The sequence below is a fragment of the Streptomyces sp. NPDC088812 genome (genome assembly GCF_044750285.1).
GTDB lineage: Bacteria > Actinomycetota > Actinomycetes > Streptomycetales > Streptomycetaceae > Streptomyces.
Map to the genome: position 1 here is coordinate 106900 of NZ_JBIVJP010000003.1, position 112543 is coordinate 219442.

Here is a 112543-nt window from a genome sequence, read left to right on the forward strand (position 1 = left end):
CACGATTGCCTGCGGCTCGGCACGCTGCGGGGTGCTGCCGCGCCCATCCCTGCGGCGCGACTGTCCGCGGCTCGGCTGTGTCGGGTGGGCCCGGTCGGCGTGCTGGCTGGGGCACGATTGCCTGCGGCTCGGCACGCTGCGGGGTGCTGCCGCGCCCATCCCTGCGGCGCGACTGTCCGCGGCTCGGCTGTGTCGGGTGGGCCCGGTCGTCGTGCTGCCTGCGGCTGTCGGGCCTGACCACCGCCCCCGCGGCCGCGTCACCCGCTCGCGTTAGATTGACTCCGTGCTCTCACGCCTCACGCGTCTCCAGGCCCTGGCCGTCTGTGCCCTGCCCCTCGTCGCCCTGCTCGCGACGGCGGGGCTGGCGCCGTTGCCGTTCTCGGTGGCGCAGCCGGGGATGACGGCGGATGTGCTGGGGGAGAACAAGGGCACCCCGGTCATCACGATCTCCGGCGCGACCCCCCGGGAGACCCGGGGGCAGCTGCGGATGACGACCATCGAGGCGACCGGTCCGGACGCGCGGATCTCGCTGGAGGACGTGGTCGACGGCTGGTTCCGCACCGACCAGGCGATCATGCCGCGGGACTCGGTGTACCCCAGCGGTGACAGCACCGAGGAGATCGAGCGGTACAACACCGAGCAGATGGAGGAGTCCCAGGACGCCGCGACCGAGGCGGCGCTGCGGTACCTCGGCCGTACCGACGACGGCGTCGAGGTCACGCTGAGGCTCGCCGACGTCGGCGGTCCCAGCGCCGGTCTGCTGTTCTCCCTGGGCATCGTCGACAAGCTGGACGGCGACGGCAGCGGCGGTGACCTCACGGGCGGCCGTACCGTCGCCGGGACGGGCACCATCGACGCCGACGGCACCGTCGGCGCGGTCGGCGGGGTCGCGCTGAAGACGCAGGCCGCCCGCCGGGACGGCGCCACCGTCTTCCTCGTACCGAAGGACGAGTGCGCGGACGCCCGGGCCGAGCTGCCCGCAGGGCTGCGGCTGATCCCGGTGACGACCCTGAAGGGGGCGGTGGACTCCCTGACCGCCCTGGCGAAGGGCAAGGGCTCCGTACCGAGCTGCTGAGCGGCAGGTCCCAGGCCCTGTCGGCCTACTTCACGAACCCCTGTTCCTTCATCCAGTCCAGCGCCACCTGGTGCGGGTCCTCGCCGTCCACGTCCACCTTCGCGTTCAGGTCCTGGGCCACCGTGTTGTCCAGCTTCGCGGTGACCGGGTCGATGACGTCCGCGATCGCCGGCCACTTCTCGAAGGTCCTGGTGTTGATCACCGGGGCGGCGTTGTAGTTGGGGAAGAACTTCTTGTCGTCCTCCATCACCACCAGGTTCATGGACTTGATGCGCCCGTCGGTGGTGAACACCTCCCCGTACGTGCAGCTCCCCTTCGCCGTCTCCGTGTAGATGATGCCGGTGTCCATCTGGGTGATCCGCGACGCCGGCACGTCCATGCCGTACGCCTCCTGCATGCCCGGCAGCCCGTCCGCCCGGTTGGCGAACTCGCCCTCGACGCACAGGGTGACGGCGGACGGGTCGGACCGGGACAGCGCGGCCACCTCCGACAGCGTCCTGGTGCGGTACTTCTTGTAGTTGGCCTGGTTCATCGCCAGCGCGTAGGTGTTGTTCAGCCGGGACGGCGGCAGCCATGTCACCCCGTTGCGCACGTCCGCGTCGCGCACGGCCTCCCACTGCCTGCGCGGGTCGGTGATGGGCTCGCTGTTGCCCTGGTACGTGATCCAGGCGGTGCCCGTGTACTCGTACATGGCGTCGGCGTCCCCGTTGCGGATGGCCTCGCGGCCGCCGATGGAGCCCTGGATGCCGGTGCGGTCCAGGACGTCGGCGCCGGCCGCCTGGAAGGCGATGCCCAGCATGGCGCCGAGGATCAGGTTCTCGGTGAACGACTTCGACGTCACGGTGAGATGCGCGCCCTTGAGCGGCTCGCCCTGCCCGATCGACCCGGGCGAGACGTCGTCGACCATGGGGGAGCCGCTGGTCAGGCCGCAGCCGGAGGCCAGCACCAGCGCCCCGGCGAGGCACCCGGCCGTCCGCCGGACCCGCCTCACGGGTCTCGTCCGCCTCCGTGGTCCCGTCCGCCTCCATTGCCTCATCCGCCCACCTCCAGCCCCCGCGGCCGCAGCAGCACCTCGGCCAGCGAGGCCAGCCAGTCCACCAGCAGGGCCAGGGCGACGGTGAGGACGGAGCCGAGCACCAGCACCGGCATCCGCTGGTTGGTGATGCCGGCGGTGATCAGGACGCCGAGCCCGCCGCCCCCGCCGAAGGTCGCCAGGGTCGCCGTGCCGACGTTCAGGACGAGGGCGGTGCGGACACCGGCCAGGATCAGCGGGACCGCCAGCGGCAGCTCCACCTTGGCGAGCACGCCCACCGGTGACATCCCGATGCCGCGCGCCGCCTCCAGCACTGTCGGGTCGTTCGCCTTCAGACCGGCGATGGTGTTGGAGAGCACCGGCAGGATGGCGTAGACGATGATGCCGATCAGGGCCGCCTTCTCGCCCGTGCCCAGCCAGATCACCAGCAGCGCGAGCAGACCGATCGCGGGGGTGGCCTGGCCCATGTTGGCCATGGCCATCGCGAAGGGGGTGGCCCTGCGCAGGGGCATGCGGGTGAGCAGGATGCCCAGCGGGATCGCGATGACCAGCACGAAGAAGGTGGAGATCACGGTCAGTTCGATGTGCTGCCACAGCGCCTTCGACACCTGTCCGCCGGACAGCGCGTTCTCGGAGATCGTGTCCAGGTCCGCCTGCTGGAACCACAGCCAGGTGGCGAGCAGCAGGGCGACCAGGAAGGCGGGCAGGATCGTCAGCTGCTGCCAGGTGAAGCGGCGCCGCGGGGGACCGGGCGCCGGCGGCGGGCCCCCGGTGCCGTCCCGGCCGGGCGCCTCCTCGTCCCTCACCGTCTCCTCGACCGGTTCCGGGTTCCTCATGCCTTCACCTCCCCGCCGTGGCCCTCCTGCTCCGCGTGTGTCTGCGGGGCCCGCGCCTCCTCCAGGTCGTGCTGGGCCTCCAGCGCCTCCAGCCGGTCGGCCTCCAGCAGTTCGTGCACGGAGTTCAGCAGCGTCTCCATGTCGACGACGCCGATGTACTCGCCGCGCCGCCCGGTGACCGCGACTCTGCCGGTGTTGTCCGTCAGCACCGCCTCCAGCGCGTCCCGCAGCGTCGCGTCCCTGGTCACGGTGTCGCTCACCAGCGTGCCCGCGCGGGCCAGCGAGCCCTTGGCGCGCATCAGGTCGCCGCGCCGCAGCCATTTGTAGGGGCGGCCCCGCCGGTCCAGCAGCAGGATCTCGTTCGTGCCGCTGGTGCGCAGCCGGTTGAAGACGGTCTGCAACGGGTCCTCCACGCTCACCGTCGGGTAGCCGGTGACCTCGACGTCCCGTACGCGGGTGAGGTTCAGCCGCTTCAGGGCCGCCCCCGCGCCCACGAACCCGGACACGAAGTCGTCCGCCGGGTTGGTGAGGATGGCCTCCGGGGTGTCGAACTGTGCGATGTGCGAGCGCTCGCGCAGCACCGCGATCCGGTCACCCAGCTTGATCGCCTCGTCGAAGTCGTGGGTGACGAACACGATCGTCTTGTGCAGTTCGTGCTGGAGCCGGATCAGCTCGTCCTGGAGGTGGTCGCGGGTGATCGGGTCCACGGCGCCGAACGGCTCGTCCATCAGCAGCACCGGCGGATCCGCCGCCAGCGCCCGCGCCACGCCCACGCGCTGCTGCTGTCCGCCGGAGAGCTGGCGCGGATAGCGGCCGCGGAACTCCGCGGGGTCGAGGCCGACCAGGTCGAGCATCTCGTCCACCCGGTCCCTGGTCCGGCCCTTCGGCCAGCCCAGCATCCGCGGCACGACCGCGACGTTCTGCGCGACGGTCATGTGCGGGAAGAGGCCGGACGACTGGATGGCGTAGCCGACCTTGCGGCGCAGCCGCACCGGGTCGATGTCGGTGACGTCCTCGCCGTCGATGCGGATGCGGCCGCCGCTCGGCTCGATCAGCCGGTTGATCATCTTCAGGGTGGTCGACTTCCCGCAGCCCGACGGCCCGACGAAGATGACGGTCTCGCCCGCCTTGATCTCCATGTTGACGTTGTCCACGGCCGGCTGCGCACTGCCGGGGTAGTGCTTGGTGAGGTTCTCCAGCTCGATCGTCGCGCCGTGGGAGACGGACGTGTCCGGGGAGCCGGGCCGGGCCTCAGGCACGGATCCCCCTCGGAATCGTCAGCCGTCCGACCAGGACGTAGGCGGCGTCGAACAGCAGCGCCAGGACGATGATCCCCAGCGTGCCCGAGAGGACCTGGTTGAGCGCGTTCTTGCTGCCCAGGGAGGCGATGCCGCGGAAGATCTCGTTGCCGAGGCCGGGCCCCGAGGCGTACGCGGCGATGGCGGCGATGCCCATCAGCATCTGCGTGGAGACCCGGATGCCGGTCAGGACCGGCGGCCAGGCCAGCGGCAGCTCCACCCGCGCCAGCCGTGTCAGCCGGGACATCCCGATGCCCGTCGCCGCCTCCACCAGGGACGGGTCGACACCCCGCAGGCCCACGATCGCGTTCCGTACGACCGGCAGCAGCCCGTACAGGGTCAGCGCGATCACCGTCGGCGGCACACCCAGGCCCACCAGCGGGATCAGCAGACCGATCATGGCGAGGGACGGGACGGTCAGGACGGTGGAGGTGGCGGTGGTGGCGAGGTTGCCGGCCCAGCCGCTGCGGTAGGTGACGACCGCGATCAGCACACCGAGCACCGTCGCCACGACCATGCACTGGAAGACGACGCTGGCGTGCTGCAAGGCGTCGGTGAGCAACTGCTGGTGACGGTTGCCCAGGTACTCCCAGAAGTTCACGCGCCTCACCCCGAGTCGGTCGGTTCGTCTCCCGGTCCCAGGGCCGCCTGCTCCACCAACGGGATGATCCGCAGCGGAACGGCGTTCTCCATCACGATCGCGGTGGAGGCCCGGACGATCCCATCAAAGCCGACAACCCGGTCGATCACCCGCTGGAGGTCCGCGTTGGAGCGGGCCACCAGCCGGCACAGCATGTCCCCGCTGCCGGTAGTGGTGTGCAGCTCCAGCACCTCCGCGACGCCCGCCAAGTGCGCCCGTACGTCGGCCCCTTGCCCCTGCCGGATCTCCAGCGTGGCGAACGCCGTGACCGGGTAGCCGAGGGCCGCCGGGTCCACCTCGGGACCGAACCCGCGGATGACTCCGTTCGACTGAAGCCGGTCGAGCCGCGCCTGCACGGTGCCCCGCGCCACCCCCAGCCGCCGGGACATCTCCAGCACGCCGATGCGCGGCTCCCGGGCCAGCAGCACGATGATCCGGCCGTCCAGACGATCGATCGCCATACCCTGCCTCCGAGATGGTCAGCCTGTACAGAAAGCCCGCCGGGACCGCCGTGGTGCTGGGCAGACTGCCCACCGGACCAGCGAAGTGTTGCGCACCTTGCGGGGCGGCGCGAGGCTTCGGACATGACGCAGACCACACAGCACACTCCCGACACCGTCCGGCAGGCCGACCCCTTCCCGGTCAAGGGAATGGACGCGGTCGTCTTCGCCGTGGGCAACGCCAAACAGGCGGCGCACTACTACTCCACCGCCTTCGGCATGCGGCTGGTCGCGTACTCCGGACCGGAGAACGGAAGCCGCGAGACCGCCTCCTACGTCCTGGAGAACGGCTCGGCGCGTTTCGTCGTCACCTCGGTGATCAGGCCCGACAGCACCTGGGGCCACTTCCTCGCCCGGCACGTGGCCGAACACGGCGACGGGGTGGTCGACCTCGCCCTCGAGGTCCCCGACGCGCGCGCCGCGTACGCCCACGCCGTGGAGCACGGCGCCCGCCCGGTCGCCGAGCCGTACGAGCTGAAGGACGAGCACGGCACCGTCGTGCTGGCCGCGATCGCCACCTACGGCGAGACCCGCCACACGCTCGTCGAACGCACCGGCTACGACGGCCCCTACCTGCCCGGCTTCGTCGCCGCGAGCCCGGTCGCCGAGCCGCCGGCCCACCGCACCTTCCAGGCGATCGACCACTGCGTCGGCAACGTGGAACTCGGCCGGATGAACGAATGGGTCGGCTTCTACCACCGGGTCATGGGCTTCACGAACATGAAGGAGTTCGTGGGCGACGACATCGCCACCGAGTACAGCGCGCTGATGTCGAAGGTCGTCGCCGACGGCACGCTCAAGGTCAAGTTCCCGATCAACGAGCCCGCCGTCGCCAAGAAGAAGTCGCAGATCGACGAGTACCTGGAGTTCTACGGCGGCGCCGGCGTCCAGCACATCGCGCTCAACACCGACGACATCGTCGGGACGGTCCGCACCCTGCGCGCCGCCGGGGTGCAGTTCCTCGACACCCCCGACTCGTACTACGACACCCTCGGCGAATGGGTCGGCGACACCCGCGTCCCCGTGAAGACCCTGCGCGAACTGAAGATCCTCGCCGACCGCGACGAGGACGGCTACCTGCTCCAGATCTTCACCAAGCCGGTCCAGGACCGCCCGACGGTGTTCTTCGAACTCATCGAACGGCACGGCTCGATGGGCTTCGGCAAGGGCAACTTCAAGGCCCTGTTCGAGGCGATCGAACGGGAGCAGGCCCGGCGCGGCAACCTCTAGCAGGCCCTACGACCGCCGACAGGCCCTACGACCGCCGACAGGCCCTACGACCGCCGACAGGCCCTACGACAGCCGGCAGGCGCTCCTACTGGGACCGGCCGCCCGGCGAGGACGGCTCGGCGGAGGCCTCCGAGCGGGAACCGTCCTGCTCGGACTGCTCGGACTGCTCGGACTGCTCGGACCGCTCGGACCGCTCGGTCCCCGAGCGCGAGCCGTCCCGCTCGGACCGCTCGGTCTCCGCGCGGGAACCGCCCCGCTCGGACGGCTCCGCGGAGGCCCCACCGGGAGCGCCGTCCTCCTGGGGCGACCGCCCGGCGGAGGCCGCACCGGGAGCGCCGTCCCGCGGAGACCGCCTGGCGGAGGCCGCACCGGGAGCGGTGTTCCGCGGAGACCGCCCGGCGGACGCCGCGCCGGGAGCGCCGTCCCGCGAGGACCGCCCGGCGGAGGCCGTACCGGGTGCGTCGTCCTGCGGAGCGGGCCAGGTGGCGGTCACCTCCGGGGGCGCCGCCGGCGACGGCTCGCCCAGCTCAGCCAGGGCCGCCCGGGCCGCGCGCACGTCCGACAGGGAGAAGAACGGGTTGATCCGCAGCGCCTCGGTGAGGTACCGCCGGGCCGGCCCGTGCTTCCTCAGCCCGAGCTCGATCATCCCCCGGTGGTAGGCGTACGGCGCGCTGCGCACCGCGCCGCCGTGCGCCCGGTCGGTGGCGATCATGGCGTACCGCAGCGCCTCCGCGTCCCGGCCGTCCCGGTGCAGCGCCCACCCCAGCGCGTCCGCGACCTCGACGCCCGGCTGCCGCCGCCACTCGGCGCGCAGCCGCCGCACGGCCTCGGCCGGATCCCCGTGGTCGGCCTCCAGCCGGCCGAGGACCAGGTCCCCGTCGATCCCGCCGACCGCCTCCCGGCGCACCCGCGTCCGCACCAGGTCGTACTGCACCCGGGCCGCCCGGACCATCCCCAGCGACTCGTACAGCTCGCCCAGCTCCAGCGCGTAACCCGGCAGCGGCTGCCGGGCGAGCGCCGACCGGTACGCGTCCACCGCCTCCGTCGTCCGCCCGAGGGCCGCCAGCACCCGCCCCTGCCCGGCCTGCGCGGCCCGCTGGTCGGCGTCGAGGCGCACCGCCTCCCGGAAGTACCGCAGGGCCGCCTCCGCATCGCCGCGCTCGAAGGCGAGCTGCCCGGCCCGCTCCCGCCACGCCGCCTCCTCGGCGGCCGTCGCCGCCCCCGCCGCCGCGTCGGACAGCGCGGCCGCCGCGTCCTCGCGCCAGCCCCGGTCCCGGTAGGCGGCCGCCGCCCGCCCCCGCACCGCCGTACCGGACCGCAGCGCCGTCATCCGGTCCAGCGATGAGCGGGCCTTCTTGTGGTCGCCGAGCCCGGTGTAGGCGTCGATGAGCTGCGCGTACGTCGTCCACTGCTTCGGCGCCGCCTTGCGCGCGGCCTCGCCCCACGCCCGGGCCGTCCGGAAGTCGCGGCGGGCGTTGGCGAGGGCGGCCAGGCCGGTGAGCGCCTCGGCGTTGCGGTGCGGGCGCACCTTCAGCGACGTGCGCAGCGCCCGCTCGGCCTTCGGGTAGAAGACGGCGGCGTCGGCGGTGCGCCGGCCCCGCTCCAGGTAGGCCGCGCCGAGGACCGCCCAGGCCCGGCCGTCCCCGGGACGGTCGCGCACCCGGTCCTCGCGCTCGTCGATCAGCGCGGCCAGGTCGGGCAGCGCGGCCGCGACCCCGGTGCGCACCGCCGTGTCGGCCTGCGCCCCCGGCAGCGGTCCGGGCGGCCGCCCCCGCTCGCCGAGCACCGGCACGAGCACCCCGCCCAGCGCCAGGCATCCGGCCAGTGCGCCCAGGACCAGCCGGCGCCGCCGCCGGAAGCGGTCCGGCCGGGAGCGGTCCGGCCGGGCCCCTCCACGGGGCGCGGGGGTCCGCGGCTGCCGGTCCGCGGCTTCGGTCTGCACGGCGCTGTCCATGGCGCTCACTGTGCGCCAGTACGACGACCGGATTACAGCTTCCGCCGGGTGCCGCGGACGGGGTTCACACCGATGGCCCCGGGTGCGACGCTGTGATCATGAGCCGTATCGAAGCTCCCCTCGACGAAGCGACCGGCGGCCTCCCGGAGCGTCTGCCGGCCCGTCTGCTGGACGGCCTGCCCGCCGAGGCCGTCCTCACCGACCCCGACGTCACCGCCTCGTACGCCCACGACATGGCGAGCTTCTGTCCGGCCGGCAGCCCGGCCGTGGTGGTGCTGCCGCGCACGGTCGAACAGGTCCAGCACGTCCTGCGCACCGCCACCGAGCTGCGCGTCCCGGTCGTCCCGCAGGGCGCCCGCACCGGACTGTCGGGCGCCGCCAACGCCACCGACGGCTGCGTCGTGCTCTCCCTGACGAAGATGGACCGGATCCTGGAGATCGACCCGGTCGACCGCATCGCCGTCGTCGAGCCGGGCGTCGTCAACGCGGCGCTCTCCCGGGCGGTGGGCGAGTACGGCCTGTCCTACCCGCCGGACCCCTCCAGCTGGGAGACGTGCACGATCGGCGGCAACATCGGCACCGCCTCCGGCGGCCTGTGCTGCGTGAAGTATGGGGTGACGGCCGAGTACGTCCTCGGCCTCGACGTCGTCCTCGCCGACGGCCGCCTGATGTCCACCGGCCGCCGCACCGCCAAGGGCGTCGCCGGGTACGACCTGACCCGCCTCTTCGTCGGCTCCGAGGGCTCGCTCGGTGTCGTCGTGCGCGCCGTCCTCGCGCTGAAGCCGAAGCCGCCCGCGCAGCTCGTGCTGGCCGCCGAGTTCGCGTCGGGCGCCGCCGCCTGCGACGCCGTGTGCCGGATCATGGAGGCCGGGCACGTGCCGTCCCTCCTCGAACTCATGGACCGGACGACCGTCCGGGCCGTCAACGAGCTCACGCACATGGGCCTGCCCGAGGCCACCGAGGCCCTGCTGCTCGCCGCCTTCGACACCACCGACCCGGCGGCCGACCTCGCCGCCGTCGGCGCGCTGTGCGAGGCCGCCGGCGCCACCCGGGTCGTCCCCGCCGAGGACGCGGCCGAGTCCGAACTGCTGCTCCAGGCCCGGCGGTCCACGCTCGTCGCGCTGGAGGCCGCCAAGGGCACCACCATGGTCGACGACGTGTGCGTGCCCCGGTCGCGGCTCGGCGACATGATCGACGGCGTCGAGCGGATCGCCGAGAAGTACCGGCTGACCATCGGCGTCGTCGCCCACGCGGGCGACGGCAACACCCACCCGACGGTCTGCTTCGACGCCCGGGACCCCGACGAGGTCCGGCGCGCCCGCGAGTCCTTCGACGCGATCATGGCCCTCGGTCTGGAACTCGGCGGCACGATCACCGGCGAGCACGGGGTGGGCGTACTGAAGAAGGAGTGGCTGGCGCGCGAGATCGGCCCGGTGGGCCTGGAGATGCAGCGGGCCGTCAAGGACGTCTTCGACCCGCTCGGCATCCTCAACCCGGGCAAGCTGTTCTGAATCCGGTGCGAACTGTTCTGAATCCGGGCGAACTGTTCCGACCTCCCGCGACGGCTCACTCCGCGTCCGCGGACCCGTCCGACGGCCACGCGCACCGCGGGGCCAGGGGGTCGCGGGGGCCGTGTCCCCACGGTTCGTCCGCGGGCGCGGGGGCCAGCAGGTCGGCCAGGGCGTCGTCGATCCCCAGCCGCCCGCCCTCGGTGCCGGGCGGCACCAGCCGCAGCGTCCGCTCCAGCCAGGCCGCGACCTGGGCCGCCGGTGCCTCCAGCAGCGCGTCGCCGTCGGGTGAGCACAGCGCCAGCAGCACGACACCGCGCCCGTCCGCCTTCGCCGGCCACACCCGTACGTCCCCGTGCCCGCACGGCCGGAACACGCCCTCCACCAGCAGTTCGCGGGCGAACGTCCAGTCGACGGGCCGTTCGGAGTCGATGTGGAAGGTGATGTGCACGGCGAAGGGGTCGTCGCTGCGGTAGCCGAACCGGGCCGGGACCGGGACGCTCCGCTCCGGTGACAGGACGAGCCTGACCTCCAGTTCGCGCTCCACCACGGTGGGATGCATGTCCGTTCTCCTTTCGGTGCCGTTCCGTACGGGGTCCTCGTGACCCGTACGGGAGGGAGAGCGGGCCGGGCCCGGAGCATTACGCGGGTTCCCGGAATTTCTTTCGCCGGCGGTCCGAACGTGTGAAGGGTGTGCACGCCGTTGCCCGGAACGGGGCGGGTACTGCGGGACTGGCGGTGGGGGTTGCGCTCGTCTGATAGATGTGGAGCCCCCCATCCCACCCCCGAGCAGATACGGGACGACGGACATGAGCGCCCCAACCCCGGCCCCCGGCGACGACAGGCCCCGCGAAGGGTATTACCCGGACCCGTCCATCCCTGGATACGTCCGGTACTGGAACGGTGCCTCCTGGGTGCCCGGCACCAGCCGCCCGGCGCCGTCCGACGGCGAACCGCTCACGCCTCCGTCCGGCGCGCGGCCGGCGGCTCCCCCGGCGTCCGTGGAGGAGACCGGCCCGCACTTCTTCGACGAGGACCCGGCACCGGCCGGACCGTACGGCGCTCCTGACGGACCGTCGTCCGCGTGGGGCGCCGACGGCTCCCACCGCTCCGGCTTCGGCGGGGCCCAGGACCGCCAGGCGTCCTGGGCCGGTCCGCAGGGCCCGGACCCGCGCGTGGGCGCGGCCCCGCCGGACGGACGGCCGGCCGGCGGCGAGGGCACGGCGACGGCCCCTCCGGCCCAGCCGGGCGAGGGCGCGGACCGGGCCGGTTCCGGCAGCACGTTCGTCTTCCGCCGTCCGACGGCCGGATCCGCCCCCGCGGCCGCCCCGCCCGCCGCCTCCCACCCCGGTGGCCCCGGCTCCGACGACGGCACCATGACCTTCCGCGCGCCCGTCCCGCGCACGCCCCGCCCTGACGGGGCGCCCGGGGCGCAGCCCGGAAGCACGGGCGCACCTGCCGGACCGGCCCGGCCGACTCCGGGGAACCCCGGGGCTCCGGGCACTCCGGGGGCGCCGGGGACGGCCGGAACCCCGGGATCCCCGGCGGCGGGCTTCGGCCCGCCGGGCTCCGCGGGTGCGGGTGCGGTCTCCGGAGTGCCCGGAGTGCCCGGAGTGCCCGGCGTGCCCGGGAGCGGTTCCGGCGCGCCTGGCTACGGCGGGCCGGGCGCGGCCGTCTCGGGCGGCGGCTTCGGGGCCCAGGGGCCCGTGGGCGCGCCCGGCTCCGGTGAGGCCGCCGCGGGTCTCGGCGCCGCCCAGGGGCCGGTCGGCGTGCCCGGTGCCGGTTTCGGCCCCCCGTCCGCCCCTGCTGCCCCCGCTGCCCCGGCCGCCCCGTCCGCTCCGGGCGGCTCCGCGCCCGCCGCCAAGCCCGGCTTCGCCGCGGGCAGGGCCGCCGCCGAACGCGCCGCGGCCGCGCAGGCGTCGCAGGCCGCGCAAGCGGGGCAGGCCCAGGTCGCCGCACCGGCCGCACCGGCCGCACCGGCCGCACCGGCCGCACCGGCCGCGCAGGGTCCCACGGGCCTGCCGCCCGCCCGGACCGCGGACCCGTCCGCCGCTCAGGGCTCCGGCCCCGCCTTCTCCGGCCCCCGACAGGCCACCCCGAACATCCCCCCGCAGTCCACCGGCCCGCAGTCCACCGGCCCCCAGCCCTCCCCGGCCGCCCCCGCCGGCCCCCAGCCCGCGCCGATGAGCGCGGGCCCGATGAGCGCGGGCCCCGGCGGTGGGCAGCCCTCCTGGCAGCAGCAGGTGCACCGGCTGGCGGGGGCCGGTGACGACCAGCCGGTCGTGCCGTGGAAGCCGCCGGTCGAGGACCTCTTCCAGGCGGCCGCCCGGCGGCAGGCGGCGGCCCGTCCGGCGGGGCTCGGCAAGCGGCTGGCCGCCCGCCTCGTCGACTCGCTCGTCCTCGGCGCCGTCACCTCCGCGGCCGCCGTCCCGCTCGGCGCCAGGGCCGTCGACCACGTCAACGACAAGATCGAGGCGGCCGAGCTGACCGGGGAGACCGTCACCGTCTGGCTGCTGGACGGCACGACGTCGGTATACCTCGGCATCGTCCTCGCGGTGCTGCTGGTGGCCGGGATCCTGTACGAGGCGCTGCCGACCGCCAAGTGGGGGCGCACGCTGGGCAAGAGGCTGTTCGGGCTGGAGGTGCGGGACATCGAGGGCCATGAGCCGCCGTCCTTCGGCGCGGCCCTGCGCCGCTGGCTCGTCTACAGCGTGTCCGGCCTGCTCGCCGTCGGTGTCGTGGGTGTCCTGTGGTGCCTGTTCGACCGGCCGTGGCGGCAGTGCTGGCACGACAAGGCGGCGCACACGTTCGTGGCGGACTGACCGGCCATCGCCCGTACGGCGGGCGGCGCAGGGAAATGCGTACTCCGGACGGCCGCTCGCCGGATGCGCGGCCGTGGGGTTCGCGGTCGACTCGGGCCATGACGACCGAACCGCCCCCCGGTTCCGGCGGCGAGCCGCCGGAGGACGATCCGTTCAGGAAGCAGCCCCCGCAGCAGCCCCCGTACGGTCAGGGGCAGGGCCCGCAAGGGTCGCCGTACGACAGCCCGTACGGCGGTGCGGGCGGGGGCGGGCAGCCGCCACCCCCCGGCGGACAGCCCCCGCCCCCCGGCGGACAGCCCCCGCCCCCCGGCGGCGGCCCCTACGGCGGCGGTCCGCACGGCGGCGGCCCCTACGGCGGTGATCCGTACGGGGGGTATCCGGCCGACCCGCTGGCCGGCATGCCCCCGCTGGCCGACAGCGGCAAGCGGACGCTGGCCAGGATCATCGACATGATCCTGGTGGGGATCGTGGTCTGGCTGCTGACGTGGGGGTTCGGGGTCAACGAGTACGACATGGACGGCGAGCGCGTCGAGGTCGGCAAGTCCCTCGCCCAGTCCCTGATCGCCGCCGTGCTCTACGTCGCCTACGACACCGTCCTGATCGCCAGGACCGGGCGGACGCTGGGCAAGAAGTGGCTCGGCATGCGCGTGGCCAACCTGGACGACGGCTCGACGCCCTCCGTGCAGACCTCGCTGATCCGGGCCCTGGTGCTGTGGGTGCCGTTCGCGTTCTGCTGCGCGTGCCTGTGGACGGTGATCTGCGGCGGCTGGAGCTTCTTCGACAAGCCCTACAAGCAGGGACTGCACGACAAGGCCGCCAAGACCGTGGTGGTGGCCGTGGTCTGACGCGGTGCCGGCACGACGGCGGGCCCCTGCCGTGCCGGGAGGGGCCGCCGTCGTGGAGGTCAGGACGCCGACGGTTCCCGGACGGGCTCGGGTGCCGTGGCCGCGGGGACGGCCGGGACGACCGAGGCGGGTGCGGGCACGTCCACGGTGGAGCGCGCCACGATGACGGGACCCCGCCGGCGGACCGGCACCGTCATGGCGACGAGTACGCCGAGGGCGACCGCGGTGACGGCGACGACCGCGATGAGCGAGCCCGAACTCGTCCCCGACAGCGCCAGCATGGCGAGTGCCGAGAAGATCACGGTGCAGGAACCGTACGTGAGCTGTGCGACAGTCGGACGAGGCATGGCAATCGTGTCCTCGGAAGCGGGGGCGGTCTCGACTCTATTCGCCTGCATGCCCGAGCGGAACGAGAAGTAAGCGTGACCTAACCCACGGTGCCGGGTGCACAGGGGGCGCACGGAGTCATGCCGTTCGGTACCCGGACGGTCGTGCGCGCCCGTCACGTTACGGTCATGTGTCCGCAATGCGAACGTCGGCTCCCAATAAAGCACTTGATCTGTCCAAGTCAAGGTCTGTCTTTTCCGGCGAACCAGTAGTCAAATGACGGCACTTGACTACACGCGTATAACCGCGCGCGGACATCCCTTGACATGGATCCCCCATCCGTGCGGCAGGGATGCGTTAGGGGAGGCAGCAAGTGACGAGTAGATCCTGGACGTTCAGGACGGCCGCCACGGTCGTCGCCCTCGCGGCGGCCTCGGCGACGTTCTCGACGTTCGCCGTGGCGCAGGCGGCCGACAGCGTGCCGGCGAAGGCCCCGGCGGCCGACCGGCAGGACCCGCAGCCGGCCGAGGCCCGCGAGCACGACTTCGACGGGCCGCTCAGCAAGACGCAGGAGGCCCAGCGCGAGGAGGCCCTCAAGCAGGTCATATCCGGCGAGGCCACGGTCAAGGAGCGCGACGGCTCCAAGGTCGTGCAGCTCCAGGGCGGGAAGGGCGGCAGCAAGTACGTCGAGCTCGGCCGCGAGCAGACCGACAAGATCTTCACGATCCTGGTCGAGTTCGGCGACCAGATCGACAGCCGCTACGGCGGCACCACCGGCCCGCTGCACAACGAGATAGCCGAGCCGGACCGCACCCAGGACAACAGCACGGCCTGGCAGGCGGATTACAACCAGCAGCACTTCCAGGACCTCTACTTCGGCACCGGCGCGGACACCGAGTCGCTGAAGAAGTACTACGAGAAGCAGTCCTCGGGCCGCTACTCGGTCGAGGGCGAGGTGACCGACTGGGTCAAGGTCCCCTACAACGAGGCCCGTTACGGCTCCAACGACGCCCCCACCGGCGCCTGGTACGCCGTCCAGGACGGCGTCAACGCCTGGGTGGCCGAGCGCGAGGCCGCCGGTGACACCGCCGCCGAGATCAAGGCGGAGCTCGCCGAGTTCGACCAGTGGGACCGCTACGACCACGACGGCGACGGCGACTTCAACGAGTCCGACGGCTACATCGACCACTTCCAGATCGTGCACGCCGGCGAGGACGAGTCCGCGGGCGGCGGCGCCCAGGGCGAGGACGCCATCTGGGCGCACCGCTGGTACGCCTTCGCCACCGACGCCGGCTCCACCGGCCCGGACACCAACAAGCTCGGCGGCACCCAGATCGGCGACACCGGCATCTGGGTCGGCGACTACACCATCCAGCCGGAGAACGGCGGACTCGGCGTCTTCGCCCACGAGTACGGCCACGACCTCGGTCTGCCCGACGAGTACGACACCTCCGGCGGCGGCGAGAACTCCACCGGCTTCTGGACGCTGATGTCCTCCGGTTCCTGGCTCGGCACCGGCAAGGAGACCATCGGTGACCTGCCCGGCGACATGAACGCCTGGGACAAGCTCCAGCTCGGCTGGCTCGACTACGACGTCGCCGAGGCGGGCGTGAAGTCCACCCACAAGCTGGGCGTGGCGGAGTACAACACCGAGAACCCGCAGGCCGTCGTCGTCGTCCTGCCGGAGAAGACGGTCACCACCGACGTCGTCACCCCGGCGCAGGGCGCCACCCAGTGGTGGAGCGGCAGCGGTGACGACCTGCGCAACACCCTGACCCGCTCGGTCGACCTGACCGGCAAGGCGTCCGCGAGCCTCACCCTCGACGGCTGGTGGGACATCGAGACCGACTACGACTACCTCTACACCGAGGTGTCCACCGACGGCACCGACTGGACGCCGATCGACGGCACGCTGGCCGACGGCTCCGCCATCCCGCGCGACGGCAGCGGCAAGCCCGCCCTCACCGGCACGGTCGACGCCTACCAGAAGCTGACGTTCCCGCTGGACGCCTACGCCGGCCAGAACATCAGCCTGCGCTTCCGCTACGCCACCGACGGCGGCGTGGCCCAGCTGGGCTTCGCGGCCGACGAGATCACCGTGACCGCCGACGGCGCGACCCTGTTCTCCGACGACGCGGAGAGCGCGGACGCCGCCTGGACGGCCGACGGCTTCACCCGCGTCGGCGCGTCCATCACGGACGACTACGCCCAGTACTACATCGCCGAGAACCGCCAGTACGTGTCGTACGACAAGACCCTCAAGGTCGGTCCGTACAACTTCGGCTTCTCGACGACCCGTCCGGACTGGGTGGAGCACTACCCGTACCAGAACGGCCTGTTGATCTGGAAGTGGGACACCTCGCAGGCGGACGACAACACCAGCGCGCACCCGGGCGAGGGCCTGATCCTGCCGGTCGACGCCCACCCGACCGCGCTGAAGTGGTCCGACGGCACGCTGATGCGCAACCGCATCCAGGCCTTCGACTCGACCTTCAGCCAGTACCCGACCGACGCGATCACGCTGCACAAGGCCGACGTCGCCACGAAGATCAAGGCGCGTCCCGGCGTCCCGGTCTTCGACGACGGCGCGTCGAGCTACTACGACGCGTCGAACCCGCTGGCCGGCGTCAAGGTCACTGACACCGACACCTCGATCAAGATCGTCAGCGAGCCCCTGAGCGGCTCGACGATCACGGTCAAGGTCGGACCGTCGGCGAAGTAGTCGACGTCTTCGCAGGTCAGAAGCGCTTCGGCGGCGACCCCCTGGCGGGTCGCCGCCGATCGTGTTTAGGTGCGTCCTGTGAATTCGTTATTGACACGCGCATCGACACCGACACGCACGGGGGTGTGACCGCATGGCCGCAGGAGGCTTCTGCAAGCTGCCCGACGGCTCCGTGGTGGTGGCACTGAACCTGCCCAGCCCCACCGCCGACGGCACCACCGCGCGCACCGGCACCGACCGGGGAGTGCGCGTCCTGGTCCTCGCCCGCAACCGCGCCCGGGCCCTGACCCGGCTCCGCAACCTGGGCCTGCGCGCCGTCTACCTGCGCGGCAACGCGGCGCCGCCGACCCCGGACGAGATCACGGCGGTCCTGCACCACCCCGACGGCCTGATATGGCGGACGGCACCCGACGGCGCCGTCGCCACGGCCCCCGAGCTGTGGCGCCCGATCCGGTCCCTGCTGAGGAGCCCGGCACCCCAGCCGTGACCCCCGGCCCCGGTCCGGCCCCGGGCGGTGCCCGGGGCCCGCCTCCGCCGGGTGGGCCCTACTGCACCACCGGCTTCCCGGACAGCTCCACGCCCGCCTCCCGCAGTTCCTCCAGCGCCCGCTCGGTGGTCCGAGGGCCCACCCCGGCGGTCAGGTCGAGCAGGACCTGCGTACGGAAGCCCTCCCGGGCCGCGTCCAGCGCGGTCGCCCGCACGCAGTGGTCGGTGGCGATGCCGACGACGTCCACCTCGTCGATCTCCCGTGCCCGCAGCCAGTCGCCCAGCGTCACGCCGTTCTCGTCGGCGCCCTCGAATCCGCTGTACGCGGCCGCGTAGGCGCCCTTGTCGAAGACGGCGTCGATGGCGCCCGAGGCGACCGCAGGGGCGAAGTTCGGGTGGAATCCCACGCCCTCGGTGCCCGCGACGCAGTGCGCGGGCCAGGAGTGGACGTAGTCGGGGTTGTCGGCGAAGTGGCCGCCGGGCGCGATGTGGTGGTCGCGTGTGGCCACGACGTGCCGGTAACCGGCGGGGGCCTGCCCGATCAGCTCGGTGATCGCGGCGGCGACGTCGGCACCCCCGGACACCGCGAGGCTGCCTCCCTCGCAGAAGTCGTTCTGCACGTCTACGACGATCAAGGCGCGGCGCATGGTGGGTGTCCTTCGACTATGGGTGACGGTAGGAGCCTGGAGACTTCGGCGGCGGCGGGGGAGGGGCGGGGCGCGACCCGAGCGCGTGGCGGCACACGCCTCACGTACCCGAGCGCGCCTGGACGTACTCCGTCGCCAGGACGGGTTCTCCGCGCGAGAGCTGGGTCGCGGACATCGGCAGGCCGGCCCGGGCGGCGACGTGCCGGTCGCGGGCGACGTCCAGGGACTCCCGGGCGACGACCTCGCCGCCCCTGACCAGCTCGACCAGGAGCTGCCGGTCGGCCAGCCCGTCGGGGACCGGGCCCGTGCCGACGACCTCGGCCTCCGCCACCCCGTACGCGTCCAGCCGCCGGGCGGCCCACTTGCGCCCGCCGACGGAGGTCTTGCCGCCGGTCGACCTCTTCGCCACCGCCACCAGCGGCGCCTTCGGGTCGGCCGACTCGGCGCGGGCGACCAGCTTGTAGACCATCGAGCAGGTCGGGTGCCCGGAGCCGGTCACCAGCTGGGTGCCGACGCCGTACGCGTCCACCGGGGCCGCCGCCAGCGAGGCGATGGCGTACTCGTCGAGGTCCGAGGTCACGACGATCCGCGTGCCGGTCGCGCCCAGCTCGTCGAGTTGCTGGCGCACCCGGTGGGCGACGAGCAGCAGGTCGCCGGAGTCGATGCGCACCGCGCCCAGCCCGGGCCCGGCGACCTCCACCGCCGTCCGGACGGCCTCGGCGACGTCGTACGTGTCCACGAGCAGGGTCGTGCCCGCGCCCAGCGAGTCCACCTGGGCCCGGAAGGCGTCGCGTTCGGCGTCGTGCAGGAGGGTGAAGGCGTGGGCGCTCGTGCCGACGGTGGGGATGCCGTAGCGGAAGCCGGCCGCGAGGTCGGAGGTGGTGGCGAAGCCGCCGACGTACGCGGCGCGCGAGGCGGCGACGGCGGCCAGCTCGTGGGTGCGGCGGGCGCCCATCTCGATCAGCGGGCGCTCACCGGCCGCCGAGGCCATGCGGGAGGCGGCCGCGGCGATCGCGGAGTCGTGGTTGAGGATGGACAGGATCACGGTCTCCAGCAGCACGCACTCGGCGAAGGAGCCCTCCACCCGCATGATCGGCGAGCCCGGGAAGTACACCTCGCCCTCCGGGTAGCCCCAGATGTCACCCGAGAAGCGGTACGAGGCCAGCCAGTCCAGTGTCTCGTCGTCGACGATCGACCGCTCGCGCAGGAAGCCCAGGACGCCTGGGTCGAAACGGAAGTTCTCCACGGCGTCCAGCACGCGTCCGGTGCCCGCCACCACGCCGTAGCGCCGCCCTTCCGGCAGCCGGCGGGTGAAGACCTCGAACACGCTGCGCCGCCCGGCCGTCCCCGCTTTCAGGGCGGCCTGCAGCATCGTCAACTCGTACTGGTCCGTGAAGAGCGCCGTCGAAGGGACGTCCACCGGCAGCCCAAGGTCCGCTGTGTTCATGGCAAACATGGTACCCCCTTTTCGTCGGTGTGACGATTTCTGGGATGCGTGGCAGCATGGGTCCTGTGACGTCACCCGCTCCCCTTGAGATCGAACGCACCGAGTCGGCGGAGGAGGTGTTCGCCGTACCCGAGCCGGACGTCCCCTGGGTCACGATCGTCCACAACGACCCGGTCAACCTCATGAGCTACGTGACGTACGTCTTCCAGACGTACTTCGGCTACCCGAAGGACAAGGCCACCAAGCTCATGCTCGACGTCCACCACAAGGGCCGGGCGGTCGTCTCCAGCGGTTCCCGCGAGGAGATGGAACGCGACGTGCAGGCGATGCACGGCTACGGTCTGTGGGCCACCCTCCAGCAGGACCGGAAGTAGTCACCCCACTGATGCCAGGACACTTCGAACCGCTCTCCGGCGGCGGCGCGGCCGTCGCGCTCGACGACGTCGAGATCTCCATCATCCGGTCGCTGGCCGTGCAGCTCCTGGAGCTGATCGGCCCCGGCCCCGCCGAGGACGCGTCCGGCGACCCGCTCGCCGAACTCTTCGCCGAGGGCCCGAGCGAACCGCCCGCCGACCCGGTTCTCAGGCGGCTCTTCCCCGACGCCTACACCGACCCCGAGGCGGCCCCGGGCCCCCGGGAGGCGGAGGAACGGCGGTCGCGTTCCGCCGAGTTCCGCCGGTACACCGAGAACGACCTGCGGGCCGGCAAGCGCGAGAACGCCCTGGCCGTGGTGCGCTCCCTGGACGCGCTGTCGGCCGAGGCGGAGGGCGCGGCGGTGCTGAAGCTGTCGCCCGGCGAGTCCCGGCAGTGGCTCGGCGCCCTCAACGACCTGCGCCTGGCGATCGGGTCCCGGCTGGAGATCACCGACGACGAGGACACCGACCTCCTCTACCGGCTGCCGGACGACGACGCGCGCAAGCCGATGGTCATGGCGTACCTGTGGCTGGGCGGGCTCCAGGAGACGCTCGTGACCACACTCCTGCCGTGATCGTGAGGGTTTCGTCCTGACGTGTGACGATCGTGTGTTCGCTCAGCGGACGCTCAAATCCGGATAACGATCGCGTCACCGCGGTGATGTGCTTTGCCCCTTTCGGGTGTCGTTTGTCCGCTTCTTCCTGTGTCATGCGCCATATTTCGTACGGGTGATCACTGTTGCGGCCGTGATAAATCTTCACGACCGCCCGGCGAACACCACCCGAATGTTCGGCCGGGTGCGCCACCGAGCCGGCGGATCGCCGGCCAGGCACGAGCGGGCCCGCGAGGCCCGCTCAGCTCCAGAATTCCGGGGGGATCGAGACCCGATCCGAGGCCGACGAAGGCCCGGATCGGCATGGAGAAAGGCGCACCACCACATGACCTCCGCTCAGGTCGACACGGAAAACGCCCCGAAAGAGTCGGACGAGGGGTACGAGCGCGGCCTCGGCAGCCGCCAGGTCCAGATGATCGCCATCGGCGGCGCCATCGGCGTCGGCCTGTTCCTGGGGGCCGGGGCGAACATCGCCAAGGCGGGCCCCAGCCTGATCGTCATGTACGCCCTCGCCGGCGTGATCATCTTCTTCATCATGCGGGCGCTCGGCGAGCTGCTGCTCTACCGCCCGGTCTCGGGTTCGTTCGCGGAGTACTCCCGCGAGTTCCTCGGCCCGTTCTTCGGCTACTTCACCGGCTGGACGTACTGGCTGATGTGGGTCGTCACCGGCATGGCCGAGCTGACGGCCGCCGCGATCTACGTCAACTACTGGTTCCCGGCCATCCCCCAGTGGGTGACGGCCCTGGTCTTCCTGGTGATCCTCTTCGGGGTCAACCTGATCTCCGTGAAGCTCTTCGGCGAGCTGGAGTTCTGGTTCTCGATGGTCAAGGTCACCGCCCTCATCGGCATGATCGTCATCGGCCTCGGTGTCCTCACCTTCGGCTTCAGCGCCGCCGGTGACACCGCCGCCGTCTCCAACCTGTGGGCCTTCGACGGCTTCTTCCCCAAGGGCATCGGCTCCTCCCTGATGACCCTCCAGGGCGTCATGTTCGCCTACCTCGCCGTCGAACTCGTCGGTGTCACGGCCGGCGAGTCCGAGAACCCGGAGAAGACCCTCCCCAAGGCGATCAACACGCTCCCGTGGCGCATCGCCCTCTTCTACGTCGGCGCCCTCACCGTCATCCTGTGCGTGGTCAAGTGGACCGAGTTCGCGCCGGGCGTCAGCCCCTTCGTCGCCGCCTTCGCCAAGATCGGCATCCCGGCCGGCGCCGGCATCGTCAACTTCGTCGTGCTGACCGCGGCCCTCTCCTCCTGCAACTCCGGCATGTACTCCACCGGCCGCATGCTGCGGAACCTGGCCGACAGCGGCGAGGCCCCGGCGGCGTTCCAGCGGCTGTCCGCCTCCAGGACCCCGGCCTTCGGCATCACGGTCTCGGTCCTCTTCATGGGCATCGGCGTCGTCCTCAACTACGTCGTCCCGGAGAAGGCGTTCGGCTACGTCACCTCCGTCGCCACCGCGGCCGGCATCTGGACCTGGCTGATGATCCTGATCAGCCACGTCCTCTACCGCCGCGCGGTCGACGCGGGCCGGCTGCCCGCCTCCTCCTTCCCGGCGCCGGGCGGCGCGGTGTGCTCCTACATCGCCATCGCGTTCCTGCTCTTCGTCACCGGCCTGATCGCCTACGACGCCGACTCCCGCGTCTGCCTCTACGTGATGGCCGGCTGGGCCGCCGCCCTCGGGGCCGGCTGGGCCGTGCTGAAGTCCCGCAACCCCGAGGTCACCGGGCGCCGCGAGGCGGCCCCGGAGAAGGTGGGCTGACCGCCACCACGGGACGTCCGGCCGGAGGGGACCCACGCCGACCCGCGCGGTGCCCCTCCGCCCGCCGCCCAGCACGTCCGCCATGTGGGCCTCCCCGTACCGCCCCTCGGTACGCGGAGGCCCGCCCGTCGCCCACCGCCACCCTGCCTGACGCGCTGTGCGCGGCCCCCTTTTCGTCTGCTTATCCTGACGACCATGCTGACCATCACCCAGGACCTCGTCGACCGGATCGTCGCGCACGCGCGCAAGGACCACCCCGACGAGGCGTGCGGCGTCGTCGCCGGCCCGGCGGGCTCGGACCGCCCCGAGCGCTTCATCCCGATGCTCAACGCGGCCATGTCGCCCACGTTCTACGAGTTCGACTCCGGTGACCTGCTGAAGCTCTACCGCGAGATGGACGACCGCGACGAGGAACCGGTGGTCGTCTACCACTCCCACACCGCGACCGAGGCCTACCCCTCCCGCACCGACATCTCCTACGCCAACGAGCCCGGCGCCCACTACGTCCTCGTCTCCACCGCCGACACCGACGGCGCCGGCGAGTTCCAGTTCCGCTCCTTCCGTATCGTCGAGGGCGAGGTCACCGAGGAGGAGGTCTGCGTCGTCGAGGCGTACTGACGCCCGTCGCGCGGACACCACGCGCACGGCGGGGCGCGCACCGACGCGGGTCCGCGCGGTGCGCGCCAAACCCGTCCCAGCAGGGCGGTCTCACTTTCCGGCCAGATTCCGTCCACCATGTGGAATCACCCTCGGGAAGCCCGAGGGGGAATCGATACGATGAGCCCATGGTTTCCCACGACGTGAGCAACAGGACGCCGGGCACGCTGCTCGTGGCGCGGCTGCACGTCGACCTGTGCAGGCTCGCCAGCGCCATCTGTTGACGCTTTCCCCTGCCGCCGCACGGCTCGCAAGCCGCGGCGCGACGCACGACCACTCCGTACTGCGCAGCCGCGCGCCTACCGACCTGACCACTCCCGACAGGAGCCCTGAGCCATGGCCATCGAGGTCCGCATCCCGACCATCCTCCGCCAGTACACCGACGGTCAGAAGGCGGTGGAGGGCAGCGGTGACACCCTCGCCGACCTGTTCACCGACCTCGAGACCCGGCACGCGGGCATCCAGGCCCGCATCGTGGACGACGGCCAGCTGCGCCGCTTCGTCAACGTCTACCTGAACGACGAGGACGTCCGTTTCGTCGACGGCATCAACACCAAGCTGACCGACGGCGACACCGTGACCATCCTGCCGGCCGTGGCCGGCGGCATGGCCTGACAGGCCGCTGACCACTCATGCGTTACGACTCCCCGTTGGCCGCGGTGGGCAACACCCCTCTGGTGCGCCTGCCGCGGCTGTCGCCGTCCGCCGACGTCAGCATCTGGGCCAAGCTGGAGGACCGCAATCCCACCGGCTCGGTCAAGGACCGTCCCGCCCTGCACATGATCGAGCAGGCGGAGAAGGACGGCCGCCTCACACCCGGCTGCACCATCCTCGAACCGACCAGCGGCAACACCGGCATCTCCCTCGCCATGGCGGCCAAGCTCAAGGGCTACCGCATGGTCTGCGTGATGCCCGAGAACACCTCGCAGGAACGCCGCGACCTGCTCGGCATGTGGGGCGCCGAGATCATCTCCTCCCCGGCCGCCGGCGGCTCCAACACCGCCGTGCGGGTCGCCAAGGAACTGTCCGCCGAGCACCCCGACTGGGTGATGCTCTACCAGTACGGCAACCCCGACAACGCGGGCGCCCACTACGCGACGACGGGCCCGGAGATCCTCGCCGACCTCCCCTCCGTCACGCACTTCGTGGCCGGTCTCGGCACCACCGGCACCCTCATGGGCGTCGGCCGCTACCTGCGCGAGCACAAGCCGGACATCAGGATCGTGGCCGCCGAGCCGCGCTACGACGACCTGGTCTACGGCCTGCGCAACCTCGACGAGGGCTTCGTCCCCGAGCTGTACGACGCCTCCGTCCTCACCACCCGCTTCTCGGTCGGCTCGGCGGACGCGGTCACCCGCACCCGCGAGCTGCTCCAGCAGGAGGGCATCTTCGCGGGCGTCTCCACCGGTGCCGCGCTGCACGCCGCGATCGGCGTCGGCCGGAAGGCCGTGCAGGCCGGCGAGAGCGCCGACATCGTGTTCGTCGTGGCCGACGGCGGCTGGAAGTACCTCTCCACCGGCGTCTACACGGCGGCCACCACCGAAGAGGCCATCGAGACGCTCCAGGGCCAGCTCTGGGCCTGAACCGCCCCGGGCCTCACGTCGTCAGGTGACGGACCTGGTCCCACAGGACCGGGTCCACCACACCCACCCGGCGGCGGAAGTCCCGCACCCGGACCTGGCGCAGCTCGTCCGTCTCCAGGAAGCTCGGACGCCCCCGCGCGTCCCCGACGGCACCCGGCGGCAGCGGGATCACCCCCGCCCGCTCGTCACGGTACCGGCTGGTGATCTTCGCGACCGTCACCCGGTCGCCCCGCACCACCAGCACCAGACAGGGCCGGTCCTTCGCGCCCGCGCCGTCCTCGTAGGGCACGTTCGCCCACCAGATCTCCGCCGGCCGAGGCCGCCCCGCCGCCCCCCGGCCGCGCCCCGCCGGACCGCGGCCCCGCGCCGGCCGCCCCGGGGGCCGGAGCCTCCGCCCCGCCGGCCGCCGGCCCTGCCCCCAGCCGTCGACGAGCGTGGCGACCAGCGCCAGCAGTACCACCGCCGCGAGCGCCAGCCACCAGGACGTGTCCATGAACCCGACGGTACCGGCGTATGTGCGACCGTGCGCGCCCTCTCGTGCGCCCCATACGCCCCGCGTCCAGCCGAACCGGTGACACCACAGGTGAGTTCGCCCACAACGGCCCCTGGCGGAGGAGCGACCGGACGTCTTGCGCCTTACGCTCGACGGACCGCACGACCCCCGTCGCCCCTGCCCCGACCGTTCGTTCCACGATCTTTCCCGGTGTTCCGTCTTCTTCGGTTCCCGCCAGCGGAGGTTTCTGCTCTATGAAGCTCACCGTCGTCGGCTGCTCGGGGTCGTTTCCGTCCGTGGAATCGGCCTGCTCGAGCTACCTCGTCGAGGCCGACGGCTTCAGGCTGCTTCTCGACATGGGCAACGGCGCCCTGGGCGAGCTGCAGCGCCACTGCGGTCTCTACGACCTCGACGCGATCTTCCTGAGTCATCTGCACGCCGACCACTGCATCGACATGTGCGCGTACTTCGTGGCGCGCTACTACCGCCACGACGGCGGACGCTGCGACCCCCTCCCCGTCTACGGACCCGAGGGCACCGAGCACCGCCTCACCACGGCCTACGCCGACACCCCCTCGGCCTCCTCCATGAGCGAGGTCTTCGACTTCCACACCGTCAAGCCCTCCACGTTCGACATCGGCCCCTTCACGGTCCACACCGAACGCGTGGCCCACCCCGTGGAGGCGTACGGCATCCGCCTCGAGCACGGTGGCAGGACCCTGACCTACTCCGGTGACACCGGCGTCAGCGCGGCCCTCGACGAACTCGCCCGCGACAGTGACCTGTTCCTGTGCGAGGCCGCCTTCACGCACGGCAAGGAGAACATCCCCGACCTGCACCTCAACGGCCGTGAGGCCGGCGAGTCGGCGGCCCGCGCGGGTGCCCGCCGCCTGGTCCTCACCCACATCCCGCCGTGGACCGACCCGCAGATCAACCTCGCGGACGCGCGGGCGGTGTTCGACGGACCGGCGGAACTGGCCGTTCCCCGGATGTCGTACCAGGTCTGACCCCCGGGACGACCCCCGGGACGACCCCCGGACGACTCCGGGACGCCCCCCGGGACGACTGTCCGGACGGCCCCCGGAACACGACGAAGGCCCCCGGCGCCGTTCAGGCTTGGGCTCCGGGGGCCTTCGCGCGCGTCAGGACACGCTCACGCCTTCGTGAGGTCCTCGACCTCCTCCTCGGGCTCCCGGCCCGGGGTGGTGAGGTCGAACCGGACGATCGCGAAGCGGAACACCACGTAGTAGATCACCGCGAAGACCAGGCCGACGGGGATGATCAGCCAGGGCTTGGTGGCGAGGTTCCAGTTCAGGGCGTAGTCGATGAAGCCGGCGGAGAAGTTGAAGCCCGCGTGGACGCCCAGAGCCCAGGTGACGGCCATGGACACGGCCGTCAGCACGGCGTGGATCACGTAGAGGAGCGGGGCGATGAACATGAAGGAGAACTCGATCGGCTCGGTCACGCCCGTCACGAACGACGTCAGCGCGAGCGAGACCATCATGCCCGTGACGGCCTTGCGGCGCTCCGGGCGAGCGGTGTGCGCGATGGCCAGGGCGGCGGCGGGCAGTCCGAACATCATGATCGGGAAGAAGCCGGACATGAACATTCCGGCGGTCGGGTCGCCGGCCAGGAAGCGGCTGTAGTCACCGTGGACGACCTCGCCGGCGGCGTCCGTGAAATCACCGAGCTGGAACCACGCCACCGTGTTCACGAACTGGTGCATGCCGATCGGGATGAGCGCACGGTTGATCGCGCCGAAGAGAGCGGCACCGGCCGAACCAAGGCCGGTCATCCACTCGCCGAAGTCGCCGATGGCCTCACCGATCGGTTCCCAGACCAGCCCGAAGAAGACACCGACCGCCACACCGACGAAGGCCATGATGATCGGGACGAGACGCCGGCCGTTGAAGAAGCCGAGCCAGTCCACCAGCCTCTTGCGGTGGTACCGCTGCCACAGAACCGCCGAGAGCAGACCCATGACGATGCCGCCGAGGACACCGGGGTTGTTGTAGGTCGCGGCTATGTCCGCGCCGTCCTGGATCTTCGCCTCGGTGACCGGGAACGACTCGAGGACCTTGCTGTAGACGAGGAAGCCCACGAGCGCGGCGAGCGCGGTGGAGCCGTCCGCCTTCTTCGCGAAGCCGATGGCGACGCCGATGCAGAAGAGCATCGGGAGGCTGCCGGTGATGGCGCCGCCCGCGTTGGCGAACACCGAGGCGACCTTGTCCCAGCCGAGACCGTCCTTGCCGAACACGTCGTCCTGGCCGAGCCGGACCATCAGGCCCGCCGCCGGCAGGACGGCGATCGGCAGCTGCAGGCTGCGGCCGACCTTCTGCAGGCCCTGGAACAGGCCGGATCCCCACTTCTTCGTGGGGGCCGCCGTGGGCGCGGTGGCGGTGCTCATAGACTTCCTCCATCGGAACATGGTCTACACCACCCAGTGGTGTAGACCATGTTGTAGCACGATGAAGGCAAGATGAGGAACCCGCCGGAAGCGCAAGCGAAACGCCGCCCTCAGCGCCCTGACAGACCCCTCTCAGCACCCCCTCTCACGCCTTGGTGACGTCCTCGTGCTCCTCCTCCGGCTCACGCCCCGGCGTCCTCAGATCGAACCTCGTGATCGCGGAACGGAAGATCACGTAATAGAGGAGCGCGAAGCACAGACCGATCGGAACGATCGCCCACGGCCTGGTCGCCAGGTTCCAGTTGATGACGTAGTCGATGAGCCCCGCGGAGAAACTGAACCCGTCGTGCACCCCCAGCGCCCAGGTCACCGCCATCGACACACCCGTCAACACCGCGTGGACCACATACAGCGCCGGCGCCACGAACAGGAACGAGTACTCCAGCGGCTCGGTGATGCCCGTGACGAACGACGTCAGCGCCACCGACAGCATCAGACCGCCCACCTCCTTGCGGCGCTCGGGACGGGCGCAATGAGTCATGGCCAGAGCCGCCGCCGGCAACGCGAACATCATGATCGGGAAGAAGCCCGAGGTGAACTGCCCCGCGTCCGGGTCACCCGCCAGGAACATGTTGATGTCACCGTGCACCACCGTCCCGTCCGGCTTGGTGTAACTCCCGAACTGAAACCAGATGGGCACGTTCAGGAACTGATGCAGCCCCACCACCAGCAGCGCACGGTTCGCCAGACCGAAGACACCCGCACCCCAGGAGCCCGCGTCGCTCAGCCAGTCGCTGAAACTCTCCAGCCCCGCACCGATCGGCGGCCAGACCCACAGGCACAACGCCGCGAACACGATGCCCACGAACGCCATCACGATCGGCACCAGCCGCCGCCCGTTGAAGAAGCCTAGCCAGTCCACCAACCGCGTCCGGTGGAAACGCTGCCAGAACCAGGCCGCCGCCAGACCCATCACGATGCCGCCGAAGACCCCCGGATTCTGATACGTGAACGCCGACACCGTCCCCTCGACCGCCTCCTGGCAGCCGATGCCCGGCACGGCCCTCGCCCCGCCCGGACACTCCTCCGGGAACTGGCGCAGCACGTTGTAGTAGACGAGGAAGCCCGCCACCGCCGCGAGCGCGGTCGAGCCGTCGGACTTCTTCGCCATACCGATGGCCACCCCCACACAGAACAGCAGGGGCAGCCCGAGCTGGCCGTCGAGCAGCGCACCACCCGCCCCCGCCATCACCCTCGACACGTCCGTCCACCCCAGCCCCTCGTCACCGAACACGTCCGGCTGCCCCAGCCGGTTGAGAATCCCGGCGGCCGGCAGCACCGCGATCGGCAACTGAAGACTCCGCCCCATCTTCTGCAACCCCTGGAACAAGGCGTTCCAACGGGCACGCGCGGGACGGACCCCGGCGTCGGCGCTCTCGGCACTCATGGTTTGGCGACCGCCTGTCAGGTGGTGTAGACCAGCTCTGGACCATTTCGCTGCTGTGCCGTCATCCTCAGGGACATACAGCGCAATCGCTCGCGAAACTGAGCCGACTGTGGGTTACTGCGACACAACCGATCGCACCAGGCAATTCAGGGAGACCGAACATGGCCAGCAAGCTCTCCGGCAAGGCCGAGAAGATCGTCGCCGGACTCGGCGGCATCGACAACATCGAGGAGATCGAAGGCTGCATCACCCGCCTGCGCACCGAGGTCTCCGACCCCTCCCTGGTCGACGAAACCGCCCTGAAGGCCGCCGGCGCCCACGGCGTCGTCAAGATGGGCACCGCCATCCAGGTCGTCATCGGCACCGACGCCGACCCCATCGCCGCGGAGATCGAAGACATGATGTGAACCGCCCCCACCCGGCCGAGAGGGCCCTCCCACCACGGCAAGGGCCCCACCACCGGTACGGCTAGGCTCGACGGCATGTCTCGCATCGACGGCCGCACCCCCGAACAGCTCCGCCCCGTCACCCTCGAACGCGGCTGGAGCAAGCACGCCGAGGGCTCCGTCCTCGTCTCCTTCGGTGACACCAAGGTCTTCTGCACCGCCTCCGTCACCGAAGGCGTCCCCCGCTGGCGCAAGGGCAGCGGCGAAGGCTGGGTCACCGCCGAATACTCCATGCTGCCCCGCTCCACCAACACCCGCGGCGACCGCGAAGCCGTCAAGGGCAGGATCGGCGGCCGCACCCACGAGATCTCCCGCCTCATCGGCCGCTCCCTGCGCGCCGTCGTCGACTACAAGGCACTCGGCGAGAACACCATCGTCCTCGACTGCGACGTCCTCCAGGCCGACGGCGGCACCCGCACCGCCGCCATCACCGGCGCCTACGTCGCACTCGCCGACGCCATCACCTGGGCCCAGCGCAAGAAGCTCGTCAAAACCGGCCGCCGGCCCCTCACCGGCACCGTCTCCGCCGTCTCCGTCGGCATCGTCGACGGCGTCCCGCTCCTCGACCTCCGCTACGAGGAAGACGTCCGCGCCGAGACCGACATGAACGTCGTCTGCACCGGCGACGGCCGCTTCGTCGAGGTCCAGGGCACCGCCGAGGCCGAGCCCTTCGCCCGCGACGAACTCAACTCCCTGCTCGACCTCGCCGTCTCCGGCTGCGCGGAACTCACTGTCCTCCAGCGCACCGCCCTTGATACCGTCCTCGAAAAGTAAAGGACACACCAAGACGGGCGGCCGGGACGAGCAACCGGGCCGCCCGCCCTCGCGTCCCTACCGATACGGGCACACGGCTCACCGCCGTACGCCCGGCCAGCACGCGGGGGCCCTTGGGGCTGAGCAAGGGGAGGACCACCACCATGGCCGAGAGCCGACGCCGCCGTCGCCGTACCGCCGTCGCCGCCGCCCTAGCGGCCGCCGCGCTGACGGCCGTCACCGTCACCGGCTGCGACGCCGTCAACAAGGCACTCGACTGCGTCGAGACCGCCGACGCCGTCGCCGACGCCGTCACCGACCTCCAGCAGGCCGTGGACAGCGCGGCCGACGACCCCACCCAGACCCAGGAAGCCATCGACGCCATAGGCGACAGCCTCGACAAGATCGACAGCGAAACGGGCGACGCCGACCTCGACCAGGCCACCGAGGACCTCCGGCGGGCCCTGACCGACGTCACCACGGCCATCCAGAACGGCGACGAGACGCCCGACATCAGCGGCGTCACCGACGCGGCCGGCGAACTGACCAAGGTCTGCACCTCGTAGCCCCTGTCCAGACCGCACCGCGGGCTTCCCGGCGCCGGGCTGGATACTGAACGGCATGACCCGCCTGATCCTCGCCACCCGCAACGCCGGAAAGATCACCGAACTCAGGTCGATCCTCGCCGACGCAGGCCTGCCCCACGACCTCGTCGGCGCGGACGCCTACCCCGACGTCCCCGACGTCAAGGAGACCGGCGTCACCTTCGCCGAGAACGCCCTCCTCAAGGCCCACGCCCTCGCCCAGGCCACCGGCCTGCCCGCCGTCGCCGACGACTCCGGCCTCTGCGTCGACGTCCTGAACGGCGCCCCCGGCATCTTCTCCGCCCGCTGGGCAGGCCGCCACGGCGACGACCAGGCCAACCTCGACCTCCTGCTCGCCCAGCTCTCCGACATCGCCGACGAACACCGCGGCGCCCACTTCGCCTGCGCGGCGGCCCTCGCCCTGCCGGACGGCACGGAGCGGGTGGTCGAGGGACAGCTGAGGGGCGTCCTGCGCCACACCCCCGCCGGCACCCACGGCTTCGGCTACGACCCGATCCTCCAGCCGGACGGCGAGACCCGCACCTGCGCGGAACTGACGCCCGCGGAGAAGAACGCGATCAGCCACCGGGGGAAGGCGTTCCGGGAGCTGGTGCCGGTGGTGCGGGAGTTGTTGGGCTGACGGCGAAGGCCCGCCCGTCATGGGCGGGCCTTCGAATCAAAGGCGTGCGGCCGGAGGGACTCGAACCCTCAAGGGATTTCTCCCACAGCATCCTAAGTGCTGCGCGTAGGCCAGTTCCGCCACGGCCGCATACGCCGACATGTTACCGGTCAGGCGGTGGCAGCTTGCGGGGAATGCCGACGTCCGCCTCGGCACCACGTACCCGTGATCGCATGACAGTTGGGGCAGAGCAACCGCAGGTTTTCCTGCCGGTCGTCCCTCCAGTCCCCGTTGATGTGATCGACCTCCAGCGTCATCGGCTTGCCGAGCCACTGGGGACCGACTCCGCAGCGTGCGCACTCCTCGGCCACGCCCACCTCGAGGAGTGCGCGGCGCAGCAGGTGGGTCCTGGTCCGACGCTCGCCGTGGTGCTGGACCAGGATGTCCTCGGCGCGCCTGAGCGGCACGGTGCCCGGTCGGCCTCGCCGGTGCCCCTGTCCCAGAAAGTGAGAGGTGTCGAGGCCGTCCTCGGCCACCCACTGACGCAAGAGGGTGCGCAGCCGACTGTTGTAGGGCTCCATCCCCAGGGCGCGGAGCGCGTCGGCGATGGACGTCGCTGTCTCGACCGCGCGGCGCAACTCCTCGGCGGCCGGTTTCACGCGTCGCCCCTTCGCCCTTTGCCGCGTCCGCGGTAACTGTCCGTTGTGGAATGGCAGTTGGGGCACAGGAATCGGAGGTTCCCGATGCGGTTGTCACGCCAGTTGCCGTCGATGTGGTCGACCTCCAGCGGGAGCGGACAGCCCTGCCATACCGCTTCCGTCCCGCAGAGTGCACATTGTTCCGGGACTCCCGAGGATGCCATCGCCCACTTCAGACGGTCGCTCGGGATGCGTCGGGCGTGCTGGGCGGGCTGCTCGACCAGCAATCCTTCCGGTGTCCTGGCGCGCCAGGGCTTGCCACGACGGGTCGGCGCCTGGAAGTGCGATGTGTCGATGCCGTAGGCCTTGATCCTTCGGCTGATGTGCGTGTGGTGCCCGCCGACCACCTCGAGCCCGAGCCGACGCAGCACCTCACACATGTTCGTGGAGGCCGCTACCGCCGACGCCAGGATCTCCCTTGTCCACTTCACCCCCTCCCTGCCGAAGTGTGACGTGTCCACCCCGAGCCTCTTCATCCGTTGGGACACGTACTGGCGTGTCGAACTCCCCGGATCAACCCCCAGCCTCTCCAACGCCTCCGACAACGTCCGAGCCCCCCGAGCCGCCTCCTCAAGCCGCTCCTTCGTGTACGCGCTGGCCCCCATCGTTCCCCTCCGTTTCCGGCCACCTGTTCGTGGCTCGCATGGAGTAACGAACCGCTCGACCGACAGTCACGCCCGGAACAGGAAGCGGCCCACCCCGGAGCATTCCGAGGCGGGCCGTTCGGTGAGGAAGAGGGGGGTCAGATCCCCAGGTCCTTGATGATCTTGGCTACGTGGCCCGTCGCGCGGACGTTGTACAGGGCGTGTTCGACCTTGCCCTCCTCGTCCACGACGATCGTCGAGCGGATGACGCCCAGGTACGTCTTGCCGTAGTTTTTCTTCTCGCCGAAGGCGCCGTAGGCGTCGAGGACCTTCTTGTCGGGGTCGGCCAGCAGGGTGACCTTCAGGGATTCCTGCTCGCGGAACTTGCCCAGCTTTTCCGGGCTGTCGGGGGAGATGCCGATGACGTCGTACCCGGCGCCGGTCAGCAGCTCCAGGTTGTCGGTGAAGTCGCAGGCCTGCTTCGTGCAGCCGGGGGTCAGGGCCGCCGGGTAGAAGTACACGATGACCTTGCGGCCCTTGTGGTCCGACAGGGACACCTCGGTGCCGTCGGCGTCGGGGAGGGTGAAGGCGGGGGCCACGTCCCCGGGCTGGAGTCGCTCGCTCATCGGACCAGCGTAACCGGGGGTCCTGGCGGTGCGGGCGCACGTGGAGCTGACAGACTGTCCAGAGCAGCAACAGGCATCGGCTGACTTCGGAGGCCTTACCGTGGCGGACACGTCGGACACCAGAACCCCGGCGCAGATCGAGGCGGACATCAGGCGCCGCCGTGAAGTGCTGGCCGAGACGCTCGACGAGATCGGGGTGCGGGTGCATCCGAAGACGATCGTCGGGGACGCCAAGGCCAAGGTCGTCGCCAACGTCGACCACACGCTCGGGAGGGCCTACGTCCAGGTCAACCGGGTGGTGAGCGAGGTGAAGGCGCAGTTCGTGGACGAGGGGGGCGCGCCCCGGCTGGAGCGGGTGGTGCCGGTCGCCCTCGTGGTGGTCGGGCTCGTGGGGCTGCTGGCGCTGGGCCCCCGGCGTCGGAAGCGCTGACCCGGGCGAGTCCCGGTGCGGCCGAGGCAGGTAGGTTCAAAGGCGTGAGCGGTAACAGAGACGTGCACAGCAGTCACCACGACAAGCTTCCCATCCGGATGCTCCACGACCGTGTCCTCGTGCGGCAGGACGCCGGCGAGGGCGAGCGGCGCTCCGGTGGCGGGATCCTGATCCCCGCGACGGCGGCCGTCGGCCGTCGGCTGGCGTGGGCCGAGGTCGTCGCGGTGGGGCAGAACGTGCGGACGGTGGAGACGGGTGACCGGGTCCTGTTCGATCCGGAGGACCGGGCGGAGGTGGAGGTGCGGGGTGTCGCGTACGTGCTGATGCGCGAGCGCGATCTGCACGCCGTGGCCGCGGACCGGTTCGAGGGGGCCGAGGACTCGACGGGTCTGTACCTGTAGTTCGAAGGTCGGCGAACGGGGAGGGGCTGGTGACTGTGGTCACCAGCCCCTCCCCGTTGTTGTTTGCTAGGTTGGGCGGGAGCCCGACGAGACGCGCCGTACCGGGGTGGATGCAAAGACGACGCACCCCGGTGAAGAAGTGCTCGTCCGCGGAGGTGTCCCCATGGCCTGGGTCCTGCTCGTTCTCGCCGGTCTGCTCGAGGTCGGCTGGTCGGTCGGCATGAAGTACTCCGAGGGTTTCACCCGGCTCGTGCCCAGTGTGCTCACCGGCGCCGGCATCGTCGCCAGCATGCTGCTGCTGTCGTACGCGGCCAGGTCGCTGCCCATCGGTACCGCCTACGGCGTGTGGGTCGGGATCGGTGCGGCCGGGGCGGCGGTGCTCGGCATGGTGGTGCTGGGGGAGCCGGTCACCGCCGCCCGCGTCTTCTTCGTGTGTCTGCTGCTGGTCGCCGTCGTGGGGCTGAAGGCGACCTCCGGTCACTGACCGAGCGGGCGGCGGGTGGCGATCTGCGGTCCGGTGCCGCCGTCGGTGGTTCCGCCGGTGCTGCCGTCGGTGGTGGAGCCGTCGCTGGTCGTCCCGCCGTCCGTGGTGTCTCCCGTGGTGGAGCCGGTCGTGGTGGAGCCGGTCGTGGTCGAGCCGGTGGTGGTGGAGCCGGTGGTGCCGCCGGTGGTGGTGGAGGAGCCGGTGGTCGTGCCGCCGCCGGTGCTGGTGGAGCCGGTGGTGCCGCCGCTCGTGGTGGAGCCGTCGGTCTGGTCCTGCGTCCGGCCGGGGGTCTGGGTGTCCTGGCCGCCGGTGGTCGCCTGGTTCTCGTCCTGGCCGTCGGTGGAGTCGTCCTGCGGGGTCGCGGAGGACGGGAGGGCGGTCTCGGCGGAGCCCTCCTGGAGCTGGAGGTTGAAGTCGGTGGCCGGGGTGCCCTTCAGGGCTTCCTTGGTGAACTGGGCCCAGATCTCCGTGGGGGCGCCGCCGCCGTTGATACGGGCCAGGCCCATCGCGCCGTAGAGCGACTTGTGGGCGGCGGTGACCGGGTCCTGGCCCATGACGGAGATGACCGTGGCCAGGTCGGGGGTGTAGCCGGCGAACCAGGCGGCGGTGTCCTCCTCGGCGGTGCCGGTCTTGCCGGCGGCCGGGCGGCCCGCGGCCTGGGCGGCGGTCGCGGTGCCGTTCTGGACGACGCTGCGCAGGATCGAGGTGGTGGTGTCGGCGGCCTCGCGGCTGACGGCCTGCGTGGACTTGCGCGCGGGCAGCTTGATGACGTCCGAGCCGTCCTTGGTGACCTTCTCGATCAGGGTGTAGGTGCCGTGCTTGCCGTGGTTGGCGAGGGTCGCGTACGCCTCGGCCATGTCCAGGACGCTCGCGGTGGCGACGCCGAGCGCGATGGAGGGGTACGGCTGGAGCTCGGGGGTGTCGGTGGGCAGGCCGAGGTCGATCGCGGTCTGCTTGACCTCGTCGGGGCCGACGTCGACGGCCATCTGCGCGTACACGGAGTTGACGGACTTGTCGGTGGCCTCGCGCACGGTGATGTCGCCGTAGGAGACGTCGTCCTCGTTGGCCGGGTCGTAGCTGCTGCTCCAGCCCTGGACGGCGCGCTTGTTGGTGCCGTCGTAGGCGGTGTTGGGGGTGATGGTGCGGCCGTCCTGGGTGACGGAGCCGTTGTCGACGGCCGAGGTGAAGACGAACGGCTTGAAGGTGGAGCCGACCTGGAAGTCCTGGCGGGTGGCGTTGTTGGTGTACTGCTTGACGTAGTCGATGCCGCCGTACATGGCGAGGACCTTGCCGGTCTTGGGGTCGACGGCGGCGCCGCCGGCGCGGACGTAGGTGTCGACCTTGCGGTCCTTGTCGAGCTTGGACATCAGCTGGTCGTCGACGGCGTCGACGAGGGCGTCCTGCTTCTTCTTCTCCAGGGTGGTGGTGATGCGGTAGCCGCCGGCGTCGAGCTGGTCCTCGTCGACGACCTTGTTCTGGATCAGGTAGTCCTTGATGGCGCGGACGATGTAGCCGCGCTGGCCGGACATGCCGGTGTCGGTGCCGCTGGTCTCCTTGGGCGTGGGGAACTTCATCCCGGTGCGCTCGGAGGCGCTCAGCCAGCCCTTGGTGACCATGCCGTCGAGGACGTAGTTCCAGCGGGCCTCGGCGGCGCTCTTGTTCTCCGGGTGGGCGATGACGTCGTACTCGCTGGGCGCGTTGAGCAGGGCGGCGAGGTAGGCGCCCTGGCCGGCGGTGAGGTCGGCGGCGTCGATGCCGTAGTAGGCCTGGGCGGCGGCCTGCATGCCGTAGGCGTTGCGGCCGAAGTAGCTGGTGTTGAGGTAGCCCTCGAGGATGTCGTCCTTGGACTGGGTGCGGTCCAGTTTGATCGCGATGAAGAACTCCTTCACCTTGCGGGTGACGGTCTGTTCCTGCGCGAGGTAGTAGTTCTTGACGTACTGCTGGGTGATGGTGGAGCCGGACTGCTTGCCCTTGCCCAGGGCGGTGTTCCAGCCGGCGCGGATCATCGCCTTGGGGTCGATGGCGGACTCGGTGTAGAAGTCGCGGTCCTCGGCGGCCAGGACGGCGTGCTGGGCGGCCTTGGAGATCTGGGAGAGGCCGACGTTCTCGCGGTTGACCTCGCCGTCGCGGGCGATCTCGGTGCCGTCCGCGTAGAGGTAGACGTTGCTCTGCTTGGTGGCGAGCGCGTTGGCCGGCGGGATCTTGACCGTGGAGTAGCCGTAGTAGAACAGGCCGCCGACGGCCAGGACGGCGAGGACGAAGGCGCCGAGCACCATCTTCCAGGTCGGCAGGAGGCGGCGCCAGCCGGTGCGCTTGGGCTTCTTGGGCTTCTTGCCGGCCGCCGGTTCGGCCCCCTCGGGCTCTGTGGATGCCGCCCAGCCTTCGGTCGGCTGTTTCGGCTGCGGCTCGTCGCTCATGTGTTGCTCGGACTCCTGTGTCGCGCGGTACGTTCCCGTACGTCTCGTACGCCTTCTGCGCCCCCTGTCGAAGACTCTCGCACCATGCGTTCCGTTCCCGGCAATCGGCGCGCGTCGCGTCACATGGCGGGCCCGTAAAACGCGTGGCGTGCCGCGGTGCGGTCGCCTAGGCTCCTGCGCTTCGGTGTCCATGAGTTGTGGGAGGACGGTTGCCGTGGGTTCGGCGCGGTTGTACGCGGCCGTCGCAGCGGGGGGCTTCCGAAGGTACGCGACCTATCGGGCGGCCACGGCCGCGGGGGTGTTCACCAACACCGTTTTCGGTCTCATCCTCGCCTGTACCTACCTGGCGTTGTGGGACGAGCGGCCCCATCTCGGGGGCTACGACCAGGCGCAGGCGGTGACGTACGTGTGGGTGGGGCAGGCGCTGTTCGCGACGCTGGCGCTCCAGGGCGGTGGTTTCGAGGCCGAGCTGATGGAGCGGATCCGCACGGGTGCGGTGGCGATCGACCTGTACCGGCCGGCCGATCTGCAACTGTGGTGGTTCGCCACCGATGTGGGGCGTTCGCTGTTCCAGTTGCTGGGGCGGGGGGTGATCCCGTTCGCCGTGGGGATGCTGGTGTTCCCGACGGCCGTGCCCGGCGATCCGCTGGTGTGGCTGCGGTTCCTGGTGGCGGTGCTGCTGGCGATGGTGGTCAGCTTCGCGATCCGGTTCCTGGTGGCGCTGAGCGGGTTCTGGCTGCTGGACGGCACGGGTGCGTTGCAGCTGCTGATGGTCGCCGGGATGTTCTGCACGGGCATGGCGCTGCCGCTGAACGCCTTCCCCGAGCCGCTGGGCGACATCGTGCGGGCGCTGCCGTGGTCGGCGATGCTCCAGATGCCGGCGGACGTCCTGCTGGGGGAGGCCGACGCGTCGGCCACGTACCTCTTTCAGGCGGTGTGGGCGGTGGTGCTGCTGACGGTGGGGCGGCTGGTGCAGGGCGCGGCGACGCGGCGGGTGGTGGTGCAGGGTGGGTGAGGCCGGCCGGGTGGTGGAGGAGGACGGCCGCCCGTCGACGGGGAGCGGCCGGGTGCCGGTGGAGGACGGCCGGGTGCCGATGGGGAGCGGCCGGGTGCCGGTGCCGGTGCCGGTGCCGGTGCCGGTGCAGGTGCCGGTGTCGGGCGGCCGGGTGGCGGAGGGGCTGCGCGTCTACCGGCTGATCGCCGGGATGTGGATCCGTTCGACGCTGGCCTACCGGATGTCGTTCGTGATGACCGTGCTGGCCGGGCTGCTGGTGTCGGGCCTGGACTTCGTCGCGATCCTGCTCATGTTCTCCCAGGTCGACGTGCTCGGCGGCTACCCGCTGCCCGAGGTGGCCTTCCTGTACGGGCTGTCCGCGACGTCGTTCGGGCTGGCGGACCTGGTGATGGGCTCGGCGGGCCGGCTGGGTTCGCGGGTGCGGGACGGCACGCTCGACACGCTGCTGCTGCGGCCGGCGCCGGTGCTCGCGCAGGTGGCCGCGGACCGGTTCGCGCTGCGCCGGGTCTCCCGGATCGTGCAGGGGGCGCTGGTGCTGGGCTGGGCGCTGGTCGCGGTGGACGTCGACTGGAGCGCGTCCCGGGTGCTGCTGCTGCCGGTGACGGTGGTCAGCGGTGCGGCGATCTTCGGTGCGGTGCTGGTGGCGGGCGCCGCGTTCCAGTTCGTGACGCAGGACGCGTCGGAGGCGCAGTCCGCCTTCACCTACGGGGGCCAGACGATGTTGCAGTATCCGCCGACGGTGTTCGGCAAGGAGCTGGTGCGGGGGGTGACGTTCGTGTTCCCGCTGGCGTTCGTCAACTGGGTGCCGGCCGCGTACGTGCTGGGGCGGCCGTATCCGGTGGGGCTGCCGCAGTGGGCGGCGTTCGCTCCGCCGCTGGTGGCGGTGGGGTGCTGTGCGCTGTCCGGGCTGGCCTGGCGGGCGGGGCTGCGGTCGTATCGGAGTACGGGGAGTTGACGGTGGACGCGTTCATTGAGCTCGACGGGGTGGAGAAGGTCTTCGACGTGCGCGCGCGGACGGGTTTCCTGAGGCGGGAGACCCGGCGGGTGCGGGCGGTCGACCGGATCTCCTTCACCGTGGCGCGCGGCGAGATGGTCGGCTACATCGGGCCGAACGGTGCCGGGAAGTCGACGACGATCAAGATGCTGACGGGCATCCTCACGCCGAGCGGTGGCCGGCTGCGGGTCGCGGGTATCGACCCGTCCCGGGAGCGGACGCGGCTGGCGCAGCGGATAGGGGTGGTGTTCGGGCAGCGTACGACGTTGTGGTGGGACCTTCCGCTGATCGACTCCTACCGGCTGATGCACCGCATGTACCGCATTCCCGACGCCCGTTACCGGGAGGACCTGGACCGGCTGGTCGGCCTGCTCGACCTGTCGGCCCTGCTGGACGTCCCGGTGCGGCAGCTGTCGCTGGGGCAGCGGATGCGGGGCGACATCGCGGCCGCGTTGCTGCACGATCCGGAGGTGCTGTACCTCGACGAGCCGACGATCGGCCTCGACGTGGTCTCCAAGGCGCGGGTGCGGGAGTTCCTGCGCGAGCTGAACGCCGAGCGCGGCACCACGGTCCTGCTCACCACGCACGACCTCCAGGACATCGAGCAGCTCTGCTCCCGGGTGATGGTCATCGACCACGGGCGGATGATGTACGACGGTCCGCTCGCGGGTCTGCACGAGGCGGGTGAGAGCGAGCGGACGCTGGTGGTGGACCTGGAGCGGGAGCTGCCGCCGATCGAGGCGGGCCCGGCCGCGCGGGTGGTGCGGGTGGAGGGGCCGCGGCAGTGGCTGGCCTTCCCGGCGTCGGTGTCGGCGGCGCCGCTGGTGGCGCGGATCGCGGCGGAGTACCCGCTGGTGGACCTGTCGGTGCGGGAGCCGGACATCGAGGCGGTCATCGCCCGGATGTACGCCGGGCGGGAGAGCGTGGAGAGCGTGGTACCGGGCGCCGGGAACTCGTAGGCTGCCGGTCATGACCGATGACGCGGTTCCGGACCTGCGTGCCTCCGACGCCGATCGTGAGCGGGTCGCCGAGGTGTTGCGGGACGCCCTCGCCGAGGGCCGGCTGGACATGGCGGAGTTCGAGGAGCGGCTGGACGCGACGTACCGGGCGCGGACGTACGGCGAGCTGGCGCCGATCACCCGGGATCTGCCGGCCCCCGGGGTCGCCCCGCCGTCGCCCGAGGTGCCGTTGGGCAAGGGGGTTCGGGCGGACGGTGGCTGGGCCGGGCGGATCGTGGGCGGTCAGGGGTCGTCGACGGCGGCTGTGGCCGTGATGTCGGGTTTCCAGCGCAGGGGGCGCTGGACGGTGCCCCGGCGTTTCACCGGCTTCGCGTTCTGGGGCGGCGGGGTGATCGATCTGCGGGAGGCGGACTTCGCCGCCGGGGAGGTCGTGATCAACTGCGTTGCGATCATGGGCGGGATGAGTGTCGTCGTGCCGCCGGGCGTGGACGTCGTGGTGCGGGGTCACGGTTTCATGGGCGGCTTCGACCAGGGGGTGACGGGCGCCGCGGGCGACCCGGGGGCGCCGCGCGTGGTGGTGACCGGGTTCGCGTTCTGGGGCGGGGTCGGCGTCGAACGCAAGCGGACGCGTCAGGAGCGGCGGCGGGAGCGGCCGGCGCGCGGGGAGGCAGGGCGGGAACTGCCCGGCGGGGCGGAGGGCGAGGGCGGGGAGGGCCGGCGGCACCGGGGGGACTGAACGGGGCGCCGGTCACGGCGTTTCTCGCGCCGGCGGCATCGGGGGAATGGAACGGCGGCCGCCGGTGCGGGCGGTCCCGCGGGCGGGCGGGCGCCGGTCACAGCCGTGCCGGTGCCGACCCCTCCAGTTGCTCCGGCTCGATGAGCTCCGCCATCCTGCGGTACCCCTTGTCGCTGGGGTGCAGGCTGTCGCCCGAGTCGTAGTCGGCGCGCAGGCGGCGCGGGTCGTACGGGTCGCGCAGGGCCGCGTCGACGTCGACGAGCTCGTCGAAGACCGTGCCCGAGCGGAGCGTGTCGTTGATCTCGCGCCGTACGCCCTCGCGGGCGTCGGTGGAGCCGCGGTGGCCGCGGAAGGGCAGGAGGGTGGTGCCGACGACCTTGACGCCGCGGGCGTGGGCGCGCTCGACGAGGGTGCGCAGGCCGTCGGCGACGGCGTCGGGGTCGGCGAGGGAGCGGTTGCGCAGGAGGTCGTTGACGCCGAGGTCGACGACGACGACCCGGACGTTCGGGCGGCCGAGGACGTCCCGTTCGAAGCGTTCGAGTCCGCTGGGGTTGTCCGCGGTGGGGAGGTCCCCGTCCGGGCGGGGCCGGGAGCGGGGGACGCCCTGTCCGTCGGCGAGGACCTGGTTGCCGCTGATGCCCGCGTTGACGACGCCGTAGCGGGGCGCGTCCTCGCCGGCGGTGACGGCGGCCCGCAGCCGGTCGGAGAGCACGTCGGGCCAGCGCCGGTTGGCGCCCGGCGTGGAGGTGATGCCGTCGGTGATGGAGTCGCCGAAGGCGACGACGGTGCCGTCGGCCTCGTTGCTGAGGACGTCCAGGGCGGTGAGGTAGCGCCAGGAGGTGCTCCGCCCGGTGTACGGGCCGCCCGTCACGTCCTCGGTGTGCTCGCCGTCGGCGGTGTAGCTGGTCTGCCGGGCGTGCCGGTGATGGGTGACCGGCCCGGCGGAGGCGGGGGTGTAGGTGCTGACCAGGACGTCGGTGTCGGCGGGGACGGCGAGCGTGACGGCGTCGCTGACGGTCTGCCCGCCGGCGGGGACGACGACCGTGGGCGCGCCGCCGAAGGTGAGCCGGCGCAGGGTGCCGGCGGTCGCGGCCGGGCCGTCGTCGTCGGCCGCGACGGCGAGGGTGGCGGCGGTGACGGTCAGCGGCCGGGTGCCGTACAGGTTGGACAGGGTGATGCGGGCGCCGGTCCCGCCGACGCTGGTGTGGACGACGTTGCGCACCGTGCGCCCCGCGGTGCCGTCCGTCCCGGTGAGCGGTTCGCCGCCGGCGGGGGCGGCGGCCCAGGTGCCGACCCAGACGCCGGTCGAGACGGGGGCGGCCCGGCCCGGGGCCGGGCGGGGTGCGGCGGTGGTGTCGTCGAGGGGGCCGTCCCCGGCGTCGACGCCGACGTATATGGCCGCCGAGAGGGCCGTGATCACGGCGGCGATCGCGGACAGTTCGGCGCGGTGTCTCGTGCGGGACATGGCCACGCCCCCGTCGTGGTGCCTGGTCATGCGGGTGTGGTTCTCCTCGTGCGAGGGAGCGGCGGGGCTCCGGATGTCGTGCAGGAGGTCACCGTCGAACTCCCCCGCCTGACAGACGTCGGGAACTCCTGTTCCGTTCCGGGAGTCGGTCAGGCAGGACAATGTGTGCGTCGCAGGACAATGTCTGTGCCGGGGGACGCGGGGGATCCGGAACGGGGGAGCGCGGATGGACCGACGGGTGGGCCGGCGGATGGACCGGTGGGTGGACCGGCGGGCGGGCCGGCGGATGCACCGGCGGATGGACCGGGCGGGGGCGCGGGATGGAGGGACGGAGGGGACGGGAGCGGAGAAAACGGGAAGGCGGGAGTGGGTGGCCGACAAGACGGTGGCCGACGAGACGGTGGCCGACAAGACGGTGGCCGACAGGAAAACGGCGGACGGGAAGGTGGCGGGGATGGCGGAGGGAAGGCCGGCGGCCGCGGTGCGCGCGATGACCGTCTTCAGCGCCGCCGACGAGGAGCGCCGGCGCGGCGTGCGGCGGATGAAGCTCACCGCGACCGGGCTGCTGCTGGTGGTGGCCGTGGTGTACGTCCTCGCCGAGTGGGCCTCCCACCGGGGCGCGGGCCCCTGGGCGGGCTATGTGGCGGCGGCCGCCGAGGCCGGCATGGTCGGCGCGCTGGCCGACTGGTTCGCCGTGACCGCCCTCTTCCGCCACCCGCTGGGCCTGCCCATCCCGCACACCGCGATCATCCCCACCAAGAAGGACCAGCTGGGCGTCTCCCTGGGCGAGTTCGTCGGGGAGAACTTCCTCTCCGAGGACGTCGTACGGCAGCGGCTGCGCGCGGTCGGCATCGGCTCCCGGCTCGGCGCCTGGCTGGCGGAACCGGAACACGCCGACCGGGTCACCGCGGAGCTGGCGACGGCCCTGCGGGGCGCGCTGACGGTGCTGCGCGACTCGGACGTCCAGGCGGTCGTCGGCGAGGCGATCACCCGGCGGGCCGACGCCCAGGAGATCGCACCCGGCATGGGCAAGATGCTGGAGAAGATCGTCGCGGACGGCGGTCACCGGCGCGCCGTCGACCTGGTGGTCTCCCGGGCGCACGACTGGCTGGTGCTGCACGCGGACTCCGTGATGGACGCGGTGCAGGGCGGTGCGCCCGGCTGGACGCCGAGGTTCGTCGACCGCAAGGTCGGTGAGCGCGTCTACAAGGAGCTGCTGCGGTTCTGCGCGGAGATGCGGGACATGCCGTCCCACCCGGCCCGGGGCGCCCTCGACCGCTTCCTCACCGACTTCGCCTCCGACCTCCAGTCCGACACCGAGACCCGGGCGCGGGTCGAGCGGCTCAAGGGGGAGGTGCTGGGCCGCGGCGAGGTCCAGGACCTCATCGCCTCCGTCTGGACCGCCGTACGGTCCATGATCGTCGCGGCGGCGGAGGACGAGCGCAGTGAGCTGCGCCTGCGGGTGCGGGCCGCCCTGCTCTCCCTGGGCACCCGCATGGCGACGGAACCCAGGGTCCAGGAGAAGGTCGACAGCTGGGTGGAGGGCGCGGCGGTCCACGTCGTGACGACGTACCGCACGGAGATCACCTCGCTCATCACCGACACCGTGGCCGGCTGGGACGCCGAGCACACGACCCGCAAGATCGAGGCCCACATCGGCCGTGACCTCCAGTTCATCCGGATCAACGGCACGGTGGTGGGCTCGCTGGCGGGCCTGCTGATCTATACGGTGGCGCGGGGGTTGGGGGCGTAGCGGGGGCGGCGCCTCACTTCTTCCGGTGCCGGGCTCACTTCTTCCGGTGCCGGGCTCACTCAGCCCGTCCGGCGTCACCGGATCGGCCGCTCCTTTCGGTGCCGATCAGGGCATTCCAGCTCGTCCGGGTGTCACCGGATCGGCGGCTCCTTTCGGTGCTGATCAGGGCATTCCGGCCCGTCCGGGTGTCACCGGATCGGCGGCTCCTTTTGGTGCTGATCAGGGCATTCCGGCCCGTCCGGGTGTCACCGGATCGGTCGCTCCTTTCGGTGCTGATCAGGGCATTCCGGCCCGTCCGGGTGTCACCGGATCGGTCGCTCCTTTCGGTGCTGATCAGGGCATTCCAGCCCGTCCGGGTGTCACCGGATCGGCCGCTCCTTTCGGTGCTGATCAGGGCATTCCAGCCCGTCCGGCGTTTGAGGACGAGGCCCTTTCGGGGCCGAAGCGGGGGCCTGGGGGCGGCAGCCCCCAGCAAGGCCCGCACCGGCGCGGGTGCACCACCCGGATGGCCCCCCTGGCCAACGGCGTGAACCCGCACCCCCCAGGGCACCCGATCTCCGTTCCGCTCACGGAGGAGGGAGCCCATGACCACCGCCCAGGCCAGAGGCAGTGAGCCCGCCGAGACCGGCGGCCGTACCATCACCACCGACATCCCCGCCCGCCTCGACCGTCTCCCCTGGTCACGCTGGCACTGGACGATCGTGATCGGTCTCGGCACCGTGTGGATCCTCGACGGACTCGAGGTCACCGTCGTCGGCAACATCGCCGGCCGGCTGTCGGAGCCCGGCAGCGGCCTGCCGATCACCTCCGGCCAGGTGACCGGCATCGCGGCCGCCCTGTACGTGGCCGGCGCGTGCATCGGCGCCCTCTTCTGGGGCCGGCTGACCGACCGCTGGGGCCGCAAGAAGCTCTTCATGATCACGCTCGCGGTGTACCTCGCGGCCACCGCCCTGACCGCGCTCTCCTTCGACACCTGGTGGTTCCTGCTCTTCCGCTTCCTCACCGGCTTCGGCATCGGCGGCGAGTACGCGGCGATCAACAGCGCCATCGACGAGCTGATCCCGGCGGACTACCGGGGCCGCGTCGACCTGATGATCAACGGCAGTTTCTGGCTGGGCGCGGTCGGCGGTTCGCTGCTGTCGATCGTGGCGCTGGACACGGACGTCTTCGCGGCGGACGTGGGCTGGCGGCTGACGTTCGCCCTCGGCGCCGTCCTCGCCCTGGTCATCCTCCTCGTACGGCGCCATGTGCCGGAGAGTCCGCGCTGGCTGCTGATCCACGGCCGCGACGACGAGGCGGAACGGATCGTCTCCTCCATCGAGCGGAAGATCGAGGCCGAGTCGGGCGGGCCGCTGCCGCGGGCCGAGGGCGAGATCACCATCCACCAGCGCCGCGGCGTCTCCTTCGCCGAGATCGGCCGTACGGTCTTCTCCGACTACCGCCGCCGCGCCGTCCTCGGATTCTCCCTCTTCATCGGGCAGGCGTTCCTCTACAACGCCATCACCTTCGGCTTCGGCGCGATCCTGACCACGTTCTTCGACGTGCCCTCCGGCCACACCGGCTACTACTTCGCCGTCATCGCCCTCGGCAACTTCTTCGGCCCGCTGCTGCTGGGCAAGCTGTTCGACACGGTCGGCCGCCGGGTGATGATCTCGTCGACGTACCTGCTGTCCGGTCTGCTGCTGTTCGGCACGGCCTGGCTGTTCGACCGCGGCTCGCTGAGCGCGTCCACGCTGACGGCCTGCTGGTGCGTGGTGCTGTTCTTCGCGTCGGCGGGCGCGTCCAGCGCCTACCTGACGGTCTCCGAGATCTTCCCGATGGAGACCCGCGCGATGTCCATCGCCTTCTTCTACGCCCTGGGCACCGCCGCCGGCGGCATCAGCGGCCCCCTGATCTTCGCCGACCTCACCGGCACGGGCGAGGTCGGCGACACGGTGCTCGCCTTCCAGATCGGCGCCGGGCTGATGTGCGCGGCCGGCCTGGTCGCCGCCTTCCTCGCGGTACGGGCCGAGCGGCGCTCCCTGGAGGACATCGCCACGCCGCTGACGGCGGCGGCGACGCAGGCGCGTGAGCGGGTGGCGCCCGGCGGGGCCGGGCGGCCGGGCGGGCCGAAGGGACCGCGGCCCCCGCAGCCCCCGCAGGGGCCGACCACGGCGACGGCGTGACGGCGGTCCACCGCCGACGAACGGGGGCCCACCCGGTGTGGGCCCCCGTTCGTTCGTCGGCGACGGACAGCCGGCGTGCATCAGCCGGCGTGCATCAGCCGGCGTGGATCCCTCCCCGCGCCGTCCGACGGCCTGTCCGCCCGCCCGCCCGCCCGCCTACGCTCCCGTCGTCGACCCCGGCCGCACGATCATCAGGACCGTCACCGTCGCCCACAGCAGGTTGAACACACCGGTGACCATGGCGAGCCGGACGGTCGCCTCCCGGCTTCCGGCGCCCTCGACGAGGGGCTCCTGCCCGGGCAGCACGAGCACGACCAGGACGATCGCGGCCAGCAGGGTCAGCGCGATCGACGCGATCAGCCAGGCGTCGCCCATCACGCCCATCGCGGCCGCCGTGAACAACCCGAAGACGGGCACCGCGATGCCGACACCGGCGTACACCCGGCAGATGCGGTGCAGCAGCCGTACGGTCTCGGTCGCCCGGCTGTCGTCGGGGGAGGCCAGGGCGCGGCGGGCGGCGGGCGGGAACATGCTGGCCGCGACGGTGACGGGCCCGACGGCGACGATCGCGGCGAGGACGTGGACGGCGAGGAGGAACTTGGTCACGGAGCGACGGTAGGCGGACGCCGGACCGACCGGAAGCGGCGGGAGTACCACGGTCCGACGGATTCCCGCCACCGGCGTCGGAACGCCCAGGTCAGAGCGCCGACGTGAGGACACCGGCGTGGGAAACACCATCGGCGGCGAAATGAAGATCGTATAAGGTGTGCGGCCGTGGCACGTGCGAACACGTGGACCACCGTCACGTACTCGGGGGAGACGCACACGTGAACACCACCGGCCGGACCACGTCCGCGCCCCGCCGCCCGATACCCAACCCGCACACCCTCGCCACGCGCCTCACCGCGCCGTCCCGCCCCGACCGCATCGACGACCCGGTCGTCCGGGCGCTCCAGACGGCCCGTACGGTCCTGGGGCTGGTGGCCACGGTGTGGCTGGTCCTGGCGTACCCCATCACGGAGGGGCGCGAGGAGTTCGTCCTGGGCAAGCTGGAGGACCTGCTCCTCGCCTGCGCGATCATGTTCACGACCGCGTTCCTCGCCGTGACGGCCTTCCTCTGCGCGGCCCGCTCCCCGCTGTCCGGCGTGTACGCGCGGCGCCTGACCGGCCCGCTGCTCACCGTCGGCGCGATCCTGCTGGGCTTCGCGGGGTGCTGGTTCCTGCTGGCGTGCCTGAAGGGGGACGTCGTCTCGACGGCCGACATCGGCTACCACGGCATCCTCGTCGGCCTGCTGGTGATGCTGCTGTTCCTCGTCGGCGGCCTGCTCTGCCTCGTCGGACTCCTCCTCGGCATCCCCCTCACGCTGCTGCTCATCGTCTACGGCGTCAACTCCGGCTTCCGCGTGGGCGACGTCCACGAACTGCTGCCGCCGCTGCTCTCCCCGCTCCTGGTCTGGTCCCTGTTCGCCCTGGGCCTGTTCGACGGCCCGGGGGTCGCCGCCCCGCCGCTCGTCCTCTACACCTTCCTGCTGGGCGGCCCCCTGTCGGTGACGGCCCTGTCGGTGTGGGAGATACGGCGGCTGCGGCGGCGGCACGGCGTGACGCTGCGGTCGGCGCTGGGCCGATGAGCCGCGCGGCTGACAGGGCCTCACCCCGCAACCGGCGGAACCGGCCCGTTCCTCAGCCCCGCCGGTCGGCCACCGCCCACGAGGCCAGCGCGACGGCCCCCGCGACCCCGAACACCGACGGCCAGGCGCCCACCTTCCTGGCCAGCGGATGCGACCCGGCGAACGCGGCGACGTACGCCGCCGTCAGCACCCCGGCGGCCGTCCCGCCGGCCCGCTGCCGCCACTCCCGCGCCGCCGTGGCCCCGGCGGCGGCCAGGACGACACCGCCGAGCTGCCGTTTCCCGCTCCACCGGGCCACGCCGTACCCGCCGACGAGCCCACCGGCGGCGATCACCGCACTGGGAACCTTCCTCATCACTGCCTCCTCCGGGTCGTCCACGAGGCTAGCGCCGGACAGCGTCCTACCAGCTGCCCCCCCGGCCTGAACGGGGACGCAAGGACTCACCACGACGCCGCGCCACTTACCTGAGTCGAGGGTTGTCAACTTTCCTCGCAGGCGCTATACAAGAAGGCGTAGGGCATCGCACCGAGAACCCGATGAGAGGAGTGGACCGTGATGCTCATGCGTACCGACCCGTTCCGCGACTTCGACCGACTCGCGCAGCAGGTCTTCGGCACCGCGAACCGTCCCGCCGCGATGACGATGGACGCCTACCGGTCCGGGGACGACTTCCTCGTCCACTTCGACCTCCCCGGCATCGACCCGGAGACGATCGAGCTGGACGTGGAACGCAACGTCCTCAACGTCCGCGCCGAGCGCCGTTCCCCCGCCCCCGAGGGCGCGGAGGTCCTGGTCGCCGAGCGTCCCACGGGTACCTTCACCCGCCAGCTCTTCCTCGGCGACACCCTGGACACGGACCGCATCGACGCCTCGTACGAGGCGGGTGTCCTCACCCTGCGCATCCCCGTGGCCGAACAGGCCAAGCCGCGCCGCATCCAGATCACGGGCGGCGACAGCGGCCCCAAGCAGCTGAGCGGCTGACCGGCCGCCGCCCCTCTCCACGCGTCCCACGGCCCAGGGCACCCGGTCTGTCCGGCATCCGGTCTGTCCGGTACCCGGTCTCCCGGCCCCGCGCCTCCCGGGCACCTCCCCTCCCGGGCCCGTGGGACGCGGACCGCTCACCTGCCACCCCGAGGAGGACCCCCGCAGCATGACCGCGACGACGACCACCCCTCCCACAGCGAGGACGGTGATCCCCGGCCCGCGGACGCGGCGCGCGCCCGGCACCGAGGACCGTTGGAGCGACCTGATCGCGTCGGTACGGACGGCGGGCCGGTACCCGACCACCGCCGAGGCCGAGCACATCACCCGCACCGTCCTGTCCGCCCTCGCCGCCCACGTCACCGGCGACGAGCGCGCGGCCCTGGCCGGAGCCCTCCCCCGGGAGGCGTCCGAGGAGATCACCGCCCGCGTCCCGGCGCCCCGCCCGCGCCCGGCGACGGAGTTCGTCGACACCATCGCCGCCCGTATCGAGGGCGCCACGGCGGCCACGGCCCGCTGGCACGCCGGCTCGGTCCTGGGCGTCCTGCCCGGCCTGCTCGGCGACGACCTCACCGACCGCCTCCTGACCCACCTCCCACCCGGCTACGCCCTCCTGTTCGGCAGGGCGGAACTGGCCCCCCGCGGACACCCGTCCACCGCCCGGCCGTAAGGACCGACGCCCCGGGGCGGCCGACGGTCGAAGGCGGGCGTCGGACAACGGGAACGGATGAAGGGCCGGTGCCCTCTCGACCGAGCGGGCACCTGCCCTTCATCCGTTCAGGGCCGGAGCGCTCGGACGGCTTCCGCCAGGAGCCCGAGCGTCACGTATCCCGTTCAGGGAAGGCGCTGGATCGTCGGGCGCATCCCGCCTTACGGTGGTGCCATGAGCGATCACCCGCAAGCGCCTGTCGCGCCCGTCGAGGCCTATGAACCCCCCTACTACGTGGCTGTCTTCACCACGGTGCGCACCCAGGACCAGCGCGGCTACAGCGACACCAACGCACGCATGGAAGAGCTGGTGAAGGACGTCCCTGGCTTCTTGGGGATGGACCACGCGCAGACTCCTGGTGGGCTGGGCATCACCGTCGGGTACTTCCGCGACGCCGACGCCCTCACGGAGTGGCGGTCCAACGCCGAGCACCGCGCGGCGCAGAAGCGTGGGCGGGACGAGTGGTACGAGAGGTACACGCTGCATGTGGCGAAAGTGGAGCGGAGCCACGGCTTCGTGCGGGCGCAGGCCCCGCAGAGCTTGACAGCAGGCTGACCGACCGAAGCCACCTCCTGGTCCGCCAGGCACCGTCTCGCGAAGCTGCCCGGGTGGCAGAACGAGGACGCGACCGCGGGTCTTTCCATCCGGATCACTCGGTTTGATCACTGTCGGGCGGTCCGCCAGCCGGCCACGGACGGCTTCTGTACCGACCGGACACGGGTGAACTGCCCGACCCCCGCCGTCCGCGGGGAGAGCGGCACGCCCACTCCAACAGGCCGCCCCGCTGTTACGGTCGCCTTCATGACGCTCTCGGTCACCCCAGGTCGCGCTGTTGATCTCCGGATTGATCCGGTTGACGAAATCCTTGCTCGTGTCGAGCGGTCCTTTCAGGTGTGTTTCGCTCCGGACACGGTGGTGCGCAAGCGCCGCTCGGTGGGAGCCCGGACAGACCGCGACACGTGGGTCCGGGTGGAACGTCGGTCGCTGGACAAGATCAGCGACCAGGGTCGGAACGGCACCGAGTGCGCCGAGCGTCTGGAGAACATCGCTCGGCCGGCATGGCGGGGATGTGTGGTGTGGGGGGACTCTGACGAATGCGTGATGTGGCGGGCTGACGAGACCGAACTCCTGCCTGCAGACCCCGTCGGCACCGCCGTACTGAGCGATGACCCGAAGCTGCCCGATGCGTGGTGGCAGGTGTTCAACGCCTCACTTGACGCACTCGCCGCGCAGGACACCAGGCGCCTGGCCACACCGGACACCGTTTCGATCACGCAGGCTCTCGTAACCGAGACCGTCCGCGCCGCGTTCCTGGGCGACTTCGACACGACCGTCGGACAGTGGACGCCGGCCCATGCGGATCTGAACTGGGCCAACATGACCGCGCCGACGTTCTGTCTCTTCGACTGGGAGGACTGGGGGAACGCGCCGCGAGGACTGGACTCCGCGACCCTGTGGGGAAGCTCGCTCGCAGTCCCGGCTCTGGCCGATCGCGTACGACAGGAGCGGCGTCGCGACTTCGAAAGCCGGGACGGCAAACTGATGACACTGTTCACCTGCTCGAAGATCGTCGGTCCGGGCGCGCACCCTCAGGACCCCCGGCTGGGCCCTGCGCGGCGCATGGCGGAGCGAATCGTCGCCGAACTTCAGGCGGGATGACCTCTCAACCGAACTCGGAGGAGGCTTCGGTACTCGCCGATCGCCCGCTCGTCGACCGTGTGCTGACCCAGCGAAGCGTGGTGGACCTGGATGCGGCGGTGGCCGAGTACTGGACCGGGATTCGCTGTGAACAGCAAGGCGGAGACTCCGGTGTCCCTGTGGACGAGCCGGAACTCCCGGCCGTGCCGGGCCGCTCGACGCCCACACTAGTTCCGCCTGGTGATCGAGGCCGCCAGGGACACCCGACCGGTCATCAGAACCGCGTGGTTGGCGAAGAGCGCGTCCAGCACGACCCGCCGCCGGATGTACGCGGTCCACACCGCGTTCGGAAGGTCCTCGTAGGCCTTGACCATACGGGCGCGGCTCGCCTGGGTGAGGATCCAGCGGGCCTGGTCACCTTGGTGAGCGCGGCCGCCGAGTTCACGTGCGAGCAGCCACAGTTCGTCGTCGTCGCGCTGTACGTCGACGACGGCGACGACCCCGATGTCGCCGAGGCCGCGAGCGTCGCTGGAGTGAGTGGTGTAAGCGACGGTGAGTCCTTCGAGGGGGAAGACCGTCACCCGGCTGGTGGCGGTCAGCTCGGTCAGGGACACGCGGCGAGTCCGTTTCTTGCGTGCCGGGACGGGGCGGACCGGCCGCGATGAGGGCCGGCCGATCCACCCCGCAGGGGAAAGGGGACGGTCAGCAGCAGGGACCGTCACCGCAGCAGGCGGGCGGGTTGCACTCGGCCGCCGTGCCCCACAGCCGCTCGTCGACCTCGAACCCGGCGGCCCGCAGCCTGCCGACCACGTCGGCCATCAGCCCACGTGTACGCACCTTCGAGTTCGGCTGGTGGTGCAGGAAGTACCCGAAGTTCCGCTCGCACCAGTCGGCGTACCAGCCCGTGTGCAGGATGAGCGTGTGCCACCCGGGATCGACCAGCTGCGACGGCGCCATCCGCGCGCCCTCACCGCTCGTCCCCATCACGAAGACCAGGGCGAGCGCCTGGTCGACGACCTGCTCGGCGACACGGCGTTCCAGCCCGTACTCGTCGGCGCAGAACGCGGCGAGCGTGTCGAACTCGGCTCCGGTGACGAGGGACCGGCCGGTGCGGGTCTCGGTGGCGGCGGTGGTCACCTTTGCCTCCCGTGTGCTTGTTCCGTCCAGGACATGGCTGCGGCGTCGATGTGGGCTCGAGCCCGTTACGGCCGGCCGCTGATCACGAAGCTAAGTGCCTGGCATGGTGCGGTACCAGTAATGTGCACGGATGTGCATCCAGCTCGAATCACTTGCCCAGCGCCTGTGCGCTCTTGACGCAGCGCCGTATCGGAGAGAACTCTGAATGCACATCAGCGCACCGCTGCAAGACGGGAGACAGTCATGCGCTTACGGTTCATCGGGGTCGACCCGGACACGGGGGAAGAACGGGTCACCCACAGCCTGGGTCGATCCGGAGACGGCGGACATCGTGATCCAGAGCTACGTCGCAGACGAAGAGACGCGAGCCCGGTGCGTGGAGAACCCGGCACCCGGGCATGTGAAGGGCATCCCTGATCACGAGACGGTCGTGCGCATCCCCGCCCGCCTCGTGCCGGTTCTGAGGGAGGCTTGCGATGCCGCAGAACGTGCCCAGCTTTGACGAGCTGATGGAGGCTGCGCAACGCTCCGCCGTGCACCTCGAAATGCGCGACCAGTACGCGGTCGGTGATGAGACCGACGACTACGACATCTGGGTGCGGACCGGCCGACGGGACGCGGACCCCACCTCGGAGTACTGGGCGCCCTGGGTCGACATGATCTCGCGGGCGGTCGCCCGGGGGGTCGTCGTCCGACGGGCTCGCATCGTGTCCGAGCCGGTCACCGACTACATCCGCTACGAGCACGCCGGAACCGGCGTCAACGTGCAGGCGGGCGAACAGGTCCGCTGGTTGTCCCGCCGACGAGCAGCCGACCTGATGGTGCCGGGCACGGACCTGTGGATCTTCGACGAAGCGCAGGTCCTCTTCAACCACTTCTCAGGTTCCGGCGACTGGGGCGACCCACCCATGGAACTGTGCACCGAGCCGACCATCGTCAAGCAGTGCTCGGACGCCTTCGAGGCAGTCTGGGAGCGTGGTGTTCCGCACGATGCCTACGAGACCCACTGACAGAAAGCGCCACTGACCGGCTCATGCCCATATCCCCGTCCTCCTCGGCCCAGGCGGCGCGCGAGAACGTAGCGCGGCGCCTGCGCGACCTGCGCAGAAACGCCGGCCTCACGGTCACCGAGCTGGCCTTGCAATGCCGTTGGCACCATGCCAAGACGTCTCGTGTCGAGAACGCCAAGACACCGCCATCGCCTGCGGACATTCGCGCATGGTGTCGCGTGACCGGCGCGGACGACCAGGCTGACGACTTGATCGCGGCTTCCCAGCACGCGGAGTCCCTGTACCGGGAGTGGCGTCAACGTGTGCGTGCGGGCCTGCGGAAGCTCCAGGACAGCTACGTGGAGTTGTACCGGTCGACGGACCTGCTGCGCGTGTACTCCCCTGTTCTGGTCCCGGGGCTGTTGCAGACCGAGGGATACGCGCGGGCGTTGCTGAGCACCAACGCCCGCCTCCTCGGCGTCCCGGACGACTCGGCGGAAGCCGCCACGGCACGCCTCCAGCGCTCGCAGATCATCCACGAGCCGGGCCATCGCTTCGTGATGGTCATCGAGGAAGCAGTGCTCCACTACCAGCTCGGTGACGCGGACGCGATGGCCGCACAACTCGGCTTTCTCCTCACGGCCGGAGCGCTCCCGGCCGTGTCGTTCGGCATCATCCCGGCGTCGACGCGAGAGCGGACGCTGTGGCCGCAGGAAACATTCGACGTGCACGACGACACGCTCGTCTCCGTCGAGCTGATCTCCGCCGAGGTCAACATCACGCAGCCTTCGGATATCGCCCTGTACGTCAAGGCATTCGAGCAACTGCGGAGCATGGCGGTCTACGGAGCCGAGGCCCGGGCGCTGATCCTCCGGGCGATCGAGGCTCTGGGCTGAACGGCGGGCAGGCGAGTACCTCTCCCTGCACCCACGACCGCCTACGTCGACTCCCGGACCGAGCTTCGGCCGGCGGGTCAGCCTTCGGTGTCCTGCCTCACGGCATCCACGAAGGTGAGCCAAGCGGCGCTCCCGATGGATATCACCGGCCCCCCCGAGTCCTTCGAGTCACGGACCAGGGCGCCGATGTCGGTCACGGCACACTCCACACACTCCCCGCCCGCGCCGTTGCTGTGCGACGACCTGACCCACTGCGGACGTGCGTCACCGCTGGGCTTCACCATGCTCATTCCGCGTATTCCTTCAGAACCGATTCGATCAGATGGGTCGAGCGCCGAGGACTCAGAGCCGCGGCCCGCAGACCGTCGAACGCCCGGGTGTACTCCCGTACATGATGCTCGCCCTCCAGGTAGACGGCATCGGTGATGCCGTCCCGATAGACGAGGTCGGGATCCTCCGGGGCGGGAAAGCCCAGCATGGTGAAGGAGCCCGTGACCGGGTACGAGCCCGAGTCGAAGGACAGCACCTGCAACGTCACGGACGGCAACCGGGCGGTGTCCAGGATGCGTTCCAACTGCTCCCGCATCAGCGTGCGGTCTCCGATGACGTTGCGCAGGGCGCCTTCGTGCACGATGAACCAGGAGTCCGGGGCGTCGGGGCGGCTCAGCATGGCTTGCCGCTCCATGCGGACGCGCACGGCCCTCTCGACGTCCGCCGACGACATGTGCCCGCACGTCGTGTGGAGCTCGGAGGCGTACCCGAGCGTCTGCATGAGGCCGGGCACCACCTCGCACTGGTACTGGCGGAAGGTGGACGCGTCCTGTTCCAGTCCGATGTAGATGTTGAACCACTCGGGCACGCCGGAGCCGTGGACCTGCCACCAGCCCCGCACCTTGGCCTGCCGGGCCAGTGACTTGAGGAACTCCCGCATGTCGTCGCTGGTGCCGTAGAACCGGCACAGCGCGTCGATGTCGGACGGTTGGACCCGGCCGCTCCCCGTCTCCATCCGGTTGACCTTGGAGCCACTCCAGTCCAGGGCCTGGCCGACCTGGGCGCAGGTGAGCGTGCTCCGCTCGCGGAGCTTCTTCAGCTCGATGGAGAGGCGGCGACGGCGTGCCGTGGGTGACCCGGCCATATCAACCCCGATTCGAGTAGCGGGCGTTCAGTCTTGCGCCAAGGGGTGCGCCTGCCAATCACTCGGAAGTGGGAATCCCGCCGTGCACATTGCACGAAGGGATCCGCAGCCATCACTCTGAAGGCGGTGCAACTCATCGTGACGCCTCGTGACTGTTCGTGCTCAAGGGGTGTCGCCGCGACGAGAGGGGTTTTCGGTGAGTCAGGACGCGTGCATGCCGCGCAGGCCGTGGAGTCGTGCCTTCACGGCGGAACCGACGGAGGTGGCCGGCCTGCGCCGGGCCCTGCGAACGCAACTCGCCGTCTGGGGACTGCACGGCATCGCCGACGACGCCCAGCTCTGCCTCAGCGAGTTGGTGTCCAACGTCATCACCCACGTGGGCCCCGGCACCCCGGCCACCCTCGCGGTCTCGATGAACGGCGTGCACCTGCGCATCGAGGTCCGCGACCCCGACACCCGCGCCCTGCCCACCCTGCACGACGCGGACGCCGACGCGGAGGGTGGCCGGGGCATGGCACTCGTCGACGCGGTCGCCGAACGGTGGGGCGTCGAGCTGTGTGTCGATCGGAAGGTCACGTGGTGCGAGTTGGCGACGGGCCTCACGTCGCCGAACGGTCATGTGGACACGCCCGGTGTGCGGAGGGTCGAGGGCTTGTTGACTTCCTTCGCGGGTGTGCGGCCCGGACGGGAGGCCCGGGGACGGGCCGTGGCCGAGGAAGCGGTGATCACGGTCATCACGGACGTCCTGCACTGGCTTCGTGCGCATGGCCATGACGTCGACGAGACCTTGGCCCGGGTGCGGAACGACTACGACGCCACCCTGTACGGCTGTGCCGTACAGGGTGGCGAGAGGGTGAGGACCTGACGGACGGGATCGACGCCCGCACCCTGGCCCCGAGACTGTGTGCCCACCACCGACCTGTACGAATGTCCGGGCCGGCGGGAGGGCGTCACTGCTCCCGTACGGGTGTGAAGAAGCCGAGGTCGGGATCCTCCGGGGTACCCACGAGCAAGGCTCGGTCCAACAGGATGTTGTTGTGTTCGCAGCTGGTCTCGGGGAGCATCACGCAGGCGTGGCAGGCGGCGAGGTTCGTCCCGCTGGTGCCCGACGCCTCGGTCTCCATGCAGAGCGGGTCGGAGGAGCACCATTCGGCACGGCGGACGGCCGAACGCACAGTGCGGTCCAGGAGTTCGGGTTCGCCCTGTGCGACGAGACCGCCGAGACTGCCCGCCGAGTCGCTCGTCGCCGTGTAGACGAGCACCCCGGCCATGTCGTCGGCGGCGTAAAGCCGCTCGCGCAGAGCCGCGGCCGGGTAGCCCGCGTCCAGACTCCATTCGTTGATGAGGATGTGCGCCAAGGTGTGCAGCAGCACCATGCGAGGGGTTGCCGGGGAGGGGACGGCTTCACCCCGGTCGCCGGCCCGCTGGTCGAGCACTCGCTGGTGCGCGGTGCGCATGCGCTCGATGCGGGCCGCCACCGCTGTGGCCTTCTCCCATGTGCCGAGTCGGTCCTCGTCCAGACGGAGGAAGACTCCTTCGCCCCGGACCTGCATGGCCGGCAGCCAGCGCAGAGGAGACTCGGACAGGGGCATCTCCTTCGAACCGGTCGTGGAGTCGGGGTCGGCGAGGCGGGTGAACGCCTTCAGCGCGCGCACCTCGCGGAGCTTCTTGACCAGCATCGGGCCGGTGACGCCGAGCGGACCGAGTACGCCCGTGTCGCCCTGCGGGGTCTCACAGACGAACTGCTCGTCGCGGGAGTACTCGCTCTCGTCGTTGCCCGAGCGCAGACGCTCGTACTCCTTGTTGCGCAGGGCGCGATAGCGGTGGTCGAAGGAGGGCTCCGCTTCGCCGTCGGGATCCTCCTCGCGTTCGGCGTCGAGCAGCGCCATCACCTCGTCGAGAGACATCGGCCACTTCTCGTCGAAGACCGCGTCGAGATAGCCCTCGACAGCCGCCTGGCTGTCGTACTTGCGAAGCTTCGCCCAGTGCTCGGCGAGCGGATCCGTGCGACCGTCGCTCCATGGCGGGATGGAGAGTGCCGACTTCAGCACCGGCTGCCACACTGCGGACGAACCGCGCTGCAGCGTGCGCAGGCGAAGTCCGCACTGCTCGGCAGGGGCGGACGTACCGAGCCACGGGCGGGAGCCCCGGCACGTGAGGCCCAGGTCCTTGAGAGCGTTCCTGCGGAAGGATCCCTCCATGGAGACCTCGGGGGCCTGCCCGCAGGTGCAGGAGACGAGGATCGAGCGGAGCGACGCCGTACGCCCGGACGAACGCAGTCTGAGCTTCCCGCCGCACCGTCCGGCCGTCGTGCCCCCGCGCCCGGTGGAGCGGTGGACCCACTGCCAGTAGGGGAACTCGTCGAGGTGTCCGGCCTCGCACGCGACGACGAAGCGGGAGGGGACGAGATCGACCTCGCACGTCCCGCAAACACTCCGCCCCTCCGGGGGGTTGAAGTCGCGGTGGCGCTGAAGGTCGGTGCACTCCGGGCAGGAGTGCATCAGCGGGAAGCGCCGGACCCGCATACCGTCCTTGCTGTCGTCGTCGGACGCGGGCGGCAGCCGGAAACAGTCGACACCGAGCAGACGGGACAGGCGCCGTTCGTAGATCCGGGGGGCCTCGTCGGCCGTCCAACTGCTCTCGGCGTCGTCGAGCCCCGAGACGACGAACGACTCGTGGTCGACGGCGATGAGCGATCCCACACCGTACGTGGTGATCGCCTGGGCGCGGCGGACCGCACCACGCCTCGGCAGGTCGTGGGCGGGTGTTCCGCCCCTTGCGGTCGTGCGGCGCCGGCGTGCGTGGGGCGGGGTCATCGGGTTCCCTCCATGAACAGGGCGGACTCGGCGTCGACGTCGCGCAGGCTCCACAGCGTGGACCACGCCGCGGTCTCCTCGGACTCGTCGTCGTACGCCTTCAGGAGCGAAGGGGCGCGACTGCCCCGTCGTGGTTCGAAGAGCAGACCGCTGTGGACGTCGGCTTCGTCGCACCACCAGTCGACGAACTCGTCGAAGGCCTCGGACACGGCGTCGGTCTCCTCCGGGGCGACCGCACGGACACGAGCCAGGAAGACGTCCTTGATACGGCCCCGGAGGTCGTCCTCGTACGACTCGACGTCACCGGCGCCGTCGTTGGGGCGGGCGGCGGGGATCAGGATGCGGGCGAGGGCGACGACCACCGCGTGAAGGCCCCGCTCGAGGGCGCGGGCGGAGAACGGGGTGACGGACGTCGATTCGACCTCCCGGTAGAGCGCCGAATGGAAGTGCTGGAAGTTCTCGTAGTGGGAGCGGTCGCGGGAGCGGGCCGAGTTGAGCATGACCGCGACCAGACCGGGGTGCGCGCGACCGACACGGCTGGTGGCCTGGATGTACTCGGCCGTCGTCTGCGGCTGCCCCATCACGGCCATGAGGCCGAGACGGTCCACGTCCACGCCCACGGCGATCATGTTGGTGGCCAGCAGGACGTCCACGGTGTCCTCGTCCGGCAGCTTCTTCTCGATGCCCTTGAGCCGGGTCGGGATCTCGCTGGCGTCGACACGGCTCGTCAGCTCCGAGTAGTTGGCCACCGATCGGACCTCGGACTGCTCACGGTCGGCGAGCAGCTCCAGGTAGGCCACCACGTCGTCCTGGACCTGAAGTTCGGCCGCCGAGAGCAGGCGAAGGCTGTTGAAGTAACCGACCAGGCTCCAGTAGGCGTCGCGCACCTCGTCCGCGGTCTCCGCCTGCTCGGCCCGGTGCAGCAGCGTGGCGTACGTCCGGATCAGCAGCGTGGACTGGCTCGTCCCGGGAGCCAGAAGGCCGACGTATCGACGACTGGCCTTGTTCTCGCGAGGTGTCTCCACGGCGAACCACGAGTCGCGGGCGTCCAGCCCGGCGGGCGGGAACTGCCGTACCTCGCGCGCGAACAGACGGAGGCCCTGATCGGCCGCGCGACGGATGGTCGCCGTGGAGGCGATCACCTTGGGACGACCGGTGAGGGCGTCCACGGCGGTCTCGTAGAGACCCGTGAGGGAGCCCAGCGGGCCGGAGATCAGATGGAGTTCGTCCTGGACGACGAGTTCGGGAGGAGGGGTGTCGTCGCCCTGTGTGTCGAGGTTGAACAGCGCGGATGTCTGCGGGCGCCACGGCATGGAGGCGAACTTGTCGACGGTGGCGATCACCAGCGTCGGCCGCGCGTCGTACACCGCCTCGTCGACCAGATGGACGGGCAGGCCGTCGGCGAAGTCACAGCCCGTTCCGGGACAGCGGACGTACATCCGCTTGGCGTCCTCGTCGACGTCATAGGCGCGGGCGTCGAGACGGGTTCCGCACCAGGGGCAGCTGTGCAGTTGGACGGGGTTCTCCTTGGCGAGGCGCTTGTCGAGGCTCCTGCGCAGCTCGCCGAGCTTCTCGTCGGCCTTGGCCAGCGTGTTGGGGGTGGCCGAACGTCCCACCCACATGCCGACGGAGAACTCCTCGTCGCCCAGCTCCGGCGTGCGGCGCCGCATCTGCTCCATGGCGCAGAGCAGGACAGCCGCGCGTTCGAACTGTTGGAGGGTGAGCAGCCGCAGTGTGTAGCGCATGAGGACGGTGACACCGCCGCCGTCCGCGCCCCTGCGGATGCGACGCAGGAACGACGTGAGGGCGATCAGCCCCAGGTAGGCCTCCGTCTTGCCACCACCGGTCGGGAACCACAGCAGGTCGGAGGTCTCGCGGTCGTGGTGATCGGGGTCGTGGATGCCGGCCAGGCACAGCAGCACGAACGCGATCTGGAAGGGACGCCAGCGGCCGGCGGTCGGGTCGGGGGAGCCGACGCGTCCGCCCTTGACCCATACGCTGCGGGCACGCTGGTCGGCCATGGCCCGGTTGGCGAGGCGGAACGCGCGCATCAGGTCGGGCTCGGTCCGCAGCAGGTCGATGCCTTCACGGATCCGGCCGAGCGCCTCACCGCAGGCCGCGACCTGCTCGCGCGCGGCCTTCTCGTGGCGGCCGCCCGTCAGCGCGTCCGCCTCGGCCGCCTTGCGGTCGATCCACCGCTCGTAGCCCGTGGCGAGTTCCTCCAGAGCGGTCAGGACGTCGGAGTCGGGCTTCTCCGCCAGTTCCAGCATGGACAACGCCCGGTCGTCGATCTCCGGGTTGGAGTCGGTGAGCAGTACCTCCACGGTCGGCACGAACTGGCTTCGCACCTCGGCGACGGCGGCCGGGACGGTGTCGGTCATGCCGATCGGCGGAGGAGCCCAGTCCCACTCCGCCGAGCAGCCGTGTCCTACGGAGAAGGTCGGAGCGTGGCGGTGCAGCAGCCGACTCGTGGCGATCTCCGGGTCGTGGGCGGAGTGCGGGGCGGGACGCTCGACGAACGCGGTGGAGCCGTCGGCGGCCCGTACCGTCAGACCGCACTGGAACAGGGAGAAGGCGTCCTGGAGATCCCACTTGCCGACCCTGTGTTCATTGACCAGGGTCACCGTCACCGTGACCGTGCCGGTGGCCGGGTCGCGCCGCCGGACGGTCACGCGCAGGGCGACCCCTTCGAGCAGGCTGTACCGCTCGTCACCGGCGGGCGTGGTGACGTCGATCTCCTGGTCCGGCAGCGCCAGTTCCCTGCGGCGCCAGTGCTCCTGCTGATCGGAGGTGGTGCGGGCCTCGGCACGGCGCGGTTCGACCGGGTCGCCGTCGGCGTCGGTGGGCTCGTAGACGGCGGCGCGCGCCGAGACCACGATCGTGTCGCTTATGGTCGGATCCACCGCGAAGGTCAGCCCCATGGAGGAGGGCCGGCGGTCCCCCGCCCTGCCGAGGTCCTGCGCGGTGCCGGACTCCTCGACGTCGTCGCGGGCGAGCAGCGGTGCTTCGTCGAGACCCTCCTGCTCGGCGGCCTCCTCCTTCTTCCGTTCCTCGGCACCCTCGTCCGCCGGGCGCGGGTACAGCACGCCGGTCAGGTAGCGGTCGATCGGGGCGTCCTGGGTGAGCACCTCGTCCCGGTCGTCCGGTCGGGCGTCCTCGGCGGGGCCGAGGAGTTCTCGGCGGAGCCCTGCCAGGAGCTCCTCGTCGCGGACCCGGTAGTGCTCGGAGTGTCGGCCTGCCGGCTGCGTCATGCGCCCTGCTCCTCGTCGTCGGCGCGTCGGAACCATCCGACGCCGGTGATCCTGGGGGCGATCCACATGCCCCGGTCCCCGAGGCCGGCGTTGGCCCCGGCCGCGGTGCTGCCCGTCACGGTCTCCAGGGTGTCGATCCGCGGGCCGCGGATCTCGTCGGGCCACCAGGGGTCCCAAGTCCTGTTCACCTTCTGCACCTGGAACAGCTCCTCGCGGAACCGTCGCGACGCCTCCCCGATCTCCCGCCCGTCGTGCAGCACGGCGTACGGCGGGCTCTGCGTCTCGCCCATCGGCAGGTCGTGGCGCTTGCGCAGTACCACGGACTCCCCGGGGGCCACCCGTTCCAGGAGGTACGCCTGGGTGGCGCCGGCATCGCCGTCGTGACCGGGCGGATCGTCCCGGCACACGTCGTCCGCCTCCACGACGACTCCGTACCGGTCGTACGAACGCCAGCCGCCGACGTAGCGTCGGCCGTCGCCCCGCTTTCCCGCTCGTCTGAACTGCGGGAGTTCGGGCGGCGCCACGTGGTACAGGTCCTGGCGGGCGCGCGTCATCGCCACGTACAGGGCGCGCGCCTCGGCGGGGAGGTCCAGCTCGTCCTTGTGGCGTGTGTGGAGTTCAGCGACGGTCGGCGGCGTCAGGACGATCACCCGGTCGAACTCCAGGCCTTTGGCACGGTGGACGGTCGAGACGACGATCCGGGCGGTCTCCGGGTCGGCCGCCTCGTCGGGGAACCTGCCTTCGGCGACCGCGCGGCGCAGCCGATCCAGGTCGAGCACGTTCCGCCCGGACCCGCGGGCCACCCGCCGCAGGGTGGTCCACAGAGCCGCCGCGTCGGGTTCGTAGGGCAGTGGGATCTCCGTGAGCAGAGCGCGGAACCGGTCCTCGGTGAGGCCGGTCGCCCCCGTACGGCGCAGCAGCTCGGCGACCCAGTACGGCACGGGACGCTCTTCGAGCGGACGTCTCAGCCGGTGCTCGACGCCGTGCGCGTGCAACAGCTCGGAGACCACGAGGGCCTCCCTGTTGTCGCGGGTGAGGACCACGCAGGTGTCGGAGCGGTCCCGCAGGCCGTCCAGGGTGAACTCGTCGGTGAGGTCGCCCATGTCGTTCGTCGGGTCCAGAAGGAGGTCGCGCAGTTCGTCGTAGAGCGATCCCGCCTCGTCCGGGTCGGTGAGCTGCTGGAGCAGCGGTCCGTGCGCCAGCGCCACCCGGGCCTCCGGTGTGGTCGCGCGGAAGTTCTCGGTGAGCCGCAGCTCCACCAGGTCGTCGGGGTAGGAGAAGCGCAGCCAGTCGAAGAACCGGCCGGTCTCGTCGGCGCGTTCGTCCGCGTCCGCGATCTGGAAGCCGTAGACGGACTGGGCCGCGTCCCCGACGACGGTGAAACCACAGCTGTCCTGGTACCGGTCGAGCAGCGTCTCCACCAGTTCGCGGCGGGCACCCAGCAGGTCCTGCACCTCGTCGATCACGACATGGGCGGGCGGCACGGCGTCGCCGATCTCCAGTGCCCCCTTCTCGACGGCGTCGGTCGCTGCGGCGATCCGCTCGTCGAAGCCGGTGGCCGTCCAGTCGCCGTCGGGGTGCACCCGGTGGAGCACGGCGTACGCCCAGGCGTCGAAGGTCTGGGCGCGCACCCGCCGGGCACGCTCCCCGTGCCGGGCGATCCGCTCGCGCAGCTCGCGGGCGGCGGCTCGGGAGAAGGTGAGCACCAGGATCTCGGCGGCCTCCAGCGCCTCCTCCGGGTCCTGGTGACCGCACAGCGCGTCGAGCCGGCGGACCAAGGTGTGCGTCTTGCCCGCACCGGCTCCCGCCGTGACCAGGACACGCGCGTCCCAGGGCTGATCGACCACGGCCCGCTGCTCGTCGGTGAGCGGGGGGCTGTCCAGGTAGACGTCGGTCACTTACGGCTCCAAAGATGTTCGAACTGGGTGAACGCGAGCTGGGTGTCGAAGTTGGCGATGTTGTCGGAGACGTTGAGGATGAGGCAGGTGTCCTTGCCGCCGTTCTTCGTGCCGCGCAGGCCCCGACCGATCATCTGCTGGTAGACGTTGGTGCTGTAGACGGGGCGGGCGACCACCACGACGCGGGTGGCGGGTGCGTCGAACCCCTGGGTGAGGACGCCGTAGTTGGTGAGGACTCGGACGCGCCCCGCGCGGAAGTCCTCGATGCGTCGGCGTCGGTCCTGCGTGCTGGTCGTCGAGTCCACGGCGGCCGCGGGCACTCCGCGATCGTTCAGCAGGGCGGCCAGGTAGTTGGCGTGGTCCACGGAGGTGGCGAAGAGCAGGGTCGGCCAGTTCTCGGGGAGCCCGGCCACCTCGTCGACGATGCGACGGCTGCGCGCGTGGTCCTCCGCGAGGCGCTGCTCGGCGGAGCGGGAGAGCATGGCCATGCGCTCGGCCTGCACCTTCTCGTCGCGGGTCAGCTCGATGCTGCCGCCCTCGAGGGTCCGGTGCTCCACCTGGGCGAGCATCCCCCAGTCCTGGAGGTCCCGGTACGGATCGCCGGAGGGGAAGACCCCTTCGTCGAGACGCCGCCGGCCGAAGCGGCCGGCCAGCCGGTTGGTCTCCTCCTCGTTGGTGTTGCGGTACGGGGTGGCGGTCAGACCGAGCAGGTGCCGACGGGTCTCGTACTGGGTGAGCCCCAACTTCCCCAGGATGTCGGTGTAGCGCGGGGAGATCGCCGTGTGGGCCTCGTCCACGATCACCAGGGAGGCCTCTCGCAGCCACTCGTACTGGTCGGTGCCCAAGCACCGCTCCAGCTTGGCGTCCGTGGCGACGACCAGGTGCGGGTGCCGCTCGACGTCCCCGACCTCGTTGCCGCTCCACAGTCGACTGATGGTGAGCGGCCGCTCGGCACCCACCTTGCCCCACACGAACTTCCAGCTCTGCACGGCCTGCTCGCACAGCTCCTCGGTCTGCGCGATCCAGAGCAGGGGTCCCCGCAGCTCGCCGACCCGCTTCACCCAGCGGATCACGGCCTCGGCGGTGACGCGCGTCTTGCCCGCGCCGGTGGGCAGCGACAGCATGGCGCGCTGCGGAGCCAGCCGGTCGAGCAGCGTGGTGATGTTGCGGACCAGGTCCTCCTGGTAGTCGTGGAGCCGGGGGAAGTCCCGCGGGCCGTCGATCGTCTCGAACGCGGGCGGCGACGGCGTCCGGGACCCGGCGAAGGTCACCGGCAGCCCGAGGCTGGACACGAAGGCGATGGCGGCCGACGAACCCCCGTATCCGACCGGTGCGTGCGGGAACCTGGCCTGGATGTCCCGGGCGTGGTGGTGGAGCACCCTGTCGCCGCGCGCGTTGAAGGCCATCTGCGCGATCCGGTGACCGGATGGCTCCTCGCCGGCCGTCCCCTCCAGCTCGGCTTCCATCAGCCCCTCGGGGAGTCCGGACCGCAGAGCCTCCGCACCGATCAGCAGCTCGATCTTGGTGACCACGTCCTCGGCCTCGCGTACGGCCTTCAGCGCGGCCTTCGTCGCGCTGTCCCGTGCCATCTGCTCCTGACGTTCCAGAACGTTCCGGCAGCCGGTCGGGCCCAGCCCGAGTTCCAGCTCACGGTCGATCAGACGGAGCATGGGTTCGGGCTCCAGGGGGACGCGGACCTTGACGGTGGTGCCCTGGCGCACCGCGTCCAGCGGGCGGGTCTTCGCGGCGTTCGGGGTCCGCGTCACCTCTTCCAGCTCCGTGCACCGCTGCACCACGGCGTTCCGGTTGCCGCTGCCGAGTCGCTGGCGGAGGGCGGGGTAGAGCTCCACGAGCGGGATCGGGTCGCCGTCCGGGACCTCGCGCGTCTCCCGGGTGATGGCCTCGGCGTAGCGCTTCATGCCCCACTTCTCGACCATCAGCTCGGCGTCCTCGGGGGTCGTCACGAGCAGGGCGGGAAGCTGTTCCGCGCGCAACGCCCGGTACTCGGTCGTGCCGACGGCGACGGTGATCTCGTCGTCGGGTCGAGTGCCCCACGTCTCGCCGATGCGGCAGCGGGTCAGCGCGTCCTCGGGGAAGTCCGCTCCGAACCGGGTCAGCATCACGTAGGTGTTGCCGACGAAGGCGTCGTCCTCGCTCCGGGTCACCTGCGAGAGAAGAGTCTCCCAGTGTGCGGCCGGGACCTCGTCGACCGTGACGGGCAGACGCAGCTTGCGCGCCTTCTCGGCGGAGAGGTCGGCGACCGGCAGCACGTCGCGGTAGGCGGCGAGCTGCGGGCCCACCGCTTCGCCCAGCGGCTTGACGCCCTGGGAGGTGGAGACCGTTCCGTACTTTCTGAGCATCCACCGGATCGGAGACATCACGGCCTGGCGGGTGCTCGACTGCGCGCCGATCTGGCGTGTCCAGTTGTCCACCACGGCCTCGTCCGGCAGCGCCTTCAGGAAGGCCGCTCGGGACTCCTCGGAGAGCGATCGGAAGAGGTGCAGCGGGCCACCGATCGCAGCTCCCTCCACCTTCATGCGGTTGAGGGCAGGGCGAGGAGCCCGCTGGTCCAGGCTTCGCAGATGGGCCGCGTGGACGGCTTCCCGGTACTCCTCGAACCAGTTCTCGCCCTCGGGACGCACCGACGCCGACGGCCTCTCCCGCAGACCGATCTCCCGGAAGAAGGCGAGGTCGTCGGAGTGGAAGCCCATGTCGACGGCGATGGCCGGGTCGCGTCCCGCGTCGACCACCGCGCCCGGCAGCATGCAGTCGCGCACCGGGCGGAACTTGCCGTCCGCGGTCCGCACGCGCAGGGTCACGCCGACGTCCGGCACGTGCCGGAGCACGGTGTGGGTCAGTCGGCGCCCGCCGGCCTGGCGGAAGAGATCCCAGAAGCGCTCCCATTCGGCGTTCCCGTAGCCGTCGAACCCCTGGTCGAGCACGCTGACGAACCGGCCCTCGACATCCGCCTCGCGGATGCCGAGCAGGTTGAGGGCCGAGGCGAGTCCCGTGTCCCGGGCGATCTCGCCGACCACGTACACCAGGGATTCCCGCAGACCGTCCTCTTCGGTACGGCGGAACACCTGCCCGGGGACGGGAGGGACGAGGCCGTGCTCCTCCGTGAGTACGATCTTCGCCTTGCGGGCCTCGTCGGCGTACGGTGACCGGGTCTCGACCATGTCGGCGAGGATGCGGATCGCGGTCGAGGACGCCTCGGCGGTGCCGCATGCGACTAGGGCCTCCAGCCAAGCGCGCACATCGGACCGCTTGTGTCCGGCCGCGTTGAGGATGTGCTCGACCTTGCCCGAACGCAGCGCGTCGGCTTCGGCGTTGGGGTGCAGCCAGTCCGAAGGGCGGCCGGGCGTCTCGTGCCACATCCGCAGCCAGCCGGCGTGCCGGTCCTTGTCGAGACGCGGCGGGACGCGCAGCTCGGTGGGGACGCGGAGCACGCCGTCCTGGTCGGGGAGCGACGGGCGGACGGCCGTCCGTTCCCAGATCTCCCGGGTCAGGAACTCATCCGCCCAGCTGATCGCCTCCTTCACCCGGCCGGGCAGCAGCGGGAGGTACGCGGCGGGGTCCTCCGCGGGGGCCAGGCCGGGCAGGGAGTCGACCACCAGCGACGCCGAGACCTTGACCATCTCCTCGTTGAACGCGGAGGAGTCGAGCAGGTTCTGACGGTCCTCATTGGTCTTCCAGGCACCGTTGAGAATGCCGCTCAGGGACATCTCGTACTTGGTGGGAAAGAAGGACCAGAAGCGGCCACGCCCCCGCGACTGCGGGCTGACGTGGAGGCCGGTCTTCTCGTCCTTCTCCAGTGCGGGAACCGCCCAGGCGAGGTCCAGGGCGAGACGGTCGTGCAGTTCGCCGGCGTCGGCCCGGGCCGCGGGACCCGGCTCGTGCGTGGTGGAGAAGACCCGCCAGCGGGCGCTGACGGTCGGCCTCCCCGTCCGCTCCTCCACCACGGTGTGCAGATTCCCGGCGCGCTCGGTGGTCAGCACGCGACGGACGGCCGGGTGGGGCCGGCGGTCCTCCAGGACGACCTTCGCCACGTGCGGGGAGAGCAGCTGGAATCCGAGCGGGAACTCCTCGCGGGCCGACCCGGCGGTCGTCCGTCCGCCATGCATGTCCAGCGCCAACTTGCCGGCGGCGCCGGGGAGCAGAGGCAGGCGGACGACGGTGGTGGCCCAGTCGAGCAGCTCGTCGAGGACGGGGTCTTCGGCGCGCTCCGCTGCCTCGTCGAGGGGACGGGCCATCCGCAGCACCGGTGCGTCGAACCGCTCGCCGAGGTGCTCCAGGACGTTGGGGACCGAGCGGATCTTCTCCAGTGCCCATTCGCGGTCGAATCCGAAGGCGCCGGTTCTGCTGAAGAACTGCGGGGTGTCCGTGACGACCAGGACGGATTTCACGCCCACGCCGAATCGGCCGATCTGGCCACCCCGCTTGCGTGACAGGCTCATGCGAAGAATGGTTTCCGCACCCATGGGAGTGACCGGGGATCCCTCGTTCGCGCAGTAGAGGTGGGTCTCCGTGAGAACGACGTGGACACTTCCTCCGGGCTCGTTCGCGATCTCGTCCGCCGCGTTCTGCACGAGTTCGAAGAGCTGGCGGTCGCCGTATCCTCCCTGTGTGATGCGACGCTCTCCGTTGGCGTGCTCGGGAATGAGGCCGGGGTCGACCTCGTACGTCTGCAGGACGCGAGAGGACTGTTCGACGACGGTGCGGATGACCGACGATGAGAAATCGGACATTGCTTCTTCACGGCTCCTGCGATAGATGGCTTGACGGACACGTACGAGAGGGTCGGGCGTGGGGCGGTCCGAGCCGGTGCAACGGCGCAAATGCGGGGCGGCGACTCCGTGGCCTCGCTGATCGCGCGCAGAGGGACATCGGCCCTCGCGGGTCAGTCGTCGTGGAGGTCGGTGGGTCCGGAACGGTGGTCGATGAGCTCGTAGAATTCCTCGGCCGTCATGCCGAAAGAGTCGAGAATCTGCTTCCTGTCCATCTCGGATCTGGCTAAGCCGAGCTCTAAGTGAACGGAGTTGATCTCACGCATCGAATGAGGGGCGCAGTGATGCGGAGATCCCGGCTCCCCGGGAGGGTCTTCCATGGATTTCGAGTCCTTCGGTCCTTGTCGAGGATCCCCGCATCGCGAGCACGTTCGGGGTCGCGAGAATGCAGGAGGGCGCAACTCACCCGTTGTCACACGAGAGTTCCCGAGTGAGGCGGACACTTTCCGCTGCCGTGATCCTAGGGTGCTTCACCCGTTCGGTCTACCCGTAATTCGACTACGACTTAACGGAGTTGACCTTTCCGCTTTGCGGCGCTGGTTCGCGTTCGAGAAGTGCACCTCGCTCCCGGCTCGCAGTCGGTGCGACGAATGTGAGCGAAGCTCTCTGATCGGATGTAACTGATCAAACGGGATGGATGGATGTGGGCGGGCTCGATACGGTTGCGTCAAGCGTCAGTTGACGTGTGTCGCTGTGTCAAATTAGCCTGTCCATGACCGTGGCACAACGACATACGTCAGAGAGTGGGAGGCCCTGTGGAGGCCGGTGAGGACTTCGGGCCCTGGCTGTCCCGTCAGCTCAGACTGGCAGGCAAGACACAGGCGGAGTTGGCCGACGAGCTGGGGCTGACCAGAGCCGCGGTCTCTGCGTGGATCACCAGACGCTCCGTACCGCGGCCGACCGTCATGGGGGAGATCGCCAAGGCGCTCGGCACGGATCTGGGCACCGTGCACACCCGGACCACCGATACCCAGGCCGGCCTCCCGGTCACCTGGTACCACCGGCCCGGGTACCAGGACGGAGGGCGTGACGGCGGCAACGCCGCGGCCTTCGCCTTCGACGCGGACGTCCAGGTCCTCGCGCGCGAGACCTGCCAGAACAGCCTGGACGAGAGGCTCGTGGAGAACGGGCGTCCTGTCCGGGTGCGCTACACCATCCACGAACTCACCGGCGAGAAGCTGGAGGCGTTCCGCGCCGCCGTGCTGTGGGACGAACTCCAGCCCCACTACTCCGCGGTCTCCGAGTCCGCCGCCGACCAGAAGGTCGGCCGTGTCGTCGACGCCGGTGTACGCGACATGTTCGAGAAGGGGCGTCTGATCCTCCTCCGGGTCGACGACTACAACGCCTCCGGCCTCACCGGCGACGACTACGGCGACGGCAAGTTCGCGGCCGTCGTCCGCAGGCAGTTGGAGAGCCTCAAGTCGGGGCGTGGCGCGGGCGGTTCCTACGGCCTCGGCAAGGCCACGCTCTGGGCCACCAGCGCGCTGGGCATGGTGCTCATCAACTCCACGCTCTCCGTCCCGCACGAGGGGCGCACCGAGCGCCGCGTCATCGGACGGCTGGAACTGCCGTGGCGCTCCGTCGACGCCACCCCGTACGCGGGCCCCGCCTGGCTGGGCCGCCCCGACCCCGAGTCGCACAACGCGGAGGTGGTCCGCTCCTGGTGGGCCGACGAGGAGACGGTCGAGCGCCTCTATCTCACCCGCGACAACGACGAGCCGGGCACGTCCTTTCTCATCGTCGGTGCCCATGACGTGGCGAGTCTCGAACAGGGGAGAACGGAAGCGGACGACGAGGAGGAGGGCGCGGACGCCGGAATCCGCGACATCCGCGTCATGCACCGACGTCTGGTCGAGGCGCTGGGCCGGGACTTCTGGGCGGCCATGACCGGAGGCGGCAGCAGACTTCCGCTGTTGGAGACCTCGGTGCGCACGTACCGCAACGGCGAGCCCGTCGTGGAGGAGGAGACGGTCGACCCCATCGACACCCAGCCCTCGCGCAGCCGGGCGCTGCGCGCGTTCTACGAAGGGACGACCGTGGACCGGCTCACCGAGGCCGGCCAGGTGGCCCTCCGCACCGTCCCGCTGCGCCTCCCCCTGTCCGGCGGGCGCCCGGGCACCCTCGGCACGCACCCGGGAGTACTCCTGGTCACTGAGGCCGAGGACAAGGACGGGGTGCCGAACCAGGTCCACTCCCTGCGTGGTAACCGGATGACCATCAAGAAGTCCACCGTCCACGGTCTGCCCCTGGGCGTCACCCAGTTCCAGGCCGTGCTCCTGGTGGGCCACGCGGCGGGGGAGTCGGCTCCCTTCGCGGGGGAGGCAGAGGAGTTCCTGCGCGCCGCGGAACCACCCGAGCACGACCGCTGGGGGCAGACGGAGGAGCTGACCCTCCGCTGGTCCCACAGCGCCCACAACCGGATCTCCCGACTCACCACCGAGGTCAACGCGGCCGTCAAGGAGCTGGTGGTCCGGCCGAGGCGCCCCGGCGCCGAGGACAGCGCCAAGCTGCGCAAGAAGCTCACCGTCCCGCGCAGGACCGCCGCGTCCAAGCGCGGAACCGGGCCGGCCGTGCCGGAACTGGTCGAGCTGGACGCCGAGATCGGAGAGAACAGGGAGTGGCGGATCACCGCGGAGGTGAAGCTTCCGCGCGCCGACGAACTGCCCGCGATGACCCCTGTGGTCCTCCTCGACGTCCGCTCGGGCGGCAGGCCCAGACTCGACTGGGCCGAACTCGTCGCCGTGGAGGGCTGTGAGGTGGAGGGCGGCGTGCTGCACTTCGCGCAAGGCGCTCGCAAGGCGGTGTTCCGCGGGGCCACCGACCCCACCAGTCATCCGGTCCGCACCGAACTCACGCGACTCGCGCTCGAACTCCGTGTCGGTTCAGGGGAGTGAGGCATGAAGTTCTACCCGTACAAGCGACTCAACCGCCCGGTCGGCCTGAGGGTGACCTCGGTCTCGCTCAGACTGCCCGACCGCACCCGTGATCATTTGGACACCTCTGCGTTCTCGACGCCGCAGAGGACCGTCGCCCTGGGCGTGGCGCAGCACGAGGACTGGCTGTCCGCCAGGATCGGCCTGTCCGCCACTCTGCCCCCCGGCGCCACCGACCCCGACGCCCCGTGGAGCGATCTGCGGGTTCTCGCGGTGCTCACCGACGGCGACACCAATGTCCGCACCACGGCCGAACTCCGCCGGGACGCTCCGGACAGCAAGGAGTGGTCAGGCGCGATCGAGGTGCGCCGCGACGACCACGTCGGCCGTGCCGATCTGGCGGTCCACGCGGTCGCCACCGTGGACGGAGTGCAGGGCCGGGCGATCACCGAGACCGACACCGACTGGACGATCGACACGACCGCCGAGGAACCGCTCGGCGGACTGCGCCTCGAGGTGAAGCAGACGAGTTTCACCAAGAGCGCGCGGGAATGGCTGCGTCCCTACGCGGACGCCCCCTGGGTCGTCGACGCCTCGGGCCGGCTCCCGCTGGTGATGGTCAACACCGACGTCGAGGGGTTCGCCGACCTTCTCGGTGGTGAGACCGGCGGGATGGAGAACAAGGTCCACGAGCTGCTGCTCTCACAGATGGCCACCGACGTGTGGACAGCGGTCTTCCACAGCGCGGTCGGTGATCTGGAGGTCGAGCCCGACGGCTCACCCGTCTTCCCCACCGACTGGAGGGGGGAGGTGCTGCGGGAGATGCTCCCCGACGTGGTGCCCGGCCTCCGTGCCGAGGACTCGCTGCGTCAGGTTCACCGGCGCCGGACCGGCGACGCGGGATGGGTGGAACTCCAGACCCGCGTTCACTACGCCGCCGTACGTCGTGCCGGTGCGCGCCAGTCGCTCGCCAACGTCCTGCGCGCACTTCAGCAGACCAACCGAGAGGACCGGCCGTGATCGAGCAGCCGCACCACCGTCCCGAGCGACTCGGTCTGCTCTCCGCTACGGCCGCCGACTCCTTCCTCACCGACGATCTGCTCCGGGGGATCCAGGGGCACGGGGGTGTTGACCTGGCGAAGGTCGTCGAGCCCCTTCCGGAGGAGGACGCCCGCTGGCGGGCGGAACCCCTTCGGGAACTGATCGACGACGCGTTGCACCAGTTCAAGGAGAACCGGACGGAGGCCGACGCCTGGTTGGCCCCCCGTCTGCACGCGGCCCTCCGCCTGACCCGGAGGGAAGCCGCCGACCGGCGGATCTGGAACCACCTCGCGCTCGGTGTCGCCCCGGACTACGTGGTGTGGCGGCATCTCTCCGCGCCTTCGGCGAAGACTCCCGAGCCTCGTGTCGACCCGGCCCGATTCAAGGGAGCCCCTGACAGACAGTGCTTCTCACGTCTGTGGTGGGCGGCCGAACTGTTCCGCAACGGCGGGGACTACGCCCCGGTGGTGGTCGCTTGCTCCAATCAGGATCTGATCCACACCGTGATGCGGTCGGACCTGGTCGACCACCGTCCCACGGCCCAGGCGTTGGTCCGTGTCCTCCAGAGCGGCATCGCCACCACCGGTCGCGAGATCAACGGCCTCATGGCCGCGATCAACACGGCCGGAGCCACCCTGGTCTACGACACGCTGGCCGCGGACGAGACGCGGGACCCGGAAGATCTGCGCCGGTGGATCGAGGAGGCCGAGACCGCGCCTCCCGTGCCCCGCCACGATTTGCCGACCGGGCCGGAGGAGGAGCCCGTGCCCGAGGCGTCCGTGGAGACGCTGACCAAGTATTTCGCCGACCTCTTCGAAACGGCGCCGGTCCGAGGACGGGCGCCGCAGGGATGAGCCGGAGGGGTCACCCGCCGGTGAGGGGGTGCCCCTTCAGGTCGTCCCGCCGGCGAATCCTCACCGGCTCGCTCGGGGGACACCAGTTCTCCAGGTCCGCCACGGCCTGCGCCGTTCTGGCACGGGCCTCCTTGTCGCTCAGCTCCGGTTCCAGCACATGCCGTAGTACGTGCAGCGCCAGCTGGGGCGGCACGGCATTGCCGATCTGCTGGGACCGGTCGCCGCCCCGCCAGGGGTAGGCGACGGGGAACGTCTGGAGCACCCCGGCCTCGGCGAGTTCAAAACGGCCGAACCGGGGGAGGTCCGTGTCCGTGCCCTTGTGCACGAGCCGGTTGCGGGACACCTTCCCGGTGACCGTCGAGGACGGGGCGTCGTGGTCACGGCGTCCGCGCGCGCTCGGGTCGCCGCCGGTCCCGTAGTTCGAGACGACGGTGAAGGCGGGGCGGTCCGGCAGGTCCAGGTCGGGCAGGTCCAGCTCCAGCGCGATGTCCCGAGCTTTCTTCAGGGCCGCCTCCATGGACACCCAGGAGCTCTTCGGCTCGTCCTCGCTCCTGCCGACGCTCTTGTCGTCGACGTCCCAGAGCAGCCCGTCCGTGCGGTCCGCACCCCCGGAGGCGGCGGGAGCACCACTCGGCCGGTAACGCTCGTGGGTCTCCTTCAGCGCCGGGATGTCCGTCGTCCCGAACCTGGCCATGAGCACGGCACGCCTGCGGGTCTGCGGGACGCCGAACGCCTCGGTGTGCATCATCTGCGTCCTGGTCCGGTAGCCGAGGGTGGTCAGCACCTTCTCGTACTCCTCCCACACCCGCATCACGGCAGGCACCTGCTCCAGCACGACGGCCTCGTAGGGCACCAGCCCCGGGCGTCGGCTCCGTTCGATCACCCACCACAACGGTTGGAGGACGAGCCCTGTCCGTTCGTCGCCCAGTTCCTCCAACCTGATCCGGTGCGCGTCGAGGGACTTCTCCAGGGAGGCGAGGCCGTCGAAAAGGTCCTTGAGGTCGGCGTCCCGGCGGGCGAGGCCGAGCGGTGCCTCCAGCGTCTTCAGGGCGAGCTTGATCTCCTCACTCGAGCAGCCGTGGTCGGCGAGGTTTTTCCCGGCCGCCTTGCGGGTGGCCGAGCGGACCGCTTCGACCTCACGTTTCGCGGCTTTGACCGTCTCCGCCTCGGCGGCCTTGTGCCGCAGTTCCTCGGAGATCCCGCGCCAGGTCCGGAAGACCTCACGCCAAGGCGTCGACTCGGACCGAACGGCCTCGTGCAGCCGCGCTATGTACTTCAGTACGTCGTCCAGGGCCCTGCGGCCGGCACCGTGTCCGGCGACCGTGAACGTCTGGCAGGGCGGCCCACCCGTCAACACCTGGGCGTGAGGAAAGTGGGCGGCGCGGTATTCCCTCACATCACCGGCGAACGTGTCCATCCCCGCTGCCGCACGGGTCTTACAGGCGTTGTCGTCCCATTCGATGCCGGTGACCCGGTGACCGAGGACCTCCGCCGCCACATCCAGCCCTCCGGGACCCGCGAAAAGGTCCACGATGCGAAAAACCGCAGGTGAGGAGGGTGTGTGCGTGACGTGGCTCATGGGCTTGAAGTGTAGCCGGCGATCGGCGCCCGCATTGCCGCCCTGCCTACGCACGGGCGGGCGCCCGCAGGGCGCCGGCGATGGCCTGACCCAGTGCTCTGCCGACCGGCGGAGGGGTGGCGTGACCGATCTGTCGGTAGCGGGCCGTCTTCCGGCCCGTGATCCGCCACTCCGGAGGGAAGGACTGCAGCACGGCCGCCTGGTCCACCGTGATCTTCAGCATCTGGGCCATGTCGTCCGAGCGCGGCCATGAGTAGTCCGGCCCCGGCACCTCGTCTGCGAACGCTCCGCCGTTCACCCCCATCCGGGCCCAGGCCCTCTTCGTTCCGCTCGGGCCGAGGTCCGGGCCGCCCCGGTTGTCCGATCCGCCGACCAGGGTCGGGGCCACGGCCCGTGCCTGGTCCGCCCAGGCGTCCGCCTCGGCCCAGCCCCGCGCGCCCATCGAGTGCCGCAGCGCCCGACCGACCGAGACGTGCTCGCGTACGGTCGGCGCCGGTGGGACGAAGGCGTGGAACCACGGCTCCTTGAGTGCCACAAGGACGCCCTGCAACCGTTCCTGCGGGACGCCGAAGTCCGCCGCGTTCAGCACGAACCAGCGGAACCGGTAACCCAGGTGCGTCAGCTCCTCCTCGACGAACCTCCGGACCTCCGCGTACGCGGGCGAGTCGACGAGAGCCGGCAGGTTCTCGAGCAGGAGGGCGCGTGGCTGTACGGCGTGGACCAGGTAGATCGTGGCGGTGAGCAGTCGCAGCTCCGGTTCGCTGTCGGACCGCCCCACCGCGGCCGAGGACTTCACCCGGGGCAGGCCCGCCGAGAGCAGATCGACGTCCAGCGTCTCCGGGTGCTCCTCGGGGAGGAAGTCGATCAGGTCCTCGCAGACGACCTTCCACTGCGGCCGGTTGGCCAGCAGCGTCTCGCACGCCTGGCGCTTGTTGTCGAGCAGGAGCACCGGCGAGAAGCCCGCGCTCTCCAGCCCCGACGCCAGACCGCCGGCCCCCGCGCAGACGTCCACGAAACCCAGCCGCTCGGTCATACGATCCCCCTACTGCTGTCCTTCAGCGGTCCGACGACCGCCGTCCTCCCACTGCTACGCCCCGGACCCGTCTCTCCAGCTCCACCGCCGCCTGCACCGCGGCGGCGACCTCGTCGGGCGATACGTGCTCCCAGAACCGCAGGACGGTCCAGCCCTGGGTCGTGAGATGCTCCGTCGTCTCCCGATCACGGGCCATGTTCCGGTCCAGCTTGGCCCGCCACCACTCCCTGTTGGATTTGGGCTGTGTGGCGTGCTGAGGGCAGCCGTGCCAGAAACAGCCGTCTATGAGCACCGCCACCCTGGCCCGGGGGAACGCCACGTCGATCCGTCGCCGGGGCATGCCCGGCACGGGGTACTCCACGCGATAACGCAGCCCGGCCGCGTGCAGCAGCCGCCGCACGGCCAGTTCCACCCCGGTGTCCTTGCTCGCCTGCCTGCTCATGCGGGCCGACACCCCGGGAGAGGAAGGCATCATGGTGTTCACTGTCGTCGAGCCTCACGAACGGATGTCGTCACGGTCGATTATCGCCGCTTCCTCTCTGGTCGAGTCGATCGCGCGGAACCGCACCAGGGGGCGGTCGCCCCGAACTGTCGACGGAGGGGCGACGAAGGCGAAGGCCATCACGAGGTCACGTGGATCGACGGAACCGTCGGAGGCGAGTCTGGGGTCGGATTCCACCACGGGATAGAGCACGAGCGCACCCCGACGCGGACGGACGTTCTGCTCGACAGTCACGTTTCCGGCAAGACGAGTGGCACCCGCCACGCGCATCGCCGCCGCGACGTGCTTGGGATCACGGATCGCGCCGAAGAGAGGACCGCGGCGACGCCTGCGACGGGCCAGGGAGAAGGGGCCGTGCCCCAGAATGCGCGCCTCGTTCCGGCGGGTGGACGTCTGCATCGGAGCGATCACGCACCAGTCGTCGATCGTGCCGGATTCTCGCCCGGCATCCAGCAGGAACTCCAGGTGGGGCGAGAACTGCTCCGGGGCGGACCAGCGCAGGTCGCACAGCACCGTGAGCAGGTCCCTGTGCGACACCGTGCCCACCCGCGCGTCGTACTGCGGGCCGCCGTCCACGGAGAGCGGGACGGGGGCGTGCGACAGCGCTCCGAGGATCGGTGCCCAGCACTCCGTGTTGTGACGCAGGGCATCGGGGTCCTCGGGGTAGGCCGTGGGCTCCTCCCAGACACCCGGCGACCGCACCTCCACCAGCTCCGCATTGAACATCTTGTTCCGGGCCGACGGCTTCACCCACGGCAGATGCTGGGCCACCAGCGGCGGAATCTGCGCCGGGGTGACCTGCGGGCGGCCGTCGACCAGCGGTGCGTACCGGGCCAGTTCCTCGCGGAAGAGTTCCTCGTCGCGGCAGATGGCCTCGAAGGCCTCGTACAGGTCCACCGTCCTGGCGTTGCGGCCGCTTCCGAGAGTCTCCTCACGTCCTATGTAGAGGCGTACGAGATCCCGGTAACCCCGCCGGAAGCCGAACCAGCGGCCCATCTGCATCAGGGTGTCGGCCTGCTGCGTCGTGCGGCGGTAATACGTGATCGTCAGGCCCTCGACGGTGAAACCGCGGGAGAGCTTCGTTCCGCCCACCAGGATCTTCCAGACGTGCGGTGTCCGGTCGAAGTCGAGGTTCAGCTGGTCGAAGTAGCGGTCGGAGTCCCCGTTCACGACGATGACCGGCCGGCCTCCGGAGCCGATGCGCTGATGTGCGCCATACACGTAGGGGCGCAGTTCCTCGTACGTGTCAGGGGCGGGGAGGTCCGAGGCGCGCGCCTCGCTGACCGGAGCGAAGTCCGAAGCCCACAGCGCGGCAAGGCGTTCGTGGCCGGCTGCCGAGCGGTAACCCGCCTGATGCCACATGGAATTGATCCGCAGGGCGAGATCCGCGTGATCGTCCTTCCGTACCGACTGGTGAGCCAGCATCGTGTGATGCCGGAACGCGACTTCATCGACACCGTGTTCGGCCCGGTACAGCTTCAGCGCACCGGACAGGACGAACGCGTCCATGGCCTCTTGGAGACGGTCGTCCGCGGAGTTGTGGATGTCCCGGATGTGCGCCTTCTCCTGGGAGTTGGCGCAGGTGCGCTCGTCCCGCTCTGTTGCCAGGTCCAGATCGTGGAAGTCCTGGACGCCCATGTACCCGGACGGACGGGGAAGCGAGATCAAGAAGTCGCTGGGGAAGATGTCCTCGTCGTCACCGGGATCGATGAAGACGTTGGCGAAGGGAGTGGCTGTGTAGCCGACGTACTGCGCTCGTGGAAGCAGCTTGAGGAGCTGGGAGAGCAGACCGTTGATCGCTGTGCGTTCCGTCCTGCCCTGCTCCCACTTCCTGGGGTCCAGGGTGTTCACGGACGCCTGGTCGGACTCGTCGTCGATGATCAGGGTCGGCAGTTCACCGAGCAGTCCGTGGATCTGCTTGAGGTCCTTGACGAGTTTGGTCAGAACGGACTTGTTCTTCTTCACCACCAGGACGCGGGCGGCCGCGCGGTGGAGGTTCGCCGGATCATGCAGGGGGCGGGTCGGCTCTCGCTTCTCGAACTCGAGGGCCCGGATGCCTTGCGCGAGGCTCCTGTAGTCGTTGTCGCGAGTCGTCAGACGCTCGATGTCGAACGCACCGAGCACGGACGGGCGTGCACCGTGCCGGACGAACTCGTCCCAGTCCTCGTCGTCACCTACGTAGTCCACGCCCACGAGGGAGTCGAGGTCCGTGATGTCCGCGCCTCGCAGGATGTTCTCCTGCCCGATCAGCTCCATGTCCAGGCGGCGCTGGGTCTGGGCGCGCAGCAGGTTGAGCGTGCCGCCGAGCACGATGACGAGGCGGTAGCCGGCGTCGATCGCCTTGGCGGTGACGCCGGTGAAGTTGGCTGTCTTGCCCGACTGCACGTAACCGACGACCAGACCCTTCGCCTGTCGAGCCGCCGGCTGTTCCGGGTCGGTGAGGCGTTCGACCACGGCCTGGCTTGCCTCGTCGAGGCTCGCGATCGCGGCATCCGACCAGCCCTTGGCACGGAGCTTCTGCTCGTACGAGGTCCAGTAGAAGGAACGGGCGGCGGCTCGCTCCGGGGTGTACCAAGGGGTGAAATCACGTGTGATCACCGTGGGGCCCGGCATCTTTGCCACCGGCACGGCGTCATCCAGCGTCTTCCGCAGGTCGGCGCCGAACCGCAGGCGGTCGTACACGGCTGCGCGCCGTTCGTCGGTGCGGGCTGGGACACCGAGCGCCCATTGCGGGTCTTCGGCGAAGTCCCAGGCGGTGAGGTGACGGCTCCACAGGGCTCTGAGGGCCTCGTCGCCGTCGACGAGGTACGAGTGAAACAGCTCCTCGCTCAGGTCGGAGTCCGGATAGTCCTCGTCGGCCGCGAGGGCGGCCCACCGCGCGAAGTGCTGCGGGGCGTTCAGCATGCCTGCCAGTGCGTGGGTGTGAATCTCGAGGAGCACGTCGGCCGGGGTGTCGCTCATGTGGGGAAGTCCTCAGTCCGCATCAGAGGTGAGACAGGTATGGCTGCGTCGCTGGTCTCAGGAGACTTCCTGCGCACGCCGCGTGCGCTGCGCGTCCACCGAGGCCAGGAGAATGGTGTTCCAGTAGTCCAGCCGGTCCTGGCGACTGCGCTCCCAGCGCCCGAGCCCGAAGCAGTCCTCGAGCAGCAGGTAGAGCAAGGTCTTCGTGACCGGGGCGTCGTTCGCGCCGCCGCGCCGGCCGTCGTTGAAGTCCTCCCGGTAGGCCTTGTTGAGGACGATGCCGTTGTTCTCGCGGTCCAGGCTGAAGAACTGGTCGGGGGGGAGCGCGCCCCAAGTGAAGCTGATCGGTTCCTCGCCCGGCTTCTCCGGCAGCTCTTCCTTGACGACTCGCTTGACCTTGGGGTCCAAGCCCTTGCCCGGGGGAGTGACGGGCTTGCGGACGATCTCGTTGCGCCTCGCACCGTCCCTGTAGGCGGTCTCGGCGTCCAGTAGGTAGCTCCGGAACGTGTGCCCCTGCGAGTCCACCGCCTTGTCGAGGCCGTCCGTGAAGGCCGGCGTGACGGTGACGTTCTCCTTCTTCACGTCGAGACTCAGGACGCTGTTCTCACCGGACGGAAGGTCGACCGCGACTCGGGCCAGAACATGGTGCCCCTCGGGGTTCCGCCAGCCGTTCCATCCTCCCGCCTGTACGAGGCGGTCGTTCCGGTAGAAGTAGAAGCCTTGCCTCTCCGTGAGCGAACCGATCTGGCGGAACCCCGCTTGCTTGGACTTGGCAGGCCAGATGTGGGCGGTCAGGCGAAGGTCTCCCAGACCCTCCACCGGTGCCCTGAATTCCCGGGGGTACCCGGCCTTGCCCGGCACCTTGTAGCCGAAGGGGTCCAGGGCTTCCACGGCGATGTGGTCCACTTCCTCGCCGATGCCGCGCTCTCCGCTGCCGACGTCCCAGACCGCTATGTCGAGCTTGAGACCGCCCTGCAAATACCTGTGGAGGTAGAGGCCGAGGTGGGTCTCGAGGCGGGAGATCGCCTTGGACAGGAACTGGTCGCTCTGGCCGCGCGCGACTGTCTCGAAGGCCCGCACACCGTCCCAGCGCACGACGGTTCCCTGCCACTCGATGATCCCGTCGTAACGGTCCACGAGATTCTGCGCGTACCGCGGGTCGACGGTGTCGCAGCGGAAGCTGTCCTCGATGCCCTCCGCGGTGAGGCGCCGCCCTGCGGCGCGACTCCGTCTGGTGCGGCTGACCACGGTGAGCGAGGAGGCGTGGGAAAGCGAAGCGGCCTTCAGGCCCGTGCCGTACATGCCGAGGGCACCCTCGCCGTAGTCGCGGCGGTGTCCCACCGTCATCGCGGCGTCCAGCCCTCGCTCGTCCATGCCCTTGCCGTTGTCGATGATCAACAGCGTGAGGATCCGGTCGGCGTCACGCAGGAAGTGCACGACGATTTTGTCGGCCTCGGCATCGATGGAGTTGTCGATGAGGTCGGCCACGGCCACCTCGAAACCGTAGCCCTGGTTGGTCAGAGCCCTGCCGTAACCCGCGTCCGGTGGCAGGTGCGTGCTGCCGGTCGTCGGGACGTCGTACTGCCAGCTGGTACCGGGCTCGTAGGGCATGCTTCCTCGAATGCACAGGGCAGGGACCGCTTCGTGAAATAGCAGCCCCTTACATACAACAAACGGAGAGTGTGACCGTACTGCAAAGGTGGGACATAGGGGGAGGTGGATGCTGAACGGGGCCGATAAGTCCCTTTTTTGTCAGCAGCTTTGGCCAGGGATGTTCCTCGGATATCCGGATCTGTGTCCATTCCTATCGGGGTGGTGCAGAGCCCTGGCGCAGACCCTGGGAACTGGTGGTGGCGCTGCCTCCAAGCGCGGATCGGGGCTGCATGACGGCGTCCGGGTCGGCCGTCCTCACACCACTGAACGACGCCTGCGTCCGCACCACGACCACCCGCCGAGGGTCCGCGGGGTCGTACCGGACGACCACCTCGTAGCCGACCCGCAGTACGTGCCGGTCCGCGTTCAGTGGCGCTCGTCGGTACGTCTGCTTCTGTGGGCCTGCCCGGTAACGAACCTGGGCGGGGTGCACCACGGTCCCCTCGCGTCGCGGGCCACGCACGACCTCGCCCTCCGCGCGGACTCCCCGGACGCCCAGTCGCCGCAGACCTTCGCGTCCCCGGAGAGCGCTCCGGGTGACGCGGAGGCCGTAGGCCAGCCAGCCCGCGGCGAAGAGCAAGGCGAACGTCAGCCACGGCTGGGTCATCGTCGCCCAGCCCGGGTGGCACGGTCAGCCGTACACCTGTGTACTGCCGTGACACCCCTCATAACCCCGCCCCGACCCGCACCAGCACCCCGCCCCCCTCTGCGGCGGCCAAGCCACCGCCCGCCCCCGCGCCGCCAGCGTCGTCGCGTACTGCGGCAGCAGCTCGGAGTCTTCCGGCGAAGTGCCCTCCGAGGCCGCGAAGGCCTCGTACGACGGCACCGTCCCCGTCACGATGCCCAGGTTCGCCGTGCCCGAAGCCGACAGTTCGCGCAGGGCGGCCTCTATCGTCGCGAGGTGTTCCTCGTGCGAGGGGTACTCCGTCGCGAGTGTCGGGTAGGCGGTCAGCAGCTCGGTCAGTTCGGTGGCCGGCCAGTGCAGGACGGCCACCGGGAAGGGGCGGGAGAGGGCCTCCCGGTACGTCCCGAGCTCCGCCCGCAGTCGCCAGATCTCCGCCTCCAGCTCCGCCGGGTTGTCCGAGCCGAGGGACCAGACCCGCTTCGGGTCGTGCAGTTCGTCCAGGGACACCGGCGAGGTGTGCAGCGCGTCCGCGAGGGTGTCCCACTCGTCGTGGCCGGCGCCCAGCATGCGCCGTACCCGGTGGCGGCCGAAGAGGAGGGGGTGGGTGGAGTAGGGGGGCTCCGCCACGTCCGTCAGCAGCAGGCGCACGCCCTCCGTGAACGTCTCCTGCGCCGCCTCCAGCTCGTCGTGGGACTCCAGGGCCTCCGCGACGATCACCCAGGACGCCGGGTCGCGGGGGGCCGTCGTGCGCAGGCCGTCGATGATCGCGCGGGCCTCCGCCTCGTGGCCGTACTCCCACAGGTTGGACGCCTTGAGGGCGCGGACCAGGTGCGGCTGCTCCAGGCCGTCCGCGGAGGACAGCAGACGGTCGTAGAGGGCGGTCGCGGCGGGGCGGTCGCCGGACAGCTCCAGGTGGGCCGCGGCCTGCAGCAGCAGGGCTTCGGCGTCCTCGGGGTACAGTCCGGCGGTCCGCTCCAGGCGTGCCGCTTCGGCGAGGTGGTCGACGTTCTCGGCGGGCGTGTCGGGGCGCATGCACGACACCGTACTGCCCGCCGGTGACAAAGGAGAGGCAGGTGCCGGCCGACGGCCGTGGGGGGCGGGAGGCCGCCGTGTGCACGGGCGTCGACGCGAGCACTCGATGCCGCGCACCCCTGCGCGGCCGGCCCGGCCTCGAACCGTCAGACCACCACCCCGTCCACCTGCACCGTCTGCACCGCCCCCGCCGCGAACGGCACGCTCACCGTCTTGCCGGAGAGGTACGTGTCCGAGTGGGCGGTGTAGAGGTCGCCGCCGCCCGCCGTCACCGTGTTCCAGCGGGGGACCAGGCCGCCCGAGCCACCGGTGACCGTGGAGAAACGGGACAGGTCGAAGGTCAGGGTCTGGGCCGACGTCGACGTGTTGGCGGCCACGACGACCAGGCGCCGCGCCGTGCGGTCGAGGGCGGCCACGGCGTAGGAGACGCCGGTGTCCAGGATGGTCATGCCGGGGCGGATGTGGCGGCTGAACTGGGCCATGACGTAGTACTTCGTCGTGACCGCGCCGGGCTGGAGCGTGGCCGCGTCGTACGCGATCATCGCCCAGTTCGTCGACGGGTCCATGACCTGCCAGTAGACCCAGGCCGTGGGGTGCAGCCAGCGGAAGTCGTAGAGCAGGTTGCTCGCCATGGTCAGGCCGGTGCCGTCGTTGTCGCCGGTCTCCGAGTTCCACAGGACCTTCTTCGCCGTCGTCACGACGTCCGTGTGGAGGAGGTCCCGGCGGCCGCCCGAGCCCTGGTAGCCGTGCACGTTGACCTGGTCCACCAGGGCCTTCGTGGACGAGGAGAAGGAGTTCCACGTCGTGCGCGCCAGGTCGTAGCTCGTCTCGTCCGACGCGGAGATCCGCACGTCGGTCAGGCCCCGCCCGTCCAGCTCGCTGCGCAGGTACGGCAGGACCGCGGCCTGGACGGTCGCGTCCATGTGGCAGCCCTCCTGGGTGCCGGCCGCCGTCCACCAGGACGACGACGGCTCGTTGAACGGGTCGACCGTCGCGAAGTCCACGCCCCAGTTGTCCCTGGCGTACAGGGCCACGGCGGCGAGGTGGGAGGCGTGCTGGCGGTAGTTCCAGGACTGGAGGTTGTTGCCGCCGTCCGCCGCGCCGGAGGGGTTGTGGTTCAGGCACATCCACCACATGGGGGAGTTGGCGAAGAGCTCCGTCGTCGCGCCCCGCTGCACCGCCTTCACCAGCATCGCGCGCTGGTCGGCGTCCGCCGTCCAGTCCCAGGCGGAGGAGGTGGGGTCCTCGTCGTTCCAGTCCTGCCAGTAGCCCTCGATCTGCTTGAAGCCGGGGATGTTGGCGGAGGCGACCATCGTCTCGCCGCCCACGCTGTTCCAGCTGCACGCGCCGAGGTTGTAGCGGGCGATGTTCAGGCCGAGGCCGGGCAGCGTCCTGCCGCCGTACGACACCGAGTTCGTCGTGAAGAAGAGGTCGGCGAAGTCGTTCCGGGCGCCGAAGACGTTGGCCCACCAGGCGAGGGAGGTGCCCCAGCCCTCCCACGTGCCGTACGTGGTGGACGGGGTGACGGCGATCGTCGCGTCGGCGTGGGCCGTGCCCGTCGCCAGGGCGCTTCCGAGGAGGGCTCCGCCCGTGGCGGCCAGCAGGGTTCTGCGTCGGATCATGACTTCTCCGCTTCACTCGGCGAGCGGGGCGGCCGTCCCGGCCGGCCCCCAACTCGTGTGGGAACATGAGGAGTTGGGCGCGCCACGAAGCATCGGGTGTCACGCGTGGTGTTGTCGAGGGTTCCGACAGCCCTTTCTCGAACCGGTGGAAGAAGGGAGGAGGCGGGAACCGTGCCGGTGGTTCCGGGCGTTCTCATGGGGCAGAGGGCAGGGACGGGCTGGAGAGGTGGAGGGGAGGGGGCGCCGGTGATCCGTGTGTGGTCCTCCGCCCTGCGCCCCGCCGTCCTTCTCTTCCTTCTCTTCTTCCTCCTCGACGTCGCCCTCCTCACCACCGGCGGTCTCACGGCCACCGTCGCGCTCGCCGCGACCGCCGCCGCCGGTGCCGCACTCGCCGTCTGCTGTCTCGCCGCGGCGCGCTGCGCTCCCGCCGTACCGCCCACCCGGGTCCGGACGGCCATACGGGACCGGGACCGGCGTACGGCCTTCCTGCCCCAGCGCGACCCCGACGCCTCCGGCCGGCCGCGGCCCAGGGCACCCGGGTCCGCCCTCCCGGCGACCGCCGCGTAGGGCACCCCGGTACGCCCCGGTTCACCCTTGTACACCCCGGCACTCTCCCGTGGGTGACCCGCACCGGTCGTCATGCCGCCAGTCCGTTCTCCTCCCGGCACGACGAGACCCCCGGAGGGCTCCTCACCCATGTCCGCACTCCTGTCCGCCTTCGTCCACCTCGTCGAGCGGTTCGCCGTCCTGCTCGAACCCCTCTTCCACGCGTCCGCGGCGGCCGCCGCGATCGTGCTGTTCACCGCACTCGTACGACTCCTCGTCCACCCCCTGTCCCGGGCCGCGGCGCGCGGTCAGCGGGCCCGGGCCGCGCTCCGGCCGCGCATCGCCGAACTGCGCAGGAAGCACGCGCGCGACCCGGAGCGGCTCCAGCGGGCGGTCCTGGACCTGCACGCCGGGGAACGGGTCTCGCCGCTGTCGGGCTGCCTGCCGAGCCTGCTCCAGGCGCCCGCGTTCCTCCTCCTCTACTACGTCTTCTCGCACGCGTCGGTGGGCGGCGAGACCAACGGACTGCTCACCCACCGGCTCCTCGACGCGCCCCTCGGCGACCGCTGGACCGACGCCCTGGCCGCCGACGGGGTGTTCGGCGGGGCGGGGCTGGTCTACCTGGGCCTGTTCGCCGTCGTCACGGCCGTCGCCGCCTTCGGCTACCGCATCGCGCGGCGGACGGCGGCCACGGACCCGGCGATGGCCGTCATCGACGACACGCCCGGCGCGGGCGCGGTCACCGCCGTCACCCGCCTCATGCCGTTCCTGCCCTTCCTCACCCTCGTCACCGTCGCCGTCGTGCCGCTGGCCGCCGCGCTGTACGTGGTCACCAGCGCGGCGTGGAGCGCCGTCGAGCGGGCGGCGCTGTATCACCGCTGACCCCGCCGACCCCGCCGACCCCGCCGACCCCAATGACCGACGAACAGGGACTCGGGATCCAGGACCCAGGACCCAGGGCCCAGGACCCAGGGCCCAGGATTTAGGACCCCGGACCCCGGACCCCGGGACGCCCGGACCGACAGTGACGGTCCAGTACGTGAACCAGGTATTGCGGAGTGGACCCCCAGCTTGGACGATCGACCAGTCATCCGATGGCTGCACCCGTCGGAGGGCGCCCCGCGAGCGAGGGAGATAGTGATCATGAAGCTGCTGCGAGTCGGTACGGAGGGGGCGGAGCGCCCCGCGCTGCTCGACGCCGAGGGAACCCTGCGGGACCTGACGGGTGTCGTGGACGACGTCGACGGCGCGCTGCTCGCCGACGACGCGGCGCTCGGCCGGGTCCGGGCCGCCGCCGAGTCGGGCGGGCTGCCCGCGCTGGACGCGACCGGACTGCGGATCGGGCCGCCGGTCGGCCGGATCGGCAAGGTCGTGTGCATCGGCCTGAACTACCACGACCACGCCCGCGAGACCGGGTCGCAGCCGCCCGCCGAGCCCGTCGTCTTCTTCAAGGCGGCGGACACCGTCGTCGGGCCGTACGACACCGTGCTCGTGCCCCGCGGGTCCACCCGGACCGACTGGGAGGTCGAACTGGCCGTCGTCGTCGGCCGTACCGCCCGCTACCTGGAGTCGGCCGAGGAGGGGCTCGCGCACGTCGGCGGCTACGCGGTCGCCCACGACGTCTCCGAGCGGGAGTTCCAGATGGACCGCGGCGGTACCTGGGACAAGGGCAAGAACTGCGAGACGTTCAACCCGCTGGGGCCGTGGTTGGTGACGGCGGACGAGGTGCCCGACCCGCAGGCGCTCTCCCTGCGGCTGTGGGTCAACGGCGAGCTGAAGCAGGACGGCACGACCGCCGAGCAGATCTTCCCGGTGGGCGAGGTCGTGCGGTACGTCAGCCAGTTCATGACCCTGTACCCCGGGGACGTCATCAACACCGGCACACCGGCGGGCGTGGCCTTCGGGCAGCCGGAGCCGAAGCCCTATCTGCGGGCCGGGGACGTGGTGGAGCTGGAGATCGCCGGACTGGGCCGGCAGCGCCAGGAACTGAAGGACGCGTAGGCGCTCCGCGGGGGGCGGGGGATGAGGGACGGGGGACGAGGGACGGGGGACTGCGGTGGGCGCACCGGCCGTGGGCCCGCGGGCCGTCGCGCGGCCGGTGCGGCCGGAGACGGCTGTGCACGGCCGGTGCCGCCGGTGGCGGCCGTCCGTGGCCGGTGCGGCCGGTCGCACCCACGCGGCGGGCCGCAAGCCGGGGGCGGGACAGTGCCCGCCCCCGCTACCGCCTTCGCCTCTGCCTCCGCCTCCGCTCCCGCCCCGCCCCCGAGGTGCGCTGCTCAGCCCTTGCTCAGGAAGTCCTCCAACGCCTCCACCACGAACCGGTGGTCCTCCAGCTGGGGCAGCCCGGACACGGTCACCGCGCCGATCACGCCGACGCCCTCGACGTTGATCGGGAACGAGCCGCCGTGGGCCGCGTAGGTGTCCGGGTCGAGGCGGGAGGACTCCTCGAAGGTCGTGCCCTTGGCGCGGAAGCGGGAGCCGACCAGGTAGGAGGAGACGCCGTAGCGCTCCACCACGCGCCGCTTGCGGGCGATCCAGGCGTCGTTGTCGGGGGCCGAACCGGGCAGGGCCGCATGGAAGAGCTGCTGGCCGGCGCGGTGGATGTCGATGGCGACCGGGGCCTGGCGCTCGCGGGCCAGCTCCACCAGGAGCGTGCCGAGCGCCCAGGCGTCGTCGTGGGTGAACTGCTTCAGGACCAGCCGCCGTTCCTGGGCCTGGAGCTCCTCCAGCGTCGGGGTGATCTCCGGGGTGAACCTCGGGGTGTTCTCGTGGGTCACAGCGTCACCGCCACTCCGTCTCGTGCCGAACGGCGGGCCGCCTCCAGTACGTCGAGGGCGGCGGCCGCCTCCAGGGCGGTCACCGGGTTGGGACCGCCGTCGGTCAGTGCCTCGGCCACCGCAGCGTAGTAGGCCGGGTAGTCGCCGGGCAGGGTCGGCACGGGACGTCCGCCGCCGGTCCGCGGGGAATCGCCGGCGCCGAGACGGCCCCACCGGCCCTCGGGTTCCGTCCCCCAGCCGGGGCCCGGGCGCAGGCCCTCGCGGAGCGCGGCCTCCTGCGGGTCCAGACCGTGCTTGACGTACCCGGCCTTGGAGCCCAGCACCCGGAAGCGCGGGCCGAGCAGGGCGGCCGTCGCCGAGACGTAGAGGTGGGACCTGACGCCGCCGGCGTGCGTGAGCGCGATGAAGGTGTCGTCGTCCGCCTCCGCGCCGGGGCGGCGGACGTCCGACTCGGCGAACACCTGCGTGACCGGGCCGAACAGGACCAGTGCCTGGTCGACGACATGGCTGCCGAGGTCGTACAGCAGACCTCCGATCTCTGCCGGGTCGCCGGACTCGCGCCAGCCGCCCTTCAGCTGCGGCCGCCAGCGCTCGAAGCGGGACTCGAAGCGGTACACGTCACCCAGCTCGCCGTCGGCGATCAGCCGGCGCAGGGTCAGGAAGTCGTTGTCCCAGCGGCGGTTCTGGAAGACGGAGAGCAGCAGGCCGCGCTTCTCGGCGAGGGCGGCCAGCTCCCGTGCCTCGGCGGCCGTGCCGGAGACCGGCTTGTCGACCACGACCGGGAGGCCGGCTTCCAGGGCGGCCGTGGCGAGCGGGACGTGTGTCCGGTTCGGGGACGCGATGACGACGAGGTCCAGTTCGCCGGCCCGGGCGAGGAGCTCGTCCGGGCCGGCGACGACACGTACGTCCGGGAACTCGACGCGGGCCTGCTCCTGCCGCTCCGGGTTCGAGGTGACCACCGTGTCGAGGGCGAGGCCCTCGGTGGCGGCGATCAGCGGGGCGTGGAAGACGGAGCCCGCGAGGCCGTAGCCGATCAGGCCGACGCGGAGGGGGGTACCAGTCATGCCCTCCACTTTCGCAACGCTGTTGCCAAAGTGCAAGCGCGGGGGAGAATGGAGGAGTGAACAGGACCAACGACGGCTCGGCGGGCGGGGCGGCACGCGGCACGGTGGTGGGCGCCAACCAGCTCGCGGTGCGCAGCCACAACACCGCGCTCGTGCTCGACCTGCTGCGCACGGCCGGTCCCGACGGCATCAGCCGGCTCGAACTGGCCGAGCGCACCGGGCTCACCCCGCAGGCCGTCAGCAAGATCACCGCCCGGCTCCGGGACGAGGGGCTCGCGACGGAGGCGGGCCGCCGCGCGTCCACGGGCGGGAAACCGCGCACGGTCCTGCGGCTCGTCCCCGGCGCCGGGCACGCGGTCGGCGTCCACCTCGACCGCGACGAACTGCGGCTCGTCCTCGTCCAGCTCGACGGGCGGGTGGTGGGGGAGCGGTGCGTACCGCTGGACCTGGGGGCGGGGGCGGAGGCCGTCGTGGGGGCGGTGGTGCGGGAGACCGAGGCGGTGGTGGACCAGGTGCTGGGGGGCGCCGGTGGGCATGCCGGTGCGCATACCGGCGCGAGGGGCACGGGTGCGGGTGCGGGCGCGCGGACGGATGTGGGTGCGGGTGCGGGTGCGGGTGCGGCCGCGGGTGGCGCGGGTGGGCGTTCCCGCGCGCTGCTCGGCGTGCTCGGCGTGGGGGTCGCCCTGCCGGGCCCCCTCGATCACGTCAACGGCGTCCTGCACCGCGTCACCGGTTACCCCGAGTGGGACGGCTTTCCCCTGCGGGACGCGCTCGCCTGGCGGCTCGGGGTACCGGTCGTCGTCGACAAGGACACCAACGCCGCCGCCCTCGGCCTCGCCGTCGGCGGCGAGGGCGGCTCCTTCGCCTACCTCCACCTCGGGACGGGGCTCGGCGCCGGTCTGGTGATCGGCGGGAGCGTGCACCGGGGGGCCCGCACCGGTGCCGGTGAGTTCGGCCACCAGGTCCTCCAGCTCGACGGGCCGCACTGCCCGTGCGGCAACCGCGGCTGCGTGGAGGCGCTGTGCCTCGCGGCCATCGCCCGGGGCGACACCGCCGAGGCGGCCCGCGTCCTCGGCACGGCCGCCGCCAATCTGGCCGGCCTGCTGGACATGGACCTGCTCCTGCTCGGCGGCCGTACGATCACGGCCTCCCCGGAACCCTTCCTGCGGGGCGTCACCAGCGTCCTCGCGGTCCGCGCCCACCGCGAGGGCGCCCCGAAGGACCGGGTCCCGGTACGCCTCGCCCCGGGCGGTGCCCGGGGGGTGGCGGAGGGCGCGGCCCAGTTGCTCCTGGGCCCCGTGTTCGGCCGGGCGGACGGCTGAGCCACCGGGACCCACCGACAGTCGCCCCACCGACACCCACTGACAGTCGCCCCACCGACACCCGCCGGCAGTCGCCCCACCGACACCCACCGACAGGCGCCCCACCGACACCCGCCGGCAGTCGCCGGAGGCCACCCCCCCCCGTCCGCGGTCTCCTCCATATGAATGGATTCGTACGGCCGTGCGGAGCGTCGTCCTTCCCTCTCCCGTCCCACCCGGCAGGCTCACGTGTTCATGCGACTGTGCACACCCGTCTCCCTCTGCCTCGCCGCGGCCGCCGCCCTCGGAGGTGCGCCGGCCCCCGCGCACGCGGAGGCCGGTCCCGGTTGTGCCGGCCCGGTCACCGGCGACTTCCCGCTGACCACCCGCCTCCACGGCGGCCCCGCCTCCTACCGGGCCGGCGGTGGATTCGGCACCTGGTACCTCGACCTCACCAACACCACCGGCCGCACCTGCACCGGCGTCCACCCGGTCGTCGTCCTCGTCGATGCCGAGCGCTCCCTGAAGCCGTCCCAGCCGCACCTGGAGTTCTACGCCGACGGCCGCCCCCACCCCGTCCACTTCGAGACGACCGACGAGGACGAACTCGTAGGAGCCCTCACCGACCGGCCCACCGCCGCCACCGGGTCGACCGCCTCCACCGCCTCCACCGGATCCGCCGCGTCGACCGCCTCCACCGGATTCACCGCGTCGACCGTCTCCACCGGATTCACCGCGTCGAACCGGTCGAGCGGATCCGCCGAGTGGTCCGGGTCGTCCGCGCCCGCCCCCTTCGCGGGCTTCACCGTCCCCCCGCACAAGACCCTCACGGTCAAGCTGCGCCTCGCCCTCACCTCGGACACCGTGCCCAACGAGGTCACCGTCAACGCGGCGGTCGTCCAGCGTCACGGAGACGACGGCGAGTGGATCGGGCAGTCGAACGACTACCGCTTCACCGTCGAGGCCGGTGGACGCGCCACCACCCGCGAAACCGCACACGGGACCGCTCCGGGGACCGGCACCGAATCCGCGCCGAAGACCGAGTCCGAGACCGAGTCCGAGACCGGGTCCGAGTCCGCGACCGACACCGACACCGACACCGCGACCGATCCCTCAGCCTCCGCCTCCGCCTCCACCCCCGCCCCGGCCACCGGCCTGCCGTATCTCGCCGAGGAGGCGAGGGAGATGGCCCGCACCGGCCTCGCCTCCCCGGCCGTCGTCCTCGCCGCCACCGCCGGTCTCCTGGCCGCGGGAGTCGCCCTGCTGCTCGCGCGCAGACGCCGCTGACCGCCGAACCCGGTGCAAACAGGCCATTCCCTCAAGATCGGCCTGTGATTAGGCTGGGGCCGCACGCAGCACCGCGTCGCGTACGGCACAGGAGATCCCGCACATGGCAGACCGCAAGCCCATCGAGTCGTGGCTCACCGACATGGACGGTGTGCTCATCCACGAGGGCGTCCCGATCCCCGGCGCCGACTCCTTCCTGAAGAAGCTGCGTGAGTCGGGCAAGCCGTTCCTCGTCCTGACCAACAACTCGATCTACACCCCGCGCGACCTGCACGCCCGACTGCGCCGCATGGGCCTGGACGTGCCGATCGAGAACATCTGGACCTCCGCGCTGGCCACCGCCAAGTTCCTCGACGACCAGCGGCCGAACGGCTCCGCGTACGTCCTCGGCGAGGCCGGTCTGACCACCGCGCTGCACGACATCGGCTACATCCTCACCGACCACGAGCCGGACTACGTCGTCCTGGGCGAGACCCGCACGTACTCCTTCGAGGCGATGACCAAGGCGGTCCGGCTGATCAACGGGGGCGCCCGTTTCATCTGCACCAACCCGGACGAGACCGGCCCCTCCACCGAGGGCCCGCTGCCCGCGACCGGCGCGGTGGCGGCCCTGATCACCAAGGCGACCGGCAAGACCCCCTACTTCGCGGGCAAGCCGAACCCCCTGATGATGCGCACCGGGCTGAACGCGATCGGCGCCCACTCGGAGAGCAGCGCGATGATCGGCGACCGCATGGACACCGACGTGCTGGCGGGCATCGAGGCCGGCATGCAGACGTTCCTCGTGCTCACCGGTCTGACCGGGCCCGAGCAGGTCGAGAACTTCCCGTACCGCCCGTCGCAGATCGTCGACTCGATCGCGGATCTCGTCGACCGGGTCTGACCGACCCGTTCGCCCGACCCGTTCGCCCGACCCGTTCACCCGACCCGTTCAGCCGACCCGTTCAGCCGACTCGTTCACCCGCGGAAACCTACCCGTTCGGAGTAGTGGCGCCCCGGTCCGAGATGCGGGGCGCCGAGCCGGGGAGGAATCTCCAGATAGCTGGAGGTTCACCATGCGCTCATTGAAAGCAACACTCTGTGCCGGTGCCGCGGCCGTCGCCGTGGCGCTCGTCCCGGCGGCGTACGCGGCGGACGGCGGAGGCGGGGGAGGCGGGGCGGGCGGGGCTGGCGAGGTCTCGGTGGCGCCGTCGACACCGTCCCCGGGTGCCGAGGTCTCACTACGGGTCAGCGGCTGCCGCGGGACGACGGCCACGGCCGCGTCGGACGCCTTCGTCTCGGACGCCCGCCTCGTCGGCACGGACGGCACCCTGAGCGGCGAGACCCGGGTCCGCTCCTCGCTCGCCCCGGGGTCCTACGCCGTCACGATCGTCTGCGCCGACTTCCGGATCACCGGCTCGATCCGGGTGGTGCCGGCGTCGGCGCGCCCCTCGGGGTACGCCTCGCCCGTCGCGCCGGTCCGCGCGGGCGGCGGTGGTGCCGCTCCGCTCGCCTCCGCCGAGAAGGCCCAGGTGGACGGTCCGGGCATCGCCCACACGGTCACCGGACTGGTCCTGGCGGGTGTCGCCGCCGTCGCCGTGGCGCTCCGGACGGTGCGCCGCCGCCCCGGGACGGACTGACTCCGTGACCGGACGCGAGCGCTCTTCCGGGCGCCTTCTGACCGGCGTGGCCTGGGCGCTGCTCCTGCTCGGGCTGTGGCTGTGGGGGCGCGAGGTGACCGACGTGCGTCCTGTGACGTCCGCGCCGACCACGGGTGACGTGGCGGCCGTGGGCCGGCCCGGCGACGCCCCGCTGCCGCCCGCCGCGAAACCGCTGGGGGCCGCGCTGCCGCAGCGCATCGACATCCCCGAACTGGGGGTGCAGGCGCCGGTGGTGGCCCGCGGACTGGACGTGAGGGGCGGGATCGACCCGCCGCCCTACGACCAGGCGGGCGTCGTCGGCTGGTACGGGGCCGGGGTGAAGCCCGGCGCGGCGGGCACCGCGCTGATGGTCGGGCACGTCGACACCGAGACCCGGCCCGCCGTCTTCTACAAGCTGAGCACCCTGGAGGCCGGCGAGACGATCCGCGTGGCCCGCGCCGACGGCAAGGTCGCCGAGTTCACCGTCGACGACGTCGAGGTCGTCCAGCGCGACCGCTTCGACGCCCGGCAGGCCTACGGCACCCGGGCCACGGGCCGCGCCGAACTGCGGCTGATCACCTGCGGCGGCACCTTCGACCGCGCGAGCGGCAGCTACTCGGCGAACGTGATCGTGTCGGCGTATCTGACCGGGACCGCGGTGTGATCCGCGGAACAGCAGAAAGCCCCTCGCTCACGCGAGGGGCTTTCCGGTCTGTGCGCCGCCAGGGACTCGAACCCCGGACCCGCTGATTAAGAGTCAGCTGCTCTAACCAACTGAGCTAGCGGCGCCTGCTGACATCGACAACTCTACAGGACGTCCCGGGGTGCTCCCGACCGCCGTCCGGCCGGGCCGGGTGGTCCGCGCCACCCCCGGGGAGGGGTCCGCGTACATCATTCGGACCGTCAGCTTGCGCGTCCGTACAACCAGTGGGAAAGACTGGCGAATGTGCACAGTCGCGGACATTTCCATCTGGAGTCTGAGGGGAATCGCATGGAGACGCCGGTGTTCGAGGAATTCGATCCCGCGAGCGACTGCGACTGCCCAGGGTGCGTCGACCGGCGGCGGGCGAGCCCGTGTTCCCTGCCCGTGGGGTTCGGCGGGCGTCCGGCCGCCCACCGTACCGTCGTCGTCGCGGCCGCGGCCACCGCGGCGCTCGGCGCCGGGCACGCCGTCCCGGCCGTGGCCGCCCCGCACGCGCCCGACCTGCCGGGCGTCCCCGCGGGCGACGAGCCCGGCAACCCCCAGGGCGGCAAGGAGCCGCTGTACGGCCAGGGCGGCCGACCGGCACCGTCCGCACAGGTCAGGGCACCCGAGATCGCCCGGGCGGACATCATCAAGCGGGCCAAGGCCTGGGTCACGGCGAAGGTGCCGTACAGCATGAGCGCCTACTGGTCCGACGGGTACCGGCAGGACTGCTCGGGCTTCGTGTCCATGGCCTGGAAGCTGCCGGGGAACGAGTGGACGGGCAGCCTGCACGAGTTCGCCACGCGCATCACCAAGGAGGAACTCCAGCCGGGCGACATGCTGCTCTTCCACAATCTGTCCCATCCGCAGAACGGCTCGCACGTCGTCCTCTTCGGCGGCTGGACGGACTACACGCACACGTCCTACATCGCCTACGAACAGACCCGCCCGAACGCCCGCCGCCTCGCCACCCCCTACGCCTACTGGTCGAACTCCGGCCGCTACGTCCCCTACCGCTACAAGAGCATCAAAGCGGCGGGAACGCAGACCGGCGGGGGTGCGACGGGTGCGTCGGGCGCGACGGGCGCGACGGGCGCGACAGGCGCGACGGGGAGCACGGGGAGCACGGGGGGCGGGAACGCCGTGCCGCCCGCCCCGGCCCCCGGCGCCGGCGCCACGGCGGCCCCGTACCCCGGACGCGCGTACTTCGGGCCGGGCGCCGAGAACCCGCACGTGACCCGGCTCGGCCGGCTCCTCGTCCAGCACGGCGCCGGGCGCTTCTACGCGTCGGGGCCCGGCCCGCGCTGGTCGGAGGCGGACCGGCGGGCCACCCAGGCGTTCCAGCAGGCCCAGGGATGGCGCGGCGCGCACGCCGACGGGCTGCCCGGCCCACGGACCTGGTCGCTGCTGATCACCGGCACGGGCCGGCCCGTCGCCCCGGCCCCCGGAACCGGGGACGGGGCACCCGCCGCTGCTCCGGCGCTGGGCGTCCCCGCCTACCCGGGCCGGGCCGTGTTCCGGCCCGGCGCCGACAACGTGTACGTCACCCAGCTGGGGAGGCAGCTGGTGAAGAAAGGGTTCGGCACGTACTACACGACGGGACCGGGGCCGCGCTGGGGCGAAGCGGACCGGCGGGGCGTCGAGGCCTTCCAGCGCACCCAGGGCTGGCGCGGCGGGGCGGCCGACGGCTACCCGGGGCCCGAGACCTGGCGGAGGTTGTTCTCGTAGCCCGGCCGCGGCCCCGGTGCCCGCCGGTCCGCGGCCCCGGTCCCGGCCCTCGGCCTCGGTTCCCGGTCCTCGGCCCTCGGCCTCGGTTCCCGGTCCTCGGCCCTCGGCCTCGGTTCCCGGTCCTCGGCCCTCGGCCTCGGTTCCCGGTCCTCGGTCCCCGGCCTCGGTTCCCGGTCCCCGGCCCCGGCCTCGGTTGCCGGTCCCCGGCTCGCAGTAACGGTTCTTTCACTGTCATGGCGTATCTGGCGCGGAGGCTGGAGGCACGCAATGAGCACGACCACTTCTCACACGCCCGAGCACGAGGGCCCGTCCCGGCCGCCCACGCGGCTCATCCAGAACGAGGCGACCACCGAGATCCCCGTCCACCTGCTGTTCCGGGACGAGCCCGAGCCGCGGCCGGTGCCGCTCGCGCCCGCCGTGGTGGGGAGCCGGACGGGCACGGGGGAGCAGCCGCGGCTGCGGCGGCCCGCGGCGGTGAAGTCCCGCCCGATGGCGGAGGTCGACCCCGCGCTGGTGGAGCGGCCCGCCCGGGTGCTGCCCGGCGCGGCGGGCGTGGCCGCCGGGCTGTGCGGGGCGGCGGGCTGTGTGGCCACCTCGTGGTGGGCCGGGATCCTGCCGCCGCTGGTGACGGAGGCGCTGCGCCTCCCCGCGTACTCCGGTGCCGGTCTCGGCCCCGCGCAGTGGGCGGCGTACGCGGGGGCGGGTGCCCTCGGGCTGTTCGGCCTCGGCGGGCTGGCCCGGGGCCGGACCGGGCACGCCTGGGTGCTCGACCTGTTCGGCCGCTACCGGGGGACGGTCCGGCGCACCGGGCTGCTGTGGGTCAACCCGCTGCTGCTGCGCCGCCGGGCGGACGTACGGCTGCGGCACTGGCGCAGCGAGCCGATGCCGGCGGCCGACGGCAACGGCATGGCGCTGCGGGTGGTGGCGCTGGTGGTGTGGCGGGTGCGGGACACGGCGCGGGCCACGCTCGGGGTGGAGGACCACGAGACGTACCTGCGCGAGTGCGTCGAGGCGGCCTTCGCCCGGATCCCGGTGGAGACGCCCGGCTCGGTGCGGTTCTCGGTCGAGGCGACGGGGGAGGCGCTGACCCGGCGGGTGGCGCGGGACGCGGGCGCGATCGGCCTGGAGGTGTACTCGGTGCAGCCGGTGCGCGTCGAGTACGCCCCGGAGGTCGCCCCCGCGATGCACCGCCGCCGGATCGCCGCGCTCGACGCCCAGCACCGGGCGACCGTGCTCACCTCGGTCGTGGACTCGGTGGAGGACACGGTGACCCGGCTGACCATGCGCGGGCTGGTGGAACTGGACGACTACGAGCGCAAGGCACTGGTGAAGGACCTGACCGTGGCGTTCTGCGCGGGACGCGGCGAGCAGTCGCCCTGACGGACCGTCGGACAAGTCCTCCGATCGGCACCCGATCGGTATGGACATGTTCAATGAACGGTCATAACCTCAAACTTGGTCTAGACCTGAACCCGCGGCGCGCCGAACCTCACCGAACTCCCCACGTTCTCCAGGAGCGGCAGCATGCGCAAAAAGACCAAGTGGTACGCCGCCGCGCTCGGGCTCACCACGGCGGGAGCCTTCGTGCTCTCCGCCGGTGGCGCGAGCGGCCACGGCTACACCGACCTCCCCGTCAGCCGGCAGAAGCTCTGCCAGAACGGCACCGTGACGGGCTGCGGCGCCATCCAGTGGGAGCCGCAGAGCGTCGAGGGCGCCAAGGGCTTCCCGGCCTCCGGGCCGGCCGACGGGCAGCTCTGTTCCGCCGGGAACAGCCGGTTCGCCCCGCTCGACTCGCCCACCCGGCCGGGCGGCGCCGCCTGGCCCACGACCCAGGTGACGGGCGGCCAGGACTACACGTTCCGGTGGCAGTTCACGGCGATGCACGCCACCACCGACTTCCGGTACTACCTCACCAAGCAGGGCTGGAACCAGGACCACGCCCTCGCCCGCTCGGACCTCGAGCTCACACCGTTCCTCACGGTGCCGTACAACGGCCAGCGCCCGCCGGCCACGCTCTCGCACACCGGTCGGCTGCCGTCGGGCCTGAGCGGTCACCACGTCGTCCTCGCGGTGTGGACGGTCGCGGACACGGGCAACGCGTTCCACGCCTGCTCGGACGTCACGTTCTGAGGGCCGGGAAACGCCGAAGGGCTCCTCGTTCCTCACGAGGAGCCCTTCACCGGTGCGCCGCCAGGGACTCGAACCCCGGACCCGCTGATTAAGAGTCAGCTGCTCTAACCAACTGAGCTAGCGGCGCATGACTCTCGCCCTCCGCCTCTCGGCGGCCGGCGACGAAGAAAATACTACCTGGTCCGCGGGGGTGGTCCCGACCCCCGGCCGGGACCACCCCCGCGGACCGCCCTGGCCGGGACCGCCCTGGCCGGGACCGCCCCGGCCGGGACCGCCTCAGCCGGGGGCCGCCCCGGCCGGGGTGCTAGATCGCCAGGGACAGCAGCACGGGTGTCGCGTTGCGGTTCAGGGTGTCGACGGCGTGGCGGAGCCGGTGGGCGTGTTCGAGGGGCAGGGAGAGCGCCAGGCAGCCGGCGGTGGTCCCGGCGGTGATCGGGACGGCCGCGCAGACCGTGCCCACGGCGTACTCCTGGAGGTCGAGGACCGGGACCGTGGGCGGCTGGGCCTCCAGACGGGAGAGGAGCAGCCTGTCGCTGGTGATGGTGTGCGAGGTGAGGCGGGCCATCTTGTGCCGGGAGAGGTGGTCGCGGCGGCCGTTGTGGTCGAGCTGGCCGAGCAGGCTCTTGCCGAGCGCGGTGGCGTGGGCGGAGGAGCGGAAGTCGACCCACTCGTTGACCGCGGGCGTGGCCGGGCTGTCGGCGTACTGGGTGATGGTGACCTCGCCGTCGACGTACCGGCTGATGTAGACGGCGGCGCCGACGGAGTCGCGCAGCCGGTCCAGGGTGTGCTGGAGCTTGTCGCGCAGGGCCTGCTCGCGCCGGTGCGCGGAGCCCAGGCGGGTCAGCGCGTCGCCCGTGACGTACGCGCCGTCGGAGGTCTGCTCGACGTATCCCTCGCGGCGCAGCAGCCGCAGGAGGGGGTGCAGCCGTGCCGTGCCGAAGCCGGTGCGGCGGGCGAGTTCGGTGTCGGTGACGCCGGTGGCGTGCCGGGCCACCGTCTCCAGGACGCGCAGGGCGTCCTGGGCCGAGTGGAGCGGAGTGGTCGGCTCGAGCCTCATGACGGGCCCCCTCGCGTTGACGTCCTGGGGTCGTGCGGCTGGGGCCGGGGGTCCGGGGGGTGTCCCCCGGGATGACACAGCAGCGCCACGGTCTTCCCCCTGCGGTCGCTTCTCTGGCCGTGGTCCGGACGGCGGACCACCTCCACGATAACGGCCGGGGGTGCGGTGGCGCGGGGTTGTCGGCGAGATTGCGCCGCCCGGTGACCCGCCGGTACGGCGCCCTGGCGCCCTGGCGCCCTGGCGCCCTGGCGCCCTGGCGCCCCGGCGCCCTGGCGCCCCGGCGCCCCGGCGCCCCGGCACCTCGGCACCTCGGCACCTCGGCTCCGGCACCTCGGCGCTCCGGCGCTCCGGCAGCTCGGCAGCTCGGCACCTCGGCACCTCGGCGCCCCGGCACCTCGGCGCCCCGGCACCTCGGCGCCCCGGCACCTCGGCGCCCCGGCACCCCGGGGCGCCGCCGCCCGCCGCCGGGCCGGGACCTGGTCCCAGCGCATGGTCACGGGAGGAGCCTCAGCGCATGGTCACGGGAGGAGGCCTCAGCGCGTGGTCACAGCACCGCGCCGAGGAACTCCCGGGTCCGTTCCTGCTCGGGGTCGCTGAAGATCTTCTCCGGTGGGCCGGACTCGATGACCCGGCCGGAGTCGAACATCAGGACCTGGTCGGAGATGTCCCGGGCGAAGTTCATCTCGTGCGTCACGCAGAGCATGGTGATGTCGGTGGTGCGGGCGATGTCCCGCAGGACGTCGAGGACGCCCGCGACCAGCTCGGGGTCGAGCGCCGACGTCACCTCGTCGAGCAGCAGCACCTGGGGCCGCATCGCCAGGGCGCGGGCGATCGCCACCCGCTGCTGCTGGCCGCCGGAGAGCCGGGACGGCCGGGCGTCGCACTTGTCGGCGAGGCCCACCATGTCCAGCAGCTCACGCGCCCGCTCCTCCGCCTCGTCCCGGGACAGGCCGAGCACACTCACCGGCGCCTCGGTCACGTTCCTCAGGACGCTCATGTTCGGGAAGAGGTTGAACTGCTGGAACACCATCCCGATCTTCTTGCGGACCTCGCGGACCTCCTTCCGCGACGCGGGGAACAGCCGCCGCCCGTCCACGGTGATCGTGCCCTCGTCGGGCTCGGTCAGCGTCATCAGCAGCCGCAGGATCGTGGTCTTGCCGGAGCCGGACGGGCCGATGAGGGTGACGTGCCGGCCCGCTTCCACCCGGAAGTCGAGGTGGTCCAGGACGGTGTTGTCCCCGAACCGCTTGGTGACCCGCTCCAGACGGATCAGCTCGGTGCTCCCGGGGGTGCGGTCGGTGGTGGTCCTGCTGGTCTCAACGGACAAGGCGGCGCTCCAGGGTGCGCAGGAGGACGGAGGCGAGGTAGGAGACGACGATGAAGGCCACGCCGATCACCGTGACGGGCTCGGTGAACCGGAAGTTCTGCTGGGAGAAGAGCCGCGCCCGGCCCAGCAGTTCCAGCACGGTGATCGTCATCAGCAGCGGTGTGTCCTTGAGCATCGCGATGACGTAGTTGCCGAGCGCCGGCACGACCCTGCGGACCGCCTGCGGGAGGATCACCGCCCGCCAGGTGCGGGTCCGCGACAGGTTCAGCGCGGTCGCCGCCTCCCACTGGCCGGCGGGCACCGCGTCGATGCCGGCCCGGTAGACCTGCATCGTGTACGTCGAGTAGTGCAGGCCGAGGGCGACGACGCCGGTGGCCGTCGCCGACAGGGTCAGGCCCCACTCGGGCAGCACGTAGAAGAGGAAGAACAGCTGCACCAGCAGCGGGGTGTCGCGGACGAACTCCGTGACGATCCCGACCGGCCACCGCACCCACCGCGTCGGCGTCCGCATCAGCAGCGCCCACACCAGCCCCAGCGTGAACGAGATCAGCGAGCCGAGGACCAGCGCCTGGAGGGTGACCAGCAGTCCGTCCCGGAAGAGCGGCATGAAGTCACGGACGGCGCTCCAGTCCCAGTTCATCGGACACCTGCCTTCAGCCGCCGCTCCAGCCCGCGCATCCCCCGGGTGAGCAGGAAGGCGATCACGAAGTAGAGGATCAGTACGTACGTGTAGATCTCCGCGCTCTCCTGGAGCGCCAGGCGCACCAGGTTCCCGCTGAAGGCCAGGTCGCCCATCCCCATGACCGACACGAGCGCGGTGCCCTTCAGCAGTTCGATCAGCAGGTTGCCGAACGGCGGGATCATCTCCGGCACGGCCTGCGGCAGCAGGATCTTGCGCATCCGCTGCGCGGGCGTGAAGCCGAGCGCGATGCCGACCTCCCGCTGGGCCGGGTCGACGGAGCCCAGCGCGCCGCGCACGATCTCCGAGCCGTACGCGCCGTAGGTCAGTCCGAGGGCGAGCGTGCCCGCCCACATCGGCACCAGCTGCCATCCGAAGGCGAGGGGCAGCACGAAGAACACCCAGAAGATCATGACGAGGGCCGAGGTGCCGCGGAACACCTCGGTGTAGAAGCCCGCGAGGAAGCGGACGATCCAGAGGCGGTGGGTGCGCGCGATCCCGGCGGCGAAGGAGACGGCCGCCGCCAGCAGGGAGCTGAGCACGAGCAGTTGGAGGGTCGTCCAGACGCCCTTGAGGACGAGGTCCCAGAGTCCTGAGGTCATCCGCCGCAGAGCTCCTTCGCCGTCAGGTCGGTCATCTCGGACCGGGTGAACCCGAACGGCTTCAGGATGCGCAGCAGTTCGTCGCTCTCCTTCAGCTTGCGCAGTTCGGCGTTGAAGGCGTCCCGCAGCGCGGTCTCGGTCGGACGGAACGCGAACGCGCCCCCGTCGACGTGCGGCTCGCCGTCGACGAGCGGGGCGAACGGCTCGGTCGCCTCCGCCTTGGCCGACTTCTTCACCACCTCGCGGACGGTCACCGCGGTCCCCGCGAACACGTCGACCCGGCCCGCCTCGACGGCGTTCAGCCCGGCGACCTGGTCCGGGACGATCAGGATGTCGTCCTGCGCGTACCCCGCCTCGACGGCGTACTGGATCATGGCGTACCCGGTGCCCGTGGCGAACCGCGCCTTCTTCTCCACCACGTCCTGGTAGTTGTGGATGTTCTCGGGATTTCCCTTGCGGACGACGAAGGAATTGAGCATCTGGTAATCGGGATCGGCGAATATCACCTGCGCGCAGCGATCGGCGTTGACGTACATCCCGGCGGCCACGACGTCGAACTGCTGGGAATTCAGCCCGGGTACGAGGGAGCCGAACTCGGTGGGCACCGGCTGCACCTCGTCCACACCGAGCCGCTTGAAGACCACTCTCGCCAACTCGGGTGCCTCGCCGGTGAGATGCCCGTTCCTGTCGATGTACCCGAACGGGATCTCCCCCGCGATGCCGAGCCGTACGACACCCTGTGCCCGCAGCCGGTCGAGCAGGTCGCCGCCGGGGTTCGTCGAGGCCGTGGCCACCCGGGCGCAGCCTGCCGCGCCCAGTGCGCCGAGCGCCGCCACCCCCGCGAGCAGCGACCGACGGGTGGGCCTCGGTGCGCGTACGTTCTGTCTGACCTGCCAGTTCGGTGGAGCCATGGCGGCGCGGCTACCCGAGACCAACCGGGTTATGCATCATGGATGTCAGGGTCCGGGCACGTACCCGCGTCGCTTGTCGACCACGTTGCGCAGTGGCCGGCCCGCCGCCCACAGCTCGAACAACTCCACGAACTGCGCGCCGAGTTCTTCCCGCCGGCCGACCGTGTCCCCGCTCATGTGGGGGGACAGCAGCAGCCCCGGGACCTGCCACAACGGGCTGTCCGCGGGCAGGGGTTCGGTCGCGAGGACGTCCAGGGCGGCACCCGCGATCCACCGCCGCTCCAGCGCGTGGACGAGCGCGTCCTCGACGACGAGCTGTCCCCGGCCGACGTTCACGAACCGGGCGGAGGGCTGCATCACGCCGAACCGGCGCAGGTCGAACATGCCGTGCGTCCGCTCGGTGAGCGGGGCCGCCGCGATCACCCAGTCGGCGCGGGCGAGGAGGCGGTCCAGGTCGTCGGGGCCGTGGACGCCGGTGCGCGGGACCCGGCCGACGACCGCCGTCGCCACCCCCAGCGCCTTCAGCCGGCGGGCGACCGCCCGGCCGACCGGCCCCGAGCCGACCACCACGGCACGCGTGCCCGCGACCCTGAGGCCCTCGCGGTGCCGCCACTCGCGCCGCCGCTGGAGCTCCCAGGTGCCCGGCAGGTCCTTCGCCATCGCCAGGACCAGCGCGGCGACGTACTCGGCGACCGGCTCGTCGAAGACGCCCCGCGCGTTCGTCACCACCGTGTCCGACGCGGTCAGCTCCGGACACATCAGATGGTCCACGCCCGCGCTCGCCGTGTGCACCCAGCGCGGCCGCGGCCCCCCGCCCGGCCAGGCGGCCCGTACCGCGCGCGAGGTCAAGTCCCACACCAGCAGCGCGTCCGCCTCCGGCAGTCGCGCCGCGAGACCGGCCCCGTCGGTGCGTACGACCGTCGCCCGCCCGGTGAGCCGGCCGAGCCGGGGCGGGGGATCGGCGTCGAGGACGAGGAGCGTGGGGACGGCGGACGTGGGGACGGCGGACGTGGGGACGGCGGACATCCGGGGTGCCCCTTCCTCCGGCGGGACGTGCGCGGCCACTGCCCGGCGTCCGTGACACCAGGGGTCGACGAGCGCGGATCGACCACGTTCGCACCCGGACCCACCGCCGTCAACACGACCTCCCGCTGGAGGCGGATCTGTGCATACCGGTCATCTCGGCCAACCAGGTGACGAGGGGGGCGGCGCTGCGCCGAATGGGTACCCGAGCCGTGGGGCCGTACCGGGCTCTGCTGGAGGAGGGGGCGCGGCAGTGGCCCCCCGTACTGCCGGAAGACAGCAGGAAGGCTGGACATGACCGCACTCGGAGTCCTCTACCCGGGCCACTCCGCCGAGGACGACTACCCCCGGATCGAGCAGCTCCTCGGCAGCGACATCCGGGTGGAGCTGGTCCACACGGACATCGGCGAGGACGCCCACAGCGTCGGCGCGCTACGGCAGACGGGCACGCCCGAACGGCTCGCGGCGGGCTTGGAGCGGCTGCGGCTGTCGGGCGCCGAGGCCGTCGTGTGGGCGTGCGCCGGCGAGGGCTTCGTGCACGGCTGGGAGGGCGCCCAGGAACAGGTGCGCGGCCTCGCCCGCACCGCCGGGATGCCGGCCTCCTCGACCTCCTTCGCCTTCGTCCACGCCGCCCAGGAGATCGCGGCGGCCCGGGTCGCCGTCGGCGCGACCTACCCGGACGACCTCGCCGGCCTGTTCGCCGCGTTCCTGCGCGCCGGCGGCCTGGAGGTGACGGGCGTCCACGGCTCCGGGACCGTCACGGCCGCCGAGGCGGGCACCTGGGGCGAGGCCGAGGTGCTCGCGCTGGCCCGCGCGGCCGACGACCCCGGCGCGGACGCGGTCCTGCTGCCCGACACCGCCCTGCACACCGCCGCGTCCCTGCCCGCCCTGGAGAAGGAGCTGGGCAAGCCGGTCCTCACCGCCCACCAGGTCACCGTCTGGGAGGCGCTGCGGCTGGCGGACCGGCGGGTGAACGCGCCCGCCCTCGGCGCGCTGTTCACCCGGGAGCCGATCGTGCAGGTGTGACCCGTCCGACGCCCCGTCCGACGCCCCCGGCCGACGCCCCGGCCGCGGGAACAGCGGGAACAGCGGGAACAAACGGGGGCACCCCCCTGTTGGTGGTCCGAGGACAGCGCGCGGCCGAGGACAGGAGGACCCCGTGGCGGCGGACGAGAAGGCGGCGGACGAGCCGACGGCCCACGAGCCGACGACCCACGAGCCGACGGTGGAGACCGCGGCGGCGCGCGGAACCGCGGCACACGAGCCACCGAACGGCGGCGCCGCGACGCACGGCGGCGCCGCGACGCACGGCGGCGCCGCGACGCACGGCGGCGCCGCGACGCACGGCGGCACCGCCACGCACGGCTCGGCGACGGCCGTGCGCGGCGAGGCGACGGCCGTGCGCGGCGTGGACGACCCGGCGGCGGCCGTGCACAGGGCGGCCGTGCGCGGCGCGGCCGAGCGGCGGGCGGACGACCCGGTGACGGCCGACCGCCCGTCGGACGGCATCCGCGGCACGGCGCACGGCACCGCCCCCGTCCCCCTCTCCGTCCTGGACCTGGTCACCGTCGGCTCCGGCAGCACCGCCGGCGACGCCCTGCGCGCCGGCGTCGACCTCGCCCGGCTCGCCGAGGCGCGCGGCTTCCACCGGTACTGGGTGGCCGAGCACCACTCCATGCCCGGCGTCGCCTCCTCCTCGCCCGCCGTGATCCTCGCCCACCTCGCCGCCCACACCGAGCGCATCCGGCTCGGCTCGGGCGGCGTCATGCTGCCCAACCACGCGCCGCTGGTGATAGCCGAGCAGTTCGGCACCCTGGAGGCCCTCGCCCCCGGCCGCGTCGACCTCGGCCTCGGCCGCGCCCCCGGCACCGACGGCGCCACCGCCGCCGCCCTGCGCCGCACCGAGCGGCTGAACGAGGGCGCCGACGACTTCCCCGAGCAGCTCGCCGAGCTGACCCGCTTCCTGGACGACGACTTCCCCGACGGCCACCCCTACCGCCGGATCCACGCGGTCCCCGGCCCGGTCCAGGCCACGTCCCCCGGCGGCGTGCAGTCCCGGCACCGCCCGCCGATCTGGCTGCTGGGCTCCTCCGGGTTCAGCGCCCGCCTCGCGGCCCTGCTCGGACTGCCCTTCGCCTTCGCGCACCACTTCTCCGCGCAGAACACCGTCCCCGCGCTCGACCTCTACCGCGAACACTTCCGCCCGTCGGCGGTCCTCGACGAGCCGTACGCCCTCATCGGCGTCTCCGTGCTCGCCGCCGACGACGAGCGCGAGGCCCGCCGCCAGGTCCTGGCCACCGGCGTGAACATGCTCCGCCTGCGCACCGGCCGGCCCGGCCTGTTCCCCTCGCCGGAGGAGGCGTACGCGTTCAGCCCGCTGGAGCGCGAGTTCGTCGACTCCTGGACCGCGAACATCGTGCACGGCACGGCCGACGAGGTCCGCTCCGGCCTCGACGACCTCCACAAGCGCACCGGCGCCGACGAGCTGATGCTCACCAGCCACGCCCACCGCGGCGCCCTGCGCCTGCGCTCCTACGAACTCGTCGCCGACGCCTACGGGTTGCCGACCGCGTAGGACGCGGAACCCAACAGCAGCTCGGAGATGCGGTCCGGGGACACCGGGCGGGAGTACAGCCAGCCCTGCCCCGTGTCGCAGCCGATGCTGCGCAGCCGTCCGGCCTGCGCGGACGTCTCCACGCACTCGGCGGTGACGGTCAGCCCCAGCCGGTGCGCGAGGTCGATCATCGCCTCGACGACCACCTGGTCGGCCGGGTTGGGCGCCGCTCCGGCCCCCTCGTACTGGAAGCCGCGCACGAACGACCCGTCCAGCTTCAGCACCGACACCGGCAGCCGGCTCAGGTAGGCGAGGTTGGAGTAGCCGGTGCCGAAGTCGTCGATGGCGATGCCCACCCCCATGTCGCTGAGCGCCTGCAACGCCTGCAACGGCCGCCCGGCCGAGCCCATCACCGCGGACTCCGTCAGCTCCAGCTGGAGCAGGTGCGGGGCCAGTCCGGTCTCGTCGAGGATGTCCGCCACGTCCGCCACCAGGTCGGAGTCCCACACCTGACGGACCGCCACGTTGACGCTGACGAACAGCGGCGGCTCCTCGGGGCGCTCCAGCTGCCAGCGGCGGGCCTGACGGCAGGCGGTGGCCAGAACCCACCGGCCGAGCGGCACGATCGAGCCGTCCTCCTCGGCCAGCGCGACGAACCGATTCGGCGGCAGCAGCCCGAACCGGGGGTGGTCCCAGCGCACCAGCGCCTCCACCCCGCGCAGCCGTCCGTCCGCCATGCCGACCAGCGGCTGGTACTCCAGACGGAACTCGCCCCGCTCGATGGCGGGGCGCAGCGTGGACGCCAGGGCCTGGCGGGTCATCAGGTGGGCGTTGCGCTCCGGGTCGAACAGCGTCCAGCGGTCCTTGCCGTCCACCTTCGCCCAGTACAGCGTGGTGTCCGCGGCCTGCATCAGCCCGGTGGCGGTGGTGCCGGCCGCGTGCCGCTCGACGACCCCGATCGACGCGGAGACGTTCAGCCGGTGGCCCGCGAGGTCGAACGGCGCCTGGAGCGCCTTCAGCACCGACTCGGCGAGATCGGCGAGCTGTTCGGTGCCGGTGGAGTCCTCCACGAGCAGCGCGAACTCGTCACCGCCCAGCCGCGCCACCAGCGGTACGCTCGGCCGGTTCCGCCCGGCCTCCTGCGCGCACGCCGTCAGCCGCTCGGCGACGGAGGCGAGCAGCCGGTCGCCGACCCGGTGGCCGAGGGTGTCGTTGACCGCCTTGAACCCGTCGATGTCCAGGTAGCACAGCCCGATCCGGCCGGTCCCGCCGTCGTCGTACGACTCCGCCTCCAGCGCCGCCGACACCCGTTCGAAGAACAGGGTGCGGTTGGGCAGCCGGGTGACGGGGTCGTGCATCTGGAGGTGGCGCAGCCGGGCCTGGAGGTCGCGGTGGACGCTGATGTCGGCGACGGACAGCAGGACGCCGGCCGGGTCGCCGTCCAGCGGTGCGACGGTGATCTGCACCCACAGCGAGCGCCCGTCGGGCTGCTTCAGCCGCCGGGTGCAGCGCAGCCGGGCCTGGCGGCCGCGGAGCACCTCGCGGTAGGCGTGCCAGCTGCGGGCGTCGGAGGCCAGGTCCAGCAGATCGGCGGCCACCCGCCCGACCAGGTCCTCGGGCCCGCCGGCCAGCAGCGCGCCGAGCGCCCGGTTGGCGTCGGTGACCAGGCCCTCGCGGTCGACGACGGCCATGGCGAGGGGGGCGGTCGCGAAGACGGAACGGTAGGCCGGGGGAGGGCCGTCGCGACGGTCCCCACCTGCTGTTCCGGTGCTGTCCGTACCGTCCGTGAGGTCCGCGCCTTCCCGGTCTTCCGGCGCTCCCGTACGAGGAGAAGCCTGATGATCACTCTCTGTGACGGCCGACCGGTCGAGGTCTGCCGCGGGCGTCGGCCCTTCGGACGTTCCGCTCACCGCTCGCTCCCGCAGTGCACTCGATCTCTGTCCGCCCAGGAAAGTGTGCCGATCATAGAGGCTGGCCCCGGACTTGCGCAGCCACAGTCCAGTGTCCCGGAACACCCCGCCTTTCTGACAGATCGTTTCTGCCCCCACACGGGACGGTTCTGCGAGCGGACGACCACGTGTGACGTTCCGTGAGTATTCCGGGGGTGTCGGGGTTCATGCCCGGTTTCCGGGGTCTCACTCTTCTGGTGCAGATAAACAGGGCGTAGTACGACAAATATGCACAGGCTGGGTGCGGTGTCCCGTGAACCGTTCCCGGAGGTCTCCGTGCCGCGACAGCTCCCGCGTCCCCGACTGCGCAGCACCGCGGCCGTGTTCACGACCCTCTCGGCGCTCGCCGCGACCTCCCTGATCACGGGCCCGTCGGTCGCCGAACCCTTCTCCTCGCTGCCCTGCGCCCTCAAGCGCACGGACGCCCACCACTCGGAGGGACTGGACACCTGGAACACCGCCTATCCGCGGCCGGACCGCGCCCTTGACGCGGTGATGGTCTTCCTGTCCTTCCCGGACTGGGTCCCGATGAGCTCGCCCGCCGAACTCGCCGCCGACCACTTCCCGGTCACCAGCGACTACTTCCACCGGGCCTCCTACGGCAGATTCACCCTGCGTGCGCATCCGCTGAAGCGGTGGGTCCGCATGCCGAAGCCGTCCACCGCGTACGCCATACAGCGTGACTGGAACACCGAGGACCGCGCCACCTATCTGCGCGACGCGCTCGACGCGGCCGACGCCCAGGTGGACTTCTCCCGCTACGACGTCGTCTACTTCGTCGCCGATCCGGACGCCCCCGGTGTGGATTCCGACGCCACCAAGGTCGTCAACCTGGACGAGCCGCTGCACGCCGACGGCGCGGACATCCGGCGTGTCGTCACGGTGTTCGAGCAGCATCCGCCGGACCGGCTCGTCCTGGCCCATGAGACCGGCCATGTCTTCGACCTGCCGGACCTCTACCGCCGTCCGGCGGACGGCAAGGGGGACTGGGACACGCACGTCGGGGACTGGGACCTGATGGGCAGCCAGTTCGGACTGGCGCCGGATCTGTTCGCCTGGCACAAGTGGAAGCTGGGCTGGCTGGAGCCGAGCCAGGTGGTGTGCGTGGCCGAGGGGGCGCCGCCGGCCCGGCTCACGCTGGAGCCGCTGGCCGCCGGCCCGGGGGCGCCGGTGGGCGGGATTCCCGGTGTGCCGGGCTTCGGGCTCGGGCACGGCGCCAAGCTCGCGGTCGTCCGTACGGGCACCGGCACCGCCCTCGCCTTCGAGGTGCGCGGTCCGATCGGCAACGACCACGGCGCCTGCCGTGCCGGGATCCTCGTCTACCGCGTCCGCAGCGGCGCGGAGTCCGGCCGGGGGCCGGTCGAGGTGGTCGACGCCCACCCGGGTACCGAGGCCTGCTGGGCGGACTCGGTCTACCCGCCCCTCGCGGACGCCCCGGTCACCGTCGGTGAGAGTTTCACGGTGCCGGGGGAGGACGTGCGGGTGCACGTGGAGGAGCGGACGGTGACGGGGACGTGGACCATGAGCATCACGGCCTGATCCAGCCTGCGGCCTGATCCGCCGGGCGGCGCCGCTCTTCCGGGGGCGTCCGTCCCGGGACGGACGGAAGGCCCCTCGCTGCTGCGAGGGGCCTTCCGGTGTCGTGCGCCGCCAGGGACTCGAACCCCGGACCCGCTGATTAAGAGTCAGCTGCTCTAACCAACTGAGCTAGCGGCGCCTGCTGACGTCGTAGACATTAGCACCCTGGTCGGCGGGGTGAGAAATCGATATCCGCACGGCCGACCGGGCCGCCCGGACGGCCGCCCAGAGCAGGATCTCGGGCCCCGGCAGCCAGGGGTGCCGGGTGTCGGGGGCGACCATCCAGCGGGTGGCGGCGTCCTGCGGGGAGGTCAGCGGGGGCGGCACGGTCACCGCGTCGCCGGTGCCGTGGCACAGCAGCGGCGGGACGGTGCTCGTCCGGCCGTCCCGGCGGCCGTCGGCGCTCCACTCCTCCCACTCCAGCAGCGAGGGCAGCCGCCGGGCCGTGCCCGGCGCGGCGAACAGCAGCGTGCGCCCGCGGAACGCGGCCACCGGTCCGGAGCCGGGGCCCTCGCCCCACAGCCGGTCCAGCATCAGCCGCCCGAACAGCGCCGGCGCGCTCACGATGTCGAAGACGGACCCGCAGGGCAGGACCACGGGGGCGTGCGGCCGTTCCTCCCAGAGGGCGAGCGTGCTGTGCGGGGAGGTGCCGGCGGAGGCGAGCCACGCGGCACCGTCGGCGGTGACTCCGGTGACTCCGGTGGCGTCGGAGCGATCGGTCAGGCGGGGGTCCCAAGCGCTGCTCATGCCGTCAGGTCTACCGGGCGTCAGCAGCCGGTTCCCTGGGTTGGGGGAAATCGGGACAGGGAGGGGAGGGAGCGGGTATCTTACGCACCCGGCATATGCCAGAAGATTGCAGAGAGTGACGTCGGTGGGCGCGGTGTCCTGTGTGAGGGCCGTCCGCCCCACGGGGGCCCTACACGGGGTCGACGTGTTCCCGGCCCTCGACCTCGCCCTTCAGCAGGTCCCATCCGAACTCGACCATCTTCTTCGCGTAGTCCTCGGTCCACTCGGCCCGCTCGGCGATGTCGGCCGGTGTCAGCCGGTCGAACCGCCGCGGATCGGCGAGCTGGGCCGCCGCCATGGCCTGGAACTCCACCGCCCGGTCGGCCGCCGCCTGGAAGGCGAGCGTCAGCTCCGTGGCACGCGCCAGCAGCGCCCCCGGGTCGTCGATCGACTCCAGGTCGAAGAAGTGCTCCGGATCGCCTGCCGCTTCCGCGGGCTCGAACAGCAGGGGCGCGGGGCGTAGCCGCGGTTGGTTCCGACGCGGCGTGGGCTCCGCCATGTCTTCTCCTCCTCGTACGGTCGGGGTGGCGCCACCGGTGAGCGGACCACCTTCCATTGTCCCCCGGGTACGCAAGGGGGCCGGGGGCCCGCACTCTCAAGGCTCCCGGGGCGCACGATGTTCCCGGGACACCTGATGCCCCCGGGCGCGCCGGCACCGCGGGGTTGGCTGCCCAGTGGTCCGGACGGTATGCGTCGGGCGCGGTTCGGGCCGTCGGCCGCCGGGACAGCCCGGGCGCCGGGCCGCGGGGCTGCCGGGCCGCGGGGCTGCCGGGCTGCGGGGCCGCGGGGCAGCCGGGCCGTCGGGGCTCCCGGGCGGCTGGGGCTGCCGGAGTCGCCGGACCGCTGGGGCGGTTGGGCCATTGGAGTCACCGGAGCTGCACGACGGCAAATGTCGCCGGAGTCGCCCGGCCGCCGGGCCGCCGGGCTGCGGGGCCGCCGGGCCGCCGGGCCGCCGGGCCGCGGGGCCGTCGGGGCTCCCGGGCGGCTGGGGCTGCCGGAGTCGCCGGACCGCTGGGGCGGTCGGGCCACTGGAGTCACCGGAGCTCCCCGGCCGCCGGAGTCGCCGGAGCTGCCCGGCCGCCGGTGCCGCCGAGGCGCGTCCGGTGCCGGGCCGTCCGGTGCCGGGCCAGCTCACGGTCGCCACGTCACGCGGTGCTCCGCCAGGTGGGCCAGCACCGCGTGGTTGGCGTCCCAGCCGTCCGGGAACTTCACGAGCGTCCCCAGCTGCACCGGCTCCGTCGACGGATAGTCGTCCAGGAGGTCGCCCACCCCCGCCCGGCACACCACGATGCACGCGTGCCGGTGCCGGGAGGCGAGGACGCACAGGCGGCCCGTCTCCAGGTGGAAGGCGGTGGCGTCGGGGCGGCCGGAGAGGGGGTGGAGGACGACGGTGACGTCGAACTCCCGGCCCTGGAGCCGGTTCGCCGTGTCCACGGTGACGTCCGCCACGCCGAGCTCGGCGAGGGCCGCCCGGACCGCCGCCGCCTGGTCGCGGTGGGCCGTGCCGACGGCAACCCGGTCGGCGGTCAGCCGCGTCGGGGCCGGGGAGCGTTCCGAGACGGCCGCGCCGTCCCGGTCCAGCAGCCGCCGCACCACCGTCGCGACCGCCCGGACCGCCTCCGGGTCCGTGCGCGGCGTGTGGCGGGCGGGCAGCTCCAGCAGGCCCCAGCCCGACTCCGCCGCCTCGTCGATCACCCGGTCGGGGGCGGAGCCGTCCGACGGGACGCCGAAGGACAGCCGCCGGTCGCCGTGGCCGGTGCCGCTGCGGAACCGGGTGTACGGATAGAACGCGTCCGAGACCAGCGGGGCCGCCGACGCCGGCAGCCGCCACGACACCGGCAGCCGGTGCTGCGGCAGCCGCGGGTTGTGGGCGAGCAGCGTCGTCACCGCCGACGCCGACGGATCGTAGGACAGGCCCGCCCACTGCTCGCTGCCCACGATCGCGAACGGGTCCAGCTGCCCCGGGTCGCCCACGAACAGCGCCCGCTCGAACAGCCCCGCCACGGCCAGCAGACCGTCCGAGCGCATCTGGTACGCCTCGTCCACGATCGCGTGCCGCCACGGCTCGTCGACCTTTACGTGCGCCCACTTCGCCGCCGTGGAGATCACCACGGGCAGCCCGGCCAGATCGGCCGCCTTCGCCGACTTCCGTACGTTCGCCAGGTCGTCCAGCGCCTTGTCGTACGCGTCGGCGTCGCTGCTGTGCAGCCGGCCCACCGGCAGCTCGGGGCTCTTCTCGGCGAGCCGCAGGACCAGGTCGTCGACCTGGGCGTTGGTCTGCGCCACCACCATCAGGGGGCGCCCGGCGTCCGCCAGTTCCAGCGCCGCGCGGACGACGAGCGTGGACTTGCCGGCACCGGGCGGGGAGTCCACTACCACGCCGCGCGCCGTGCCGTGCAGCGTGTCGTGGAGGATCGCGTCGGTCGCGCGGGCGGCGGCCGTACCGGGGTCGAACGCGGCCTGGGTGGTCACAGCACGTCCTCCTGGGTGACGGAATCGGGCGCTTCGGGCGCCTGCTCCCCGGGCGGCCCGCCGTGCGTCCACGGTGTCTGCTCCGGGTCGGGCAGCTTCGCGCCGCCGCGCTGCTCGTGCTCGAAGAGGGTGAAGCACACCCGCTCGCCCTTCTCGGGCACCGAGCCCTTCTCCGGCTCCTTGCCGCGCCCCATCTTGTCGACGATCCGCAGCACCAGCAGGCCCTCGTCGTCCTCGCCCTGCCGCTCGACGAACTCCGCCGCCTGCGGCTTGCCGCCCAGCGACCGGAACACCTTCGCCCGCTCCCCGAGGTGCGGCCGGTCGTCCGTGCGCACGGTGACCAGCGGACGCGGACTCGGCCGTCTGCCCTCGCTGTAGGCCATGACGACGTCGACGACCTCGCCCGCGAACGCCTCCCCGGCCAGCCGCCGCCCCGCCATCACCAGCGGGTCGTCGAGGGCCTCCTGCGCCTCCAGCCGGGCCTGTTCCCGCTCGCGCGTGGCGAGCTTGTTGGCGGCGGTGACCGCGTCGTCGCGGCGCGGCTGCGGAGGCTCGCCGGCCAGGACCCGGTCGCGGTGGCCGGTGAACGACCAGCGGTCCCGCGTCCACCGCTCCTCGACGTGCGCGCCCTCGGGCAGCGTCCGCAGCAGGTCCAGCCCGCGCCACACCGCGTCCCAGGTGGGCCGCGTCCGGCTCTCGACCAGGGCGCGGATCTCCCGCTCGGCGGCGGTCAGCGCGCCGAGCCGGTCGTCGGCCTGGAGACCGTCCTCGGCGGCGGCCAGGGCGGTGCGCGCCCGGTCGTAGCGCTCGATGGCGGGGGCGAGCAGCTTGTTGTCGAACGCCGGGTCGGTGGCCGGGCCGGCCGGCGGGCACAGCAGCTGGCCCTCCGCGTCGCGCGCCAGTTCGGCCCGCAGCGCCGCCTCGGCACCCGTGGCGCCCTCGGGCGGGTCGATCC

101 protein-coding genes, 4 tRNA genes, 3 pseudogenes and 1 riboswitch (1 of these 109 cut by a window edge) are annotated in these 112543 nt (G+C 71.6%); of the genes and pseudogenes, 55 read left to right on the forward strand and 53 right to left on the reverse strand.

Annotated elements, in window-relative coordinates; genetic code table 11:
* Positions 1 to 283 precede the first annotated feature (283 nt).
* Positions 284 to 1075, forward strand: coding sequence for a PDZ domain-containing protein (locus ACIP67_RS06600; protein ID WP_401688332.1), 792 nt, complete (start codon positions 284 to 286; stop codon positions 1073 to 1075).
* Positions 1076 to 1100: 25 nt separating this feature from the next.
* Here ACIP67_RS06600 and ACIP67_RS06605 read toward each other — a convergent pair whose 3' ends face one another.
* Genes ACIP67_RS06605 through ACIP67_RS06625 form a run of 5 tightly spaced genes read right to left on the reverse strand, consistent with a single transcriptional unit; the run spans position 1101 to position 5343 of the window.
* A complete protein-coding gene (locus ACIP67_RS06605) occupies positions 1101 to 2111 on the reverse strand; it encodes a glycine betaine ABC transporter substrate-binding protein (protein ID WP_401688335.1) in 1011 nt (336 codons plus the stop codon).
* Positions 2108 to 2944, reverse strand: a complete 837-nt coding sequence (locus tag ACIP67_RS06610; protein WP_401688338.1) for an ABC transporter permease — start codon at positions 2942 to 2944, stop codon at positions 2108 to 2110. The genes ACIP67_RS06605 and ACIP67_RS06610 overlap by 4 nt, the downstream gene beginning before the upstream one ends.
* Entirely contained in the window at positions 2941 to 4203 is a 1263-nt protein-coding gene (locus tag ACIP67_RS06615; protein WP_401688341.1) for a betaine/proline/choline family ABC transporter ATP-binding protein, read from the reverse strand. Before ACIP67_RS06615 ends, ACIP67_RS06610 begins: the two co-directional genes overlap by 4 nt.
* Positions 4196 to 4843: an ABC transporter permease gene (locus tag ACIP67_RS06620; RefSeq protein WP_401688344.1), complete on the reverse strand. Its 648-nt coding sequence runs from the start codon at positions 4841 to 4843 to the stop codon at positions 4196 to 4198. The genes ACIP67_RS06615 and ACIP67_RS06620 overlap by 8 nt, the downstream gene beginning before the upstream one ends.
* A 5-nt stretch (positions 4844 to 4848) precedes the next feature.
* A complete protein-coding gene (locus ACIP67_RS06625) occupies positions 4849 to 5343 on the reverse strand; it encodes an Lrp/AsnC family transcriptional regulator (protein WP_401688347.1) in 495 nt (164 codons plus the stop codon).
* A 123-nt stretch (positions 5344 to 5466) separates the two neighbouring features.
* Here ACIP67_RS06625 and hppD point away from each other — a divergent pair, with 123 nt between their 5' ends.
* A complete protein-coding gene (gene hppD, locus ACIP67_RS06630) occupies positions 5467 to 6612 on the forward strand; it encodes a 4-hydroxyphenylpyruvate dioxygenase (RefSeq protein ID WP_401688350.1) in 1146 nt (381 codons plus the stop codon).
* A 493-nt stretch (positions 6613 to 7105) separates the two neighbouring features.
* Here the strand turns inward: hppD and ACIP67_RS06635 are convergent.
* Positions 7106 to 8566 (reverse strand): annotated as a pseudogene (locus tag ACIP67_RS06635) (tetratricopeptide repeat protein); the annotation flags it as partial.
* Between the two features lie 92 nt (positions 8567 to 8658).
* On the opposite strand from ACIP67_RS06635, the gene ACIP67_RS06640 reads away from it, so the two are divergent.
* Entirely contained in the window at positions 8659 to 10077 is a 1419-nt protein-coding gene (locus tag ACIP67_RS06640; RefSeq protein ID WP_401688353.1) for an FAD-binding oxidoreductase, read from the forward strand.
* A gap of 55 nt (positions 10078 to 10132) precedes the next feature.
* Here ACIP67_RS06640 and ACIP67_RS06645 read toward each other — a convergent pair whose 3' ends face one another.
* The gene (locus tag ACIP67_RS06645; RefSeq protein WP_401688356.1) at positions 10133 to 10636 is read right to left on the reverse strand and encodes an SsgA family sporulation/cell division regulator; all 504 of its coding nucleotides are present in this window, start codon (positions 10634 to 10636) and stop codon (positions 10133 to 10135) included.
* A 247-nt stretch (positions 10637 to 10883) separates the two neighbouring features.
* Here ACIP67_RS06645 and ACIP67_RS06650 point away from each other — a divergent pair, with 247 nt between their 5' ends.
* On the forward strand, positions 10884 to 12896 hold the full coding sequence (locus ACIP67_RS06650; RefSeq protein WP_401688359.1) for an RDD family protein: 2013 nt from the start codon (positions 10884 to 10886) through the stop codon (positions 12894 to 12896).
* Positions 12897 to 12994: 98 nt separating this feature from the next.
* Positions 12995 to 13741: an RDD family protein gene (locus ACIP67_RS06655; protein ID WP_401688362.1), complete on the forward strand. Its 747-nt coding sequence runs from the start codon at positions 12995 to 12997 to the stop codon at positions 13739 to 13741.
* Positions 13742 to 13800: 59 nt separating this feature from the next.
* Here the strand turns inward: ACIP67_RS06655 and ACIP67_RS06660 are convergent, their stop codons facing one another.
* A complete protein-coding gene (locus ACIP67_RS06660) occupies positions 13801 to 14088 on the reverse strand; it encodes a hypothetical protein (protein ID WP_401688365.1) in 288 nt (95 codons plus the stop codon).
* A 353-nt stretch (positions 14089 to 14441) separates the two neighbouring features.
* Here ACIP67_RS06660 and ACIP67_RS06665 point away from each other — a divergent pair, with 353 nt between their 5' ends.
* Both ACIP67_RS06665 and ACIP67_RS06670 read left to right on the forward strand, forming a co-directional pair.
* Entirely contained in the window at positions 14442 to 16790 is a 2349-nt protein-coding gene (locus ACIP67_RS06665; protein ID WP_401688368.1) for an immune inhibitor A domain-containing protein, read from the forward strand.
* Positions 16791 to 16923: 133 nt separating this feature from the next.
* A complete protein-coding gene (locus ACIP67_RS06670; protein ID WP_401688371.1) occupies positions 16924 to 17277 on the forward strand; it encodes a hypothetical protein in 354 nt (117 codons plus the stop codon).
* A gap of 58 nt (positions 17278 to 17335) precedes the next feature.
* On the opposite strand, the gene ACIP67_RS06675 is transcribed toward ACIP67_RS06670, so the two are convergent.
* Positions 17336 to 17923 (reverse strand): nicotinamidase, encoded by a 588-nt coding sequence (locus tag ACIP67_RS06675; RefSeq protein ID WP_401688374.1) that lies wholly within the window; start codon positions 17921 to 17923, stop codon positions 17336 to 17338.
* Positions 17924 to 18023: 100 nt separating this feature from the next.
* Positions 18024 to 19370, reverse strand: coding sequence for a nicotinate phosphoribosyltransferase (locus ACIP67_RS06680; protein ID WP_401688377.1), 1347 nt, complete (start codon positions 19368 to 19370; stop codon positions 18024 to 18026).
* 56 nt (positions 19371 to 19426) lie between these two features.
* Here ACIP67_RS06680 and clpS point away from each other — a divergent pair, with 56 nt between their 5' ends.
* The 7 genes from clpS to ACIP67_RS06715 all read left to right on the forward strand — a co-directional run bounded on the left by clpS (position 19427) and on the right by ACIP67_RS06715 (position 24396).
* Positions 19427 to 19744: an ATP-dependent Clp protease adapter ClpS gene (gene clpS / locus ACIP67_RS06685; protein WP_401689249.1), complete on the forward strand. Its 318-nt coding sequence runs from the start codon at positions 19427 to 19429 to the stop codon at positions 19742 to 19744.
* Between the two features lie 11 nt (positions 19745 to 19755).
* A complete protein-coding gene (locus ACIP67_RS06690; protein WP_401688380.1) occupies positions 19756 to 20358 on the forward strand; it encodes a DUF2017 domain-containing protein in 603 nt (200 codons plus the stop codon).
* Between the two features lie 364 nt (positions 20359 to 20722).
* Positions 20723 to 22156: an amino acid permease gene (locus ACIP67_RS06695; RefSeq protein ID WP_401688383.1), complete on the forward strand. Its 1434-nt coding sequence runs from the start codon at positions 20723 to 20725 to the stop codon at positions 22154 to 22156.
* Positions 22157 to 22351: 195 nt separating this feature from the next.
* A complete protein-coding gene (locus ACIP67_RS06700) occupies positions 22352 to 22774 on the forward strand; it encodes a Mov34/MPN/PAD-1 family protein (protein ID WP_401688386.1) in 423 nt (140 codons plus the stop codon).
* 167 nt (positions 22775 to 22941) lie between these two features.
* On the forward strand, positions 22942 to 23037 hold the full coding sequence (locus ACIP67_RS06705) for a putative leader peptide (protein ID WP_389523977.1): 96 nt from the start codon (positions 22942 to 22944) through the stop codon (positions 23035 to 23037).
* A 112-nt stretch (positions 23038 to 23149) separates the two neighbouring features.
* Positions 23150 to 23428, forward strand: coding sequence for a MoaD/ThiS family protein (locus tag ACIP67_RS06710; protein ID WP_389523980.1), 279 nt, complete (start codon positions 23150 to 23152; stop codon positions 23426 to 23428).
* A gap of 17 nt (positions 23429 to 23445) precedes the next feature.
* Positions 23446 to 24396 carry a PLP-dependent cysteine synthase family protein gene (locus ACIP67_RS06715; RefSeq protein ID WP_401688391.1) on the forward strand — a complete coding sequence of 317 codons (951 nt, stop codon included), beginning with the start codon at positions 23446 to 23448 and terminating at the stop codon, positions 24394 to 24396.
* Positions 24397 to 24409: 13 nt separating this feature from the next.
* On the opposite strand, the gene ACIP67_RS06720 is transcribed toward ACIP67_RS06715, so the two are convergent.
* The gene (locus ACIP67_RS06720; RefSeq protein ID WP_401688394.1) at positions 24410 to 24889 is read right to left on the reverse strand and encodes a type II toxin-antitoxin system PemK/MazF family toxin; all 480 of its coding nucleotides are present in this window, start codon (positions 24887 to 24889) and stop codon (positions 24410 to 24412) included.
* A 254-nt stretch (positions 24890 to 25143) separates the two neighbouring features.
* Here ACIP67_RS06720 and ACIP67_RS06725 point away from each other — a divergent pair, with 254 nt between their 5' ends.
* Positions 25144 to 25896 carry an MBL fold metallo-hydrolase gene (locus tag ACIP67_RS06725; RefSeq protein WP_401688397.1) on the forward strand — a complete coding sequence of 251 codons (753 nt, stop codon included), beginning with the start codon at positions 25144 to 25146 and terminating at the stop codon, positions 25894 to 25896.
* A gap of 146 nt (positions 25897 to 26042) precedes the next feature.
* Here ACIP67_RS06725 and ACIP67_RS06730 read toward each other — a convergent pair whose 3' ends face one another.
* Entirely contained in the window at positions 26043 to 27296 is a 1254-nt protein-coding gene (locus tag ACIP67_RS06730; protein WP_401688400.1) for a PTS transporter subunit EIIC, read from the reverse strand.
* Positions 27297 to 27441: 145 nt separating this feature from the next.
* Positions 27442 to 28743 carry a PTS transporter subunit EIIC gene (locus tag ACIP67_RS06735; RefSeq protein WP_401688403.1) on the reverse strand — a complete coding sequence of 434 codons (1302 nt, stop codon included), beginning with the start codon at positions 28741 to 28743 and terminating at the stop codon, positions 27442 to 27444.
* A 161-nt stretch (positions 28744 to 28904) separates the two neighbouring features.
* Between ACIP67_RS06735 and ACIP67_RS06740 the strand changes: the two genes are divergently transcribed.
* The 4 genes from ACIP67_RS06740 to rdgB all read left to right on the forward strand — a co-directional run bounded on the left by ACIP67_RS06740 (position 28905) and on the right by rdgB (position 31166).
* On the forward strand, positions 28905 to 29150 hold the full coding sequence (locus ACIP67_RS06740) for a glucose PTS transporter subunit EIIB (protein WP_401688406.1): 246 nt from the start codon (positions 28905 to 28907) through the stop codon (positions 29148 to 29150).
* 75 nt (positions 29151 to 29225) lie between these two features.
* Entirely contained in the window at positions 29226 to 29963 is a 738-nt protein-coding gene (gene rph, locus ACIP67_RS06745) for a ribonuclease PH (protein WP_401688409.1), read from the forward strand.
* A 143-nt stretch (positions 29964 to 30106) separates the two neighbouring features.
* Positions 30107 to 30508 (forward strand): hypothetical protein, encoded by a 402-nt coding sequence (locus ACIP67_RS06750; protein ID WP_401688412.1) that lies wholly within the window; start codon positions 30107 to 30109, stop codon positions 30506 to 30508.
* A gap of 55 nt (positions 30509 to 30563) precedes the next feature.
* Entirely contained in the window at positions 30564 to 31166 is a 603-nt protein-coding gene (rdgB, locus tag ACIP67_RS06755) for an RdgB/HAM1 family non-canonical purine NTP pyrophosphatase (protein WP_401688415.1), read from the forward strand.
* Positions 31167 to 31211: 45 nt separating this feature from the next.
* On the opposite strand, the gene ACIP67_RS06760 is transcribed toward rdgB, so the two are convergent.
* The 4 genes from ACIP67_RS06760 to bcp form a co-directional block, all read right to left on the reverse strand.
* Positions 31212 to 31295 (reverse strand) — tRNA-Leu (locus ACIP67_RS06760).
* A gap of 20 nt (positions 31296 to 31315) precedes the next feature.
* Positions 31316 to 31861, reverse strand: a complete 546-nt coding sequence (locus ACIP67_RS06765) for an HNH endonuclease (protein ID WP_401689252.1) — start codon at positions 31859 to 31861, stop codon at positions 31316 to 31318.
* Positions 31801 to 32448 (reverse strand): HNH endonuclease signature motif containing protein, encoded by a 648-nt coding sequence (locus ACIP67_RS06770; protein WP_401688418.1) that lies wholly within the window; start codon positions 32446 to 32448, stop codon positions 31801 to 31803. The genes ACIP67_RS06765 and ACIP67_RS06770 overlap by 61 nt, the downstream gene beginning before the upstream one ends.
* Before the next feature lie 137 nt (positions 32449 to 32585).
* The gene (gene bcp / locus ACIP67_RS06775; RefSeq protein WP_401688421.1) at positions 32586 to 33053 is read right to left on the reverse strand and encodes a thioredoxin-dependent thiol peroxidase; all 468 of its coding nucleotides are present in this window, start codon (positions 33051 to 33053) and stop codon (positions 32586 to 32588) included.
* Between the two features lie 100 nt (positions 33054 to 33153).
* Here bcp and ACIP67_RS06780 point away from each other — a divergent pair, with 100 nt between their 5' ends.
* The 3 genes from ACIP67_RS06780 to ACIP67_RS06790 all read left to right on the forward strand — a co-directional run bounded on the left by ACIP67_RS06780 (position 33154) and on the right by ACIP67_RS06790 (position 34368).
* Positions 33154 to 33483: a DUF3618 domain-containing protein gene (locus ACIP67_RS06780; protein ID WP_401688423.1), complete on the forward strand. Its 330-nt coding sequence runs from the start codon at positions 33154 to 33156 to the stop codon at positions 33481 to 33483.
* Positions 33484 to 33581: 98 nt separating this feature from the next.
* Complete coding sequence (locus ACIP67_RS06785; protein ID WP_385062591.1) at positions 33582 to 33884, forward strand: GroES family chaperonin; 303 nt, start codon at positions 33582 to 33584, stop codon at positions 33882 to 33884.
* A gap of 58 nt (positions 33885 to 33942) precedes the next feature.
* A riboswitch (guanidine-III (ykkC-III) riboswitch) is annotated at positions 33943 to 34012 on the forward strand.
* Between the two features lie 35 nt (positions 34013 to 34047).
* Positions 34048 to 34368, forward strand: a complete 321-nt coding sequence (locus ACIP67_RS06790) for a DMT family transporter (RefSeq protein WP_401688426.1) — start codon at positions 34048 to 34050, stop codon at positions 34366 to 34368.
* Here ACIP67_RS06790 and ACIP67_RS06795 read toward each other — a convergent pair.
* Positions 34362 to 36785, reverse strand: a complete 2424-nt coding sequence (locus tag ACIP67_RS06795) for a transglycosylase domain-containing protein (protein ID WP_401688429.1) — start codon at positions 36783 to 36785, stop codon at positions 34362 to 34364. The genes ACIP67_RS06790 and ACIP67_RS06795 overlap by 7 nt on opposite strands.
* Before the next feature lie 190 nt (positions 36786 to 36975).
* Between ACIP67_RS06795 and ACIP67_RS06800 the strand changes: the two genes are divergently transcribed.
* The 4 genes from ACIP67_RS06800 to ACIP67_RS06815 all read left to right on the forward strand — a co-directional run bounded on the left by ACIP67_RS06800 (position 36976) and on the right by ACIP67_RS06815 (position 40489).
* The gene (locus ACIP67_RS06800; RefSeq protein ID WP_401688432.1) at positions 36976 to 37800 is read left to right on the forward strand and encodes an ABC transporter permease; all 825 of its coding nucleotides are present in this window, start codon (positions 36976 to 36978) and stop codon (positions 37798 to 37800) included.
* 190 nt (positions 37801 to 37990) lie between these two features.
* Complete coding sequence (locus ACIP67_RS06805; RefSeq protein WP_401689255.1) at positions 37991 to 38755, forward strand: ABC transporter permease; 765 nt, start codon at positions 37991 to 37993, stop codon at positions 38753 to 38755.
* Entirely contained in the window at positions 38752 to 39753 is a 1002-nt protein-coding gene (locus ACIP67_RS06810; protein WP_401688435.1) for an ATP-binding cassette domain-containing protein, read from the forward strand. The genes ACIP67_RS06805 and ACIP67_RS06810 overlap by 4 nt, the downstream gene beginning before the upstream one ends.
* A 10-nt stretch (positions 39754 to 39763) precedes the next feature.
* Entirely contained in the window at positions 39764 to 40489 is a 726-nt protein-coding gene (locus ACIP67_RS06815) for a DUF1707 domain-containing protein (RefSeq protein WP_401688437.1), read from the forward strand.
* Positions 40490 to 40586: 97 nt separating this feature from the next.
* On the opposite strand, the gene ACIP67_RS06820 is transcribed toward ACIP67_RS06815, so the two are convergent.
* Entirely contained in the window at positions 40587 to 41984 is a 1398-nt protein-coding gene (locus ACIP67_RS06820; RefSeq protein WP_401688440.1) for a GDSL-type esterase/lipase family protein, read from the reverse strand.
* Between the two features lie 424 nt (positions 41985 to 42408).
* On the opposite strand from ACIP67_RS06820, the gene ACIP67_RS06825 reads away from it, so the two are divergent.
* Both ACIP67_RS06825 and ACIP67_RS06830 read left to right on the forward strand, forming a co-directional pair.
* Entirely contained in the window at positions 42409 to 43707 is a 1299-nt protein-coding gene (locus ACIP67_RS06825) for a DUF445 domain-containing protein (protein ID WP_401689258.1), read from the forward strand.
* Positions 43708 to 44291: 584 nt separating this feature from the next.
* Positions 44292 to 45872, forward strand: a complete 1581-nt coding sequence (locus ACIP67_RS06830) for an MFS transporter (protein ID WP_401688443.1) — start codon at positions 44292 to 44294, stop codon at positions 45870 to 45872.
* A gap of 156 nt (positions 45873 to 46028) precedes the next feature.
* On the opposite strand, the gene ACIP67_RS06835 is transcribed toward ACIP67_RS06830, so the two are convergent.
* On the reverse strand, positions 46029 to 46478 hold the full coding sequence (locus tag ACIP67_RS06835; protein ID WP_401688446.1) for a hypothetical protein: 450 nt from the start codon (positions 46476 to 46478) through the stop codon (positions 46029 to 46031).
* A 221-nt stretch (positions 46479 to 46699) separates the two neighbouring features.
* On the opposite strand from ACIP67_RS06835, the gene ACIP67_RS06840 reads away from it, so the two are divergent.
* Positions 46700 to 47500: a hypothetical protein gene (locus tag ACIP67_RS06840; protein WP_401688449.1), complete on the forward strand. Its 801-nt coding sequence runs from the start codon at positions 46700 to 46702 to the stop codon at positions 47498 to 47500.
* A 52-nt stretch (positions 47501 to 47552) separates the two neighbouring features.
* On the opposite strand, the gene ACIP67_RS06845 is transcribed toward ACIP67_RS06840, so the two are convergent.
* Complete coding sequence (locus tag ACIP67_RS06845; protein ID WP_401688451.1) at positions 47553 to 47855, reverse strand: hypothetical protein; 303 nt, start codon at positions 47853 to 47855, stop codon at positions 47553 to 47555.
* Between the two features lie 201 nt (positions 47856 to 48056).
* On the opposite strand from ACIP67_RS06845, the gene ACIP67_RS06850 reads away from it, so the two are divergent.
* The 4 genes from ACIP67_RS06850 to ACIP67_RS06865 all read left to right on the forward strand — a co-directional run bounded on the left by ACIP67_RS06850 (position 48057) and on the right by ACIP67_RS06865 (position 50850).
* On the forward strand, positions 48057 to 48482 hold the full coding sequence (locus tag ACIP67_RS06850) for an Hsp20/alpha crystallin family protein (RefSeq protein ID WP_401689261.1): 426 nt from the start codon (positions 48057 to 48059) through the stop codon (positions 48480 to 48482).
* A 169-nt stretch (positions 48483 to 48651) separates the two neighbouring features.
* Positions 48652 to 49152, forward strand: coding sequence for a DUF2267 domain-containing protein (locus ACIP67_RS06855; RefSeq protein ID WP_401688454.1), 501 nt, complete (start codon positions 48652 to 48654; stop codon positions 49150 to 49152).
* A 213-nt stretch (positions 49153 to 49365) separates the two neighbouring features.
* Complete coding sequence (locus ACIP67_RS06860; protein WP_401688457.1) at positions 49366 to 49746, forward strand: antibiotic biosynthesis monooxygenase family protein; 381 nt, start codon at positions 49366 to 49368, stop codon at positions 49744 to 49746.
* Positions 49747 to 49992: 246 nt separating this feature from the next.
* Positions 49993 to 50850 carry a hypothetical protein gene (locus ACIP67_RS06865; RefSeq protein WP_401688460.1) on the forward strand — a complete coding sequence of 286 codons (858 nt, stop codon included), beginning with the start codon at positions 49993 to 49995 and terminating at the stop codon, positions 50848 to 50850.
* Positions 50851 to 51056: 206 nt separating this feature from the next.
* Here ACIP67_RS06865 and ACIP67_RS06870 read toward each other — a convergent pair whose 3' ends face one another.
* Entirely contained in the window at positions 51057 to 51443 is a 387-nt protein-coding gene (locus ACIP67_RS06870) for a hypothetical protein (RefSeq protein WP_401688462.1), read from the reverse strand.
* 88 nt (positions 51444 to 51531) lie between these two features.
* The gene (locus tag ACIP67_RS06875; protein WP_401688464.1) at positions 51532 to 51966 is read right to left on the reverse strand and encodes a hypothetical protein; all 435 of its coding nucleotides are present in this window, start codon (positions 51964 to 51966) and stop codon (positions 51532 to 51534) included.
* Between the two features lie 243 nt (positions 51967 to 52209).
* Between ACIP67_RS06875 and ACIP67_RS06880 the strand changes: the two are divergent.
* From ACIP67_RS06880 to ACIP67_RS06890, 3 genes and pseudogenes are all read left to right on the forward strand, one after another.
* Positions 52210 to 52468 (forward strand): annotated as a pseudogene (locus tag ACIP67_RS06880) (hypothetical protein).
* Complete coding sequence (locus ACIP67_RS06885) at positions 52443 to 52976, forward strand: DUF6879 family protein (protein ID WP_401688467.1); 534 nt, start codon at positions 52443 to 52445, stop codon at positions 52974 to 52976. Before ACIP67_RS06880 ends, ACIP67_RS06885 begins: the two are co-directional and overlap by 26 nt.
* A gap of 23 nt (positions 52977 to 52999) precedes the next feature.
* Complete coding sequence (locus ACIP67_RS06890) at positions 53000 to 53851, forward strand: helix-turn-helix domain-containing protein (protein ID WP_401688469.1); 852 nt, start codon at positions 53000 to 53002, stop codon at positions 53849 to 53851.
* Positions 53852 to 53928: 77 nt separating this feature from the next.
* On the opposite strand, the gene ACIP67_RS06895 is transcribed toward ACIP67_RS06890, so the two are convergent.
* Both ACIP67_RS06895 and ACIP67_RS06900 read right to left on the reverse strand, forming a co-directional pair.
* Complete coding sequence (locus tag ACIP67_RS06895) at positions 53929 to 54141, reverse strand: DUF397 domain-containing protein (RefSeq protein WP_401688472.1); 213 nt, start codon at positions 54139 to 54141, stop codon at positions 53929 to 53931.
* On the reverse strand, positions 54138 to 54986 hold the full coding sequence (locus ACIP67_RS06900) for a helix-turn-helix domain-containing protein (RefSeq protein ID WP_401688475.1): 849 nt from the start codon (positions 54984 to 54986) through the stop codon (positions 54138 to 54140). The genes ACIP67_RS06895 and ACIP67_RS06900 overlap by 4 nt, the downstream gene beginning before the upstream one ends.
* 214 nt (positions 54987 to 55200) lie before the next feature.
* Here ACIP67_RS06900 and ACIP67_RS06905 point away from each other — a divergent pair, with 214 nt between their 5' ends.
* Positions 55201 to 55851 carry an ATP-binding protein gene (locus ACIP67_RS06905; RefSeq protein ID WP_401688478.1) on the forward strand — a complete coding sequence of 217 codons (651 nt, stop codon included), beginning with the start codon at positions 55201 to 55203 and terminating at the stop codon, positions 55849 to 55851.
* Between the two features lie 85 nt (positions 55852 to 55936).
* Here ACIP67_RS06905 and drmB read toward each other — a convergent pair whose 3' ends face one another.
* Genes drmB through ACIP67_RS06925 form a run of 4 tightly spaced genes read right to left on the reverse strand, consistent with a single transcriptional unit; the run spans position 55937 to position 67699 of the window.
* The gene (gene drmB, locus ACIP67_RS06910) at positions 55937 to 57802 is read right to left on the reverse strand and encodes a DrmB family protein (protein WP_401688481.1); all 1866 of its coding nucleotides are present in this window, start codon (positions 57800 to 57802) and stop codon (positions 55937 to 55939) included.
* Positions 57799 to 61053, reverse strand: coding sequence for a helicase-related protein (locus ACIP67_RS06915; protein WP_401688484.1), 3255 nt, complete (start codon positions 61051 to 61053; stop codon positions 57799 to 57801). The genes drmB and ACIP67_RS06915 overlap by 4 nt, the downstream gene beginning before the upstream one ends.
* Positions 61050 to 62951, reverse strand: coding sequence for a UvrD-helicase domain-containing protein (locus tag ACIP67_RS06920; protein ID WP_401688487.1), 1902 nt, complete (start codon positions 62949 to 62951; stop codon positions 61050 to 61052). Before ACIP67_RS06920 ends, ACIP67_RS06915 begins: the two co-directional genes overlap by 4 nt.
* Entirely contained in the window at positions 62948 to 67699 is a 4752-nt protein-coding gene (locus ACIP67_RS06925; RefSeq protein ID WP_401688490.1) for a DEAD/DEAH box helicase, read from the reverse strand. Before ACIP67_RS06925 ends, ACIP67_RS06920 begins: the two co-directional genes overlap by 4 nt.
* A gap of 794 nt (positions 67700 to 68493) precedes the next feature.
* On the opposite strand from ACIP67_RS06925, the gene ACIP67_RS06930 reads away from it, so the two are divergent.
* From ACIP67_RS06930 to ACIP67_RS06940, 3 genes are read left to right on the forward strand one after another with little or no spacing between them, the layout of a single operon-like run.
* Entirely contained in the window at positions 68494 to 70632 is a 2139-nt protein-coding gene (locus tag ACIP67_RS06930) for a helix-turn-helix transcriptional regulator (RefSeq protein WP_401688493.1), read from the forward strand.
* Positions 70633 to 70635: 3 nt separating this feature from the next.
* Positions 70636 to 71631, forward strand: a complete 996-nt coding sequence (locus ACIP67_RS06935; RefSeq protein WP_401688496.1) for a hypothetical protein — start codon at positions 70636 to 70638, stop codon at positions 71629 to 71631.
* On the forward strand, positions 71628 to 72506 hold the full coding sequence (locus ACIP67_RS06940) for a DUF6339 family protein (RefSeq protein WP_401688499.1): 879 nt from the start codon (positions 71628 to 71630) through the stop codon (positions 72504 to 72506). Before ACIP67_RS06935 ends, ACIP67_RS06940 begins: the two co-directional genes overlap by 4 nt.
* Before the next feature lie 10 nt (positions 72507 to 72516).
* On the opposite strand, the gene ACIP67_RS06945 is transcribed toward ACIP67_RS06940, so the two are convergent.
* The 8 genes from ACIP67_RS06945 to ACIP67_RS06980 all read right to left on the reverse strand — a co-directional run bounded on the left by ACIP67_RS06945 (position 72517) and on the right by ACIP67_RS06980 (position 83513).
* A complete protein-coding gene (locus ACIP67_RS06945; protein ID WP_401688502.1) occupies positions 72517 to 74085 on the reverse strand; it encodes a DNA cytosine methyltransferase in 1569 nt (522 codons plus the stop codon).
* Between the two features lie 46 nt (positions 74086 to 74131).
* Positions 74132 to 75118: a DNA cytosine methyltransferase gene (locus tag ACIP67_RS06950; protein ID WP_401688505.1), complete on the reverse strand. Its 987-nt coding sequence runs from the start codon at positions 75116 to 75118 to the stop codon at positions 74132 to 74134.
* A 22-nt stretch (positions 75119 to 75140) separates the two neighbouring features.
* Positions 75141 to 75560: a very short patch repair endonuclease gene (locus ACIP67_RS06955; RefSeq protein WP_401688508.1), complete on the reverse strand. Its 420-nt coding sequence runs from the start codon at positions 75558 to 75560 to the stop codon at positions 75141 to 75143.
* A gap of 54 nt (positions 75561 to 75614) precedes the next feature.
* Positions 75615 to 78581 (reverse strand): Z1 domain-containing protein, encoded by a 2967-nt coding sequence (locus tag ACIP67_RS06960; protein WP_401688511.1) that lies wholly within the window; start codon positions 78579 to 78581, stop codon positions 75615 to 75617.
* Between the two features lie 57 nt (positions 78582 to 78638).
* Entirely contained in the window at positions 78639 to 80192 is a 1554-nt protein-coding gene (locus ACIP67_RS06965; protein WP_401688514.1) for an ATP-binding protein, read from the reverse strand.
* Between the two features lie 193 nt (positions 80193 to 80385).
* A complete protein-coding gene (locus ACIP67_RS06970) occupies positions 80386 to 80841 on the reverse strand; it encodes a DUF3592 domain-containing protein (protein WP_401688517.1) in 456 nt (151 codons plus the stop codon).
* 24 nt (positions 80842 to 80865) lie between these two features.
* Positions 80866 to 81891, reverse strand: coding sequence for an SEC-C domain-containing protein (locus tag ACIP67_RS06975; protein ID WP_401688520.1), 1026 nt, complete (start codon positions 81889 to 81891; stop codon positions 80866 to 80868).
* Between the two features lie 146 nt (positions 81892 to 82037).
* Positions 82038 to 83513 (reverse strand): beta-1,6-galactanase, encoded by a 1476-nt coding sequence (locus tag ACIP67_RS06980; protein WP_401688523.1) that lies wholly within the window; start codon positions 83511 to 83513, stop codon positions 82038 to 82040.
* 246 nt (positions 83514 to 83759) lie between these two features.
* On the opposite strand from ACIP67_RS06980, the gene ACIP67_RS06985 reads away from it, so the two are divergent.
* The 3 genes from ACIP67_RS06985 (at position 83760) to ACIP67_RS06995 (ending at position 86060) form a co-directional block, all read left to right on the forward strand.
* Positions 83760 to 84080, forward strand: a complete 321-nt coding sequence (locus ACIP67_RS06985; protein WP_401688526.1) for a DUF6412 domain-containing protein — start codon at positions 83760 to 83762, stop codon at positions 84078 to 84080.
* Between the two features lie 141 nt (positions 84081 to 84221).
* A complete protein-coding gene (locus ACIP67_RS06990) occupies positions 84222 to 84941 on the forward strand; it encodes a YidC/Oxa1 family membrane protein insertase (RefSeq protein WP_401689264.1) in 720 nt (239 codons plus the stop codon).
* Positions 84942 to 85202: 261 nt separating this feature from the next.
* Positions 85203 to 86060: a fumarylacetoacetate hydrolase family protein gene (locus ACIP67_RS06995; RefSeq protein WP_401688529.1), complete on the forward strand. Its 858-nt coding sequence runs from the start codon at positions 85203 to 85205 to the stop codon at positions 86058 to 86060.
* A 275-nt stretch (positions 86061 to 86335) separates the two neighbouring features.
* Here the strand turns inward: ACIP67_RS06995 and ACIP67_RS07000 are convergent, their stop codons facing one another.
* A complete protein-coding gene (locus ACIP67_RS07000) occupies positions 86336 to 86836 on the reverse strand; it encodes a heme-degrading domain-containing protein (protein WP_401688533.1) in 501 nt (166 codons plus the stop codon).
* Positions 86833 to 87900, reverse strand: a complete 1068-nt coding sequence (locus ACIP67_RS07005; protein WP_401688535.1) for a Gfo/Idh/MocA family oxidoreductase — start codon at positions 87898 to 87900, stop codon at positions 86833 to 86835. Before ACIP67_RS07005 ends, ACIP67_RS07000 begins: the two co-directional genes overlap by 4 nt.
* A 56-nt stretch (positions 87901 to 87956) precedes the next feature.
* Here ACIP67_RS07005 and ACIP67_RS07010 point away from each other — a divergent pair, with 56 nt between their 5' ends.
* The 5 genes from ACIP67_RS07010 (at position 87957) to ACIP67_RS07030 (ending at position 92771) form a co-directional block, all read left to right on the forward strand.
* On the forward strand, positions 87957 to 89222 hold the full coding sequence (locus tag ACIP67_RS07010; RefSeq protein WP_401688538.1) for an ROK family protein: 1266 nt from the start codon (positions 87957 to 87959) through the stop codon (positions 89220 to 89222).
* 234 nt (positions 89223 to 89456) lie between these two features.
* Positions 89457 to 90488, forward strand: coding sequence for a hypothetical protein (locus ACIP67_RS07015; RefSeq protein WP_401688541.1), 1032 nt, complete (start codon positions 89457 to 89459; stop codon positions 90486 to 90488).
* Between the two features lie 103 nt (positions 90489 to 90591).
* Positions 90592 to 91371 (forward strand): HAD-IIA family hydrolase, encoded by a 780-nt coding sequence (locus ACIP67_RS07020; RefSeq protein WP_401688544.1) that lies wholly within the window; start codon positions 90592 to 90594, stop codon positions 91369 to 91371.
* A gap of 172 nt (positions 91372 to 91543) precedes the next feature.
* On the forward strand, positions 91544 to 92107 hold the full coding sequence (locus tag ACIP67_RS07025; protein ID WP_401688546.1) for a hypothetical protein: 564 nt from the start codon (positions 91544 to 91546) through the stop codon (positions 92105 to 92107).
* Positions 92108 to 92111: 4 nt separating this feature from the next.
* Positions 92112 to 92771 (forward strand): class F sortase, encoded by a 660-nt coding sequence (locus ACIP67_RS07030; RefSeq protein ID WP_401688549.1) that lies wholly within the window; start codon positions 92112 to 92114, stop codon positions 92769 to 92771.
* 51 nt (positions 92772 to 92822) lie between these two features.
* On the opposite strand, the gene ACIP67_RS07035 is transcribed toward ACIP67_RS07030, so the two are convergent.
* Positions 92823 to 92896 (reverse strand) — tRNA-Lys (locus ACIP67_RS07035).
* A gap of 202 nt (positions 92897 to 93098) precedes the next feature.
* On the opposite strand from ACIP67_RS07035, the gene ACIP67_RS07040 reads away from it, so the two are divergent.
* The 3 genes from ACIP67_RS07040 (at position 93099) to ACIP67_RS07050 (ending at position 96650) form a co-directional block, all read left to right on the forward strand.
* Complete coding sequence (locus ACIP67_RS07040; protein ID WP_401688551.1) at positions 93099 to 94520, forward strand: peptidoglycan-binding protein; 1422 nt, start codon at positions 93099 to 93101, stop codon at positions 94518 to 94520.
* 267 nt (positions 94521 to 94787) lie between these two features.
* Positions 94788 to 95900 (forward strand): SPFH domain-containing protein, encoded by a 1113-nt coding sequence (locus tag ACIP67_RS07045; RefSeq protein ID WP_401688554.1) that lies wholly within the window; start codon positions 94788 to 94790, stop codon positions 95898 to 95900.
* 144 nt (positions 95901 to 96044) lie between these two features.
* Positions 96045 to 96650, forward strand: coding sequence for a lytic polysaccharide monooxygenase (locus ACIP67_RS07050; protein ID WP_401688557.1), 606 nt, complete (start codon positions 96045 to 96047; stop codon positions 96648 to 96650).
* Positions 96651 to 96703: 53 nt separating this feature from the next.
* Here ACIP67_RS07050 and ACIP67_RS07055 read toward each other — a convergent pair.
* From ACIP67_RS07055 to ACIP67_RS07085, 7 genes are all read right to left on the reverse strand, one after another.
* Positions 96704 to 96777: transfer RNA gene (locus ACIP67_RS07055), tRNA-Lys, on the reverse strand.
* 177 nt (positions 96778 to 96954) lie between these two features.
* Positions 96955 to 97707, reverse strand: coding sequence for an IclR family transcriptional regulator (locus tag ACIP67_RS07060; protein ID WP_401688560.1), 753 nt, complete (start codon positions 97705 to 97707; stop codon positions 96955 to 96957).
* 544 nt (positions 97708 to 98251) lie between these two features.
* Complete coding sequence (ehuA, locus tag ACIP67_RS07065) at positions 98252 to 99034, reverse strand: ectoine/hydroxyectoine ABC transporter ATP-binding protein EhuA (RefSeq protein WP_401688563.1); 783 nt, start codon at positions 99032 to 99034, stop codon at positions 98252 to 98254.
* On the reverse strand, positions 99024 to 99674 hold the full coding sequence (gene ehuD, locus ACIP67_RS07070) for an ectoine/hydroxyectoine ABC transporter permease subunit EhuD (RefSeq protein WP_401688566.1): 651 nt from the start codon (positions 99672 to 99674) through the stop codon (positions 99024 to 99026). Before ehuD ends, ehuA begins: the two co-directional genes overlap by 11 nt.
* Positions 99671 to 100315 carry an ectoine/hydroxyectoine ABC transporter permease subunit EhuC gene (gene ehuC, locus ACIP67_RS07075; RefSeq protein WP_401688569.1) on the reverse strand — a complete coding sequence of 215 codons (645 nt, stop codon included), beginning with the start codon at positions 100313 to 100315 and terminating at the stop codon, positions 99671 to 99673. The genes ehuD and ehuC overlap by 4 nt, the downstream gene beginning before the upstream one ends.
* Positions 100312 to 101226 carry an ectoine/hydroxyectoine ABC transporter substrate-binding protein EhuB gene (gene ehuB, locus ACIP67_RS07080; protein ID WP_401688572.1) on the reverse strand — a complete coding sequence of 305 codons (915 nt, stop codon included), beginning with the start codon at positions 101224 to 101226 and terminating at the stop codon, positions 100312 to 100314. Before ehuB ends, ehuC begins: the two co-directional genes overlap by 4 nt.
* A gap of 45 nt (positions 101227 to 101271) precedes the next feature.
* Positions 101272 to 102252 (reverse strand): D-2-hydroxyacid dehydrogenase, encoded by a 981-nt coding sequence (locus ACIP67_RS07085; protein WP_401688575.1) that lies wholly within the window; start codon positions 102250 to 102252, stop codon positions 101272 to 101274.
* 125 nt (positions 102253 to 102377) lie between these two features.
* Here ACIP67_RS07085 and ACIP67_RS07090 point away from each other — a divergent pair.
* From ACIP67_RS07090 to ACIP67_RS07100, 3 genes and pseudogenes are all read left to right on the forward strand, one after another.
* Positions 102378 to 102547: pseudogene (locus tag ACIP67_RS07090) on the forward strand (decarboxylase); the annotation flags it as partial.
* A complete protein-coding gene (locus ACIP67_RS07095; protein ID WP_401688577.1) occupies positions 102544 to 103275 on the forward strand; it encodes an aspartate/glutamate racemase family protein in 732 nt (243 codons plus the stop codon). The pseudogene ACIP67_RS07090 and the gene ACIP67_RS07095, both read left to right, overlap by 4 nt.
* A gap of 454 nt (positions 103276 to 103729) precedes the next feature.
* On the forward strand, positions 103730 to 104824 hold the full coding sequence (locus ACIP67_RS07100) for an LLM class flavin-dependent oxidoreductase (RefSeq protein WP_401689267.1): 1095 nt from the start codon (positions 103730 to 103732) through the stop codon (positions 104822 to 104824).
* Here ACIP67_RS07100 and ACIP67_RS07105 read toward each other — a convergent pair.
* Entirely contained in the window at positions 104803 to 106713 is a 1911-nt protein-coding gene (locus ACIP67_RS07105; RefSeq protein WP_401688580.1) for a putative bifunctional diguanylate cyclase/phosphodiesterase, read from the reverse strand. The two genes, ACIP67_RS07100 and ACIP67_RS07105, sit on opposite strands and share 22 nt — an antisense overlap.
* Before the next feature lie 267 nt (positions 106714 to 106980).
* Here ACIP67_RS07105 and ACIP67_RS07110 point away from each other — a divergent pair, with 267 nt between their 5' ends.
* Positions 106981 to 108291, forward strand: coding sequence for a M6 family metalloprotease domain-containing protein (locus tag ACIP67_RS07110; RefSeq protein WP_401688583.1), 1311 nt, complete (start codon positions 106981 to 106983; stop codon positions 108289 to 108291).
* A gap of 104 nt (positions 108292 to 108395) precedes the next feature.
* On the opposite strand, the gene ACIP67_RS07115 is transcribed toward ACIP67_RS07110, so the two are convergent.
* From ACIP67_RS07115 to ACIP67_RS07135, 5 genes are all read right to left on the reverse strand, one after another.
* A tRNA-Lys gene (locus ACIP67_RS07115) sits at positions 108396 to 108469 on the reverse strand.
* Positions 108460 to 109077 (reverse strand): bifunctional DNA primase/polymerase, encoded by a 618-nt coding sequence (locus tag ACIP67_RS07120; protein ID WP_401688586.1) that lies wholly within the window; start codon positions 109075 to 109077, stop codon positions 108460 to 108462. The genes ACIP67_RS07115 and ACIP67_RS07120 overlap by 10 nt, the downstream gene beginning before the upstream one ends.
* 169 nt (positions 109078 to 109246) lie before the next feature.
* A complete protein-coding gene (locus ACIP67_RS07125) occupies positions 109247 to 109615 on the reverse strand; it encodes a hypothetical protein (RefSeq protein WP_401688589.1) in 369 nt (122 codons plus the stop codon).
* Between the two features lie 632 nt (positions 109616 to 110247).
* Positions 110248 to 111588 (reverse strand): AAA domain-containing protein, encoded by a 1341-nt coding sequence (locus ACIP67_RS07130; protein ID WP_401688592.1) that lies wholly within the window; start codon positions 111586 to 111588, stop codon positions 110248 to 110250.
* Positions 111585 to 112543 carry the 3' portion of a hypothetical protein gene (locus ACIP67_RS07135; RefSeq protein WP_401688595.1) on the reverse strand. 640 nt of this gene lie beyond the right edge of the window, so only the last 959 of its 1599 coding nucleotides appear in the window; the start codon falls outside the window, past its right edge; it ends in the stop codon at positions 111585 to 111587. Before ACIP67_RS07135 ends, ACIP67_RS07130 begins: the two co-directional genes overlap by 4 nt.

Excerpts from the sequence above, each read along its gene's own strand:
- ACIP67_RS06680 (WP_401688377.1), bottom strand. The coding sequence starts at position 19,370 with ATGAACACAGCGGACCTTGGGCTGCCGGTGGACGTCCCTTCGACGGCG.
- ACIP67_RS06670 (WP_401688371.1), top strand. The coding sequence starts at position 16,924 with ATGGCCGCAGGAGGCTTCTGCAAGCTGCCCGACGGCTCCGTGGTGGTG.
- ACIP67_RS06750 (WP_401688412.1), top strand. The coding sequence starts at position 30,107 with ATGGCCGAGAGCCGACGCCGCCGTCGCCGTACCGCCGTCGCCGCCGCC.
- ACIP67_RS06790 (WP_401688426.1), top strand. The coding sequence starts at position 34,048 with ATGGCCTGGGTCCTGCTCGTTCTCGCCGGTCTGCTCGAGGTCGGCTGG.
- ACIP67_RS06820 (WP_401688440.1), bottom strand. The coding sequence starts at position 41,984 with ATGACCAGGCACCACGACGGGGGCGTGGCCATGTCCCGCACGAGACAC.
- ACIP67_RS06610 (WP_401688338.1), bottom strand. The coding sequence starts at position 2,944 with ATGAGGAACCCGGAACCGGTCGAGGAGACGGTGAGGGACGAGGAGGCG.
- rph (WP_401688409.1), top strand. The coding sequence starts at position 29,226 with ATGTCTCGCATCGACGGCCGCACCCCCGAACAGCTCCGCCCCGTCACC.
- ACIP67_RS06955 (WP_401688508.1), bottom strand. The coding sequence starts at position 75,560 with ATGAGCAGGCAGGCGAGCAAGGACACCGGGGTGGAACTGGCCGTGCGG.
- ACIP67_RS06720 (WP_401688394.1), bottom strand. The coding sequence starts at position 24,889 with ATGGACACGTCCTGGTGGCTGGCGCTCGCGGCGGTGGTACTGCTGGCG.
- ACIP67_RS06700 (WP_401688386.1), top strand. The coding sequence starts at position 22,352 with ATGCTGACCATCACCCAGGACCTCGTCGACCGGATCGTCGCGCACGCG.
- ACIP67_RS06970 (WP_401688517.1), bottom strand. The coding sequence starts at position 80,841 with ATGACCCAGCCGTGGCTGACGTTCGCCTTGCTCTTCGCCGCGGGCTGG.
- ACIP67_RS06900 (WP_401688475.1), bottom strand. The coding sequence starts at position 54,986 with ATGGCCGGGTCACCCACGGCACGCCGTCGCCGCCTCTCCATCGAGCTG.
- ACIP67_RS07025 (WP_401688546.1), top strand. The coding sequence starts at position 91,544 with ATGCGCTCATTGAAAGCAACACTCTGTGCCGGTGCCGCGGCCGTCGCC.
- ACIP67_RS06895 (WP_401688472.1), bottom strand. The coding sequence starts at position 54,141 with ATGAGCATGGTGAAGCCCAGCGGTGACGCACGTCCGCAGTGGGTCAGG.
- ACIP67_RS07110 (WP_401688583.1), top strand. The coding sequence starts at position 106,981 with ATGCACAGGCTGGGTGCGGTGTCCCGTGAACCGTTCCCGGAGGTCTCC.
- ACIP67_RS07020 (WP_401688544.1), top strand. The coding sequence starts at position 90,592 with ATGGCAGACCGCAAGCCCATCGAGTCGTGGCTCACCGACATGGACGGT.
- ACIP67_RS06825 (WP_401689258.1), top strand. The coding sequence starts at position 42,409 with ATGGCGGAGGGAAGGCCGGCGGCCGCGGTGCGCGCGATGACCGTCTTC.
- ACIP67_RS06730 (WP_401688400.1), bottom strand. The coding sequence starts at position 27,296 with ATGAGCACCGCCACCGCGCCCACGGCGGCCCCCACGAAGAAGTGGGGA.
- ACIP67_RS06965 (WP_401688514.1), bottom strand. The coding sequence starts at position 80,192 with ATGCCCTACGAGCCCGGTACCAGCTGGCAGTACGACGTCCCGACGACC.
- hppD (WP_401688350.1), top strand. The coding sequence starts at position 5,467 with ATGACGCAGACCACACAGCACACTCCCGACACCGTCCGGCAGGCCGAC.
- ACIP67_RS06675 (WP_401688374.1), bottom strand. The coding sequence starts at position 17,923 with ATGCGCCGCGCCTTGATCGTCGTAGACGTGCAGAACGACTTCTGCGAG.
- ACIP67_RS06865 (WP_401688460.1), top strand. The coding sequence starts at position 49,993 with ATGACGCTCTCGGTCACCCCAGGTCGCGCTGTTGATCTCCGGATTGAT.
- ACIP67_RS06945 (WP_401688502.1), bottom strand. The coding sequence starts at position 74,085 with ATGAGCCACGTCACGCACACACCCTCCTCACCTGCGGTTTTTCGCATC.
- ACIP67_RS06660 (WP_401688365.1), bottom strand. The coding sequence starts at position 14,088 with ATGCCTCGTCCGACTGTCGCACAGCTCACGTACGGTTCCTGCACCGTG.
- ehuD (WP_401688566.1), bottom strand. The coding sequence starts at position 99,674 with ATGAACTGGGACTGGAGCGCCGTCCGTGACTTCATGCCGCTCTTCCGG.
- ACIP67_RS07060 (WP_401688560.1), bottom strand. The coding sequence starts at position 97,707 with ATGAGGCTCGAGCCGACCACTCCGCTCCACTCGGCCCAGGACGCCCTG.
- ACIP67_RS06795 (WP_401688429.1), bottom strand. The coding sequence starts at position 36,785 with ATGAGCGACGAGCCGCAGCCGAAACAGCCGACCGAAGGCTGGGCGGCA.
- ACIP67_RS06725 (WP_401688397.1), top strand. The coding sequence starts at position 25,144 with ATGAAGCTCACCGTCGTCGGCTGCTCGGGGTCGTTTCCGTCCGTGGAA.
- ACIP67_RS06645 (WP_401688356.1), bottom strand. The coding sequence starts at position 10,636 with ATGCATCCCACCGTGGTGGAGCGCGAACTGGAGGTCAGGCTCGTCCTG.
- ACIP67_RS06980 (WP_401688523.1), bottom strand. The coding sequence starts at position 83,513 with ATGATCCGACGCAGAACCCTGCTGGCCGCCACGGGCGGAGCCCTCCTC.
- ACIP67_RS06950 (WP_401688505.1), bottom strand. The coding sequence starts at position 75,118 with ATGACCGAGCGGCTGGGTTTCGTGGACGTCTGCGCGGGGGCCGGCGGT.
- ACIP67_RS06845 (WP_401688451.1), bottom strand. The coding sequence starts at position 47,855 with ATGAGGAAGGTTCCCAGTGCGGTGATCGCCGCCGGTGGGCTCGTCGGC.
- ACIP67_RS07125 (WP_401688589.1), bottom strand. The coding sequence starts at position 109,615 with ATGGCGGAGCCCACGCCGCGTCGGAACCAACCGCGGCTACGCCCCGCG.
- ehuB (WP_401688572.1), bottom strand. The coding sequence starts at position 101,226 with ATGGCTCCACCGAACTGGCAGGTCAGACAGAACGTACGCGCACCGAGG.
- ACIP67_RS06855 (WP_401688454.1), top strand. The coding sequence starts at position 48,652 with ATGACCGCGACGACGACCACCCCTCCCACAGCGAGGACGGTGATCCCC.
- ACIP67_RS06625 (WP_401688347.1), bottom strand. The coding sequence starts at position 5,343 with ATGGCGATCGATCGTCTGGACGGCCGGATCATCGTGCTGCTGGCCCGG.
- ACIP67_RS06975 (WP_401688520.1), bottom strand. The coding sequence starts at position 81,891 with ATGCGCCCCGACACGCCCGCCGAGAACGTCGACCACCTCGCCGAAGCG.
- ACIP67_RS06885 (WP_401688467.1), top strand. The coding sequence starts at position 52,443 with ATGCCGCAGAACGTGCCCAGCTTTGACGAGCTGATGGAGGCTGCGCAA.
- ACIP67_RS06710 (WP_389523980.1), top strand. The coding sequence starts at position 23,150 with ATGGCCATCGAGGTCCGCATCCCGACCATCCTCCGCCAGTACACCGAC.
- ehuC (WP_401688569.1), bottom strand. The coding sequence starts at position 100,315 with ATGACCTCAGGACTCTGGGACCTCGTCCTCAAGGGCGTCTGGACGACC.
- ACIP67_RS06850 (WP_401689261.1), top strand. The coding sequence starts at position 48,057 with ATGCTCATGCGTACCGACCCGTTCCGCGACTTCGACCGACTCGCGCAG.
- ACIP67_RS07005 (WP_401688535.1), bottom strand. The coding sequence starts at position 87,900 with ATGACTGGTACCCCCCTCCGCGTCGGCCTGATCGGCTACGGCCTCGCG.
- ACIP67_RS06650 (WP_401688359.1), top strand. The coding sequence starts at position 10,884 with ATGAGCGCCCCAACCCCGGCCCCCGGCGACGACAGGCCCCGCGAAGGG.
- ACIP67_RS07095 (WP_401688577.1), top strand. The coding sequence starts at position 102,544 with ATGACCGCACTCGGAGTCCTCTACCCGGGCCACTCCGCCGAGGACGAC.
- bcp (WP_401688421.1), bottom strand. The coding sequence starts at position 33,053 with ATGAGCGAGCGACTCCAGCCCGGGGACGTGGCCCCCGCCTTCACCCTC.
- ACIP67_RS06890 (WP_401688469.1), top strand. The coding sequence starts at position 53,000 with ATGCCCATATCCCCGTCCTCCTCGGCCCAGGCGGCGCGCGAGAACGTA.
- ACIP67_RS07120 (WP_401688586.1), bottom strand. The coding sequence starts at position 109,077 with ATGAGCAGCGCTTGGGACCCCCGCCTGACCGATCGCTCCGACGCCACC.
- ACIP67_RS07085 (WP_401688575.1), bottom strand. The coding sequence starts at position 102,252 with ATGTCCGCCGTCCCCACGTCCGCCGTCCCCACGTCCGCCGTCCCCACG.
- ACIP67_RS06735 (WP_401688403.1), bottom strand. The coding sequence starts at position 28,743 with ATGAGTGCCGAGAGCGCCGACGCCGGGGTCCGTCCCGCGCGTGCCCGT.
- ACIP67_RS06740 (WP_401688406.1), top strand. The coding sequence starts at position 28,905 with ATGGCCAGCAAGCTCTCCGGCAAGGCCGAGAAGATCGTCGCCGGACTC.
- ACIP67_RS06690 (WP_401688380.1), top strand. The coding sequence starts at position 19,756 with ATGCCAGGACACTTCGAACCGCTCTCCGGCGGCGGCGCGGCCGTCGCG.
- ACIP67_RS06935 (WP_401688496.1), top strand. The coding sequence starts at position 70,636 with ATGAAGTTCTACCCGTACAAGCGACTCAACCGCCCGGTCGGCCTGAGG.
- rdgB (WP_401688415.1), top strand. The coding sequence starts at position 30,564 with ATGACCCGCCTGATCCTCGCCACCCGCAACGCCGGAAAGATCACCGAA.
- ACIP67_RS06815 (WP_401688437.1), top strand. The coding sequence starts at position 39,764 with ATGACCGATGACGCGGTTCCGGACCTGCGTGCCTCCGACGCCGATCGT.
- ACIP67_RS06605 (WP_401688335.1), bottom strand. The coding sequence starts at position 2,111 with ATGAGGCAATGGAGGCGGACGGGACCACGGAGGCGGACGAGACCCGTG.
- ACIP67_RS06925 (WP_401688490.1), bottom strand. The coding sequence starts at position 67,699 with ATGTCCGATTTCTCATCGTCGGTCATCCGCACCGTCGTCGAACAGTCC.
- ACIP67_RS06705 (WP_389523977.1), top strand. The coding sequence starts at position 22,942 with ATGGTTTCCCACGACGTGAGCAACAGGACGCCGGGCACGCTGCTCGTG.
- ACIP67_RS06655 (WP_401688362.1), top strand. The coding sequence starts at position 12,995 with ATGACGACCGAACCGCCCCCCGGTTCCGGCGGCGAGCCGCCGGAGGAC.
- ACIP67_RS07040 (WP_401688551.1), top strand. The coding sequence starts at position 93,099 with ATGGAGACGCCGGTGTTCGAGGAATTCGATCCCGCGAGCGACTGCGAC.
- ACIP67_RS06860 (WP_401688457.1), top strand. The coding sequence starts at position 49,366 with ATGAGCGATCACCCGCAAGCGCCTGTCGCGCCCGTCGAGGCCTATGAA.
- ACIP67_RS06805 (WP_401689255.1), top strand. The coding sequence starts at position 37,991 with ATGTGGATCCGTTCGACGCTGGCCTACCGGATGTCGTTCGTGATGACC.
- ACIP67_RS06915 (WP_401688484.1), bottom strand. The coding sequence starts at position 61,053 with ATGACGCAGCCGGCAGGCCGACACTCCGAGCACTACCGGGTCCGCGAC.
- ACIP67_RS06785 (WP_385062591.1), top strand. The coding sequence starts at position 33,582 with ATGCTCCACGACCGTGTCCTCGTGCGGCAGGACGCCGGCGAGGGCGAG.
- ACIP67_RS06905 (WP_401688478.1), top strand. The coding sequence starts at position 55,201 with ATGCCGCGCAGGCCGTGGAGTCGTGCCTTCACGGCGGAACCGACGGAG.
- ACIP67_RS06995 (WP_401688529.1), top strand. The coding sequence starts at position 85,203 with ATGAAGCTGCTGCGAGTCGGTACGGAGGGGGCGGAGCGCCCCGCGCTG.
- ACIP67_RS07015 (WP_401688541.1), top strand. The coding sequence starts at position 89,457 with ATGCGACTGTGCACACCCGTCTCCCTCTGCCTCGCCGCGGCCGCCGCC.
- ACIP67_RS06715 (WP_401688391.1), top strand. The coding sequence starts at position 23,446 with ATGCGTTACGACTCCCCGTTGGCCGCGGTGGGCAACACCCCTCTGGTG.
- ACIP67_RS06800 (WP_401688432.1), top strand. The coding sequence starts at position 36,976 with ATGAGTTGTGGGAGGACGGTTGCCGTGGGTTCGGCGCGGTTGTACGCG.
- ACIP67_RS07050 (WP_401688557.1), top strand. The coding sequence starts at position 96,045 with ATGCGCAAAAAGACCAAGTGGTACGCCGCCGCGCTCGGGCTCACCACG.
- drmB (WP_401688481.1), bottom strand. The coding sequence starts at position 57,802 with ATGACCCCGCCCCACGCACGCCGGCGCCGCACGACCGCAAGGGGCGGA.
- ACIP67_RS07045 (WP_401688554.1), top strand. The coding sequence starts at position 94,788 with ATGAGCACGACCACTTCTCACACGCCCGAGCACGAGGGCCCGTCCCGG.
- clpS (WP_401689249.1), top strand. The coding sequence starts at position 19,427 with ATGGGTCCTGTGACGTCACCCGCTCCCCTTGAGATCGAACGCACCGAG.
- ACIP67_RS06695 (WP_401688383.1), top strand. The coding sequence starts at position 20,723 with ATGACCTCCGCTCAGGTCGACACGGAAAACGCCCCGAAAGAGTCGGAC.
- ACIP67_RS06830 (WP_401688443.1), top strand. The coding sequence starts at position 44,292 with ATGACCACCGCCCAGGCCAGAGGCAGTGAGCCCGCCGAGACCGGCGGC.
- ACIP67_RS06770 (WP_401688418.1), bottom strand. The coding sequence starts at position 32,448 with ATGGGGGCCAGCGCGTACACGAAGGAGCGGCTTGAGGAGGCGGCTCGG.
- ACIP67_RS06960 (WP_401688511.1), bottom strand. The coding sequence starts at position 78,581 with ATGAGCGACACCCCGGCCGACGTGCTCCTCGAGATTCACACCCACGCA.